This is a genomic window from Shewanella marina JCM 15074 (assembly GCF_000614975.1).
GTDB lineage: Bacteria > Pseudomonadota > Gammaproteobacteria > Enterobacterales > Shewanellaceae > Shewanella > Shewanella marina.
In genome coordinates, this window is sequence record NZ_BALM01000005.1 from 57,672 (window position 1) to 173,014 (window position 115,343).

A 115,343-nucleotide genomic window follows, 5' to 3' on the forward strand; every position below is an offset into this window, starting at 1 on the left:
AAGATTACTATAAAGATGGTAAAGCGATTAATATGGATTTACGTAAATCTAAATATGCTAAGCAATTGGGAATGCAATATTCATTTACTATGTCCGGCAATCAAATAGTGATTAGCCAGCATGGTGGCCCAGAATATAATACTGCCCTAAAAATTGCATTTTACCACCCTACTATTGCGGAGAGAGATTTTGAGCAAATGGTAACGGCGGATACTAATCGCAATTATCGTATTGATTTAGCAGAGCCACTAACAGGCGCATGGGAAGTCAGGTTGGAAAGTTATGATTCAACATGGCGAATTCATCAGCGAATTAATATCGCGCCGGAGCAGGTTTTTTGGTTGAATTAATATGACGCAAAATTGTTGTTTTCATTGTAACGAAGCCATTCCGGCCGATATTAGTCTTGTTACGGTCATCAATCATAAACCTGAGCCCATGTGTTGTTTGGGGTGTCAGGCGGTTTCACAAGCCATTATCGATGCAGGCTTAACCAGCTATTACACTTATCGCAGTGAGCCTGCGGCTAAACAGGCTATTGTGCCAGATGAATTAAATCAGTTTATGGCCTATGACCTGCCAGAAGTACAACAAGACTTTATTTATGAGCAACACAACATTGACAGTGTATCGCTCTCAATCGACGGTATTACCTGCGCCGCTTGTGCTTGGTTGATTGAACATAAACTTAAGCAGCAGTCAGGTATTGCGAATATACAAGTTAACTCAGTTACCGCAAGAGCATTAATCAGTTGGGACAAAAGTCAATTAAAGCTGAGTGATATTCTGCATCAAATCAGTGCTATTGGTTATCAAGCCGCGCCCTATATAGTTGATCAACAAGAACAATTAGCCAAGCAAGCCAGTAAAAAATTCCTATTAAGATTAGGCTTAGCCGGATTGGCAACCATGCAAGTGATGATGTTTGCCTTTGCCCTTTATGCAGGATTCTTTACTGATTTAGAAACTGAATATCGAGATTACTTTCGCTGGGTCAGCATGATGTTTGCTGCCCCAGTTGTTTTTTACTCCGCGCAACCGTTTTACTTTAGTGCGCTACGCTCATTATTACTTGGCAAAGTGAATATGGATATGTCCGTCTCCATAGCCATTTTGAGCGCCTACATCGCTAGCTGTATTGCCACTTATCACGGTAATGGTGAAGTTTATTTTGAATCTGTTTCAATGTTCACCTTCTTCTTATTGTTAGGCCGTTTGTTTGAACAGCAAGCTAAACAAAAAGCCACCGTCAGTTTTAATAATTTACACAAATTAGTGCCGCTAACGGCGACTAAGCTCAACGCTGACGGGCAACTCACCGTTATTTCAGCAAAACAGATCCAATTGGGTGATCATTTAGTGGTCAAACCCGGTGAAGCCATTGCCGCAGATGGGGTCATTATTGAGGGCCTGAGTTCGCTCAATGAAGCCATGCTAACGGGTGAGCAAATGCCGGTAAATAAAGTGCTTAATGATAACGTCTATGCAGGAACATTAAATGTTGAGCAGCCAATTACCATTGAAGTCACAGCAATTGGGCAGAATCAATTAGTAGCTGAAATTATCCGTTTGCAAGAGTTGGCGAGCCATAATAAACCTAAAATAGCGCTGTTAGTCGATAAAATGGCGCACTGGTTCTCAGCTATCATTCTCGCCATCGCCTTTATTACCTATTGCGTGTGGTGGTTTATTTCACCAGAAGATGCATTTTGGGTCTGTTTATCTGTGTTGGTGGCAACTTGTCCATGTGCATTGGCGTTGGCAACCCCTACCGCAATTACTTGTGCATCGGCTAAGTTAACTGATTTAGGCATTATTATTCGTAAAGATGGTGTGTTTGAAAAACTTAATCAACTTAATCAAATCGTGTTTGATAAAACTGGCACCCTAACCTGTGGTGAGTTTGCGCTGATAAAAACTCATACTTTTGCTGAGTTATCAAAAGAACAAGTGCAGCAAATTGCAGCATTAATGGAGCAAAAATCACTGCATCCCATCGCTAAAGCCTTTAACCATATTACTCTTGGTGATGATTTAGATATCAAGCAATTGCAGCATCATGTTGGTCAGGGAATATCGGCCACGGTTAATGGTAAGCAATATCGTTTAGGGAAGGCGGAATTTGTAGGGGTTGAGAACAGCCATGAAGATATCAATACTATCTCAATTTGGTTGGCGAATGAGCAGCAATGTATTGCTCAATTTGTGATTAGTGACCAGCTCCGCTGTGATAGCTTAAACACCATCAATCAATTAAAAGGCATGGGTTATCAGTTGTCTATTGCCAGCGGTGATAACTCAAATCATCTAGACTACATCGCTAAAAAATTAGCCATTTCAGAATACTACGCAGGTCAATCCCCTGCGCAAAAGTTAGCCTTAATAAAGCAAAAGCAGCAACAAAGCAATGTGACTATGTTTGGCGACGGTATTAACGACGCACCTGTTCTCGCTGCTGCAGATCTCTCGGTGGCAATGGGCAGTGGTAGTTCAATTGCCAAATCGAGTGCCGACTTAATCTTATTAGGTGATCACTTAAGCAGATTTCCACAAGCAATTAGCCTCGCCAAGCAAAGCCAACGTATTATTATGCAAAATCTTTGGTGGGCTTTAATTTACAATTTACTAATTTTACCATTGGCGGTAACAGGTATGGTTGCCCCTTATATTGCAGCGTTAGGTATGTCTTTAAGCTCTCTTATCGTAGTAGCAAATAGCCTGCGCATACTTAGGATGAAGTTATGAGTATCATTTATGTGTTAATTCCCATTGCAATGTTATTTGTATTAATTGCAGTGGGCATCTTTTTTTGGGCGGTAAAATCAGAGCAATTTGATGATCTAGATAGACAAAGCATGTCAATTCTATTCGATGATGACCCAAAACCTGTAATCAAAGATAACGAGCCAAAGGACGAGCAGTAGCCGATGGATCTGAATATTGCCAGTGCATTTATGGTGGGGTTAATGGGAACCGCGCATTGCGTTGGTATGTGTGGTGGCTTGTTAACAGCGTTTGCATCCCAAACACCACCAGCCAAAGGCAATGTATTGTTACATCAATTAAAATATGGTTTGTCCTATCACCTAGCCGAATTGCCAGTTATACCCTTGCTGGTGCGATAATTGGCGGTTTAGCACAATCATTAATCATATTATTCAACATTAACGATTATTTACTGTTGTTACGGGTACTAGCTGGTGTATTAATGATTGTAACAGGACTGTATATTTCAAATATATGGTTTGGACTGCGCAAAATTGAACGTATTGGCGCTCTATTTTGGCAACTCATTGCACCACTGGCACAAAAAGTAATGCCATTTAACACGTTTAGACAAGCTGTTATTGCAGGCAGTTTATGGGGATGGTTACCCTGTGGTTTAGTTTATAGTATGTTGACTTGGTCAATGGCCGCAGGTTCGGCAGTAGATGGTGCCTTACTGATGTTGGCATTTGGACTGGGCACATTACCCGCATTACTTGGACTTTCAGTCACCACCACCGGTGTGTTGCAATGGCTTAAACACAAAACTGTACGCTTTATCGGCGGATGGTTATTAATTGGCTTAGGGATCCAGACTATCTGGATAGCAATTGGTCAGCTTAACTAGCCCAGAAGGTTATATTGGTTTACCATATAACTAATGGAGAAACTTGAGAACAAGTATGACTGTAGACTCAAACAAACAGCGTCGACCTATGTCACCGGGCTGTGCGATCCATTGCCATGATTGTAGCATGGGAGCATTATGTATCCCTTTTACTCTCAATGACAATGAGCTAGATCAGTTAGATGATATTATTGAACGTAAAAAACCGGTGCAAAAAGGCGAACAGATCTTTAAATCTGGCGATCCTTTAAAATCTCTTTTTGCGATTCGCTCAGGCACGATAAAAAGTTATACCATTACCGAACAAGGCGATGAGCAAATCACTGGATTTCATCTTGCAGGAGATGTTGTCGGGTTTGATGGTATACACGCGCAGCAACATCAGTCTTTTGCACAAGCATTAGAAACTGCCATGGTATGTGAAATTCCATTTACCACGCTTGATGAGCTATCAGGTTCAATGCCAAAGTTAAGACAGCAGATTATGCGCTTAATGAGTAATGAAATCATGAGCGATCAAGAGATGATTTTATTATTAAGCAAGAAGAATGCTGAAGAACGTTTGGCTGCATTCATTAGTAACTTAGCTACTCGTTATGGTAATCGCGGTTTTTCAGCGCGAGAGTTTCGCTTAACAATGACACGTGGTGATATTGGTAACTATTTAGGGTTAACCGTAGAAACCATCAGTCGTTTACTTGGTCGTTTCCAAAAAGCGGGATTGATCGAAGTTAAAGGTAAATATATAACGATAGTCGACTTCGACCAGTTGTATGCACTTGCCGGTAATACTCGGATTGCCCGTTAGAATTTAAGCCCTTATCTATATAATAGATAAGGGCTTTTTGTTTTATCTAATCTATACAATCTCCACTATAAGGAATATAGCTATGAGGGAATATCAGAAGTTACTTGTAGTTGCCGATCCTACTGCTCAGCAGCAAGTTGCCCTAACACGGGCGATTGAACTCGCTTCAATTAATCGCGCAGAAATTACGGTCTTCCTTTCAATTTTTGACTTTTCATATGAAATGACGTCAATTCTATCAAGCCATGAACGTGAAACTATGCGTCAAGGCGTGGTAGACCAACGTTTAGCATGGGTAAATGACTTAATTAAACAACATAGTGATAGTAATGTCAGTATGACGGCCAAAGTGATTTGGCATAATCGTCCATATGAAAGCATTATTGAAGAAGCTATTGCGGGTAATTATGATTTAGTAGTTAAAGCCACCCATGAACATGACAAGTTAAAATCAGTTATCTTTACCCCAACCGATTGGCATTTATTACGCAAATGCCCTGCTCCAGTATTACTAGCTAAGGAAGAGCAGTGGCCAATTGCCGGTAAAATTATTTGTGCAGTGAACGTTGCCACCGAAGACGATGAGCATGAGTCACTCAACACCAAAATTATCCAACATGCCAAAGCACTGGCTGAAAAGTTCAACATTGAAATTCATTTAGTGAATGGTTTTCCGGCAACCCCAGTAAACCTATCAATCGAACTTCCTGATTTTGATGCGCGCAGCTATAACGAAACCGTGCGTATGCAGCATGAAGAAAGAGTTTACTATTTGGCAGATACGTTTGGTATCCCAACCACTCAATGTCATATCAAAGAAGGGTTACCAGAAGATGTTATCCCAGAAATTGCGCAAGAACTTGATGCAAAACTGGTTATCTTAGGTACGATTGGCCGCACCGGTATTTCAGCTGCGCTCATCGGTAACACCGCAGAACATGTGATTGATAACATAAACTGCGATTTGTTGGCGTTAAAACCAGCAGGCTACATCTCACCACTGCAACAACAAGCATAAGAGCTTTACTCTACACTAAGTTGCTGGAATAATACGCGCCCTTAAACATCATCGTTTTACGGGCGCTTATTTTATGGTTGAAGAACTTTCAAAAAAACAAATTACACGTTTAAACAAGCTACAGAAACGCTTGCGCCGTGAAGTCGGTAGTGCCATTTTTGATTACAATATGATTGAAGATGGTGATTTAGTTATGTGTTGTCTATCTGGCGGTAAAGACAGCTACGCCATGCTAGATATTTTGATGAACCTACAACAACGTGCTCCAGTTAAGTTCGACCTAGTAGCCGTTAACCTTGATCAAAAACAACCAGGCTTCCCAGAAGATATTTTACCTGCTTACCTTGATTCATTAGGTGTGGCTTACCATATTCTTGAAAAAGACACCTACTCTATCGTTAAAGATAAGATCCCAGAAGGTAAGACAACCTGTTCATTATGTTCACGCTTACGTCGTGGCACGTTATATGGTTTTGCACAGCGCATTGGTGCCACTAAAATTGCATTAGGCCACCACCGCGACGATATTATTGAAACCATGTTTTTAAACATGTTCTACGGCGGCAAATTAAAAGCTATGCCACCAAAGTTACTGTCTGACGATGGCGCCAACATGATCATTCGTCCTCTAGCTTACAGCCGTGAAAAAGACATAGCTGAATATGCACAGTTAAAGTCATTCCCTATCATTCCTTGTAACTTATGTGGTTCACAAGAGAACTTAAAGCGTGCTGCGGTAAAAGAGATGCTTAATGATTGGGACAAGCAGCACCCAGGCCGTATTGAAACCATCTTTACTGCGATGCAAAACACGGCTCCATCACAAGGTGTTGACCGCGAGCAGTTTGACTTTCTTGCACTTAAGCGTGATGCCGATGCACCGCTTAAAGGCGATGTAGCAGAATCAGACTTACCAGCGTTTGATTTCACTGATGTGAGTAACAGCGGTAAGATCGACCTAGACGCCGCATTGAAAATCGACGTCGTTAATACCTACCAGCCATAAGGTAGTTTGGTCATTAACAAGCAAAAAGGAGCCGTTGGGCTCCTTTTTTGTATTTAGGCTATGTATATTTTAACAATTTAGGCTTGCTAAATTATATTCGGTTTAAACATTGGTTATTTATATAGCTATTTGCTCGCTTTAGTTAGCAGCTGCCACAGATTTAATTCGCTTTTTAAGATTATTCATAAACACTTTAAAGCTCGGCATAAAATCAATAAAAAGTGGATGTTTTCGATGAGCAATGACTAAAGGGCCAAATAAACGTAAGGCGACGGCTAAACGAGTTGAACTGGCGTTGTCTAACTCACTACCCTTTTTCATGTTGTCCACCAGCGCGAATAGATCTTCTCTGTCTTCAAACTCAAACATCAGTGTTTGTTTTGTAGGTTCGAGTTGCTCGACCGTGATACGGTATTGATTGTTGTTGCGGTTAGTCAGCTGCATATCGACTCCAAGACGGGATAGTTAATGGATGGCACTAGTATAGGGATTCACTTAAGTGAAAACTTGCTATATAATTGACTTTATCAACTATAATGATATTGATTGATAAAGTCAACTATTTAGGCGACCGTTTATGCAAAAGCTAACTTCCTTTGATCTATGTTTAATTTAATTCATACAACAAAACGCCATATGTATGAGTCTATTTTACAATTAGGGTTACCCATTAGCCCTATGCATGTTCGTGTGATGAAAATTATTGATCGAAAACCGCATACCACCGCTAACGATATTGCTTGTTTTATTAACCGCGATAAGGCGCAAGTGACTCGATTATTGAATTTGCTTATTAAAGAATCTTTTATTGAAAAATTCAGTAACCCTGATGATAAACGCAGTCAATATTTAGGCCTGACAACACAAGGTAAAGCCGTTATCGTTAAGCTAATTGCGCTGGAGGATAGGATGCAGCAGCAACTAGTGAATGGTGTTACTGATGCTGAATTAGCACAATTAACAGCTGTGCTGGATAAGATGAACCTTAATGCCAAGCAGTTATAGAGTGGCACTAATGATTAACTATTATTTTTCTCGGCTAGATTGATGTTGCGTATTAATTCGTGACCACATTAATGCGCCCCAAGCGGTGCCAGCTAATGGAAATATAAGTAATGCTGGCTTGATTTGCTGCATAAAACTTGTGGTGTCACCATATGATTGAAAAATAGAAAAGAGTACAGCGGTAGGGATACCCCAACCAATGACACCGTGCATAAGGATGTAGTGCCATTTTCCTTTTGAGATAGTCTGACTGAGTTTATGGTATCGATCTGGTGTCATATAATCTCCCCCTCATATTTAGCTATTCTTATAATGTCTAACTTACATGCTTTAATTATTTTTACAACAGTGAGTTAGCAATTAGGTTACTTAACATTAGATGCAAAAAAGGAGCGTAATGCTCCTTTTTTAATTGCGATAGCTTTTGTGTTTGGGCTTATTTAACCCATGGCACGATTTGCATTGGTGCGTCAGAAAAATCAAGTTGAGTTAAGTCGGCTATTTGTTGTTGACTCAGTTGTAGCTGACTTTGCTTGAGTTGCTGCTGATTTTGGTAAATAGTCACTGGCGCTGCAAATCTAAAGGTTAGCCCTTTAATGTCATCACTAAAGTAACGTATAGGAAAGCCTTGCATCTGTTTTAGTAATTGCGCCATTTGCTGCTCAATTTCAGCGAGCTGTTCACCTGTATAATGTGTAGTATTAGCACGAGTTTGAACTTGAACTGCGATACTACAATCCTTTGCTTCGCCTTTTATATCTAAGTTGATTAACGCCCTATCGTGCTTGAGTTTATCATCATAGGGAATATACAATCGTTGCGCCTTAGTATAGGTTAAAGGCAACTGCTTTGACTCTGTACTGATTGTGCCTTTGGTTATTTGACAAGCTGGCCTATTGGGCACGCTAAAGGCAATTTCAATAAGATTAAAATTACCTTTATTGGCTTTTTTTAAATGGTTATAAAACCCTTGATACTCAAGTGATATGGTTTGCGCAGAAACCATACCACTGACGAATACACTACTCACTAGTAGTAGAGACTTTAGCATCCTGTTCTCCTAAATAGCGCTGGTTATGGCGCAACATCTCTAATAATTCATCGATATAAGCTTGTTTACGTTCAGAATAATTAATCAATCCATAGACTAACTTTTCTGCCGTTAGTGGTTGATGGTTGGCCCGCAGATCTGCACGAATATCTCTAAAGGTTTGGTATGCACCATTGGTGTTCAGGTTATTCATATATGAAGCGACTGACGCATCCATTGATTTGAACACTGCAACTTCATGGTTCATCCCTTCTGTACGTGAAAGCGGTACTAAACCACAACCTTGTTTAAAGCACCATTGACCAAAGAAATTACGGCCTTCACGTGCAAAACGAGAAGAGCCCCAACCAGTTTCATTGGCCGCTTGAATGAGCACCATATTTTCAGGGATGACATCTACTCGTTTAAGTAAGGCTGTTAAGGTATCGGGTTCAAGATCGCGAATATTATATTGGTATTGATCTGCAATTTGTTGCAGCTCAAAACCTTCTGCTTCGCTATAAGCTTGTTTATTCTCAAGCTGTTGCTGAAAGTGGATAATAAACTGTCGTTGTTTTTCGATAAGCTTATTTTGTTGAATAATAGCCGGTCTTAAGTAGTTAAAAAATGCGTTCTTCTTCGTTGGAATATCTTTAATACTTGCGAAGTCGGGAATATTGAGTGTTGGCTGTTTAGGTATAATGTTCTCAATTAGCTTACCTAAGCCTAATTGGCTATCACTATCCTTAGCAGGTTTTAGATAATAGCTGACGGCTAAAATAGTTAGAACTAGTAAGCATAACGCCATCACTACCCGTGCAATTCTGCCAGTTTTCAAGTATAAGTCCTTATGTTTCAATCAAATAGTTATAAGTTTGCGGTAAATTATAAAGTAAATATAAGCGCTAGCAAATTTAACCACTGAATAAAGTTGTACTTTTGTGTAGAATTTTAGAGATTTAATCCATAAATCATAGTAACAGAAAGTCACTGAACTTGAATTTGATTTCAATTATTGGCACACCGCAGTTGCACTCGCCAACAAGTATATTAGCTGACTATTTATGGATTAAAATATTTTATCAATTAATTAGGATTTTAATCATGCAGGAGCGTCATCCATTGTTGCAATACCAACATATCGTTGCCATTGGCGGCGGTCATGGTCTTGGGCGATTACTTGCAGCACTAGATTTCTTAGGCCCTAGATTAACAGGTATTGTCACCACAACAGACAATGGCGGTTCTACTGGCCGTTTACGCGATAACCATAATTGCATCGCTTGGGGCGATCTACGCAATTGTTTGACCCAACTTGCCAAAGGCCCTTCAATTGGTAAGTTAGTTTTTGAATATCGTTTTGAGCAAGCATCTGAATTATCAGGCCATAATTTGGGTAATTTGATTTTATTCGCGCTCGATCAATTATGTGTGCGCCCGGTTGAAGCGATTAACCTGATCCGCACCCTACTGAAAGTTGATACTAAAATTTTACCTATGTCAGAACAACCGACTCACTTGATTGCTTATAATCAAATCGGTAATCAAACATTGGGTGAAGTGGAAATTGATAAGCTCTCAAAAATGCCTGCTTCACTGGGTTTGTTGCCCCAAGTAGATGCTACTGTTGAGGTTGTTAATGAAATTCTCTCGGCTGAAGTGATTATTTTAGGACCAGGTAGCTTTTTAACGAGTATTATGCCGCCACTACTATTAGCCAGTGTGCAACAGGCAATAAGAGAATCGAACGCTAAAATCATTTTTATTGATAATCTGGTTGCTGAAAACTCAGCCGCGGGTTCACTTTCGATAGTAGACAAAATCAAATGGTGCGAATGCTTATTACAAGCGCCTAATCGAATAGATTATGTGTTATGCCAAGATGATGTTATTAAGCAACAGGATAACTATTTTTATTACCCGCTGCATGATAATAAAAACCGGGCGTTACATGATCTCAATGCTATTAAGTTGGCGCTTGCAGATCTGTTTACTACACTACATGCGCAAAGTGATGATGCTTATAAAGATAAGCAGATGACATTAACAATGGCTGCACCATCCCAAATATAATCATAATGCTGTGTCTGCAGCACTTCTGTCACTAAGTTAGGCTTGTACAAGACAAAACATTGCCCTTGTGGATGCCTAACTGAATAGTATCTTATCCCATCTAATTGCTGCTGCATGCAAGTTAAGCCAAACTGCTGTGATGCTTGATAATCTAATGCATGATAATAGGCGCTATTTTTAAATTGCGCTGAACATAAATCCACTAAATTTGCATCAAAATAACAGGCTAATGTTTTACGTTGCAATCGCTGCGCAGGCTCATTGGTATAAGCCATAAACTTCTCTGTATGGTATACCGTCTCTTTTATGGCAGTTTGTACGCTAGAGGCACAGTAAAAACCTGCAAAGTTTGGATGAGTAAAGCGTCCACCTTGCGGATTTGGATACACAAAAGGCGCCATCACTAATGAGCTGTTAGGAATATTTATTAACCAGTGTTGTTTATTGATGGCGTATGGATTGCCATAATCTTGTTTAATGCGGGGATTTGTTAAAGCTTCTAATGCATATACAGCTTCAAGTTGCTCAACGGTGGCAACGTCTTCGTATAGATCAATTGGTGGGAATTTACTGGGAATAATCCGATAAGCTTTTTGCTGTTCTAACGAAATAAATGGCAGTGGTTGAGCTGCTGGATCACTCATGAAAGTACGCCACTCCATCCTTGCAAGTGTTTTGAAACCTCATATAGATCGGCAACTTTGCCACCTTTCATAATGTTCATTGCACTGCGACCATTAAAAAATGGATGCTGGTTCGGTTTGTTGACCCAATCATAAACACTGTGCTCTAGGCTGAATAGCTTTCGTAAGCATTTGTGAATATGCAAAATATAGCTCATGCGCTCCGCTAAATCGGCGCTCAAGGTGATACCACCTGTTTTGGCTTTACGATATTTGGCTAATGTGGTTCTTGAATTGACACCCAGTAATGTCATTTGATCAGCAGCAGAGCATTGCCATTTGTCTAGAATATTAAAAACAACGGGTAATGCTAGGCTGATATCGATATTACTGGGCGCGGTTTGAACGTTAGCAAGCATAATCTGCTCCGTAGCGGCATTTATGCTTAATCATAGTTCACTTGTGGTCATATTTCAATCAACTGTCCATTTTTGGACAATGTTGTCAGTCTATTTTACTGGCGTAATGTTTTTGACGATAACGGGTGTACAAGTTCCTTTGGTGATCAAATCCAGATTGATTCTATATGAGTCGCCAAGTTTTGGGGTGATCTTAAATTTTTCCCATGAAGTCGTTAATGTCATTGGATTACGTACGATACTTGGCGTTGTTTGCTGCCAAAATATCTTATTAACACCATCACTATCTTCTGTATAAGTACCAACAAACGATTGTTGCTCGTATTGACATGGGCCGCCCACCAATTGGGGTTCTGATTGGCAAGCGCTTAATGAACCGATTGCAACAAATAACAGTGCGGGTTTTAACAAAGTGGGGATTTTCATAACGTACTCCTTTGAATTTGATGGTAATGTATCATTGTCAGGCGTTACGAGGAATAAGGAATATGAGTCAACACACGCTGTCTGCTTTATTTATCCCCAAATCAGTTGCTGTTATTGGCGCTTCATCTAAGGCAAATCGCGCTGGTAATGTTGTTATGCGTAACCTTCTTGCAAGTGGATTCTCTGGCCCCATTATGCCGGTAACGCCTAAATATAAGGCGGTGTTGGGTGTATTGAGTTATGCCAATATTGAACAATTACCACAGGTTCCTGAACTAGCAATTATCTGTTTGCAGTTTCAACGAATCACGCCGGTGTTGACACAGTTAGCGCAATTAGGTTGTAAAGCGACAGTAATAATTGCATCTGGCGTATTGGCTACTGATGATGGTAAAAAACACCAACAGCAATGGCAAGATATTGCTGAGTCAATGGGGATCCGTATTTTAGGGGCAAATAGCTTGGCTTGATGCTACCTCATATTGGTCTAAACGCGAGTTTATCTCATATTAATGCTAAAAAAGGACATATCGCGTTAGTCTCACAATCAGCAGGCTTATGTACCACAATTTTAGATTGGGCTAACAATAAAGATATTGGTTTTTCTGCGATGTTATCTTTAGGCGACGGTTGTGATATTGAGCTGCATGAATTGCTTGATTTTTTAGGACGAGATTCACATACACATGCCATTATGCTCTGTATTGATCATATCAATGATAGTCAACGATTTGTCTCGGCAGCTCGTGCGGCAGCCCGTTACAAGCCCATATTAGTATTAAAGTCTGGAGGGCCGAATGCAGCAGTGGCTCAGCAAGATAACGATATTGTGTATGACGCAGTATTTAGACGTGCAGGTATGTTGCGTGTAGACGATCTGGTTGATCTATTTGCAGCCGTTGAAACTCTAGCACACGCAAAAAGCATTGCGGGTGAAAAATGATGTTAGTGAGTAACAGTTATGGTGCTGCACGTCTTGCTGTTGATCATCTAAATCGTAGTGGCTTTGCTTTAGCTGATTTATCTGCAGACCAAGCAAAGGCTTTATACCCTATTCTGCCGCCTTATGTTGTGGCGGCTAATCCACTTGATATGGGCGGCGCCGCTGAAGTTAGCCATTATCAACAAACCTTAACTCAGTTACTTGATAGTCATCAATTTGATGTTATTTTAGTGATGTATGCTCCTGCCGCCGTAGGGTTAAGTGAACAAATTGCTCAGGCAGTGATTCAAGTCTATTTAACGCACCCTAATCGTCGTAGATGCACGTTAATGACGCAGTGGAGTGGTGAAGATGCAGCTTATCAAGCGCGTAAGCATTTTAATCGTGCCGGTATTGCCACCTATCGTACCCCTGAAAGTGCCGTAGGCGCTTTTATTCATATGGTTGAGTTTCAACGCAACCAGCATCTTTTAAAGCAAGTACCTACCTCTATTAGTTGTAAGTCACCGTATGATAATGAATTTGCGCTGCAAACTATTGAGCAGGCCGTCACTAAACAGCAATGGCAATTGTCGACCGTTGATGCGGCTAAAATTCTTAGTGCATTTAATATTAATGTACTGAAAGCTCATGTTGCTATGAATGCGGATGAAGCTGTAGCAGTCGCGACTAATATAGGCTTTCCAGTCGCATTAAAATTGCGAGATAGCAAGCTTCGGCATCATAGCGATATTCAAGCTGTGTTACTGCACTTAAACAATGCTCAAGAAGTTATTGTTGCTGCGACAAGTGTTATTCAACGAGTGCAGCAATTAGATTGTGAATTTAGTGGCTTTATTATTCAAAAGATGGCATTAACGGCTGGCGCGCAAGAGATCAGAGTCGCTGTGATCAACGACAGCACCTTTGGCCCGGTGATCTGTATCGGTGAAGGTGGTAGTGAGTGGCAACCTTTAGTTGATGCCGAAGTCGCACTACCGCCGTTAAATATGGCGCTGGCACGTTATAGTGTACAACAAGCATTGAATCGTAAAGTGCTTAAGAATCGCTATGTACCACAGCCGTTCAATATTGAAGCTTTATGTTTAGTGCTCTGCCAGATTTCAGATATGATAATTGCCTGCCCTCAAATTGAAGCTATCGATTTTAACCCGATACTCATGAAGGGTAATGATTTAACTGTACTCGATGTCAATGTGACATTAATGCCGCAGTTATATGATATTGCCAGCAAACTAACAATAATGCCGTATCCTAAATCGTTAGAGTCATACGCGACCCTCAAGAATGGTCAAATCATCTTAATGCGGCCGATATTACCGGAGGATGAACCTAATCATTTGGCGTTTGATAATTCGCTCTCTGCAGAAGATCGCTATAAACGTTATTTTGGTGTGCGCTCGGCCATGACCCATGAGGAAATGGCGGTTCTTACTCAAATTGATTACGCGCGTGAAATGGCTTTTATCGCGGTTGATCAAAGTAAACAAACAGAAGTGACCTTGGGCGCAATTCGCGCCACAATTGATCCGGATAATATTGAGGCAGAGTTTGCTATGGCAGTACGAACCAATTATCAAGGTCAAGGTATTGGGCGTTTATTATTGGTTAAATTGATAGAATATTATCGTACTAAACAGACTAAAAAATTAACCGGATATACCATGCTGTCAAATCGGAATATGGCCAGTTTAGCTAAACAGCTAGGCTTTAAAGTGACGACAGATGTAGAGGATGGTCTGATCTATATGGAGCTGATTTATTAGTGCTGTCAAAACGACTAGAAAATAAAAAAGGCTAGCATAAATGCTAGCCTTTTTTATTTATGAGCTCACAGTACTAATTGGTACGGCAAGCCGCAAAGATATCTCGTTTAGGCGTGTAATCTTTCGAGTTAATATGCATAGTACCAAGTAAGGTATCAAAGATATTATCTTGCGAATAACCGCCCTTTTTAGCCTCATTAATAATGCATTGTTTATTAATGTCATTGGCCTTAGCAAACTGAGATGGCAGCCACATTAAAAATGGCACATGGGTTTGCTGTTTTGGTGCGATAGCATAAGGTGCACCATGCAGATACATGCCAGATTCACCTAAGGATTCACCGTGATCTGAAATATACATCATAGCCGTATTGAACTTAGGCTGTTCAGCTTGTAATAACTTAACCACTTCACTCAAGATGTAATCAGTATACAAAATGGTGTTGTCATAAGTATTGATTAGCTCATCATGGGTACAGTTTTGAATATCACTTTTTTGACAATCTGGCACGAATTTACGATGACTTTGTGGATAACGTAAATAATAGGTTGGACCGTGACTGCCAATAATATGTAATACAATATTGGTATTCTTTTCAGGCAATGTACTGAGTACTTGCTTTAATTTATTGACCAATACTTGGTCGTAACAAAACTCACCATTACACAATTTTGGATCTGAATTAGTATTGATTTCTATGTGGGTAATACGGTCACATACCCCCTTACAGCCACTATCATTATCTAACCAATAAACTTTTACGCCAGCATGATGAAGTACATCTAACGCTGTATCTTGTGCCTTAGCATGACGTTCATCATAATTGGCACGATCAAGTTTTGAGAACATACAAGGAACAGATACTGCTGTAGCTGTGCCACATGATGTGGTGTCCATAAACGGGATCATACCAAGATCTTTGGTATAAGCATTGGTATCACGATGATAACCAAAGTACTGATAATTCATCGCTCTTGCGGTTTCACCTACCACCATCACAAATAAGTTGGGCTTATCATTGTTTGCTTGACTAACAATTTTGGCATCGGTACCAATTTGGGTGAATGGCAAAGGCTTCTCAATATAGTTGAGGTTAACGTATTTAGCGATTGAGCCAATAAAGTAAGTTGGAATGATATTCTGTTTGAGTTGGTCATTATTACGGCCAAAGCTCACGTAATTCTGGTAATACACAAATGCAATTAAGCCGATACCGATAAGCATTGCGATCATAAAGATGACCTTATGCAGTAACTCTTTAAAGAATGGCTTGTATTCAATGTTAGCACGGTACATCAAATAGGCAGGAATCACACCTGTGATAACAAAGCTCAATACCGACATCCAATTAAGATAGGTCATCGCTTCTGCATTATTGGTTTGCATAACATTGACGATCATTCCGTAATCAAAAATGATGCCATATTGCCATGCGGCATAAAAAACACCTGATGATGCCAGTGTCAGTATGATAAAAAATGGTTTAACGAGGTATTTAACTGAAAATAACGAGAAAATAAAGCTAAAGGCAAACAACAAAAATAATGGCATTGTGCCAATAAACAACCAATTTACCTCTGATTGTTTCGCAATTCCTTTTGCAACCACTTGAAATAAAGGGATATTATATATCACCACATAAAATATTGCGGTTAATAAAGTAAACTGGTTAAGCGACAATGTCTTTAATCGTGTACTCACTTAGTACCTCAGTCATCAATAAGTGTTGGTGCTGTTAAGCATTGGACTGGCGATGGTAGCAACAAGCTGATACAAGCTCAAACAAAAGGTTGCATCTTATTGAATAATAATGAATTTGTTTGTATTTTGATAATCAGATGTTTTACATTTGATCCCTAGTAGTTATAGATAGTAATGATTAAGAGCGCAAAAATTTATTTTAAATAAATTAACCCTTTTCGGAAATTGAGCCGTTTATAAAGATAAGTAGTTTATATACAGTTTAATTTATTTGGGGAATCACTTTATGTTATTTAAAAAATTATCAACATCACTGACTTCTATTGCTATGGTAATGGCATTATCTAGCGGTGCGGCACATGCAACCAGTCCAGTTGAACATCACATAAAAAAAGAGCCTATGATTAGTACTATGAGTTATACAGCTAAAGATTATCAAAATCAGGCTGAGACAAAAATGTACCCTGCTCCAGAAGTGGGTATGAAACAGGTTATTATTGATCTTGCTAACTTACCGAATGAACAAGATTATAAGCTAGAAATCAATATCGGTAAGATAATGGAAGTTGATTGTAATCATCATCGTCTGGCAGGGAAAATAGTTAAAAAGACAGTAAAAGGCTGGGGTTATGACTACTATCAAGTGGACAGCATCAATCCTGGCATGAGCACCATGATGGCCTGCCTGATAAGCCACAGCAAAAGTTTGTGTTAATGGAGTCTATGTTAGTGAATTATGACTCGCGTTTACCTGAAGTATTTTATGTACCAGAAGATGCCACTATCAGTTATCGTATATGGCAAGCCTCTGATGCTGTAAAGATTATAAAGTAGATACAAACTAAACATACAAGATAATACCTAATTGGTATTATCTTGTGCTGCAATTAGAGAAAACCATCCATTTATTTACGATTACGGCGTCTAAATCCTATCAGTTGTGCTAATGCTAGCATAGCTACACCAATGGCACCGATTGCTGGCCAAATAGCTGCTGTTTTGGGCAATTCTTTAATTTCCTCATAGCTTACAATCGCAGGTAAAACTGTGACTGTGACAGGTGGTACTTTAGCCACTTCAAAACGATCACTTGGGATAGTGAAATAGAGCTTGTAACCTTGTGGAAGATCCTCCCAAGCAACTTGTTGTCCGCCTGCATTAATTGTTGCATTGGCTGGTACTTTAATAATTTGTCGTTCATTAATACCATTATTCTCAACAACATCAATGACAGCGTGATTAGGGACGCGGTAGCGAACAAACTTTGCTTGCACCTCAACAAATGTTTGGCCATCTTTGATAATTACTGATTGGCATGCATTTGCAATTGACGGGTATTTATCAAGTACATCTTGGTGCCACACCACATCTTTACATTCGATAGCTAACGCTGGATTACTAAATAAAACGGCAAATGTTAAACCACAGAGTGTTTTTTTCATCACCAACTTCCTTTTATGGTTAAATTAAATCAGCCCGAACGATATAACGCTCAGGAGCATTTCCTACGAAATAGAAGGGATAACAAGTAATTAGCGTGATGCTCTGTTTACCTGTTGGTTTAAGGATTTCAACGTGTTCGGGATTTACGATCCATGTTTGTGAAACCGCAAATTGATATTGGTTACCGTCAATATCTGTCACTTGAATGGTGTCACCTATTTTTAGGTGGCCTAATTTCCTAAAAAAACTATCTCTGTGCCCTGCTAAACTTAAATTATTATGGCCATCAAGGTTACTATTTTTTAACACTCGACCTACGCCCTTGTTAAGTTCTGCTTCATCAACACCGTCAAAAATAGCCACTGATAGATCAATTTTAGGAATAGACAGTAAACCTAAAATAGCGCTATTTGGCTGACTTATGCTGTATTGCTCAATCCGTCCTTGGGACCAATCAGTCATATTCGGCATTGATTGAGGAATGGTGTGAATAGGCTGAATTAGCGTTGATTCAGGTTTTCCATGGAGCGGAAACACACTATTGTCTTCAGCATGGGCCTTGGCAATTAGCTGATTGGCGAGATCTACGCTCTGTTGATGGCCTTGATATTGATGCCATTTACTGGTGATAAATATGGCAATACAAAATAACCCTATAATCCTTAAGGCCCTTTGTATAAATTTAATATTCATACGCTGCAATCCATTTGCAATTTGTTAAATAATGTAGCATAAATTCAATACCTTGCAATGATAATAAAGTGCCTTATTGATTATTTGTTGCGTATCTAAATTTGCGCCTTATACTGACCAATCATTTAGCTCAACAGCCGTTTGTTTATGTCGTTATCATTTATATTAGTAGAACCTACAAGAGCTGCAAACGTAGGTGCAGCTGCCCGGGCAATTAAGACTATGGGATTTAAGCAGCTCATCTTAGTTGCATCAGATTTACATCTTGAGAAAGAGGCTCAGTGGGTTGCTCATGGCGCTTTAGATATTTTAGAAAACACGATAACTTTCGACAGTTTGGCTGCTGCTAGAAGTCATTTTGATCTGCTGGTGGCCACAACAGCAAGAGAACGAGGTTGTTTAAGGCAATATCTCACTCCAGAGCAATTATCAGAACATTTAGTTGCGCGTGAAACTGTTGCACAAGCGGCGATTGTTTTTGGACGAGAATCAAGTGGCTTATCTAATGATGAATTGGCGTTATGTGATCTTTTTACTTATGTTCCGTTAGCGCAAACCTATCCCTCTTTAAACCTTGCCCAAGCAGTAATGGTATATGGTTATGCATTAAGCCAAGTGAATCATAAGATTGGTTTACTTGCGAAACAAGCTGACGAGAAACAATTACAAGTGTTAAAACAGCGCTTACAACAAACGATGCAATCTTTAGCGATAGAACAAGACCAAAAACTCAAGCAATGGTTACTGGATGGCGCAGCACTACTGAGTCAGCGTGATGTTAAGATGGCACATCAACTATTGAGTGATATAAATAAGAAAATTAATTGAGGCTTATTGCCTAATAAAAAGTGTTTAATAAAAATGCCGCAATAATGCGGCATTTTTTATTTTAATAATTTGAATTTATTGCAGTTTATTATTAAATAATTGCTGTTGTGTTGACGGCGTAAGTTTCACTTCTAAATCACTTGTAGCGGTATTAGAGTCTTGGTTTTTTAAACCATAGTTAACGGCACTCATGCTTATTACTGGGCATGTTCCTGTTGCTTGATAATTGAGTGCAGCACTTAACATCGCTTCATTGCTGTCCCCTAATTGATGCTCGAAGTCGTCAGCAACGACACATCCAGGAACGGAAACACCTTCAACTTGCGGGTTATTACTCGGAGTGAAACCATCAGAATATGAACCAAAGTTTTTAGCGTTGATCCCCTCAAATTGAATATTAAAATAGGTGATGCCGCAGTTATCAGTTGGATAGAAACCATAAGGTTTACCACAAGTCGTTGAACCAATTTGGATAACTTCAATATCAATACCACGTAAGCCATTCATTAAGGCTTCTGAAGCCGAACAGGTATTATCGGTAGTTAACACATACACTCGTTCTAACCCCAAATTCGGTAAAGGAGTATTGGCCTCTAAACTAAAGCCGACAGCGGTATCAATAAAGTCGAGCGGCACGATAGTTTGTCCGGTAATAGGGTCTGTTACAGTATGCTTGTCATTAAAAATGGTTTTTTCAAAGAACTTGCCTTCCATTTTTGCTTGTGAAGCAATCATATAGGCGAGCTGGCTTGATATGGCTAAGTAACCGCCGCCGTTATAACGAAGATCGAGCACTAATTCGCTAATATTTTCATTTTTTAGCTGAGTAAAGGCGTCATATAAGGCTTTTTCAGAAGTTTGAATAAAGGTGTCAAATTGCAAGTAGCCTATTTTCCCCTGTTCTGTTGTTAGTGTTTTAACATTTTTAACGGGTGAAACGGTGATCTCTGCTGCGGCTAAGGTCACTTGCATATCATTACCTGTGTTAGGTACTTCAAAGGTAAATTGATAACTCTCATTGTTGCTTTGTGGATTTAAAGCAGCATTAATTAAATCGATATCAGACTGTGAATTAGTATTAACTACATCAACATCATTAATGGCGACCAGCTTATAACCGCGTTTAACATTGTCGATGTTTGCGCTTGGCTCAGTATCTTTGACCAATATATTACGGGGGATTGTACCGTCTATAATAACAAAGTTAATGCCATAGCTTAATGAACTACCAGAGGTTGTCATTCCTTGCCATGTTTCTGTATCTAATAAGAAGTGAAAGTTATCTTTATCATTACCGCTGGCGGTTGTTGCAGTGGTCTTCAATTGTGCGTAGTAATCTGTAATCGTGCTAAAGTCAGCTGGATTTTTATCCGTAACTTCGTCGTACCATAAATAACTGTTATTAGCCCATGAGCGAAGCCAGAATTGTTCATATTCAGTGCTGCCAGCTTGATCTGGATAGGCTTGATCTGTGGCGGGGTTAATGCCTGAACGAGGGTTGGCACAGCGTGCAAAAAAATCAACTTCAGGACTAAACTGATTTTGTGTCCATTGTAATGTTGTGTCTGTCGTGCCTCCAGAGCCTGAACCATTTCCTGATGTTGAATTATCTTCTGTTGTTCCACCACCGCTGCAAGCTGTTAGCAATGACATAGAGCCGATAAGCCCAATAGCATATATATGTTTCAATTGACCACCCCACAATTGCTTGTTGAATGTTTATGTTAACAGCTTGTAAAATATCGGCAATAATAAAATGGCATGAATTAACTGCGTTTTAGACGAACCACCTTCATGGTCTCGATACTCATTCCTGCGATTGTTTCTGTTTCAGGATAATAGGTTAAATTCACTTTACTGCCTGCGAGGTTCTTATATTTTTTTTGGCGAAGATATTTAAATGGAACCGAATATCCCTTTAACATCAGAGTATTAACGTACCACTCACCTTTTTCACGCTGCACATGGGATTCAACATGCATATCTTCTGAATGTGTTAATTCTTGATGCTTATCTAGTAACTGGCTGACCTCTTTTTTCATGACAATGACCTCAAAAATTGCGTGGTGAGAGAATTTAGTTTTTGTTCGATATGTTGATAACGATGATGTTGGCAAATGCCATAACCACTGATTTTACGTGCTTGTAGTTTAGTTAACCAAGGTGCCGTTAACCCTGCTAGAAAGTGGCATGCTAATGGTAAGCTTATTTGGTAGCCTTTGGCGTCACCTTGTTGTATTAATTGATTAACTGCAGTAATAATTAATTCATCCTGTGGCCATTCAAAGATTTGTGAAATCGCCAGTTTTGCTGGCTGGCCGAGACATACGCTGCATTGACCACAATGTTCAGGCGCATTCATATCATCAAAATAACGTGCTAATTGATAGCTTAAACAGCTATCTAACTCAAAAAAACGTATCATAGTGGCGATACGGCTGATCTCTTTTTTAGATTTATGACTAAAGTAATCAAATAACTGCTGGTTTAATTGTTCAACATCCCCTAGATTAACTACCTGATAAACATCGGTTATTTTCTTAGTCTCTAAGCTGATAACGCCTTGTTCTGCAAAGTAATCCATGGCACTAACGACTCGAGCTCGGTCGCATTGATAGTTAGTTTGCAGCAGGTTGATATCGAGTGTTCCCCATATCTTTTTAAATGATGTTGCATTCAGAATATGTTCGATAAAAATTCGACGTTCACCTTCAAACTTATCAATAAACACTTGTTGATCGACATTAAACTTATATTTGAAGTCAGCGTAGTAAGCATATTTTGCTGAAAGCACATCCATTAATTCGAGCTGAACTAGCAATGTCTTTAATGGTAGTTGCCTGATATTTGATGCAGTCGATAACTGGTTAATTTGGCATTCCCATAAACCATTTGTACTGTTTTGTTTTATATCATCAGTCACCGCAGCCAGAGATGTCAGTTCTGGTGTATCACCATAAACAAAGTTTTCTACCGTGGTTAAGCCGTCAAGGTTTGCCAATGTGATACAGTTTGATGGCTGACCATCACGTCCTGCTCGGCCTATCTCTTGGCTATAATTTTCTATTGATTTAGGTAGGTCGTAATGGATAACAAAACGAATATTTGATTTATCTACCCCCATACCAAATGCAATGGTTGCGACAACAACATCAACCTTGTTGTCCATAAAACTATTTTGACATGCTTGCCTTTGTTCATCGACCATACCGGCATGATAGGCCAGTGCATTAATGCCATTTTTACTGAGGTGCGCTGCGATTTTTTCAGCCGTTTGTTGCAAGGTGACATAAACAATCCCCGCCCCCTCTTGCTGCCGGACAAGCTCAATTAAACGCAGACTTTTATCTTGCTCTGCTGTTGCCAGAACTTGTAGCTTTAAATTGTCGCGATAAAAGCCCGTTTGTACGATATTTTGGGGATCGATAGCAAATCGACTCGCCATATCAAATTTAACTTTACGTGTGGCTGTTGCAGTTAGTAACAATACCAAAGGGATATTAAGCTGCTCGCGATATTGCGGCAATTTAAGGTAATCCGGTCTAAAATTGTGGCCCCATTCAGAAATGCAGTGGGCTTCATCTACTACCATCATTGATATTTTAATTTGACTGATAAATTGTCTAAACCGTTCGTTTTTAAAGCGTTCAACAGAGATCATTAAAATCTTTAGATCGCCATTACGCGCATCGGTCATTACCTGTTTCATTTGTTCATGAGTCAAGGTCGAATCAATGCTGGCCGCTTTTATATTAACTTTTTCAAGATAAGCTAATTGATCTTTCATTAACGCTAACAGTGGTGAAATTACCAAGGTGATATGGGGTAATTGCAGTGCGGTAAATTGATAACAAAGCGACTTGCCTGAACCCGTTGGGAAAATAGCTAGGCTTGATTGGCCATTAACCAGTTTTTCAATGACTTGCTGTTGTCCCGTTCTAAATTGACTAAAGCCAAAATGTTGTTGTAAAGATTGTTGTAAGTAAGTGTTCATAACGGGACCCAAAACGGTATAGAGCTATAAATCATATCAGATAACGACATCAAAATGCGTAAATTAGCATTGATAAATTGAACAGTATTAGATGACTGATTGATATAAGTTGCTAAAATAGCATGGTATTAATTAGGATTGATTATGGATCATATAAAGCTTTCACGGTTAAATGTACGCCATTTAGTGGTGTTGCAGCTATTACTTGAAACACATAGTGTAAACTTAACTGCCACTCGACTTTGCATCAGTGCCAGTGCGGTCAGCAAAATGCTGTCTCAACTTAGATTAGAGTTAAGTGATGAACTTTTTTATCGCAGTGGCAATCAATTAGTAGCCACTGCCTATGCCAAAAGTCTGCGCCCCGCTATTGTTAGGTTAGTGACTGAATTTGAAGCTTTATTTTATCGACATGAATTTAATCCTCAACAGTTTAATGGCACGTTTACAATTGCATTGAGAGACAGTAGTTTTGAATTATTCTGCCAACAACTATTTATTCCATTAATCAATACTTACCCTAACATCAAATTTGAATTACAGCATAAAGCCTTATTAGGACTAAATGGGCTATATTCTGGTCAAGTCGATTTTGTCATTTTACCTCATGACAAATCACAGCCACCAAGTACCGATGAGCAAATTATGTGGCAGACTCTTGTTGATGATGAAATGATTTGTTTGATGGATCCTGACCACCCCTTAGCAGCACAAGAACTAAGTCTAGATAATTATTTGAGTTATGCACATATCGGTATTACCGATGTGGATCTTGGGCAGCCATTTTTTGAGATACAACTTGCACAGCAAGAATTAAATCGTCGTGTGGTGATTAATGCTGCTGATTTTGGCACTGCAGCATTGCTTTTACGGGGGACGGAGTTACTTTTTACTTGCTCAAAGAAATGGGCCGATATGGCATATCAGGCCCAAGGTTTGATCAGTAAACCATTACCATTTAACTATGGCGAAGTGGTTTACAGTATTGTTTGCCAGCAACAATCATTAAATGATCCTGCTAAATATTGGTTGTATCAGTATTTATTGGCTCAAATAAATGCGCCACTAATACAAATATCTTCAAATTGATGCTGTTGTAATGAAAGCTTTAGCGAATTAGTATCTTGCTTGGTCGCCTGTGGTAAAGCTAACGCCTTCCCCGTAACACCATGATGTCTAAATCCATTAATTCTGATTTTGACACCACTTGCATGTTGATGTAGCCATGAAGCCATTTCATCGATTCTCAACAAGTAATCGGTGACTGTTGGGATCTCTAATAATCTGACTTCATAAAGCTTATTGTGCTTAGCGAGATACTTAATTGTTTCTTTGACCTTATGGTTACTCTTACCTGTAAGCTTGAGATGAACTTGTTGATCCCATGCTTTTAAATCAACCATTACACCATCGGTTACATCAATTAACTGGCGCCATTTATCAACTTGCAAGCTGCCATTGGTATCAATAAAACAGCTTAAATGTGATAAATGAGTATCTTGTTTTATTGCTTCAAATAGTGATTTAACAAATTTAAATTGTAAAGTTGCTTCGCCGCCACTGACAGTAATGCCTTCAATAAATGAAGCATATTTGCTAATTTCTGTTAGCATTTCTGTAACTGATATTTCAGAAATTCGCGGATCACTATTTATAGGACACAAGCTAATGCATGTATCACAGCCAATACAGATATCAGTACTGTATTTTGGCGGTTGTTGTTCATCAATCGTTTGTAATGCAGATGGTGGACAAGTTACAACGCACTCTTGGCAGCTATTACAGTGATTAATAGTGTGTGGGTTATGGCAGTTGATACAGTTATAGTTGCAACCTTGCAAAAAAATAACTAATCGACTGCCAGGACCATCAACAACAGAAAAATGAATAATCTTATTTATTTTGCCAATGATTGAATTCATGACTAACTACTCTAGGCTGTCGTTGACTTACGTGTGTGCTTTTTATCGCTCCATCAGCTAAAGCAGTTGTATTAGTACGTGACCCCTGCTCTGACAGTTTATTAATATCGGACATTCTCACCATATAACCGGTGATGCGAACGAGGTCATTGGTTGCTACGTTAGCCGTAAATATACCAATACCGTGATTAAATGCGCCTTTACATAGTTGCTGAATCGCTTGTGGGTTACCGCGAACAGTCGGTTCTAAGGTCAATATTTCACTCACACCTGAGGTGAAATATTGATGTTGTGGCGCTAATGACATTAAGTGGGTAATTGGATCCGGTTCTGTACCATATTCAATTCGAATGCCTGGTGTCACATCAACATCTGAATTTAAACCGCCTTGTGAGTGAAGTAACGCGCGGCCATGGTAACCATAAGGGACTTCAGTTTGATCGACAATCTTTGCTACAAGTTGAGTAATTTCTAATGCTAAAGCGTTCGCATTTTGATCTTCGCCGTAATGACCTTGCAGTTGCTCCTTGCTTAATAGTGTATTGATACACTCAGCCATACCGTAAATACCAAACATTGGAGCGAATCGCTTCTCATCAAGAATGCCTTCTTGAACTAAGAAATGATCAAAAAAGTTAGAATCTTTATGCAAGAACTGACAGCGAGCTTCTATTAATTCATAAGCTGCTTGGCAATATAATGGCAGTTGTACCTGCATAAAATCAGTAATAGAATTAGCCTGCTCAGCTACCCCTTTCAAATTAACACGTACCAAGGTATTACAACCACCTGCAACAGGTAATACGTTATAACAACTTACGACACCGTAACCTTTTTCTGCATACTTTTGTTTATGCATATTATGATTAACAATATGTGGCTTACTGGTCGTAGCAATATTCTCGCAAGCTTGTAACAGCAGACTTTCAGGTGTTTTTTCCGTATCAAATAATAAACTTAAATTTGGTGCAATTTGAGCAAGCTCTGCATCAATCTTTAAGATGGTGCGACAAACGATATTATCTGATGGGCCAATATTGGCATGCATAAACGCATCTGGTAATACGCGGTCAAGCATGATCCAGAAACGTTTCAATTTACTGTAGATTTGTTCTTCAGATAATTCGCCAACATATGGCATAAGTAATTGATCAAGATGACCAATGAATACTGGGATATTTGTCACTGATGGCACAAAATGATAAAGAATCATTAAGTTATTAAGAGCATCATCAAAATCTTGAGCTGGCTCTAGTTCTAAATATTTAGAACCTTGTTGTAAAAATAGTTGGTAATCAGGTAATACGTAGCGAGGTTTGAAAGGAGCATGTCCCTCATACATATCACAAATCAAATTATTATCTTTTGCTTGTTGAGTCGCTGCAGACAAAGGTAAGTATTCTACTAAAGAATCTGCAAATTGGGCTAACTGTTGAGTTTTTGCCTGGTAATAAATTGCAATCGTTGATAATTGAAAGTAACTGCTTTTGCATGAAATGAACCTGATAAATTAAGACGTTACTATCTTAATTTACAATGCGGATTAACCATACTGAATATATTTCGCAGTATGGTGTTTATATTGGAAATCCGCAGTTCTGTCTCAAACTTTACCGTTCTGTGTTATCTGTCTCTGTACAAATTATAATGGATTTAGCATTATCATGAATAATCTCTTGTAAGAAAGGGCTGCTCATTTTTGCATCGGTATAAAGATGGATTTGGTTTCTTGCTCGCGTTAAAGCAACGTAAAACAATCTTCGTTCTTCAGCTAAATCGATAGTATCAATTTTCTCAACTAACATATGCTGAACAATTGATACGGGCTTTGTCGCTGGAAATCCATGTTTGTTATCGGTTAAATTAAGCAGAATAACGCAATCAGCCTCTAATCCTTTTGCTGAATGGCAGGTACTGAATTTAAGTGAAAATTTAGGATACTTATTGTGTAACTCATATTGCTCAGTCTCTGTAGGTAAATCCACTTTGTAGCGAGCCAATATTAGAATGGATAAGCTTTTATATTGCAAAGCTAAGTTATCAAATAAGTTTAAATATTCATTTTCATTATTACTTGCATGTACCCAAATAGAATTTTTATCTGTGACATTATTCGCGATAACAATTTTATCGAGTTGAATCTCATTTTTAGAGACAAACTTATTGGCAATCGCTAATATTTGATTATTGCATCGGTAACTTACATCTAAATGAGTTGTTGTTGTTTCTCCAAAGTAATGGCTAAAATTAATAGTGTATAATATATTCGATCCAGTAAATTGGTAAATTGACTGCCAATCATCTGCAACACAAAAAAGATGAGCCCCATTTGAGCTTTGTTTGATTTTATTTAAAAATTTAGCTCTGACAGATGATATATCTTGGAATTCATCAATGAGTATTTGTTTTGTATCAGATTTATTTTCAGCAATCGAATCGGTTGCATTGATGATTAAATCTGTAAAATCAACAAGATTGTGTTGGGTATTCATCTTGTTATAGTGCATATAACTAAAAAGTAAAAGCAAGCAATACTCATCTTTTTGTTTAAATTTTTGCAATAACTTTTTAAATTCTACTAAATTAATATCGAACTGCTTCAATAATGTAATATCATTTAATACTTCAGTTAAAATGATATTTTCAAGCTTATGCTCTATTTGAGCTGGAAATGAATTTAATAATGACAGTATTACTTTATCATTTATATCTTGCTTAAAATTAATACTTTTCAATAATTTGCTAATAATTGTATTAGGCTTATCCATATCGATGAATTTAAACTGCTTAAATTCAGGAAACTGATTAATAAAATAATTTTTTAAATGCTGATGACTATAAATATCTTTATAGACAGACATCATCACTTGCCCTTGTTCGGGTAAGATCAAAAAGTGGCAATTCATTTCATCATAGAATGATAGTTAATATTAACGTTATCAAATGCCAGTTTTAAATGTACTAATAAATTATATTCATTAAGTTTATTTGATTTCACTTTTGCGTATGCAAATAATAAGCTCATTAGATCCAAATAAATAAGGTTGTTATTTGAGCAGTATTTTTTGAATTGTTCAATATAACTAGTCGTATTCCCTATTAATTCTTTTTTATGGTTAACCATTTTAGTGTTGGCTGATTTTAATGCAAATGAATGAAAAGTATGCACATTAAAATCAAGGTTAGGTTTATATAGCTTTAGCCTTTGTTTAATCTCTTCTTTTGCATCTTTACCGAAAACAAGGATCAATATTTCAGATGGAATACATTGACCAGATTCAATAAGATAAAGTGCTCTAGCGATTATCACCAAAGTCTTACCACTACCTGCAGACGCTAGAATCAAGTTATTTGTATCATTTGTGATTACGGCAATTTGCTGCTGTTGGTTAAGCTTCAATTCATTAAACAATGGTTTGTAAATTTTGCATTGCTGTTTAATATAATGCTGATGATGTTGCTCTATTTGTGTATGCTGCCACCGACTAAACTGCTCAATAAATTGATAACATTTGATGATTGTTTGCGGTATTTCCAGATCATTAAATGTGTCAGGCCACGACTTTACAAGTTGTAGCGCTTGTTTTTGTAAAATGGCAAACTGCTTTTGCGTCAAATAGTATTGCGCCAGATGTTGGTTAAGTGTACGACTAAATTCAATCAATATAGGGAAATGATGTGACGACCATAACTCAAATAATTTTTGCTTAAATTGTTTAGCATTTTTACCTTGTAACCAATCAAGCTGATATTGTTTAGATGGTTGTTGCCATACCATTTTATAAAAGTATAACCCTTGTGTGACAGATGGATAATTTGAGAGCTGTGACCAAGTTGTTGTATTGGGGCCATGATGGATACCATGTTGGTCTATGTATAAATCACCATAATTTGGATTGAAGAACTGACTAATTACTAATGATTTTAAATGCCATTGCGGGTTCATTTATTATCGAAATCCTCTTCAAACGCCATTGATTCTGATAATAGGTTATCAATCGCCTGATCGAAATTATCAAAACTATGCTGTTGCATATATTGCTTTAGAGTCACAATGAGATCATTACTTAATTCGATATGAGACTTTTTCTGACGTTTTTTCAATTGTGATATCTCTTTACGCATATTGCGCCAACCAAAATCAGAAAATGTCATGTTAAGTAATGAATTTAGGTAATCAATGTCCTGTTGCTCATACTCCATTTGTTCGTTGAGTCGCTCAAGAATATTGCATAGCGCAATATAGGTCGTCTGGTAATATTCCTTATTATTTAACAGATCAGGAGTGAACCAACCTACTCGCCTAGTTAATGATTTTGATTCTAATACCCTAGTTAATAATGGGATGCAGGTATCTATTTCAGTCATATCTAATAGTAATAACCGTCGGCCAGATTTAGGTGATTGTTCATGATAACGCCAATTCAAATTTCGTTGTTCAACTAACATGATGATTTTACTTTAAGTTTAGACTATTTTTACTAGTTTACCCCGATAGAATATGAAGGTAAATCCTTAATTCTATGTTTAACCATAAATAAATATTTAAAACCATTCTGTATAATCTTTCGTAAAAATCAAAATTATGAGCTTCATTACATTAGGCTATAAACTGTCCATTTAGCATTGAATTGCCATACGATTGTGCATATATTAAGCTTACCAGTGATAATGACGATTATCACTGGTAAGATATAGTAATATTAAGTAAAATATCGGCCTTATCAGTGTGTTATCTAGCATTTTTGCGTTCATTATTTGTTCAATAATAGGTGTCAATGTCTACTCGTATCGGCTTCAATCGTCAGCAAAATTCAGTGACTTCAGCTGAATTTTATCAAGAACAACAGCTACCAGCTTCGATTTTACAAGACTTAAATAGTGCCGCAGCCGAAACTGAGTTTGAAATTGCAGCGAATACCCGACGCAGTTATAAGGCAAGTTTTGATATTTTTTGTCATTATTGTCAGCAGCATCAATTAAATTCTCTACCTGCTGATCCGCGAGTTGTCGTTGCATTTATTGGTCAGCAAAAAGATATTTATCTCGACCAAACTGAAAGCCAACTGTCTAAACAAACACTTATATCTAGACTCGCTGCAATTCGTTTCTTTCATATTGAGGCAGGATATAATTCGCCGACCGAACACCCTATGGTATTACGGGTTATGCGTGGTATTGGTCGTAATCAACATCGAGATATTCAAGATTATGATCAACAACCCATTATGTATGATGAACTCGAAATGTTGCTCTCGGCAATTGAAGAAAACAACTCTCATCTACAAGCTGTTAGAGATAAAGCTATATTTCAGCTAGCGTTTCAAGGTGGTTTTCGTCGTAGTGAAATAGCTGCAATTCAAGTTAGTCATCTCACTTTTTTGAGGCAGAAATTAAAAGTAAGACTGCCCTACTCTAAAGCAAACCAAAGTGGTGTTAGAGAATGGAAAGATCTACCACAAGATGAACCTTTTTCTGCTTATGATGCAATCAAGCAATGGTTAGCGTTAACCGGTATAGACGATGGTCATCTATTCAGATCAATCTCGAGGAATGGCTTAAAACTAAGACCTTATTTTTTAAAGCAGGCTAATGATCCCAAATCAAAAAATAGCGGTTTTCTAAATGGAGATGATATCTATCGCTTAGTTAAAAAATACAGTGCACTAGCGGGATTACCTACCCAATTTTTTGGTGCGCACAGTTTGCGAAGTGGTTGTGTAACTCAGTTATATGAGAATGATAAAGACCATTTATATATTATGGCAAGAACGGGTCATACAGACCCGCGCTCATTAAGACATTACCTTAAACCAAAATAGAATTATTAATTTATGGTTAACCATAAATATCTTTACTTGGTTAATAACAAGAAGTTGTAAAACTGGTATCTTGTTTTGTCACTTGAGTACATCATTTGAAGTAATTGATTGTATTTTTCAAATGAGATATCAGCAATAAATTCTGGATAGGCAACAGTATATTGTAGCCAAATGCCATATTTAAATTTATCGTAAATAATAGCAGTGATTTTATCTTCTGTTTGAGTAAAATCATTCATGTCGGCTACCCACTGTTGTTACCTGATTCAATGCTGCTAAATAATGCTGCCCTAGGTCAGTAAGGTTTTTAAGCTCACTTTGAGGTTTACGGCTACGGCTAAATAATGAGGATTCTATAAACAACTCAAACCAAGTCGCTAATACTTCACTCTCTTTTTCTGCACTCATTGCCGCCAATGCCATTACCGCAACTTCGGCAGTGCCAAACTGAAAATCTCTAACCCCTTTTCTCAATGCATATTTGGCGGTGGTATTTGCATCAAATGATAAAATAGGCAAATGATGTAAATATTCACTTTTACGATAGATTTTGACCGCCTGTCGCCAACTACCATCAATAAGTATAAATAGCGGTCTTTTGCCAGTAGTCATCGAGACAGTATTACACACTAAATCTGGTTGATAAGCATACTCACCGGGAAATACGACATAGGGTTGATACTTAGGATCATTCAATAAGGCGAGAACCTTCGGATTAGGCTCTGTTCTTGACCAAATATAAGCATGCGTATCAGGGAATATATCAGCAATTAAGCGACCACTGTTACTAGGCTTTAATACCTCGTCATCGTACATCAATAATAAAAAACTAGCTTGAGCCTCGATTTGTGTTCGTAGATGACAAGTACAAAAATCTTGGGCTAACAAACATTGCTCACAACGTACCAGACTTTTTCCTCTCGCTGAAAATGGCCGAGTAGAAATCGATTTACGATATTGATAAAGTTTGTGTACTGCGTGCATATATTTTGTCTTTTACTCTTACATAGATAAGGTTGAGATTTTACGTTTAGTCGCAGCATGACTCAAGAACAGAAGTGATTTTATGAGTCAATTACTATTAAATATAATTAATTATTTCAAGTCTCTTAACAGATTGTATACAACACCTGTCTGTTATTTACATTAAGTGTTCTATTTGCTTGTTTGCATTAGATATTTTAATCTAAACATACAAAATATCTCTAGCGTGAATAATTGTATTTATATTAATTGAGAGTAACATTGCAGCCGGAAATCACCTGCTTATATCGTTATTCGGAGTCTTCATGTCATCTTCTTTCCAAAGAAAACAGCCTTTCTTTGGCGTTGTTTCTATGCCTGTTATTCTCAGTTTGCTGGTCATGACAATTGCAACTGCACAAATGGCTCAAACTATTTTTGTACCAGCATTACCACTTATTGGCCAAGGCTTACAAGCAAGTAATGGTTATTTACAAGCTATTATGGCTATTTATTTAACTAGCTATGGTTTGATGCAATTTGTTTATGGCCCTTTGAGTGATCGAATTGGTCGTAAGAAACCATTAATTTTTGGTATGTGTTTGTTTATTGTTGGAGCCTTGATTGCTGGGATTAGTCAAAGTATTAATATGCTGTTATTTGCTAGCTTTCTTCAAGGGTGTGGTACCGCAAGTGCTGGCGCATTAAGCCGCAGTATTCCACGTGATTATTATTTTGGTGACCGATTAAAACAATTTAATAGCTATATTTCTATGGCTGTTATATTTTCACCATTAATCGCACCATTTTTTGGTGGTTGGTTAGCTCAAACCTGGGGCTGGCATGCAGTCTATTTTGGATTAGCTCTGTTTGGTTTAATTGTTGTTATTACCTTGGCATACGGTTTCACTGAGTCTTTACCTGTTAACCAACGTAACAGTCAACCAGCTATTGCAGCTTATAAAGCGGTCTTATCTAATCGTCACTTTAAAGGTTACATGTTTGCCTTGTTAGCAACTTTTGCTGGTGTTGCCGGATTTGAAGCCATCGCGGGAATTTTGTACGGTCAAAGTTTAAAGATGACCCCTTTTATGGTGAGCTGTTATTTTGTTGCGCCTATTCCTGGTTATCTTTTAGGGGCTTTTATTGCGTCTAAACAACAATCGATGAATAAGTTGCTATACCAAGGTATTGCATTACTAGGTGCAGGGGCATTATTTCTATTAATCCCAGGTTTATTTGGGTTTGTATTCGCATGGTGCTTGTTGGCTGGCTCAGTTCTATTTTTTACGGGAGCAGGTATCCTTTATCCAACCTTAACCTCTGCCGCACTAGAGCCTTTTCCTCGACATGCTGGTGTTGCAGGCGCTTTGCTTGGAGGTTTACAAAACTTTGGCGCTGGTGTTGCAGCAACCGCAATGGCGTTAATTCCAATGGATGGCCAATTAAGTATTGGTTTATTAAGTTCTGTAATGGTTATTATTGTTATTGTGGCTATTCAATATGCAAAAGATAGTCGTGATCATGATATTGCGACTCATGGGGCCGCTCATTAACTCCCCTAACAAAGCAAAAAGCCTGCATTTAGCAGGCTTTTTTGTAGGTACTATTCGATTACAGAATACGTCTTAATAAGAAATCAGCTTTGATACGATTGATTCGAGTCATAATCTTCTTAACCGGCGCGGGATATTTCTGCAGTGTATCAATTTGGCTAAAGTGATATAAACGAGTAGTATGCTCTAAAATATGAGCTTGCTCTTCTTTAAATTTATCACTCCACTGCCCTGACTCATCATCAATGACTAAGCCATTTTCGATATCAAGTGCCCATGCTCTAGGATTAAGGTTACTGCCTGTTAATAGATGACGTTTATCATCCACACTAATACCTTTTAAATGAAAGCTATTATTATCATGCTTCCATAAATAGATATTTAATAAGCCTTGGTCTACGGCCCATTGTTGGCGTTTCACAAACTTACGTAGAGACTGCTCATACATGTAAGGTAATGCACCAATGGTCGAGAAGTCTTGCTCTGGTGGAATATAAAAATCATTGGCAGTTTTATCACCTACAACAATATTAATTTTACGGCCTTGTCGTAATTGTTTAACAATTGAACGAACTAATGCATAAGGTGGATTAAAGTAAGGTGTACAAATAAATAATTGATGCTGCGCGCTATCAACTAAATTAATAATAGCCTTATTTAAGCGATTCTTCTTTCTACCTAGGCCAACAAGCGGTGTCACTCGAGTACCAATTCTAGTACTTGGGAATTCATACTTAGCTTGTGCTAAACGCAGTTTAAAGCTTCTGATCTCTGACTTTGATGGCAGTATTTCAGTTTCTTTAGGCTGACATAAAGAGCATACTGCTGGATCGTTAACCAAATAGTCTGTAATCATATTGCGCATACTTGTTGCAAGCTCTGCTGATTCGATTACATGATAACGGTCGAAACGATACTTTTCGAACTGTTGTAAGTAGATATTATTTAAGCTTGCACCGCTATAGATAACAGCATCATCAATAATAAAACCTTTTAAATGTAACACACCCATAAATTCACGGGATTTTACTGGTACACCTAGTATTTCAATTGGATGTTCTGCTTCTGCCATGACTTTGCGATACATTAAGTAGTTGCCGCTGTCACCTTTATGGCCAATTAAGCCACGGCGAGCACGATGAAAATCAACCAAGACTTTAATATCAAGTTGTGGATTTTCAGCTTTAGCAGTCATCAATGCTTGTAGCACTTCCCTACCGGCTTCATCATCTTCAAGATACAAAGCGGTGATATAGATAGACTGCTTTGCATGTTGAATACGCGAAATTAACTCAGCTTTAAAACTCTGCGGTGTTAACAGCCATTTTATCGCGTCTTGGTGAAGACTTATACCACCTAGCTTGGTCAGCAAGGCAACCTCCTTAAAAGCATGTCAGTTGAAGCAACAATCAGCTTAACTGATAAATAAAGCGTCAAACTAGTTTTACTTTAACCTAATTATGGCAGCAAAACAGTTAATGTTTGTACGATTTATTACTGTAATATTATACAAGGCATAAGAAATTACCTACTAATATGCAGTTGGGCAAGGACTTTCGTCACATCAGATACTTAATAGACATTTTTTATACAAATTTAATTTAATGGCTTACCTTTTGAGCTAAATTATAAAATTATCAGTCGATTGAATATATTTACTGTGTCCATTTTTACAATTTGTTAGAATGCACGCCTACTCTAAATTTGCTTAGGTTGTATGCAAATGAATTTTAAAATTCTTATTAGCTTAGCTGTCGTTTTACTTGGTGCATTTTTGATTTTTCATTTTAAAACTGCTCTAGGTGCGTTGGTATTGCCAATATTTTGTGTGTTAGTGGGCATCGTCACTGTGATTTTGTTTAAACTTATTGTAAAGGATGATAAGCAAGACTAAATACGGCCAATACTGGTGAGCAAGTTAAGAGTCATGCATAATGAAGTTAATTGTTCATCAGCCTATTGAGTTATGTTACTTAAATTCCTACCTATTATTCTCCTGCCGGTCGCATTTACGGCAACAGCTGATACAGGCCTATCTAAAGTCATTACTGCGCTCGAACCCAGTCAATCACAAGTCGCCATCATTGTTGAAGATAACAGCACAGGTAAAGTGATTGTCAGTAAAAATGCAGATCGTTTCTTTATCCCTGCCAGTACTCAAAAGTTATTAACTGCCGTTGCTGCCACCTCGCTTTTAGGCAGTAACTATCAATTTAAAACCAGTATCACCAGTGCTAAACGTATCACTAATGGGGTAATCGATGGTGACGTATACATTAACTTCAGTGGTGATCCTTCACTCACGCGGCAAAATATTAAAAAGTTAGTCTCAGAGCTTGCAAGCCTCGGGGTGAAACGAATTAGTGGCAATGTTTATCTTGCGGGTAAAAAACATAATAAACCCCATGCAGTCGGCTGGGTATGGGACGATTTAGGTGTCTGCTATGCTGCGCCAGTATCTAGCTATATTATCGATAAGAACTGTATTAAAGCTAAGCTTATTAAAGCAAAAAATAACCAACTGTCGGTCAAATACGCACGTTATTTACCGATTAGTATTAATAGTAACGCCCAAATTGATAAAAATAGTGCCTTTTGTGATTTAGATTTAGCGCATCAAGTGAACAATCATTATCAATTATCTGGATGTTATAACGGTTATTTGCCGTTGAACTTAAGAATTGCTATTGATGATCCGGTTCAATATGCTATTGCGACTCTTTCAAAGTATTTTAAGCACCAACATATTCAAGTTTCAGGGCAGTTTGTCGAAAGTCAAAAAGGTGCCAGATCCCAACGTATTTTAGTTGTGCACCATTCACAAGATTTATCAGTGTTAATTAACGAGATGTTACTTGATTCGGATAATTTAATTGCTGATAGCCTGTTAAAACAAATTGGCCAGCGTTACTTTGGTCAGCAAGGCAGCTTTGAAAATGGCGCCAAAGCAATGACTGAGATTCTGGCGCAATATGATATTAATTTAACCGATGCACAAATTGTTGATGGTTCAGGTTTATCGAGATACAACTTATTAACGGCAACACAATTGATGCAGATCTTAAGACTTATTGATACCAACCCTAAGTTTAAGGGGTTAGTTGCAGACTTACCTGTTGCTGGACTTTCTGGTACCCTTAAATACCGCAGTTATTTCAATAAAGTGCCACTAAAGCAGAATGTTCATGCCAAAACCGGCACTATGCAGGGGGTTGCTAACTTAGCGGGATATGTGACCAATAAAGAGGGTCATAAGTACCGTTTTGTTATCATTGAAAATGGCTTAACTCCAAACAACAAAAAGGCGCAAATAGCGCCCTTTGCTGCCATAACACTGCAAGCTATTATTGAACAAACATCAAAATAGATCGGCGCTCATTGCCATCACTACATCATCACCTGTTGTGAGTTGCGACAGGTGATAATTTGCTTTAAAGATTATTTTATTAAAATAAAACTCAACCAAATGGTTATACAATGCCGCATCATCAGTGGTTGCTGCATGAGTTTGTAATTTCAATAAGTAATAGCCATAAAGAATATAACCAAAAGCATCTAGGCTATCGACGGCGCAGCTATTAATAATATTGGGTTGTGACAGTTTAACTTCATTAAGCGCCATACAAGCATCAATAAACTGTTGCCAAAGTTCAATTAGCTGAGCTGAATGTTTTGCTGAAATATGTTCAAAAGCAGCCATATCTTGTTTTGTTTGTTCAATAAATTGCAGCACTGTGGCTAAATTATCTCCAAGCACTTTTCTGCCCAGAAAATCGTTAGCTTGAATTCCATTAGTACCTTCATAAATTTGCGCAATACGGGTATCACGAACAAGCTGTTCAACGCCTGATTCGCGAATATAGCCATGACCACCAAAAACCTGTTGCGCCATAATGGTACAGTCTAAACCTCGGTCAGTTAAAAAGGCTTTAGCAACCGGAGTTAATAACCCAACAAACTTAACAGCATCAAGTTGTTGTTGCCCCTCGCCAAATTTGGCTAAATCTAACTGTAGACCAGTGTGCATTGCCAGCGCACGTCCTGCGGTATTTAAGGCTTTTATAGTTAGTAGCATGCGGCGCACATCGCCATGCACTAGAATAGGATCGGCTTGGTTACCACTTTTAACTGCGCCAACAGCTAAACCTTGTTCTCTCTCTTTGGCATATTGGCTTGCTAATTGATAGGCCGCTTCACCACTACCAAGCCCTTGAATGCCAATCGCTAAACGTTCATAGTTCATCATGGTAAACATACAAACTAGACCACGATTAACTTTGCCAATTAAAAAACCTTGCGACTGCTCAAAATTCATCACACACGTTGAGGAACCTTTTAAACCCATCTTATGTTCAATTGAACCCACACTGACACCATTGGCACCTGCTAGACTTTGATCATCGTTCACTTTAATTTTAGGCACTAAAAATAATGAAATACCTTTATTGCCTTCAACCTTGGCCAATACTAAATGGATAATGTTCTCCGATAAGTCTTGGTCACCACCTGTGATAAAAATCTTGGTACCAGTGATGGTATAACTGCCGTCATCCGCTAACGTAGCCTTAGTGCTAATATTGCGTAAGTCTGAACCCGCTTGAGGCTCTGTCATATCCATTGCCCCAGCCCACTCACCAGAATAGAGTTTTGGTAGGTACAATTGCTTTAATTCATCACTGCCGTGGGCATTAATGCATAATGCTGCCCCAGCAGTTAGCGAGTTATATAACGTAAAGGCATTACTTGCACCGTAGCCGATTTCATCAACTAAAATGCCCAACAGCTTAGGCATCCCCATACCACCATGCTCAGCCTCACCACATAAGCCAATCCAACCACCTTCTACAAAATGTTGGTAAGCCTGTTTAAAGCCATCAGGCGTAACGACCTGACCATCATTAAATTGCACACCTTGCTCATCACTGTTGCGATTTAACGGGGCCACAACCTCTTCATTTAATCGCGCCGCTTCCTCTAAAATAGCTCGCGCAGTCTCAATGTCCATATACTCAGCAAGTTGTGGAATTGATTGCCAAACTTGCTCAGCATTAAATACGTTAGAGAGCATGAAATTCATGTTTTTTAATGGGGCTTGGTATGGGTACATAGTTTATTCTCAGCGATTTAAACACTTGTTTGACTACAGATACTACCGAATATAGAGCTAAACATCTAGCTTGATTATGCTTCCTTATAAATCAAATTAACCCCTTATTTAGCTAGTATCTAATTTATTCATTAATTAATCTGACTTGGATAATATTTTCAAGTTAACCATGACTTTTATCACATATTTATAGTGTATTAAATCGACCTCAAATATTTTTATATAACTCATCAATGATCACATAACTCATATTTGTACCCTATTAAATATGAAAACATGACCATTTACTTTTGATATTCAATTAATATTTTTAAGCGTTAATCTTAATTGCAGTTTCTCCTTTAAAGGACTTAATAATGCAATTAAAACCGATTATATCTAGCCAACAAGCCGCAGCTAAATTAGCCAATAACCAAACCATTATGATTGGTGGATTTATGACTGTGGGTACTCCAGAAAAAATTATTGCTGCAATAGCAGACGCTAGAGTGCACGATTTAACCATCATTTGTAATGATACAGGCCTACCCAATAAAGGTATTGGTGTTCTAATTCATAATCAACAAGCAAAAAAAATCATTGCCTCACATATTGGTTTAAACCCTGAGACAGGTACACAAATGAATCAGCACACTTTGGAGGTGACTCTCGTACCACAAGGCACGCTCGTAGAGCAAATTCGAAGTGCTGGAGCAGGACTAGGTGGTGTACTTACAAAAACAGGTTTGGGCACCTTAGTTGAAGAAGGCAAAGATATCATATGCCGGAATGGCCAGAATTACATTATTGAGGACCCGTTATTTGCAGATGTCGCATTAATTAAGGCTTCAATAGTTGATAAAGCAGGTAACTGTATTTTTAAAAAGACAACTAAAAACTTTAATCCCGTTATGGCCACTGCAGCCACGACCGTTATCGTTCAAGCTGAATCAATTGTAGAGATTGGAGAAGTTGAAGCCGATCAATTTATGTTACCCGGCACGTTTGTTGATTTTATTGTTGAAGAATAGGTGATACTAATGGAAAAAATTGATGTAAGAGACCGTATTGCTAAACGTGTCGCTCAAGAATTAACACCAAATACCTTAGTTAACCTTGGTATTGGTATGCCCACACTCGTTGCTAAATATGTTGATCCTAGTCAAGGGATTTTGTTCCAGTCCGAGAATGGCATGATTGGAATAGGGATGGATATTCCGAATGAATCTAATCTTGATCCTGATATTTCTAACGCAGCAGGTCAACCTGTGACTGCATTGCCTGAAGTTACCTATTTTGATAGTGCACTGTCATTCTCAATTATTCGAGGTGGTCATGTTAGTGCTTCAGTCTTAGGCGCTTTAGAAGTTGACCAGCAAGGCAATCTTGCAAACTGGATTATACCCGGAAAAATGGTGCCAGGTATGGGGGGCGCAATGGATTTAGTGACTGGTGCTAAAAAAGTCATTATTGCTATGGAACATTGCGATAAACGAGGCAATCCTAAAATTTTAGATAATTGTACTTTACCTTTAACTGCCGTAGCGGCTGTTGATCTAATTATTACTGAACTTGCTGTTATTGAGGTGACCCGTGATGGTTTAGTACTGCTAGAAATCAGTGATGACACCACTATTGATCTTGTACAGGCTAAAACTGCTGCTCCACTCATTATCTATAACACACCTAAAGTATTCTAGGAGAACATCATGAGAGAAGTTGCGATTGTTGCTGCTGGTCGAACTGCAATTGGTGGTTTTGGTGGTAGTTTAGCTTCATTGTCGGTAGTAGAACTAGGTATTCAATGTGCTCAAGGTATGCTGAATAAAGCAGATATTCCAGTTGAAATAATTGATGAAGTCATTATTGGTAATGTCTTAGGAGCTGGTAATGGTCAAAATATTGCCCGTCAAATTCAAATTGGCTTAGGAATCCCTGCTAAAAAAACTGCTTTTACAGTAAATAAAGTTTGTGGTGCTTCTTTAAAAACAATTGCTTTGGCAGCACAAGCTATTATGTGTGGTGATAAAGATGTTGTATTAGCCGGTGGTTGTGAAAGCATGAGTAATGCAGCTTATATCCAACTTAAAACACGATGGGGAGCGAGATTAGGTGATGCAGAAACTAAAGATCTAATCTTAAGTGATGGCTTAACCGATGCATTTAGTGACATACATATGGGGATTACAGCTGAAAATTTAGCTGAGAAATATCAGATAAGCCGTGAGCAACAAGATGAGTTTGCATTAACCAGCCAATTAAAAGCTGCTCAAGCTATACAAGATGGTAAGTTTAATGAAGAAATTATTCCTGTATTAATAAAAGATCGTAAAGGCGAAAAGCTTTTTGTCGTAGATGAACACCCAAGAGCAGCAACAATTGACAAGCTTGCAGGATTAAAGCCAGCATTTAAGAAGAATGGCTCAGTAACCGCTGGTAATGCATCTGGTATAAACGATGGTGCAGCAATGGTACTATTGATGCCGTTAGAATTGGCATTAGCCAATGGCTATACGCCATTAGCAATTTTAAAATCGACAGCAAGTGCGGGTGTCGAGCCGGAGTTAATGGGCTTTGGCCCTGTACCAGCGACTATAATGGCGTTAGAAAAAGCAAAACTACAACAAAAAGATATAAATCTTGTTGAATTCAACGAAGCTTTTGCAGCACAAGCATTAAGCGTATCTCAACAATTTGCATTCCCTCCTGAAATTATTAACGTAAACGGCGGTGCAATTGCATTGGGACATCCAATCGCAGCATCAGGTGCTCGAATACTCGTGACATTATTATTTGAGCTTAAACGTCGTAAGCAACGCTATGGCTTAGCCTCACTATGTATTGGTGGTGGTATGGGAATTACCGCGATTATCGAAAATTATAACGGCTAATTTATGATGGATTTGAGGTGGGTATAACTCACCTCATAAGGATATAGTATGGAAAACATTTCTAATACCGCACCACAAAAACAAAAAACTGCCGGTGTACTTAATATCATTGCTAATGTGCTTACCAAATTTGTGTCTCGTTATTTACCTGATGCATATGTACTAGCTGTTGTGCTTACATTAGTTATATTTGCTGCAGGCGTATTATTTACAGAGTCAACCGCACTGCAAATGGTTGAATATTGGGGAGATGGTTTATGGTCTATGATGACATTCACCATGCAAATGTGCTTAGTAATTGTTACGGGACATGCTCTTGCTTCAACTAACCCTGTTCAAAAATTGATGCAACGCATTGCTTTATCAGTCCAAAACCCTCCCGTTGTGGCTGCAACAGTTGCATTGTTTTCTGCAGTGATGTGTTCTATTCAATGGGGTTTTGGTTTGATTGTATCAGCCATGCTAGCACGTGAGTTTGCTCGTCGTGTGGAAGGGGTCGATTATCGAGTGCTCATTGCAGCAGCGTACATGGGGTTTATGACATGGCATGGTGGATTAATGGCATCGATTCCATTAGTTGCTGCAACTGATGGTCATTTATTACAATCAATTACGGGTATTATTCCCGTCAGTGAAACTATTTTTAGTGGTTATAACGCTATCACTATTTTTAGCTTATTTATTGTATTACCTATAATTGCCTACTTAATTCATCCTAAAGGTAAGGATGTTGTTACTGTTGACCCTAAAATTTTAGCTCAAGTAGAAATTATTGTAGAAAAACAGGAACATCCGACTATTGCTAATCGTCTTGAGAATAGTCGGATTTTAGCATATTCAGTTGGATTGCTTGGTTTTAGTTATATCGGCTATTTATGGTTTACTCAAGGGTTCAAGCTTGATTTAAACATAGGTAATATGTTGTTCTTATGTTTAGGTATTATTCTGCATGGTTCACCTATCGCCTATGCTTCAGCAATTAAGAATGGTGCAGTAGCAACTTCTAGTGTCATATTACAATTCCCATTCTATGGTGGAATTCAATATATGATGGAGGAATCAAGCTTAGGTGCTGATATTACCCTTTGGTTTGTCGAATCGGCATCAGCAAGTACTTATGCTGTGTGGACATTCTTTGCTTCAGCATTAGTAAACTTCTTTGTTCCTAGTGGTGGCGGTCACTGGATTGTACAAGGCCCATTGATTATGCCTGGAGCTGTAGAATTAGGTGTTGATTTGGGTAAAACCGCGATGGCAATTGCCTACGGGGATATGTGGAGTAATATGGCACAACCATTTTGGGCTTTACCAGCCCTTGCTGTTGCAGGATTAGGCATTCGCGATATTATGGGCTTTACCATCACCGCTATGTTAGTCACATTACCCATATTCATGATCACACTGACATTTTTCTAACAATCATAATTCAAGCGCAGCATGTTTTATGCTGCGTTTAATTTTTCAATTTCAGTTAAATAATAATTTTTAAAATTTAAAGCAACAGAATCAATAGTATTAGGTGAGTCATAATACATATTGAGTTGCCATTGTGAGGTTTTATACTCTGTTAATATTGCAATAATTTCACCGGATTTAATCGCTTCCTCAACAACAAATTTAGGCAAGTAACCGATCCCTAAGCCTAACTTGACAGCTTTAAGTAGTAAATTACTATCACTTACCTCTAGAATATCTGCAGTTTTAATCATTAATTGCTGTTCACTAACCACATATGCCCATTCTTTACTCGCTGTTAATGAGCGTGCATATAAACATTGGTGTTCTGATAATTCATAAGGTGTTGTAGGAGATAAAGATCTTGCTAAATATGATGGTGCAGCAACCGTTAAAAAAGGTTCTATGATGAGGCATTTACGAATTTTGTCTAAATTCTTTTCTATTTTGCAATCATAACTACTTAAGGCACTAAAAATAATATCATATTTTTGTGAATCGGCTAAACCATGGGGATTAATATCAATATTAAATTTGACTTTAGGATTGCTAATTGAATAAGTCGCAATAATAGGCAGTAAATAACGATCGGCATAAACTGGTGTACAGCAAATTTTTAAACTGCCCTCTTGTTCAGCAATATCAGCTTTAATTTCTCGATTAATTTTGATTATATCGTCAACAATATACCTCCATTTCTCAAAGAAGATTAAGCCTGAGTTAGTTAATTGGATCGAGCAACCTTTGCGGCTTAGTAATTTAATTTGATATGCAGTTTCTAGATCAACTATCCAGCGTGATCCAGTTGCAATAGATACTGATACGTATTCAGCAGCCGAAGAAATAGAACCAAGGCGCACAACATGGACGAAGAAGATAATTTTTTCAACTAACCCGTATTGAGTAATCATAAATAGTCCTGCTATCTTTTTTATGATTAATCAATAAATAAAGATTAATGTAAAGTAGTTAGTGTTAAAACTATACTCTGTAACCGTTGCCAACATAATTTATGAGAGCTAGGTAAAAAAAACCAGTGCATTTACACTGGTTTAAAAATAGACATTTTTGATTACCACATTAAATCATCTGGAATAACGTAATCGGCATAAGGATCATCTTCTACGATCTCTTCTACCGTATTATTCTCAGCAGTCCATAAGTAACCACACCAAGCAGGAACAAGTAAGTTAACGCGTTCTGCTAGCTTATGAGGTACTAAGTGACTTTTATCTTGATAACGCACAATCCCTAGTAAACCATTTAATAACTGAGCTTGGAGCTTTTCATTAACGTATACGCTATAAATTTTGTTCTCTAAGGTATAGTTAAATTTAATCTCTGCGTCGTTAGGTAAAGTCAGTGCGCAACGACTAAATTCAGTAATTAAACTTCTTACTTGGCCGCGTTCTGATGCTTCTGCAAATCGCTGCTCATTAAGTGCTTTATCTTTTGCTGCTTGAGCCTGTTTTTGCTCTGCAATTTGTTGTTTAAGCTGGGCACTACCATCGTCTTTGTTCGCTTTGCGATCACGACGTTTCTGGGTTTTTGCATCCCTGACTTTTTGCTTACTCGCAAGTCCAGCTTTTAATAGCTGCTCTTGTAATGCGTTAGCCATAATTAATCTCTTTTACTGTTGTGATTTTTGAGCAAGTAATGCCATTGCGGTACTTACTCCACCTAATGACCAGCCGCCATCTACGGGTATGATAGCGCCTGTAACATAACTGGCAAGCGGAGACGCTAAAAATAATGCCATATTAGCAATATCTTTGGTGTCACCATTGCGTTGTAAAGGTACGCTTGCAGCTACCTCTTGTTGTAATTCTGCTGTAGGAGCGAGTCGATTAAAGCCCTCAGTATTAGCAATCGGCCCAGGAATAATTGAATTAACTCTGATCCCTTTACTGCCCCACTCTAGCGCCAGTGATTTAGTCAACATATCAACGCCTGCTTTTGCTGCACAAACATGTGCTTGCATTGCCATAGCAATATTTGCCTGTGGCGCTGATATTTGAATAATATTGCCTTTTACCAGCTGCAACAGCGGTAATGCTTGCTTGAGCACATGAAAACTGCCTAATAGATCGATATCCATTACGGCTTTAAATCCATTTTCAGACATACTTTCTGCCAGTGCAGGAAAGTTACCGGCTGCGCCACTGATTAACACATCAATATGCCCTAGCATCGCCGCAATCTGACTAAACCCTGCTTTTACATCTTCTAGATTACGTACATCAAAACTTACGCCCAAATGTTGATGATTTGGGTTAGTTTGCTGTAGATGTTCGACTGCTTCATTTATCTTGTCATGATTGCGGCCTACGACAACAACTCTTGCACCTGCTTGGGCAAATGCCGTCGCAATGCCTAAGTTAATACCACTTGTACCACCGATGACTAAGACATGTTTATTATGGTAGTCGAACATAAGTTTTCCTTATTTTATCGATTGAATAATCTCATGTAACGCAGCAAGAGGATCGGCGGCTTGCGTGATTGGACGGCCAATAACAAGGTAATCAGAACCTGCGATAAGTGCCTGTTTCGGCGTCATAATACGTTGTTGATCACCAGCATCACTTCCTTCAGGACGAATACCTGGCGTAACAAGTTTGAATTCTTTGCCAAACTCCGCTTTTAGCATTTCGGCCTCACGAGCTGAGCATACAACACCATCTAATCCCGCTTGATGAGTTAGGCTAGCTAAGCGTTTAACCTGCTCTTCTGCACTGCAATTGATACCGATTAATGGCAGTTCTTCGTCAGTCATTGAGGTTAATACGGTCACCGCAATGAGTAATGGCGCATTGTCGCCATATGGGCGTAGTGCTTCGCGGGCTGCTTGCATCATTGCTAAACCGCCTGTTGCATGGACGTTTGTCATCCATACACCTAACTCTGCTGCGGCGGTAACAGCTTTAGCTACGGTATTAGGAATATCATGGAATTTTAAATCGAGAAAGACATCGAAACCGCGGTCATGGATCTCTGTGATAAATTGAGGTCCGAAAAGGGTGAACATCTCTTTACCGACTTTTAAACGACAAAGATTAGGATCAAGTTTATCAATTAGATTTAATGCTTTATTTTTATTGTCGAAATCTAGGGCAACTACGATAGGTTTTGATGTCATGTTAACTCCAATGCTTTAATTATTATTCACCGTCAAGGCCACGGATCCGCTTGATACTGCCCCATGTTTTACATGATGGACACTGCCAGTAAAGGCTATGAGATGGGAATCCGCAGGCATTACAACGGTAATTTGGTCGGTATTTGATTTGTTGTTCTACAAGCTGCTCTAGCTGAGTTAAGCTTTGTTTCGCTTGCCCTTCTTCAGCTTGTTCTATGTGTAATTGCATTAGATATTGAAATCCACGCATGGTTGGATGTCGATAAAGCTCATTAAGTAACATCGACTCAGCCACTTTTGACTCATTATCTAATGTATATTGCTGAGCTAGCGCAACCACAATTGATGCACCTGCACCATCTGTAAGCGCTTGGCTAAGCATCTCTTTATAAGCTGTGACATCTTTATCACTGTAACAAGCTTTAGCTGTGACCAATGCATCTGCAAATAACTCTGAGTCTGCTTTTGATAAGCGGTTGAGCATATTGATGCAGTTTTTAGAATCACCTTCGGCTAAATATAGTTTAGCGAGTTCAAGTAAAGCCCTACCACAATTTTCATCTTGCTTTAATGCTGAGTTATAGCGTTTAATCGCCTGTTCAGTATTTTCAGCTTCATCTGCTAATTGGCAATAGAAGTGAGCGGTGTCGTGGCTTAATTGTTGTTGGCGTTTGCGTGGTAGCCGTGAAGTAATATCAATGGCTTTAGTCCACTCTTTAGTGACTTGGTAAATAGAAATTAGCTGTTGTTCAGCTTCTTCTGAATGTTGCTCTTGTTTGACTAACTGTAAAAAGATTTCTTCTGCACGATCAAAAATACCGGCAGCGACATAATCTTTACCCAGTTCCATCATGGCATCATCACGCTGTTCTGCTGTCAGGCTCGGACGCGCAATTAGATTTTGATGGATTCTAATTGAACGGTCTACTTCCCCTCGCTTGCGAAATAAGCTACCTAGAGACATATGGGTGTCTATGGTCTCGTCATCCACATCGAGCATACTAATAAATAAATCTACCGCTTTATCTGATTCATTTGAAAGTAAGAAGTTTAAGCCGGTAAAGTAATCGCGACTAAGTGATTTCTGTTGATTTGCACTTTTTTGACGGAGACTGCGGCGTCCCATATACCAGCCATAGCCTGCAGCAATCGGCAATAACAGAAATAGGATTTCTAGCATATTAAGCGTCGCTTCCCTCAGCTGGTTTTAATTGCGCAAGTTGTTTAAGCGCAGTTCGCAATTTAAGCTTAGTACGAACGATATAAAACATTGAGAATAACCAACAAAGTATAAATCCAGCTAAAAATACGACACCAAGTACGATGGGTAATCTAAATTCACCTTGGGCAATAAAATAACTAATCGTGACAATTTGTTCATTCTTGGCACCAAACACCAATGCAATGACAAATAGAAGTGCGACCACTACCATGACTAAGAACGATTTCACTGTTACATCCCTATCCGTTGTCTTATAGATATGATTATCCAAGAAATTTAGTCAACTGGCTAGCGTTTGCCAAAAAACAGCCATAAAAAAGCCTCCTAACGGAGGCTTTTTAAGCGAATATCGATTTAGCTATTCACCGCATCGACTCGTTCGCGCAGTTCTTTGCCTGGCTTAAAGTGAGGAACATACTTGCCATCCAAATCTACTGAAGAACCAGTTTTTGGATTGCGTCCTGTCCTCGGAGCCCGGTAATGAAGAGAAAAGCTACCAAAACCACGGATCTCTATACGATCACCGATTTCTAATGTATGAGACATTTGCTCTAACATTTCTTTGATCGCGCTTTCAACTTCTTTTGCCGAGAGCTGCGACTGCTACTGGCAAGTTTTTCGATCAGTTCGGATTTTGTCATCCTAGCTACCCCTATTATCAAGCCAAATTACAGTCACCTAACGGGGAGTAAACTCCCCGAACAACAGGCGATTATTTACGAGCTGCTTTGAACGCTTCAGCCATTGCGCTGCTCATAACGGCATCTTCTTGCTTGTTTAAGCTTGCCATTACTTCTTTCTCTTCAGCTTCATCTTTCGCACGGATTGATAAGCTGATAGCGCGGTTCTTACGATCTACGCCCATGAACTTAGCTTCGATGCTATCACCTACGTTGTATACAGTAGATGCATCTTCGATACGCTCGCGAGAAATATCAGCAACGCGGATATAACCTTCAACAGTATCAGCTAGTTCAACAGTTACACCTTTAGCATCAACAGCAGAAACGGTACCAGTTACGATAACACCTTTCTTCTTGTCTGCAAGGTAAGCATTGAATGGATCGTCTTCAGTCTGCTTAACACCTAGCTGATACGCTCACGCTCTGGATCTACAGATAGAACTACAGCGTGGATTTCGTCGCCTTTCTTGTATTCGCTAACAGCTTCTTCGCCAGTACCGTTCCAAGAAATGTCAGATAGGTGTACTAGACCGTCGATGCCACCGTCAAGACCGATAAAGATACCGAAGTCAGTGATTGACTTGATCTTACCAGAAACCTTGTCGCCTTTAGCGTAACGGTTTGCGAAATCATCCCATGGGTTAGTCTTGCACTGCTTAAGACCTAGAGAAATACGACGACGCTCTTCATCGATGTCTAGAACTAGAACTTCAACTTCATCACCTAGGTTAACAACCTTAGATGGGTGGATGTTCTTGTTAGTCCAATCCATTTCAGAAACGTGTACTAGACCTTCTACGCCTTCTTCGATTTCAACGAAGCAACCGTAGTCAGTTAGGTTAGTTACGCGACCAGTTAAACGTGTGTTTTCTGGGTAGCGCTTGCTGATTTCTAACCATGGATCTTCGCCAAGTTGCTTAAGACCTAGTGAAACACGAGTGCGCTCACGATCGTACTTAAGTACTTTAACGTTGATTTCGTCACCAACATTTACGATTTCAGATGGGTGCTTAACACGCTTCCAAGCCATATCTGTGATATGTAGAAGACCGTCAACACCACCTAAGTCTACGAATGCACCGTAGTCTGTAAGGTTCTTAACGATACCTTTAACAGCTTGACCTTCTTGTAGGTTCTCAAGAAGAGCATCACGCTCTGCACTGCTTTCTGATTCGATAACAGCACGACGAGAAACAACAACGTTGTTACGCTTCTGGTCTAACTTGATAACTTTGAATTCAAGCTCTTTGTTTTCTAGGTGAGCTGTATCGCGAACTGGGCGAACGTCTACTAGAGAACCAGGTAAGAATGCACGGATACCGTTTAATTCAACAGTGAAACCGCCTTTAACTTTACCATTGATGATACCGATTACAGTTTCAGCATCTTCGTAAGCTTTTTCTAGAACAATCCAAGCTTCATGGCGCTTAGCCTTTTCACGAGATAATTGAGTCTCACCGAAACCGTCTTCAACAGAGTCAAGAGCTACGTCAACTTCGTCACCTACAGCGATTTCTAAAACGCCTTGAGCGTTTTTGAACTGTTCTGCAGGGATTGGGCTTTCTGATTTTAGGCCAGCATCAACAAGAACCATGCCGTTTTCGATAGCTACTACAGTACCACGTACGATAGAGCCTGGGCGGAATTCAAGTTGTTGAAGAGATTGTTCAAATAGATCAGCAAAAGATTCAGTCATGTTCACTTCTTTAATTTTAAACCACAGTCAATCCTAGACGCGGAGTCAGATATAATATCCATATCGTCCTTGATATGAATCCTCAAACGTTAACCTAAGCTAACGTTTGATAACTTAGTTACAATATGCTGCATAGCAATATCCAGCACTTGTTCAATGTCTATAGCCGTTGTATCAATCACTAGTGCATCTTCTGCTGCTACTAGCGGCGCAACTTTACGATTCATATCGCGGTCATCACGCTCTTTGATTTCAACTAAAAGGCGATCGATATTAACATCGAAGCCCTTGTCCTGCAACTGATTATAGCGTCTTTGTGCTCTTTCTTCAGCAGATGCTGTTAAGTAAAGTTTAGCAGGTGCATTAGGAAACACGACTGTTCCCATGTCACGACCATCAGCAATCAGCCCAGGCATTGCATTAAAAGCACGTTGGCGACGCAATAACGCTTCGCGAACACGCGGGAATGCAGCAACTTTTGAAGCAGCATTCGAACATTCTTGGGTACGGATATCTGAAGTGACATCTTCACCTTCAAGTATCACTTTAACGCCATGTTTAACGTCACCCGTTAAAAATTGTACATCTAAATGTGAAGCAAGTAGGCTTAATGCCTCTTCGTTGTCTAAGTCAACGTTGTGGTGTAATGCAGCTAATGACAAAACACGATATATCGCACCACTATCTAATAAGTGCCAGCCTAATCTATCTGCTAGCATGTGGCTAATTGTTCCCTTACCAGCGCCGCTTGGGCCATCAATGGTAATTACAGGAGCCAGTTCAGTCATACATTCCTCCACATTTTAAAAGCATAACTCACCGAATATTGAGTCGATGAATTGGCGGCTGGATTATATATCAACTTAAAAAATAATACCTTATTATTTCATGATACTGGCTCACACTTCAGTATAATTGCTTATTTATAAATCAGTTAGTTGCAATGCGTCAACATTTCAAAAGCATCAAAGTAACCTGGGAATGTTTTTGATGTGCATTGTGGATCGTTGATGGTCACTCCACAATCAGCCAATGCTATTAATGAGAAACACATTGCCATACGATGATCGTTATACGTATCAATATCACTATGATTTATGTTAGCCGGCGTAATTTTGATATAATCCTTACCCTCTTCTACGACAGCACCTACTTTACGAAGTTCAGTTGCCATTGCAGCTAAGCGATCTGTCTCTTTTAAACGCCAGTTATAAATATTTGTAATCGTCGTTGTACCTTGGGCAAATAGCGCGGTAGTCGCAATCGTCATAGCGGCGTCAGGAATATGATTCATATCTAAATTAACGCCTGTAAGCTTACTGCCCCTCGCGATAATAAAGTCATCACCCCACTCAATTTCTGCACCCATTTGCTCAAGTACATCGGCAAATTGTATATCACCTTGGATACTGAGTTTGCCCACACCAGTGACTTTAACTTCACCACCTTTAATTGCACCTGCGGCTAAAAAGTATGATGCTGATGACGCATCGCCTTCAACCAAGAATTTACCTGGAGATAGATAATGCTGACCAGACTCAATAACAAATGTCTGATAGTTGTGATTAATAACCTTTACACCAAACTGTTGCATCATTTTAATGGTAATGTCGATGTAGGGTTTAGACACTAATTCACTGGTTAAATTAATAGTGACCGTCGCTTGTGCTAGCGGTGCAACCATCAATAACGCTGTTAGAAATTGGCTAGAAAGATCGCCTGCAATCTTAACTTCACCGCCTGTTAACCCTGTGGCATTGATTTTTAACGGAGGATAGCCGGGGGTTTTTAAGTATTCAATATCAGCACCTAGCTGAGCTAACGCGTCAACTAAATCAGCAATTGGCCTTTCTTCCATTCTCGGCTCACCTGTTAACTCGAACTCTCCTGTGCCCAAAGTCAGAGCCGCACATAATGGTCGCATCGCGGTGCCTGCATTGCCTAAGAATAATGTCTGAGCTTGTGCACTTGATATGGGACCTGCCAGACCTTCCACTTTACAAGTATGATTGGCATGATCAATGGTAAGGTTTACACCGAGTTGCTCAAGCGCCGTAAGCATGTAACGAATATCATCAGAATCCAATAGGTTATTTAATTCTGTAGTGCCTTTTGATAATACGGCAAGAAGCAAGGCTCTATTCGAGATGCTTTTTGAGCCCGGAATGTTAATCGTACCATTGACTTTTGTGACGGGAGAAATTGTTAACTGCTGCATCTGTATTGATTACCTATTTTTGTTATTGATTAGAACGCTTGGCTTATCAAATAATTTGTTGAAGATTATCAGTAAAATGACTCATAAAGTACGAAGTTTCAATCTTTTTTGGTCTTAATAAAATGACGGCAACTTTAAATAACAGTTTTACATTAACAATGTTGGATAATTAGGGATTATTTGGTTAACTATTACTGAGCGACAAGTTATGCTGAAATTAAAATAATATAAACAAGGAATTTAAATGTTTAGCCCTATGCAACCATTACCGAGTGATCCGATTCTTGGTTTACTCAGTGCTTACCGTCAAGATCCTAACCCTGCTAAAGTCGACTTAGGTGTTGGTGTTTATAAAGATCCAACAGGTATCACGCCTATTTTGGCTAGTGTTAAGCAAGCTGAACTGCGGCATTTTGAAGCGCAGCAAACTAAGGTCTATATCGGTCCTAATGGTTCAGCATTATTTAATGACCGCATGCAGCAATTAGCCCTTGGTGAACATCATCAAGCATTATTGCTGATCGTGTTCGAACAGTGTCTACGCCTGGCGGTACTGGTGCACTTAAGGTTGCGGCAGATTTTATTTTCAAGACCCAAGGCAATGCGACTATTTGGGTGAGTGATCCAACGTGGGCCAATCATACTGGGTTGTTTGAAGCTGCTGGCTTAACGGTAAAAACCTATCCTTATTATGATTACGATAATCACAATTTAAAGTTTGAGCAGATGCTAGATTGTCTTAACCATGTTAAAGCTAACGATATTGTGCTACTGCATGCTTGTTGTCATAACCCAAGCGGTATGGATTTAACTAATGAGCAATGGGATATCATTGCCAATGTTGCCAACCAACGAGGCTTTACGCCACTGATAGATATGGCATATCAGGGGTTTGGCGATGGCATTGATGAAGACGCATATGGTGTACGTCTAATGGCATCCAATGTAGATAATATGATTCTATGTTGTTCATGTTCTAAGAACTTCGGCTTATATCGTGAGCGTATTGGCGCGTGTTCTCTTATTGGTGCGACTTCACAACAAGCAGATACAGCTCTATCCATTCTGCTTTACGTTATTCGTTGTAATTATTCTATGCCTCCCGCCCATGGTGCGGCAATAGTTGAAACTATTTTGGATGATGTTGCTTTAAAACAGCAATGGCATGATGAAGTTAAAGTGATGCGAGACAGAATTAATGGTAATCGCCGTCTGTTGACACAAGCATTAACTCGACAAAACATTAGCCGAGATTTTAATTTTATTACTGAGCAAAAAGGAATGTTCTCCTTTTTGGGATTAAGTACCGATCAAGTTCAACAATTAAAATCAGAGTTTAGTATTTATATGGTTGATTCGAGCCGGATCAGCATTGCAGGTATCAGTGATGAGAATGTTGAATACATAGCAAAGGCTGTTGCAATGGTTCTTTAATTTTAATTGCTTATTATGCTAAAAAAAAGAGCGAATAATCTATTCGCTCTTTCTCCATAAATCCACAATCATAATGATGAATGTTGCTCTGCAAATTCAGTCATAAATTTCACTAATGCTGCAACGCCTTCAACAGGCATAGCATTATAAATACTTGCACGTACCCCACCTACAGCCTTATGCCCTTTTAACGCCACTAATCCATGTTGTTTCGCTTGCGTTAAAAACTCAGCGGTCAGAGATTCGTCTTGCAGATGAAATACAACGTTCATTTGCGAACGATACTGCTTTACGACGTTATTTTTATATAAAGGATAATGATCGATGCAATCGTAAAGCATACTCGCTTTTTGACGATTGATATCAGCCATCACATCAATACCGCCCATATCTTTAAGCCACTTAAATACTTCAGCAGCTAAATACCAAGCAAATGTCGGTGGAGTGTTATACATAGAGTCATTTGCTAACGCCAAGCGATAATCCATGATTGAGGCTTGTGGCAGTTGCGGTAACTTGAGCATATCGTCACGCACAATGACGATACTTAGTCCTGATGGGCCAATGTTCTTTTGTGCACCTGCGTAAATAACAGCATATTTACTGACATCGATATGGCGTGACATTATGCATGAAGACATATCTGCAATGACTGGCCATGGACAGTCAAGGGTATCAAATATTTCAATGCCATCAACGGTTTCATTTGGGCAGTAATGTACATATCTAAAGTCTTGCGAGTATTGCGAAAAATCAGGTAATTGCACCGCAATGTTAGCTTCAATTTGATGGCTTATTTTAGCTTCAACAATTTGTTCGGTACAGGTTAACTTTACCGCTTCAGCATAGGCAGCTTTAGACCATAAACCATCGGTTAAATATAATGCTTGACCCTGTTCACCTAAAAAATTGTGCACAATGGCAGCAAATTGTCCTCGTCCACCACCATGCATAAATAACACATGATAATTATTAGGAATAGCCATCAGTTCCCGAATATCTTGTTCAGCTTGTTTTGCTAGAGCAACAAATTCAGGACTACGATGACTCATTTCCATAACTGACACACCTTGCCCACTCCAATCAAGTAATTCTTGTTGAGCTTTTGCCATTACAGGCATTGGTAGCATTGCAGGGCCAGCACAGAAATTATAAGTCGCACTCACTAAGATTCTCCTTTCATTTATTATTATTTTTAGCTAAAAAAAACGAGCGCCTTAAGCGCTCGTTTTCATCTAACAATTATTGATTGTCGTCAGGTTCTGCTGTTTCAGCATCAGGCGCTTGTGAAGTTGGTTCCACTGCGGAATCAACATCGCCTTCTGGCGCAACAATTGGTAAACCGTTTTCATCTAATTCTTCATCAGATTGAATTTCATCGATACGTTGCAAGCCAACCACTTTTTCATCGCTTGCGGTACGAATGATAGTTACACCTTGCGTATTACGGCCAATAATCGAAACACCTTCTGCAGGAGTACGAACTAAGGTACCTTTGTTACTGATGAGCATGATTTCGTCATTAAGGCCAACTTGTACGGCACCAATCACTTCACCATTACGTTCACTCACTTTAATTGATACTACACCTTTAGTCGCACGACTCTTAGCTGGGTATTCACTTAGCTCTGTACGCTTACCATAACCATTCTCAGTCACAGTTAAAATTGCACCATCTTCTTTCGGTACAATGAGCGAAACAACGCGCTGTCCATCATCAAGCTTAATACCACGAACACCTGTTGCGGTACGACCCATTGGACGGATAGATAGCATATCTTCGCCTGTTTCTGGGTCAACTTTTACTAAACCTGTTTCTGAATCACGTACTTTCTCATTGAAGCGTACTACTTTACCTTCATTTGAGAACAACATGATATCGTTACTACCGTCAGTAATATCAACACCAATTAACTGGTCACCATCTTTTAAGTTAACCGCAATAATACCGTTTGCACGAGGATTACTATAAGCAGTTAATGCTGTTTTCTTCACTGTACCGTGTGAAGTCGCCATAACAATATACTTGTCATCTGCATATTCACGTACTGGCAGAATTGCCGTAATACGTTCACCATCAGACAAAGGCAGTAAGTTAACGATTGGACGACCACGAGCTTGACGACTTGCTAAAGGTAACTGGTACACTTTTAGCCAATACATTTTACCGAAATCTGAGAAACATAAAATTGTATCGTGAGTATTCGCGACTAATAGTTTTTCAACGAAATCTTCGTCTTTAACTTTAGTTGCGGCTTTACCCTTACCACCACGACGTTGTGCTTGATAATCAGTTAATGGCTGATATTTAGCATAACCAAGGTGAGATAATGTAACTACAACATCTTCTTCATTAATAAGGTCTTCAAGACTCATATCAACTTCGTTAGCGTTAATTACAGTACGTCGAGTATCACCGAAATCAATTAAAATTTGTTCTAGCTCTTCCTTGATCACTTCCATTAAGCGCTCAGGGCTGCGAAGAATAAATAGTAAGCCAGCAATAAACGCTAAAAGCTCTTCGTATTCAGCAATAATCTTGTCATGCTCAAGACCGGTTAAACGGTGTAAGCGTAATTCAAGAATTGCTTGAGCTTGCTGTTCAGTTAAATAGTACTGACCATCGCGAATACCATATTCAGGCTCTAACCACTCTGGACGAGCTGCGTCATCACCTGCTTTTTCAAGCATGCCTTGAACGTGACCAAGTTCCCAGCCCTGTGCGACTAATTTTGTTTTAGCTTCAGCAGGTGTTGGTGATGCTTTAATTAACGCAATGATTGGGTCAATGTTGGCAAGTGCAACTGCGAGTGCTTCAAGAATGTGTGCACGCTCACGCGCTTTTCGTAATTCAAATACAGTACGACGAGTTACCACTTCACGACGGTGAAGAATAAAGCACTCTAGCATCTCTTTGAGGTTAAACAATTTAGGTTGACCGTTGGTCAATGCCACCATGTTAATACCAAAAGAACACTGCATCTGAGTCTGAGCATATAAGTTGTTTAATACAACCTCACCCACTTCACCGCGCTTGATTTCAATAACGATACGCATACCGTCTTTATCAGACTCGTCACGTAGACCGCTAATACCTTCAATCTTTTTATCTTTAACAAGCTCAGCAATTTTTTCAATTAAACGAGCTTTGTTTACCTGATAAGGAATTTCAGTAACGATAATTCGTTCGCGATTACCGTCATGCTGTTCAATTTCAGCACGTGCGCGCATTACTGCACGGCCGCGACCAGTGCGATACGCGTCGATAATACCTTTACGGCCATTAATTAATGCCGCAGTAGGAAAATCTGGACCTGGGATGTATTCCATTAATTGATCGATAGATAAATCTGGTTCTTCAATTAATGCTAAGCAACCTTGTACAACTTCGTTTAAGTTGTGCGGTGGAATATTCGTCGCCATACCAACCGCAATACCAGATGCACCGTTAATTAACAGGTTTGGTACGCGAGTAGGCATTACTTCAGGAATGAATTCAGTACCGTCATAGTTTGGTACAAAATCAACAGTTTCTTTATCCAAGTCAGCTAACAGTTGGTGTGCTAACTTTTCCATGCGAATTTCGGTATAACGCATTGCCGCTGCTGAGTCACCATCAACCGAACCAAAGTTACCTTGGCCGTCAACGAGTGTGTAACGTAGCGAGAAAGGCTGCGCCATACGAACGATTGTGTCATAAACAGCGGTATCACCATGCGGGTGATATTTACCGATTACATCACCGACGACACGTGCCGACTTTTTATAGGGCTTATTCCAATCGTTTTTAAGTTCATTCATTGCAAATAGAACGCGGCGATGTACTGGTTTTAAACCATCGCGAACGTCAGGCAATGCACGTCCTACAATTACACTCATGGCATAATCTAGGTACGAATTTTTTAGTTCGTCTTCAATATTAATTGGCGAAATAGATGAAGCCAGATCAGTCATAAACTGCTCGTTCCCCTTAAAATAGCTGACAACTCATAAATCCGTGTCATTGTCGAGCCAACAAACGTGGTTTGGCATTCTAGCACAGTTATTTATTGGCGCTACAGTGTATATTTAAACTCTTGAGGTATTGTGTTGTTTTTAATCAATATAGAGCTCAAGTAGTCACTTATCCCTCATTTGAAGCTGTTCTATATTAGCCAATGTAGGGCAAAATAGCGATAGAGTTAACGAAATGATAAATAGCCCGATTTATTGCATGTTTTTTGCGCGGTTTATGGTTTGGTTTGTGGGGGCTGCTAGGTATACTAGTGTTAAATAAAAACCATAACGAAGGTCACTATGCAACACAACTCCAACGTCGATATGAAAGAGATCGCTAAATTTGAAAAAATGGCGGCAACTTGGTGGGATCTTAATGGCGACTTTAAGCCATTACATCAATTAAACCCATTACGCCTTAATTATATTGATCAAATGAGCGGTGGCTTATTTGGTAAGCAAGTACTTGATGTGGGTTGTGGCGGTGGCATTCTTTCAGAAAGCATGGCGCGTATTGGTGCCAATGTTGATGGCATCGATATGGGAGAGGAACCGCTTGAAGTGGCTAGCTTCACGCACTGGAATCTGGTACTAAGATTAATTATTTGAAAACAACTGCAGAACAGCATGCAAAAGATCATTATCAGGCATATGATGTGGTCACTTGCATGGAGATGCTAGAGCATGTACCTGATCCGCAATCAGTCATCAAAGCTTGCTGTGATATGGTAAAACCTGATGGTTATGTTTTTTTCTCTACCATTAACCGTAATCTCCGTGCTTATGTAGAAACGATTGTCGGCGCAGAAATGATACTTAAAATGCTACCGCGTGGAACACATGAACATGGCAAGTTTATTAAACCATCTGAATTGATGGCATTAGTTGATAACACTGAACTGCTTTGTCGTGATGCTTGTGGTATCACCTATAATCCACTCACCCAAGTATTCAAGTACACTAAATGCGTTGATGTAAATTATATGATTTGCACTCAAAAGGCTGATTAATGTCTATTTACTCTTCAAACAAAGCACTGTTATTTGATCTTGACGGCACACTGATAGATACCGCACCGGATCTGGTGGCTGCACTTAATATGGCTTTAGTTGAAGCGGGATTGCCTGTTATATCGGAAAGTATTGCTAAATATGCTGCCTCTCATGGCAGCATGGCACTGGTTAATAGTGCACAGCCCACACTTGATATAGAAACTAAAACACGGTTACAACACTCACTACTGGCACATTATCTAACCATTAATGGCGATCACAGCCAACCCTACCCTGGCATTATTGAACTGCTTAATGATGCCAAAAAATTAGGCTATAAATTAGGGATTGTGACCAATAAACCTGCACGTTTTACACGACCACTACTCGATAAACTAAATATGGCCCAATTTTTTGATTGTGTGATTAGTGGTGACAGTACAATGTTCAGTAAACCTCACGCTGCACCAAGCTACTCGCAGCTCAACAGCTTGATACTAAAGTTGATAATATCATTTACCTTGGTGATGCGCAGCGCGACATGCAAGCAGCTCATGTTTGCAATATGCACGCTGTTTTAGTGCTGTGGGGCTATATCGCGGCAGATGACGATATTTCAACTTGGCCATATAACAGCCAAATTGCTCATCCTCAGCAATTAGTACTAGGGTAATTTTTTAGCAAATCTAGTAATATTTAAGCTATCGATTTTCTCTATAAGCATAATCTGTTTTTCCAAAACCAGTTGATTAAATAAGCTAACCTTCGCGAACTCACGCTACATCGCATTCTTGGGTTAGCTTTTACTAACGCCAAAATTAAGATCAAAAAAACTGATGATATGCAACTAATTTTCGCTATTGCAAAAACTTCAAAACCCCACTATCTTGGACTAATATTTTTTTAAGGCACCATATCTTGTGTGTAGCGCAGTTCACATCGCATAGACTTAAGATTGCATTTTCAGTTTAAAATCTGGTCTAACTGACGCTCAACCAAGGACGGTTCTGGGATTTTCCCTCACATTACAGATATAACATCAAGGTCACCATTTCATGAACAGTAATATGACAGTCACTAAACGTAGTGGCGAACGTGAATCAATTGATTTAGAAAAAATCCATCGTGTTATCGCTTGGGCTGCAGAAGATCTAGACAATGTTTCTGTATCTGAAGTTGAATTACGTTCTCATCTGCAATTTTTTGATGGCATTCCTACAGAAGCAATTCATGAGACAATCATTAAAGCCGCTGCGGATTTAATTTCTCCAGAGACGCCTGATTATCAATTTTTAGCTGCACGCTTGGCTATTTTTCATCTACGTAAAAAAGCCTTTGGCCAATTTGAGCCACCGTCATTGTACGATCACGTAGTCAACCTCGTTGAACTAGGCAAATATGATCAACATATTTTACAAGATTACAGCCGTGAAGAACTTGATACTTTAGATAGCTATATTGACCACTGGCGCGATATGCGTTTTTCATATGCCGCAGTTAAGCAGCTTGAAGGTAAGTATTTAGTACAAAACCGTGTGACTCATGAAGTTTATGAGAGCGCACAGTTTCTATATATCCTGATTGCAGCATGTTTATTTGCAAAATATCCAAAAGAAACACGTCTAAGCTATATCAAAGATTTTTACGATGCTGTTTCTACCTTTAAAATCTCATTACCGACACCTATTATGTCGGGTGTGCGTACGCCTACTCGCCAGTTCAGCTCATGCGTTCTGATTGAGTGTGATGATAGCCTAGATTCAATCAATGCAACGTCGTCAGCCATTGTAAAATATGTCAGCCAACGAGCAGGTATTGGTATTAATGCTGGCCGTATTCGTGCGTTAGGTAGCCCTATTCGTGGTGGTGAGGCTTTCCATACCGGTTGTTTACCATTTTATAAGCATTTCCAAACTGCAGTGAAATCATGCTCACAAGGCGGTGTTCGTGGCGGTGCGGCTACCCTCTTTTACCCAATTTGGCATTTAGAAGTCGAATCACTATTAGTATTGAAGAATAACCGCGGTGTTGAAGATAACCGTATTCGTCACCTAGATTACGGCGTGCAATTAAATAAATTGATGTATACCCGTCTAATTAAAGGCGAGAAAATTAGTTTATTTAGCCCATCAGATGTACCTGGTTTATACGATGCATTTTTTGCTGATCAAGCTAAGTTTGACCGTTTATATGTGCAGTATGAACAAGACAGCAGTATCCGCCGTAAAGAGATCAGCGCTGTAGAGCTATTCTCATTACTTATGCAAGAACGAGCATCTACTGGCCGAATCTATATTCAAAACGTGGACCACTGTAATACGCATAGTCCATTTGATCCTGCTCAAGCACCAATTAGACAATCTAATTTATGTTTAGAGATTTCATTGCCAACTAAACCGTTAAAACAGATTGATGATGAGAATGGCGAAATTGCCCTTTGTACTTTATCAGCCTTGAACCTTGGTGCCATTGAAAGTCTGGATGAACTAGAAAAATTAGCCGATATCGCAATTCGTGCGCTTGATAGCTTGCTTGATTATCAGGACTATCCAATTAAAGCAGCTGAAATTGCCTCAATGAACCGTCGTACTTTAGGGATTGGCGTCATTAACTTTGCTAACTATATTGCTAAGCATGGTAAAAAATACTCCGATGGTAGTGCTAATAACTTGACTCATAAAGCATTTGAGGCGATTCAATACTACTTATTAAAAGCGAGTATGCAGCTGGCTAAAGAGAAAGGTGCTTGTCCATTATTTAATGAGACAACTTATAGCCAAGGTCTTTTGCCGATCGATACTTATAAGTCTGCAATTGACCAAATTTGTGATGAACCATTACATATGGATTGGGAGACATTACGTCAAGATATCCTTAAGTATGGTGTGCGTAACTCAACAGTATCCGCATTAATGCCATCGGAAACATCATCGCAAATTTCAAATGCAACTAACGGTATTGAACCACCACGTGGTCTTATTAGTGTTAAAGCCAGTAAAGATGGGCAATTAAAGCAAGTAGTACCTGATTTTGACGAGTTAAAAGATAAGTATGAGTTACTTTGGTCAATGCCAAGTAATGAGGGATACTTACAACTTGTTGGTATTATGCAGAAGTTTATCGATCAAGCTATATCAGCTAACACCAACTATGACCCAAGTCGTTTCCCAAGTAATAAAGTACCCATGCAGGTATTATTAAAAGATTTGTTAACGGCATACAAGCTAGGCGTTAAAACCCTTTATTATCATAACACTCGTGACGGTGCCTCTGATCAACACGACGAAATTACCAGTGTTGAAATAGAAGACGATAGCTGCACTTCTTGTAAGATTTAATAAATTCGGATTAACTATTCAGGAGCCATTTGGCTCCTGCTGCGATGGACACTATTATGGCCTATTCAACATTTTGTCAGACTCCAAATGATGCAACCAAAGAACCGATGTTTTTCGGTCAATCAGTTAACGTTGCTCGTTATGACCAACAACGCTATCAGGTATTTGAAAAACTAATTGAAAAGCAATTATCATTTTTCTGGCGCCCAGAAGAAGTTGACGTAAGTCGCGATAAAATTGACTATGCTATGTTGCCTGATCATGAGCAACATATCTTTATCTCGAATTTGAAATACCAAACATTATTAGATTCGATTCAGGGACGTTCTCCAAACGTCGCATTTTTACCTTTGGTATCAATTCCAGAGTTAGAAACATGGATTGAAACTTGGTCATTTTCAGAGACTATTCACTCTCGTTCATACACGCATATTATTCGTAATATCGTTAACGACCCTTCAATCATATTTGATGACATCGTAACCAACGAAGAGATCTTAAAGCGCGCCGGTGATATTTCTTGTTACTACGATGACTTAATTGAGTTAACTAATGCCTACAATTTATTAGGTGAAGGAACTCATACCGTTCATGGCAAAACCCTTGAAGTCAATTTACGTGCAATTAAAAAATCATTATATCTTTGCATGATGTCAGTTAACGCTTTAGAAGCAATTCGCTTCTATGTCAGTTTTGCTTGTTCATTTGCATTTGCTGAACGCAAACTAATGGAAGGTAATGCTAAGATTATTCGCTTAATTGCCCGTGATGAAGCCCTTCACCTAAATGGTACTCAACACATCATTACCCTAATGCAAGGCGGTAAAGATGATCCAGAAATGGCAGAGATTGCAGCCGAATGCGAGCAGCAAGCTTATGACTTATTCCTAAAAGCGGCTGAACAAGAGAAAGAATGGGCTAAATATCTGTTTAAAGATGGTTCAATGATTGGTATGAATGAAAACATTCTATGCCAATATGTAGAATACATTACTAACCAGCGTATGAAGTCAGTTAATCTTGCTGAACCTTATACCCAAACAAGTAACCCACTTCCGTGGATGAAAAACTGGTTAGAAAGTGATGCAGTACAAGTTGCCCCGCAAGAAGTAGAAGTATCGTCTTATCTAGTTGGCCAAATTGATGCCAAAGTTGATGCAAGTGAGTTTGCTGATTTTGACCTTTAATAAGCCTCCTATTGTCAGCTTACAAGGTCAACCTGTGTTGCTCTATACTCAGCAACACAATAGCTTGCTAGCTGCACTAGAATTTAAAAGAGTGCGTATTTTTTCTGAGTGCCGCAACGGTTTTTGCGGCGCTTGCAAAACCAAACTCATCTCTGGTCAAGTTAAATATAAATTTGAACCAATAGCGACGCTAGCCGCTGATGAATGTTTACCCTGCTGTTGTCAGCCCGTTACTGATATCAATTTAGATCTTAGTGCCGATGGCGTTGATGTTGTGACCAATAAACAAACTGCATAAGCACATTCTTTAAAAAAACCTGCATTATTGCAGGTTTTTTTATCTCTAAAATCAAAGACTAAAAAATTATTACTGAAAAACTCTGCTTGATTAAGATTATACATATTGTTGTATATGCAACAATATGTATAATAATGGCATATACGGAGAAAATCATGTCAGAAAAAATTTACCAATATTTGCTATACACAGTGCTTATATCAACACTGAGTTTCTGTGGCTTTTTAGTGTTCTCAGATAATAACGCTCCTTTTACCACCTCTGCCACGCTTGAATATGGCGTCAGTGATGTCAACGCCAATGTTTCAGGCTCATTAACCAACTTATGGGTCCACAATGGCCAGCAAGTGGAAAAAGGCCAATTACTGTTCAGCATTGACGATAACAATTACAAAATAGCACTGGCTGCTGCAGAAGCTGAGTTAGAACTTGCACAGCAAAACCAAGCATCACTGCTGTATCAAATTGCAAATGCAAAACAGGTGGCATTACAAAAAGCGGCTGAACACAAAAAAAGTGTAAGTGACCTACATCGATACCAACAATTAGCAGCCAAAAATCTGATTAGCAAACAAGAGCTAGAACAGTATCAAACCCAAGCTCAGATCAGTGCTGCGGCAGATGCAGCAGCAAGTGCAAATGTGGCTCAATTACAAGCAAAATTAGGTCAGAACGGTCAAGATGCTCAGTTAACTATTGCTCAAAATAAAGTCGCGCAAGCAAAACTTAATTTAAGTTATACCCAAGTAAAAGCGCCAATTAGTGGCATAGTGACCAGTTTGCAATTACAACTTGGCAATTATATTCATGCTGGTAGTTCAGAAATGTTTATTGCTAACCCACATAATAATTGGATTAGTGCTGACTTTGATGAAAAAGGTATGGCAAAACTTAATATAAAACAATCCGTATTAGTGGTTTTTGATGCGATACCTGGCAAAGTATTTAATGGTCAGATAAGCAGTAAAGACAGTGCCGTATATAACCCATCAGCTAAAAGTAACCAATTAGTTGATATTCAAACCAGTACCCGTTGGATAAGACCACAACAACAAGTTCGCTTTAGAGTGAATCTATCACAACCGCAAATGCAGTTATTTTCGGGTGCGAAAGCGACTGTCATGGTTGAACAACCTCATGGTCTTAATCACTATGTAGCTAAAGTCTGGATGTTTGTCGTCGCTCAGTTTCGTTATCTTTATTAATCATCATGATAAAATTATCTCAAACTCATAAAGATGCGATTCGTATTGCTTTAATCATTACCATCAGCATGTTAATTGGTAAGTTTTGTAATTTTCACAGTCCAGTCTATTTTGCGTTATATCCGTGCATTATTGCGACCAAAATCAAAGACTATAGTTGGCGTGGTTTAGTAAAAACATTATTGCCAACACTCATTGCTGCTACAGGCGCATTATTGGTGGTTGAATTTTTTTCAACACACCCATTTATAATGTGGACGTTAACGCTATTAATGATCGATTTTATGCGCAAGAAAGCCAATACTGCAATAAAGCGAGCGGGCTTAATAATGCCAATGTTTAACTGGATTTTAATTGTGATTTTTGCGCAGCAAACCAGTATCGATTTACCCACCAATTTATATAATATTATGGCGGCCAGTATCACCACCATCATGTTAACTAAACTGATGGTTAAAATATTACCGCCTGCCAAGCATAAATTTGTTGCTCCTAAGATTGAGCCGGTCACCTATCAGCAGCGTTTTATTGCTGTAACGAGTATTGGTTTAGGTTGTGCTATCTTAATGAATATCAATTTGTTATCAGCAACCTTCTGTTTAGTCCCTGTGATTATTGCGGTATCTCAACCTTCACTTGAGCAATTTCATACAGTTGTAAAGCAGCGATTTATCACGCAATTGGGTGGCTGTGCAATTGCGGTTCTTTTTGCATTTGCTATGATGGGGCAGCAGCAACATATTGTTCTATATGGCGTTACTTTACTTGCATTACTTATCTTTATGAGCACGATGTTTGTCCGAAGTGACATATCGATGAAAGATATTCATTCAGACGCCATGTTAGCAACCGTATTACCAATACAACTGTATATCACCCCGACTGATATGGGGATCCAGAATAGCTTAATGCGAGGTTGGGAGCTTGCAGTGACTTTAGCCATTCTATTAACTATCTATTTTATTGTGAAACCAAAAAATCAGAGGCTTTATGTCAATCACTAGTATCAGTAGCTTAGACTCAAGCCCAACTTTTGTAATGGGCATTGTCTATAAACAGTTTCGTAAAATTAGTGGTCCGATGCTGAGCCAACAATTTGATATAACGCTCGAAATGCTAGCAGTATTGCGTGCACTATATGAAAAAGGTTCTATTTCACAGCAACAGTTAGCCGACATTTTAAAGCGTGAGCGTTCAGCGGCTAAACGACTGGCGGATAATTGCATTAAACGAGGATTTGTTGCCGCAAAATCTCATCCTGAAAACAAAAAAATTAAGATATTGATCATCACTAAAGAAGGATTACAGACGTTAGCACAAGCTAATGTGGCGATTACTCAGCTTTCTAATGAATTTTTGGCGCCATTAACAAAAACCGAGCAAACTCAGTTGCTCGGTTTAGCTGAAAAGCTGTTTAGGCATGAAATTATGGTTGATTAAATCTCGCTTGCTAATATCGCGCCTTGTCTAATGGCGCGTTTAGCATCTAGCTCTGCGGCAACGTCAACCCCACCAATCAAGTGCACCGGTAAGCCTGTTTTTTGCATTGCATCAACCCATTCTCGATTTGATTCTTGACCGGCACACAGCACCACGTTATCAACCTCTAATAACTGTGGCTTACCTTCAATTTCAATATGTAGACCTTGTTCATCAAACTTAATATAACTAACTCCCGTTAGCATATTAACTTGATGTTGCTTTAATACACTGCGATGCACCCAACCTGAAGTTTTCCCAAGGCCTTTGCCCATTTTGCTAGATTTACGTTGCATAAGGGTGATTTCACGTTCAGGTTGATGTTGTTCTGCAGGCATTAAGCCTCCTGCATGTTGGTACTGAGTATCAATGCCCCACTGCTTATACCACTGCTGAGGATCAATCGTAGATGAATGTTGCTCAGCTAGATAATGTGCCATATCAAAACCAATACCACCGGCTCCAATTAAAGCAACTTTATTACCAATCTCTACCTCTTTATTGAGTACCTGCTGGTAATTAACCACCTTAGCATCATCAAATCCTGGTAAATCAAGTGCGCGAGGTATGACACCAGCAGCAATAACCACTTCATCAAATTGTTCTTTTTCAATGATGTCTGGCGTTAAACGAGTATTAAGTCGTAAATCAACATTGGCCAATTCTATCTGGTTTAAAAAATAGCGAATGGTTTCATCAAACTCTTCTTTTCCCGGAACTTGTCTTGCAAAATTGAATTGGCCACCAACCTCTGATTTTGCTTCGTACAATACCACATCATGACCCCGCTTGGCGGCATATACAGAAAACGCCATGCCAGCAGGTCCAGCCCCCATCACTGCAATACGTTTTGGTCTTGGTGTTTGCCCAAAATTCAATTCAGTTTCATAACAGGCTCTTGGATTGACTAAACAAGTGGCGCGTTTTAATGAAAACGTATGATCTAAACAAGCCTGATTACAGCCAATACAGGTATTAATTAAGTGTGCTTCATTATTCGCAGCTTTGTTAACAAATTGAGGTTCTGCCAAGAAAGGTCGTGCCATCGAGACCATATCGGCTTGACCTGATGCGATAATGTTTTCTGCTATATCGGGTGTATTGATACGATTGGTGGCGATTAACGGTATTGATACCTCTTTCTTAAGCTTTTCAGTCACCCATGCGAAAGCTGCTCTTGGAACACTGGTGACAATTGTTGGAATACGGGCTTCATGCCAGCCAATGCCAGTATTAATAATGGTAACACCAGCTTCTTCTAACCATTTAGCTAGTTGTACTACCTCGTCCCAAGTTGAACCTTTTTCAATTAAATCCAACATAGAGAGTCTGAATATGATAATAAATTCAGTACCAACTTTAGCTCGAATCGCGTTAATAATATCTAAAGCAAATCGGCATCGATTCTCTAAGCTGCCACCGTATTCATCTTGCCTTTGATTACTATGAGTACAGATAAACTGGTTAATTAAATAGCCTTCAGAACCCATTACTTCAACACCATCGTAACCGGCCTTACGCGCTAACAAAGCACTAGCAGCGTAGTCTTTAACGGTTTTCTTAATTTGACGAAGTGACATTGCTCTTGGTTTAAATGGCGATATTGGTGATTTGATATCACTTGCTGACACTGAAAATGGATGATAACCATAACGGCCTGAATGTAGGATTTGTAAACAAATCTTAGCGCCAGCTTGATGAACAACATCGGTCATCTTACGGTGTTTAGCGACTTGCCAAGGAAAACTAAGTTGGCATGCGCCGGGCGTTAGACGGCCTCTAAAATTAGGCGCTACACCACCAGTCACAATCATGCCAACGCCCCCTTCGGCACGCTCTTTATAAAACTGTGCTAGCTTGTCAAATCCATTTTTTTCTTCTTCTAGCCCTGTATGCATCGAGCCCATTAATACTCGATTTTTAAGCTGGGTAAACCCTAAATCTAACGGAGCTAATAAATGTGGATAAGCCATTCAAACATCCTTTTAAAACACTTGATTAAAACTAGCATACCTGCGAGTTAATTTAACCTCAAGCCTACAACTATAACAATTTATATACGGTTACATTTATTTTTAACTATCTCACTGATTTTAAGTTAGAATTGTCTTATAAGATCATATCTAAGGAATACAAATGTCTGATAAACCGTCATTTTTGAGGCGTTGTCTAAGCTTTATTTGGAACTCGATTAACTTTATTAGAAAAGCTTTTTTGAATTTAATCTTCTTTGGTATTTTAATCGCTATTGTTGTCTCCGTTACCAGTGAAGAAGAGATCTCTATTAATAAAGGCTCTGCATTAGTACTTAATCTACAAGGCAAAATTGTCGATCAAAAACGTCCAATTGATCCTTATTCTGCCGCATTATCACAAGGTAAAAGTGACCCTGCTAGTAATGAAATTCTGTTATCAGACTTAATTTATAGCATCGACAATGCTGCCCAAGATGATCGTATTGGCGGAATTGTATTACAGCTTGGCGAACTGTCTAAGGTCGGTCTCGCCAATCTTGATAGTGTTGGTCGTGCACTAACGGCTTTTAAAACAAGTGGTAAACCTATTATTGCGGTAGGTAATTTCTACTCACAAACACAATACTATTTAGCCAGTTTTGCCAATGAGATCTATTTGAACCCGCAAGGCGTAGTCGCGCTTGAAGGTTTAAGCAGTTACCGACAGTTCTACAAATCAGCATTAGATAAATTAAAAATTCAAACTCATATTTTCAGAGTCGGTACCTACAAATCTGCGATTGAACCATTTATCCGTAATGATATGTCTGCTGCGGCTAAAGAAGCTAACATCACTCTACTCGATAATTTATGGCAAAATTATGCGGCCACAATTGCTAAAAATCGTGGTCTAGACGCCGCAAACCTTATACCAAATGAACAGCAGATGCTGGCTTATTTAAAGCAAGCTAACGGCAATACTGCACAAATGGCGCTTAACCTAAAACTTGTTGATAAATTGGCAAATAAAATTGAAATCAACAATGCCCTACGTCAACAGTTCGGCAAAGCTGACGGTGATGAAATCTATAATCACGTAAGTTATGACAATTATAACCACCTTGTTAAGCCTATTCCGTCAATGCTGCCAGAAGATAGTGTTGCCGTTATTGTTGCTCAAGGCACAATTCAAGGCGGTAAAAAACCTGCCGGTGAAATTGGTGGTGAGTCTACCTCAAAATTACTTGCAGAAGCACGACATGACGAACATGTTAAGGCCGTAGTACTTCGTGTTAATAGCCCCGGTGGTAGTGCTTTTGCCTCAGAGCAAATTAGACAACAAGTGTTAGCATTAAAAGCGGCAGGTAAACCTGTTGTCATTAGCATGGGTAACCTTGCAGCTTCCGGTGGCTATTGGATTTCAGCTGATGCCAGTTATATTTACGCTATGCCGTCAACGATTACCGGTTCAATTGGTATCTTCGGTATGTTTGCAACTATTGACGAATCACTTGCTGAACTCGGTATTCATACTGATGGTGTTGCTACCTCTCCATGGGCTGGCTTGTCAATTACTCGAGCTTTAGATCCTGCTATTGGTCAAGTCATCCAAACCAGTGTTGATAGTGGTTATCAAGAGTTCCTAAAAATTGTTGCCGAGGGCCGCAATATGACCACAGCACAAGTTGATAAAATTGCTCAAGGTCGTGTTTGGACGGGTAACCAAGCTCTTGCTAATGGTTTAGTTGATGCTTTAGGTGATGAACAGCAAGCAATTAGTAAAGCTGCTGAATTAGCTAAACTCGATAAATACGATATCAAACTGATTGAGCAACCATTATCAACAGAAGAGATATTTATTCAGGAACTATTTGGTACTGCGCAAGCTTATCTACCGCAAGCAAGTACCACCAACCCAGTCATTAGTGGCATGCTGCAGCAAATTAATAGTGCAATAAGTCAGATTAACCAATTCGATGACCCGCAAGGCAGGTATTTGTATTGTGACTTATGTCAATATCAATAGAGTTTAATTAAAAATAGCCCGGTTTATCCGGGCTTTTTATTGGGTTTCTGCTCAAGCTTCCGTATAATTTACTGATAAATTTGCAAATAGCCCCAATTCCATGACTAAACGTTGCATATATGTCGCATATACTGGTGGTACCATCGGTATGCAAAAAACTGAAACTGGCTGCTTTGCCCCTGTTGCTGGTTTTCTAACAACCTGCGTGCAATCAATGCCTGAGTTTTATCACGAAGAGATGCCTGACTTTGTGATCCATGAGTATGATCCACTCATCGACTCATCTAATATGGCGCCAACCGATTGGCAAATGATTGCTGACGATATTCGTGATAATTACGATAAATATGATGGTTTCGTCATCTTGCATGGTACTGATACCATGGCCTTTACTGCCTCAGCCCTCTCTTTTATGTTACAAGGGTTATCAAAACCAGTCATTATTACAGGTTCTCAAATTCCTTTAGCACAATTGCGTTCTGATGGACAAACCAACTTACTCAATGCGCTGTATATTGCGGCGAACTATCCCATCGCAGAGGTCGGTTTATTCTTCAATAACAAGCTATTTAGGGGCAATCGTACCACTAAAGCACACGCCGATGGTTTTGATGCATTTGCATCACCTAACTGCCCTATGCTGTTGGAAGCTGGTATTAGTATCCATCTTCATGAAGGTAAAATCAGCCACCATCTAACTTCCCATTTAGACGTTGCCCGCATGAGTCCACAGCCTATTGGTGTGATTACACTCTACCCTGGTATCTCTACTGATATTTTTAATAACATCTTACAACAACCCGTTAAAGCGTTGATTATTCTTACTTACGGTGTGGGAAATGCACCACAAGTACCAGAGTTATTAGAAATATTACGTGCTGCCGACGAGCGCGGTATTGTGGTAGTAAACCTAACCCAGTGTATGCAAGGCACAGTTAATATGGGCGGTTATGCCACCGGAAGCTCGCTGGCGCGTGTTGGTGTGATCAGTGGTGGTGATATGACAATTGAAGCGGCATTAGCTAAATTGCATTACCTACTATCTAAAGATCTTACTGCTGCACAAATTAAGTTATTAATGACCCAAAACTTAGTCGGTGAATTAACCCACGCGTAATATAAGTTTACTAGATTGCATAAAATGGAGCCGATTGGCTCCATTTTTGTTTACTCATGATCATGGAAATATGCGCCAGTTTATTAACGTTTTATAATGATGAAGTGATATGAAACACGAATTCATAAAGCTATAAACATTCTGCAACTATCAAAATAGCTCCTTTATACAAATTAAACAAAGCATTGAATTTGTCTATTTTTTCTGCGAAGTTACATTAAAATTTAAGTAATGGAGCATTATGGATGAACAAAAACAAAATATTATTGCTATTTGCCCACCCATCACCTCACCGTTCAGAAGTTAATCTACCGTTATTTAACTATGCTAAATCGCTAGATTATGTCACGGCTGTTGATTTGTACGCTGAATACCCAACCTACAATATAGATATAGATAAAGAACAATCGCGCCTTAATCAACATGATGTGATTATTTTTCAATTCCCATTTTATTGGTATTCCAGCCCTTCCATTCTAAAGGAATGGCAAGATTTAGTTCTTGAATATGGCTATGCCTATGGCAGTAAAGGTACAGCACTTCATGGGAAAAAATTTATTTGTGCTATCAGCGCTGGTGGTAAAGAACAGGCATATCATGCAGATGGCTTTAACCATTTTACCGTGAGAGAGTTACTGCAACCATTCGAACAAACAGCTAACTTGACGGGAATGCACTATTTGCCTCCTTTTGCACTATTTAGTAGCCGTTCAGCATCACTAACCAACAAGCTTGGTTCCCATCTTGAGCAATGGCAGCAGTTATTGGAGCTGTTAAATACAGGCAATTTAAATATCACCTCAGTAAATAATTTAATCACCATCAATCAACACTTATCGACAACCATTAATAGCTCAAGTGTAGAGGAATAATTATGACGGTTTATTTTATTCAAGCCTTTATCTATCTTATTGCAGCTGTTATTGCCGTACCGTTAGCAAAGCGATTAGGGCTAGGTTCAGTGCTGGGCTATTTAATTGCTGGGGTGGTTATTGGTCCAATCACAGGGATAGTAGGACACGAGACTTTGACCATTCAGCATTTTGCTGAATTTGGCGTGGTGATGATGCTATTTCTAGTGGGTTTAGAACTACAGCCACAAATGCTATGGAATATGCGTAACCGTTTAATCGGTCTCGGCGGATTACAAGTTGTTGTAACATCGTTATTAATAGGTGCTGTGGCGTTACTATTTAACCAGCCGTTGACGGTTGCCTTTGCTATCGGTTTGACCTTTTCGCTGTCATCTACCGCGATTGTATTACAGACATTTAATGAAAAAGGGCTAACTAAAACGGAAGGTGGCCAAAATGCATTTTCAGTATTACTGATGCAAGATATTGCTGTGATACCTATGCTGGCCTTTATACCTATGCTCGCATTACCCGAGTTAGTTACGGCGGCTGAAAGCGCACAAGCTGCGGCCGAGCATCACGAACAATTAAGCTTAGTTGCAGGTTTACCAACATGGGCATATGCATTAGCAATTATTGCCAGTATTGCAACTGTTGTTGTTGGTGGACATTACCTTAGCAGACCCCTATTTCGCTACGTTGCAAACTCTGGCTTACGTGAAATATTTGTCGCCACGGCCCTGCTGATTGTCATTGGTATTGCAGCGTTAATGAGCTTAGTTGGTCTATCTCCAGCCTTAGGTACATTCCTTGCTGGCGTTGTATTGGCAAACAGTGAGTTTAGACATGAATTAGAGTCTAATATCGAACCTTTTAAAGGATTGTTATTAGGACTCTTTTTTATCACGGTAGGCGCTGGTATCAATTTTACTATTCTTACCGATAATTTTGGACTGATTATCGCTTTAACGCTTGGGGTCATGCTGATAAAAGCACTGGTGCTTTGGGGACTAGCCATTATTTTTAAAATTAAAAATAGTGATCGTTGGTTATTTGCATTAAGTCTTGCTCAAGCTGGCGAATTCGGCTTTGTATTATTAAGCTTTACTGTACAAAATCACGTTATTCCAGTTGGTGTTGCCAATACGCTGCAACTGGTTGTAGCACTGTCAATGTTCTTAACCCCTGCATTATTTATTATATTCGATAAAGTGATTCTACCGCGCTATCAAGATGCCAATAATGACCAACCATTTGATGAAATTGATGACACTGGGAAAGTGATTATTGCTGGTGTTGGACGCTTTGGTCAGATTGTTAATCGCTTATTAGTGGCTAATGGTGTAAGCACAGTAGTAATGGATTTAAACGCGACTCAAATCGATAATTTAAGAAAGGTTAATATCAAAACTTATTTTGGTGATGCGACCCGTCCTGAGTTGTTACATACCGCTGGCATAGAGGAAGCCGCAATACTAGTTGTGGCAATTGATGATCGCGAAAATGCCAAGGCAATTGTTCATTATGTCAAGCAGACTTACCCTCATGTAAAGGTGTTAGCTAGAGCATTTGATAAAGGCCATAACTATGAACTAAAACATGCTGGTGCTGATTTTATTGTCAATGAAACCTATCACTCAGCGTTAAAACTAGGCGCAAAAACGTTAACGTCATTAGGCTTTCATCCATTCTTGGTTGAGCAAAAGAAAAATATGTTTTTCCAAACGGAAGAACAAGCGTCAGAGAGCCTATATAAACAATGGAAATTTGGTAGCGAAGGTAAACAATATGACCATGATTACCGCAAACTATTTATTCAAATGGAAGAAGCAATAAAAGTGGCCATGCAAACTGATCGTATGGATAACCATAATAGTGAGGAACGTGGTTGGACACCACCACCTAAAGGTTATGAAGCTAATTTTGATGATTAAGCTGGGTTACTCTTTATTCGCAAAACAGTTAATGCGGATTTAAAACATAAAAAGCCAATCAGTTGATTGGCTTTTTATTTGAAAGTATTCGTGGTTATAACTGTTCGTTCTTGAATTCGGCGATACTCTCACCTTTAAACTGTTTTTTTAATTCAGCTTTACTCAGTTCGTTGAGTTTACCGCCTGCAGCAATGGTAAAATGCTCATGATTATCGAGCTTTCGTGCTTGATATAGCATTACTAATTGTAAGCAGTTATCGCGCTGTTCCTGTGAAAGTACTGCGCCATCTTGCCATTTACCTAGCTCAACAGCACTAACCAGTCGCTCATAAGCCTCATATGGCATATCATCAACGAGTTTTTCAACCTCGGTCATTCACTCTTCCTTTTGTGTAAAATAATCCTAACTCTGGTATACAGATAACCGACAAATCCAACAACAAAGCAGATTGCGCCAATAATAGCACGCATTCCGGTAGCAACTTCGCCACCCCAAAACCAGATAACCACACCCGCAATAAACAATGTTAACGCCAAAAAGCTTTGATTCATTAATTTAGTTGATTGCTGGATATGGTTTATAACCCGCATAGAATCGGTATTACCGCTTAAATCAGCATGACAATATTGACACGACTTCGCTAAACTCGAGATACGCTTATCGCATTGTGGACACTGAACTAAAGCCATAAGAATTCCTATTAACGTAACTTATCAACAACCGCTAGCATTGCCGTTAATGATGCTTCGCCCAAATAGATTGAACGCTCTGGTGACCAACCTACAATCGGATCAGGCTGATTAGCATTATCTTTGAATGGCATCTCTAACGTATTTGATAAACAATTAAAGGTTTGCGCAACCCAATTAGACGCAATCGTTAAATTCGCTTGGCCTGGTTCATCTTTTTCATAACCATGTTCAGCCTGAAAATCAGCACTAACCAGTTTTAATGCGTCAACAAAGTCATGTTGTAATTGAGTCAAACGCTCATCAAAGCATTCAACACCTTCACAGCCCGCTAAGAATACGTATGGTAAACCTTCATCACCATGAACATCAAAATAGAGGTCTACACCCGTTTGCTTCATTTTCTCAACCACGTAATAAACTTCAGGGCTTTGAGTCAAGCTTGGTGTTAGCCATTCACGGTTAAGGTTTACACCAGCAGCGTTGGTACGCAAATGACCTCGCGCACTGCCATCTGGATTCATGTTTGGTACCACGTAGAAATTGGCTTTATCTAATAAGGCTTTTGAATTGGCATTATCACCATCAAGCAAGGCATACAGCAAACCTTCAACTAACCATTCGGCCATGGTCTCACCTGGGTGTTGGCGAGCCGTAATCCAAATCGTTTTCTTGTCGGCGTCACCATCACCAATTTTTAATAAGCTCATATCACGCCCATCAAGTGTTAAACCAAGATGTTCTAATTCAACATCAGGATGCACTTGCATGGCGCTAATCAAATCTAAATGGCGCTCATAGCTATATGGTGCAAAGTAAGCAATTTGAATCTCTTGGCATTCAAGCTCAAGTGACATGGTCAATTTGCCATCTTTGTATTCAGTTGGAATTCGGAACCAATGTTGGCGATCATAACTCGCAACGGCTTGATAATCCTCCCAGCCTTTTGGGTATGAAGTCTCACCAGCATTGTTAATGTGCATGGTATATTGCATACCAATATTGCCAGTTAAGCGGAAGTTGAACCACTGTAGAAATTGGCTGTCGTTATCAGCACGAATTGCAAGTTGGATATTGTCTTTATCGTCAATATTAAGCACATCAATATTGCCGCCATCAAAATTTGAACTAATACGCATTATTAAACATGTCCCTAAAAAATGGTTCATAAGGTAGCTTCTTCAAACAACCATAAACCTGTCACCTATCGCTGTAAACCTTATCCATAAAGATTACTGTGCTATAGGTGACAATTTAAACTATTGTACTGATTTATTTAGCTAACATCATCTCACGAATATACTTTACAGGTGCACTACCATAGCTCAAAAATTCTTCATGGAAAGCTTTGAGGTTAAACTTATCACCACGCGCTTGTTTCACTTCTTCACGTAGGTCATAAATTTCACGGTAACCGGCATAATAACTGGTTAACTGCACTTGGCTTAATGTCGCGCGCTTCCACTTTCCCTCAGCCTCTGCTTGTTGCTGGAAAGCTTCTTCTGTCAGTAACTTTATCGCTGCATCTTTGTCCATGCCTTTGACTTGCACACTGTAATCTAAAATCGTATTGCAAATAACGCGTAAGTTCCACTTGTAGTACATCAGCCACATTTCAGGTTCGAAGTTACCGTAACCCTCTTCAAGCATCATACGCTCGGTATATACCGCCCAGCCTTCAACCATTGCACCATTACCAAATAGACTCTTAACAATGCTTGGTGATTCATTTGAATAGACAAGTTGCGTGTAATGCCCCGGAATCGCCTCATGGATATTTAAAATTTGTAATATCCAGTGATTATATTCACGTAAATAACTCTCAGCACCTTCTGCTGACATATCATCTAAAGGTGTGACGTTGTAGTAAGTGTTAGCGGCTTTATCATACGGACCAGGTGCGCTAATTGAAGCACCAGCAAAACCACGCATATATTCAGGCGTTTCACGCACCACTAATGGCTTGTCTGGATCTAATGTAATAAGATCTTTTTGCTTTACAAATTCAACTAGTTCTGGGATTTGTGCATTAATTTCAGTGACAAATTTCTCACGTTCAACATGGTTAGCTGATAATTTATCAATTAACTGACGTGTAGCCTGTTTGCTATCTTTAGGCATGGCAGTAGTAAAGTACTTAGGCCATAACTGCTGAGTTAACTTTTCCATTTCAGCTTGGATTAATGTCTTATCAGCAACCGCTTTTTCATATAGTTGTTTAGCCGTCATTCCCGATTGGATATCAAGAGCGAATTTCTTTTCGTACTGCGCTTCACCAATTCTAAAATCACGAGGCCCAGAGCCTTTAATACTATTCTCTACTAACTTTAACCAACCAATGTGAATACGTACTGCTAATTTAGCCGCTTTATAACGCTGCTGGAATAGCTTCTTTTCTTCATCAGTTAAATTTGAAGCCATCGCTTTCTCAAGTAACTCTTTTGAAAAAACGCTATTAGCCCCTTCGTTTTGTTGAATCGCTAGTAAGGTATGCTCTAAGGTTGGATTAACTACATTTAGACGAGATGCGGTGTAGTATGCAGGAACATCTTTCATTCGTTCTAATACAACACGTAAACGGTCATCTAGCGGCGCATAAGTGCCATTAATGATTTGAGCAAAACCGCCTGCCACATTGTAATTAGCAGGGTTCCATTGCCACGATTTAAATTCATTCAGCTCCCAATCCATCTTTTCGACGATATTGTGCATTAATTTGAAATCGATTTTTTGTGAAGCCGTTAATGTTGTTGTATCAAACATCAACAAACGCTCACGCATGGCTTCAATAAATTTGCCTTGAAGTGCGCGATGCTCTTCATTAGGGATAACAAGCTTAGTATCATATTTATGATAGCCCTCGTATAGTGCCCATGTAGGCTCTACATACCATAAGCTTTCAATAAATTTATCAGTAAGTTGCACAAATGGTGACTTTTGCTCAGCTTCAATTTGAGCTTGCTGTGCGTCAGAAGTAAATTGGCATCCAGAAATTGAAGCCATTGCCAGTGCAATGGCTAATGATAGGGCTGCTTTTTTCATTGTTGTTTGATCCTAAGCATTTTGAAATTGCATTAGTAAATCATGTTACCAACAAAAAATCAGCATCGAGTTCCTTTTTTTAGCATGATTAACACTAGGTTGTGATGTTAACCAAAGCTTTTACAAAATTGGGGCTTACAGCTTAAAAGTAGCTGTAAGTTGATTATGATCAGATGAATTAGTTTTTACCGAGCTGTCTTTGACTAATGTTAAGCCTCGATAAAAAATATGATCCAGTGGCATACCCATTATATGCGTGCGCTTATCATCGTGATAAGACACTGGTGTTAAGCCGAATTGTTGCATAAATTGCGTCACAGTTTGCATACGCTTTGGTCGCCATGTATTAAAATCACCAGCCATAATAACGGGACCTTGGTGATCTTTAACCTGCTGTGCAATTGCATTTAGCTGTGCTCTATATTGTGACAAACGCCATTCAAAATTAATGCTGTGCAAATTAACGACTAATAAATGTTGACCATTGGATAACGGATATTGGCTTACCAAGCTTGATTTAGGTAATCGTAACCATGGCTCTGTCACTGCTATAGCACAAGATTCGGTAGACTCCGTTCGAGCAAGATTCATCACACCATTTGGATTGCCCTTCATACTAAAGGCATTCACCATCTCTATTTCTACATCATATTGACGTAAAAATAGTTTCAATTCAGGCGACAATTTGGCTTCTTGCAACATGACCAATTGATTAGACTTGAGCAAATCGCCTAACTCGCGTTGCCAGCCACTTTTCTGTTGTTTGTAGATATTCCAAACTGCAATATGTAACTCGCCATTGTCGTCTAACACTTGATTAATATCGTGTTTGACACACTGGCTCTCAAAATCAGCGATGTTAATATTATCAGTCATTACAGGTCCTGCTGGCACAGTGAATAATACATTGATGACGGTTGCACCCAATACCCCCAAAATAGCGGCACTCCCTAACATTACTTTAAATTTTTTCTTCAAAACCTTAATCCACAAAAACACATGAGAAAAATTTCCCATATCATACGATAACTGCTTTGATACATATTGAGCTTATAAATCTATTTATCAATAGACATTTGCTGCTAAGTATACAAAAAAGCTACCTTATCTCGCTAAAAGCATGCAAAATCTAACTATATTTTCCTCTTTTATTTTACAGATGTATTAATGGAAAAAGTTTATCAATTTTTTACGCTAATTAGCTTACTCATATATTGGCTGCTGATTGCTGGTATTACGGTAAGAATCGTCACTAAGCGACGTTCTATTGGTGTTTCTTTTGCTTGGATGATGGTGATTTACGTTATTCCTTTTGCGGGTATCGTACTCTATTTTCTTTTTGGCGAACTTAATTTAGGTAAAAAGCGCGCATCTCGAGCAAAAGACATGTTTGGCCCTTATGGCGTGTGGTGTAAACAGCTACAAGATTATCGCCAATACCATCCTGAAAGTTTAACGGATTTCGCGCAATCGATCAGCCAACTGTGTCAGTCCCGACTTGGTATTCCTGCTTTAGCTGATAACCGCTTAGAATTATTAAAAACTACCGATGAAATTATGCAGCGCTTGATTGAAGACATTAATGCAGCGCAAACCGACATTCATATGGAGTTTTACATTTGGAATCCTGGTGGCCTTGCTGACTGTGTTGCCGATGCGCTCATTAAAGCTAGAAAACGAGGCGTAAAAGTTAAAGTATTACTCGATAGTGCTGGAAGTCGCGTATTTTTCAAAAGCAGTTGGCCCGTGACATTTAGAAGTGCAGGCATCGAACTCGTTGATGCTTTATCTGTCTCGCCTGTGCGAATGTTTTTTAGACGTCTTGATTTACGCTTACACCGTAAAATTGTAGTCATTGATAATATCATTGGTTATACAGGCTCAATGAATATGGTCGATCCTGCATATTTTAAAGTCGATGCGGGTGTTGGCCAGTGGATTGATGTAATGGTGAGAATTCATGGTGCTTCTGTACCAGTACTAAATTGTATTCACGCATGGGATTGGGAGGTTGAAACCAGCACGCGCTCCCTACCAGCCATGCCACAATATCGTGAACAAGATAAAACTGAAACCGATGTCGTGCAGGTCATTCCATCAGGCCCTGGAATGCCTGAGGCGATTATTCAGCAGGTTTTATTACAAAGTATTTATCAAGCTAAACACAAAATTGTGATTACTACGCCCTACTTTATTCCAAGTGAAAACTTAATGTTTGCGCTAATTAGTGCTGCACAACGTAAAGTCAGTGTGCATATTGTAATCCCCGACAAAAATGATTCAATGATGGTTGAATGGGCCAGCCGTTCATTCTTTTATGAGCTATTAAATGCAGGCGTAAATATCCATCGATTCAAAGGCGGTTTGCTACATACTAAGTCTGTTGTTATTGATGAGAATCACAGTTTAATTGGTACGGTAAACCTTGATATGCGTAGTCTTTGGCTCAATTTTGAAGTCACATTAGCGGTTGAAGAATACGAATTTACACAAAAGCTTAATCGTCTGCAGCGCCGCTATATTGATGATTCAACCTTGGTTGATCCTGTTAAATGGCGTAAACGACCATTGCAGAAAAAATTTATTGAGCAGTTCTTTTATATGTTTAGTCCGTTGCTTTAACAGATAAGAATTTTAACAATAAAGCCGAAGCAAATGCTTCGGCTTTTCTCTCTTTACATTAAACTAAACCTTAGTAAGTCGCAGTTAAGTTCAATCCTGAATATGAACGATATCCACGGATCATTACATGGTAATAACCCGATTCTTGAACATTAAAACTGCATGATTCGACATTTCCTGATTTGTAAGGACGGCAATCGTAATTGGAGGTAGTTGGTTCACTACCAGCGTTAACATACAAATCAGCATCACCACTGCCACCCGAGGTACTGACAGTTAACGTTGACCCTGCTGGTACATAAGTTTTATAAAATACAGTTGAACGTCGATTGCCACTTAAGCCTGTCAGTGTCACACCATTTTCTAAGCAATTGGCATCAGTACACTGATCTTGCCCGCCTCCGCCAGTAGTGTAAGTTGCACTTAAGTCTGCACCACTATAAGCACTATAGCCATGCACCATCACATACCATTGCCCTGCCTGCGGATTATCGAATTGACATGACTCATTATTACCATTTTTATAAGGACGACATTGATAACTAGTTCGCGTAGGAGCTTGACCATAACTGACATAAATATCAGCATCACCACTGCCACCACTCATTAATACATCTAAATGACTGCTATCGGCAGGTACATCAATACTGTAAACCACTTCTGAATCAGACGCACCATTAATGCTCACCACTTCGGCATTATTAAGTACATTATCCTGATTACAATCTGTGGTACATCCACCACCGCCATCATCATTTGCTAGACTAAATAACAATTGATTAGGCGAACCCGTTTTAGCGTCTGACACTTTATCTGCTGAGGATCGTGCCAACATGGTTGCTTGCAATTGACTTGGAGACAGTGAACTTGTTTCATCTAATAATAAGGCTGCAACACCAGCTACATGAGGGGCTGCCATAGATGTACCACTGATAGTATTAGTCGCACTATTACTGTTATACCAGGCAGAAGTGATACTAGAACCAGGTGCGTAAATATCTAAACAGCTACCATAATTGGAAAAGCTAGAACGGGCATCCGTGCTGGTGGTAGAACCGACGGTAATAGCATCCGCTGCTCGAGCAGGTGAATAATTACAGGCATTACGATTATCGTTACCGGCTGCTACAACAAAGGTAATTCCGGCTGCGACAGCTGCATTAACAGCATCATCTAATGCTTGCGATGCACCGCCACCTAAACTCATATTTGCAACTGCTGGAGCTACGGCATTATTTTTAACCCAATTAATACCATCAATAACGCCAGAATTAGTACCTGAACCCGCACAATCTAACACCCTAACCCCAACAATATTCGCATTTTTAGCAACACCGTAACTGCTACCAGCGATAGTGCCTGCAACGTGGGTACCGTGACCATTACAATCGGTTGCATCACTGTCGTTATCAACAAAATCATAACCACTGGTCGCACGGCCATTAAATTCGTTATGACTATTTCTTACACCTGTATCGATCACATACGCAGTCACACCAGTACCATCAAAATCATAATGGTAATTGTTGTCTAACGGTAGGTTTGATTGGTCAATTCGATCAAGTCCCCATGTTGGACTAGCTTGATCAGCATTGGTAGATATAGGATTTACTTGCACAACTTGATCTAATTCAATGTATTTGACATTAGGGTCATTGCGCATTGCTTTTAATTGCGCACGATTAGCTTTCACTAACACTCCATTTAACACATCACCAAAATCCTTTTGAACTTTAATGCCCATTTGATTTGATAACCTTGCCCCCATACTGCTGGCATAGCTGGAAACTCCACCTGCATTATTCAAATTAAGCACGCTCGGTGTATTAAATACCACAATATAATTAGCTTCGTTAGGTATCGATAATGACTCATTTGCATTAACGGCACCTATTCCACAACTTGCAGCAACAGCTAATACGATTAGTTTTTCCTGAAACATAGTTGGTCTCCATTACCTTATAATGTCGTAATCGTATTTTTCAGTTCCACAACAGTGTAAAGACAGAACTTTACTGGCAATGACACAACAACCCACTGAATATAAATACGACTTCACTATTTTTAAATAGCAAACAATAGTAAAAACAGATATCAGATAATTTACAACTGACTAAAGCTTATTGCATATTCTTCATTTATTTATAGGTTTTAAACGCTAACAGTTTTTCTAAAGATAAAATAATGCATTATTGTAACAATTAAAACGTACGCATATGTTGAGAAATATACACATTTTGCATTTGATAGTTTTCTATAATAGACAATGATTCAAACAGCTAGTGTCAAAAATCACTCAATTTTAGATTGGCTGATATGTTAGTTGAGGTGAATAAATATAAAACTAATGAGGTAATTATATTTAATCTTTTAAAATCAGTTAATTAAAGCACAACCTCTTCTATAATAAAAAAATATAACTTAGTTAAAAACTGAATTACGCCAATATCAAATGAATAATTTACAATAATTTTATTATTTCATTAAACTAAAATCATTTAACTAGCTATTTTTATACGGAATAGACAATAAGGATCGCCAAGAGTGATTAGCTGCCACTCAATCAAATAACGTTAAAATCCACAGAAGGGAGCTTTTTGCAGGTTTGACCTCTTAAATGGCATGCCTATAAAAAATGTATTATACAATTTGGCTATTAACCATATTAAGTAATGCAACACCATCATCAGTACCTAACAGTAACACTTGGCCATTTCTTAATTCTAGCTTAAGCGCCTGCATACCAGAAACACCATAAAACCAACCGTGTTTGGTCCGACGAATGCCTAAACCGTAAAACCATTTTATTTCAATAATTGAGGCTGACTTAATTTCTGAAAAATCAATGTGCTTACTAAAAAAACCTAGACCGAAGTGCCATTTTAGCTTTTGTTCTGTCTGTTCAATCACTAAGCAATGAAATAAGATTGCGATAACAATAATAGTAAGATAAACGGGCCAAAAAACCTGTTTTGTCGATGCTAGTTCAAGCAAAATAGTAAATACTGTAATTAGTCCCAGCATCACTAATATCGCCTTTGCATATTGTTTGTGATAATACATAAGAATTCCTCAATTGAGCTGCCAAATATTGAATATTAAAACGGCTCAGCATCCATACACACATCCAATTTATGGCTAACTTGTTTAATCAGTTTAGCAACAGATTGATTATCTTGCTGTTGTATGGGCCTTATTCGGTACATATGACTCTCATATTGAATAAAGAGCAGTATTTATCTATTAAATGAAAACAGATCACATCCCTCTTTTTGTCAAAAAATTTACTTATATTGTAACCATCCTACAAATTACACCATCTCAGTTCTGATAAACTGATCTAAGCAAACTCAAATAGCCATAGTCTTAAATTGAATCAATTGCTTAGCAATTACTCAAATAAACGCAAACACGCTATTTTTACTTGACCCATCGCAGCCCATTCAGTAAAGTAGCCATCCGTTGAGCAGCGATGCTACAACCGTCAGCCAAGACGTTAATACGGCATACAATTTGGTGAGCTGGCTGAGTGGCTGAAGGCGCACGCCTGGAAAGTGTGTTTAGGCTAACCCCTAACGAGAGTTCGAATCTCTCGCTCACCGCCAAATAAAGATAACGGGAACAACTGCTTAGTTGTTCCCGTTTTCGTTTTGGGGAGTTTTTGGGGAGTTCTACCATGTTGCCAGTCTATCTCAGCCATAGTCTGAACTACAAAATCTAAGTATTGTCACCATCTTAGCTATCGTAAAAAACGAACTTAGAGAGGTAGTTACACTTATAGAGGTAGTTACACTTATAGAGGTAGTTACACTTATAGAGGTAGTTACACTTATAGAGGTACAAAACAAAGCCAATTGTTTTTATCCACATTCACAACCTTGTTTAGCGCCGAACATGATAACGCCTGCTAGTAATAACGAATGTACCAAATGCCCTTCAAACAGTTTTCTGCATAAACATCAATATCCTTCTTGCCAACGTGTCGTATTGTCTTGGGCATACCGCACGAAGTGAGCAATAGAGCCATCCATACTTTTACCACAATACTTCGAACTCTCTATAATTGATAACACCTCACCTAAGCGGAAAAATTTGTGGCTAAAATTAGCAAGGAACGAGCAAAAGCTAACTGTTTCATTCCGTTCCTCAGCATATGCCTTTCTGCTTCTGTTAAAAGTAAGCTAGTATGTTGCCAAAACTGAAAGCCAGCTTTGATATAAAAACCTAGCACTTATTCTCCTTTACTATTTAGCATGATTTTAAATTCAGCTAAGTATTGTTTATGCTTTTTTTGATGCCATTCAATCATTGTCTTAGATTTTTCAACAGCTTTCATTTGATATTGTATTGCTTTATTAATATCTCCAAGTTCAGCATATGCTTTTGCTAATGATGATAATGCATAAGCTGATTCAGGATAAAGTTCAGTAGTTTTTTGATATATAGATAATCCTTTCTGGGGATCCTTTGTTAATAATGATTTTGCTAGTGCCTTTAAAGAACCTTCAGCAGAAATATCAAAACCATATTTTTTCTCAGAAATTAAAGCATAATAATCAATAACTGCTTGCGCCCCTTTTTTAGAAATATCAGAGTTAGCTTCAAGGTCAGTATGAATATCACTAAATAGAGCTTCAATGCCATTAACAATAGAAACTATTGGTTGGGACATATAATTATTTTTATTATTATGGTGGACCTGCCAATCAAGAGTACTTGGTGAAGATGTTTTGAGTGCTTTTTCAAATAAATCAAAAGACGTCAAATTACCTTGTTCATACCGATGATTCCCTGTAGTAAGATATAAAAATCTCATTTGATCATCTTTTGAGGCTAGTTTCGCTTTTGCCTCTGACGTTATCAACCAAAATCATTAGCCAATGATGGGCTAGTAATAATATATGCGTTAAATAATGTAGGGCGATTGAGTAAAGTAAATAATCCTAATGCTCCATTTCCCATAAAGCCACTATAAATATTAAATCCATTAGTTCGATATTTTTCGTCTATAGCTTTGAGTAGATCATGTTCGAAGTAATCGAGTATTGTTTGATTACTTGGGTCACTTACAATTTGTTTGAATAATTTTGCAAATTCAGGATTATAATTTGCAGGAGTAATTATAATTGATTCAAGCCAAGGCCAATCGCCATTATGACTTAACCAGTCATGTAAGCCGCTAAGATAAGGTTGGCTACGCGGGTGTAAGTCAAAAATAACAAAGTATTTTTTATCTTTCCCTTTTACCTCACTATAACTTTTAGGCAATGTAACATTATATTCAATTGTCTCTTTAAAATATTTAGATTTTACTTTAAGCGACTGAATGGGATTGAGCGCTGTGATATCTGTTGCTTCCACAATAACTGAATGTAATCCAATCATTAAAATGAGGTAAGTTACAATTATTTTCATCATTATAAATCCTTTTGAGATACACAAATCAATGATTCACTTATAACGCCGAATTAAGATGTGCGTAGCTCTTGCCTATACTTTGATGGCGCAAAAATGGCAAGCATTTAAAATTATTCTTAAATGCTTTGTCGTGCATAAGATATTCAACCCTTGGAGTTACTAACTTCATCCTGAATTCCGCTGTTACGCATCACGTTACAATAACGAGCGAGTGTTAGCAAGTCCAGCACCGCAGGTGCGAATTTGCTTTGCCTTGTTATTAATTTGACATCATCAATTAGCTGAATGCCTGAAATCTCAGTTGAAAAATTGAGCTTTAAAAGTAAAGTCTGTAAGCACGCGCGCATAAGCTACAAGATTATCATCACCATCCAAAATGCAAATATTTATCTGAGAGCCATTAACGCACTTTTTAGTTTCTTGAAGCCTACGCTCCTTCGTCCAACACTCTTTTAGATAAAATCGGTGATGCTGTTCTATATTTTTATCGCTCAGGCTATAAATTGTGTTCATATCTATTTGATGCATAACATTCAAATTACGGCACTAACATCCACGGTTACTTAATTCATGGGGCGTATTAAACGGGCGAGAAAAAAGCACCACAATAATACGAATCCACCTGACTTTACTTATTAGCCGCTATTTTCTTTAAAACTTCTATAGTGTCAATTTCATCTGTTCCAGATAACAAATTAATAGAACGACTCAATTCGTCAGAGATATAAGGTTTTATTACATTTAGAAACGTCCTTACGGCTGCAGCCTCTCCTGATTCCACTTGTGTATTAAATTTATTCCATGCTCTAAAAATATCAAAGTTCTCATTATTAGCTGTTAAATTTCTATCGATTGCATTTATAAGCAATAGACCACAACTATAATGTAACTTCGGGTTTAATTTAGCCGCTTCTGAGTAACTCGACTTATTTTCTAAACCATTAAAACAGCGTTTCTTTGCAATATTTACTTTCTTGACAAACAGGCTTTTGTTATTTCTAAGATCTGACGTAGCTATTCCTGCTAGATATTCAGCTACCCCCTCGTGCAGCCATGCTTCTGATTGACTTTCAATCTCACTCGCTTTTCTCTGATACAAATGAGCAACTTCATGAGCAAAAAACCAGAAAACGGAATCACTGTTAAGCTGTTCAATTGATTTTTTACCGTACCAATGCATAAATATTTGTCCTGGTAGTGTGCCCCCCTGATTTCCATAACTACCATTAATCGTCTCGCTATATGATGCAAATAGAGCCGGCCTATAATTTAAGGCTCCCATTTTATTGGTAAAAAAGTTCATCAGCTTTGGCAGGTCATTTGAAATGTGTTTTTTTAGTTCTTTCGGCAATTTTGTATCAATTAGACTTACAAAGTGAGTGTCTTTGATAGGAATACCGTTACCAATATATACTTTTTGCCCACTATCTTTATCGATCCAGTTTGCTTCTCTCGAATAAACTTCCCCACCAACTATAATATTTTTGTCTTGTGCTTTTACTTCAAAAGGCCATTTATTTAATTCAGGAACACATATATCAGCACAAGCAAAAAATCTTCCTGAATGAAACAAAAAACCATTATCTGAAAAAGGAGAAAAAGATGCATACTCTTTAGGTAAAGGAGTATAAGTTGAAGTAAGCCAGATTTTGACTTCAGTAAAACCCTTTCCATCAAGCTTAGTCACACTCTCTAAACCATTATCTTCGTCATATTTAATCACGAATTCTGAGTTTTGGGGTTGCCATCGTTTAACTCTAGAGTTGTCTGGATTTCTTTTAAATGTCAGCTTTTTTATCGGTTCCACTGTACTATATGTAACACTCCAAGCTCCGCCTTTATGCTTTTCTAGCAGAGTTGTAACGTCCGCTCCCATTAACAAGGGAGAAAAGAATATAGGTATGAATAATACTATTTTGAACACTGAAATTTACTCCTCAAGGGGCGGCTAACGCTCGCAGCAAACGGCACAAAATAGTTGGCTAAAATTAGCGACATGGTAAGCCCCTAGTTATCTATATGATTTTCAGACAACTTTAGAGAATAAAACTCAAGATCATCTTGCCAACTCTTTACCTCTATAATCAGTAATTCCAAAACAATGGAGAGAAATTATTATTGCTTTACCTCCGCTTTCGGAGTAAACCACTTTAGCGTCATATCAGAAAGCGATAAGAAAGCCATTTCGGGCACAGCCATTTCTTCAGCAATTGATAGCATTAAGCTATCAATTAAGCCATTGTTTGTTATACAGACTCCAGCAGGATTACCTTTGAATGCTTCACTTGTAAATGAATCAACCTGATAGATATCTAAGTCCATTTAGTTTTCCTAATTTAATAAAGTCATATAATAGTATATTAGGCTGAATTCCGAATTAGAACAGACTGCAAAGTTAATTTTATAATAAAGAATCACCCTAAAAAGCTAATATTTCAATGCGTTATTAAATGTTTTACTTCACCTTCACTAACTCCCCTGATAGTGAAAGTCAGAATTTGCATATTTGTGATGTAGTGCGATTTAGCTGCTAAATATAGCTGTTTTTAAACAATCACTTAGTTGTTATTGACGCTAAATCACTTTTCTTCTTACCCCCAAATAAGGCTGAACATTCACAATCATTATTATGCCTGTTTATATGACAGTTCTTGTGAAAAGGCACTATGCCATCAATATATAAGCAAATTTTGCTTTGACGACATACTGGTTGGTATATTTATCATACAAAATTGCTACTTTTACGGATAACTGTGTATTTATACAGTTATCCGTATTCCCCCTACAATAACTGATAAACGTCAAATATGACCGTAAGATTAATTTTCATTATTAGTTCATTTTTTACGAATGTAACACATTAAACCGATGCTTTTTAAGCCATAATGTAACTAAAGTAAGCTGTTTCATCATTGGTTGTCATAAATAAAACAAATAATGGCTAACTTGATTGTATTACTTAAAGATAGAACGCTAATATTGGCTATAACATGACTGCAAAAAGAGAAATATAATGGATTACATAATGATGGCCGTTGATTTTTTAATGGTCCATAAATTTCTATTCACACTCCTTATAATTCTATTCATTACTATTATTCGTCGTTTGGTATTGGCTAAAATTCGTGGCGAAGAACTGTTTTTAACTGAAGAACAGCGTAAATGGATGTCGCGTACCAAAAATGGTGCTTTTTCAATCATTGTGCTGCTGATTTTTTTACTGTGGAAGTCTGAAATTAGCGAATTTGCACTATCGGTTACCGCTATCGCAATTGCTATTGTTGTAGCATCTAAAGAGATTATTTTATGTGTCACTGGTTCTATTCAACGTGCGAGTTCTCGTTCATTTAGAATTGGTGATTGGATTGAAATAGGTAAGTTGTGCGGTGAAGTCATTGATCACAACTTAATGGCGACGGTGATTCAAGAAATTGACTTACACCATGGTCAATACAACTACACGGGTAAAACAGCAACCCTACCTAACAGTATGTTTTTTACCTATGCGGTCAAAAACCTTAATTTCATGAAACGCTATGTTTACCATGAGTTTTCTATTGTGGTTAAAGATTTTGTAAATATATACCAATGATACCGGGTATGATTACTAAGATTGACCACCATTGTGAGGACTTTATCGAAGTCGCGCGTCGTTATAATAGCGTGATAGAAAAACATGCAGGTGTCGATTTGCCCGGCTCAGAACCACATATTCATATTACCAGCAGCCCATATGGCGAGCAGATTATCCATTTTAGGTTATTCTGCCCTACTGATCGTGCCATTCATCTTGAACAAGATATTCGTTGTGATTTTATGTATGAATATGAATCTCGGTTTGCTGAGTCTACAACTGAAGCTGATAAAACTTAATTGGAATAAATATGGCATCACTTACTCATGCGTACAGTGTTGAATTTGAACAAATTATCGATGCTGAGCTTGCGTATGATCTGTATTGGACTGGTATTATTCGCAATAAATCTAGCTTTCAATGCCCATGTACTGAGTGCCAAGCTAAAGTCACTTGTATCAATCTTGATCAAATTAAACAGAATATGCGGCAAACGCCGCATTTTCGTAGTTATTGCCATAGTTCACAATGCACTATTCAACATCAAACTGATAAATTGCTAAACGAGCAAACGATAACCACTGCGAGTTTCCATTTACAGCGTCCGTCACAGCAACTGCAGCCGAAACAATCATGTTCTGCCCCAAATAATAGTTTGCTGCTAAATAGTTCACCTAAGCATACATCAATTGAAAAACAAGCAAGCCACCCGCATTATTATTCGGTAAGATCGCTTGTGACCAACTTTATTAAATTTCGTCAACAACAAACGCTTGAAAATCATAAGATTAAGATTGAAACGCATGAAATATGTTATCAGGACCTTTTTAAAGGCATCTATAAACAACCATTGGATAAATTGCCAGAGCAAAACTGCATTTATTGGGGGCTAGCTTATGTTGACTATAACCCTCAAAAACAATTTTATAGAATTACATTTATTCAAACTTTAACTCATAATGAGCAAATGATTAGACCAAGTTTGTTTATATCTGAACGTGAGATCGAGCGCTATCCAGTAAAAAAGCTGCTACTTTCAAGGTTAACCAATATTACTGAGCAAAAAGATAAACGTGCTTTTATTTTTGTGTACGGTAAACCCACGTTACATGAGGATAGGTTTATTAACTTCAAAGTGAGTAATCTTGACCATTTAGAGATTAGAACTTTAGAATTGTTTGACCAGTTAAAACGAACAGTCAAGTCGTAACATTAATGGTAAATAATTAAATTTTAAAAGTATGGTTAACTTTTAATGGTTGATTTTAAAGCGAAGCAATCTGATTTAAGCAAAGAGCTAAACCAAAGTAATTAACAATCGATTTAGCTCTTAAATATAACATTTAGTCGGTCAGATTATTCTGATAAATATTGTGCAATAAATGATTTGGAAAATCCGCAGGAGTTTCGCAGCAGCATTGTTCCATCACCTGTTGAAGTTGTTTCTTCAACATATTAATGGTGTGATATCCACCTTTATGCCCTAGTGCTCCGACACCATACATAAAAGTACGCCCCATAAAAGTAAAATCAACACCAACGGATAAAGTTCGAGCGATATCTGGACCATTACGAATACCGCTGTCCATCATAATAGTAAGCTTATCTCTATTTTTAGCAATAATATCAGGTGCAACGCTAATTGTTGATGGACCTGCATCTAACTGTCGTCCTCCGTGGTTAGAGATAATAATCCCCTCTAAACCTAGCTCAACAGCTTTGTCACTATCCTCGACAGTCGAAAGCCCTTTCATTACTAAGTTGCCATCCCACTTATCTCTAAGGCGTTGTACTTTTTCTACACTTAGACGACCATTAAATGTTTTATCCATAAATAGTGCTAGATGGTGCATATTCATACTACCTGGCATGTATTTAGTGAGAGTTTCGAATTGTGGCTTGCCTTTAATCAGTGTTGCTAATGCCCATTCAGGTGATTTGAAAATCTCATAGATATTATCCATGGTCATTTTAGGTGGCATGGCTAAACCATTTTTAATCTCTTTAGGGCGATAAGCAAATGTTGGCACATCAGATAAAAGCACCAATGTTTTTATGCCAGCAGCTTTACAGCGCTTTAAAATATCATCTGTAACCTTATCGTCTGCTGGATGATAAAGCTGAAACCAAGCTTTACCTTCAGTTATTTCAGCAATTTTTTCAATTGGAGAAGTAGACACAGTACTTAAAATAAAAGGTACATTATGATCAAAAGCTGCTTTGGCTAAAATCTCAGGAGATCCTGGCCAAATAAGCCCTTGTAAACCGACAGGACTAATACCAAATGGAGCATCATAAGTTTCACCAAATAAGGTGGTCTTCATTGAGATATTTTGATATTCACGTAGATAATATGGCAGTAATTCAAGCTGTCTAATATCATCAGTATTACGCTTTAAGCCTTCACCAGTATTACAACCACCATCTACATATTCGAATGCAAATTTAGGTAGACGTTTTTTGGCTTTTAATCTTAAGGCATCAACGGATGGATAGTTTGTATTAAAGTAGTCAATCATCATTCTTCTCACTTCTAAGAATTAATCTACTCGTTAACATACTCCCATTAGATTAATTTAAATCGACCTTGATGATTAAACTTTGGTAACATTTGACGATTTTGAACATAAAAAACACATTGCGCACAAAATATTATCAATATTTAAAATATATATTGTGTTTTCGATAATTTATTTGATTAAAAAACGAGCGTAAGAGGTGTGACCGACATAATTAACTAGAATAATTTGATACAGATCAATGCGAGCATACCAAACCCTTACACCACACATCTGCCAACACGTCATGCTGTCACATTTTAAAAACACAAACCGCTCTTATCAATAACCAAAATAAAGAGCATCTATACGACACTCTTTGTTTGTTAACATATCAAAAATAGACTGTATGTAGTAAACAACTTAATCAACTATCACTCTATAACTCACGCTACCTGTTGCGCCAGCTGCTACACTGCCACTGATTTGCCAGTTTATAGATCCCGCATAACCACTAGTATTTTCACTTAAACTAGGTACTGTAACAGTACAACCATTAGCAGATGGTAGGCCACTACCGCAAATTACGGCATTAGAGAGTGTTGTAAACTCAGGAGTTGTATCGAATATATTAACTTGTGTAATATTACCACTGCCGATATTAGCAAAATAAATCGTGTACTCTAAAACATCTCCAGGCTTTGCAAAGTTGCTAGTTCCCGCTACCCCAACTTGAGTAATATTCTTCACTGTTTTACTAAGTTGTAAATCACCTGCACCACTAAAGCTTGCACGCACGCCATCAGTATCAGAAACCAATTTAACGACATTATGCCCCGTTGATGCACTGTCGGCATAAGTCATTTGCGCTTGTAACTGGTAACTAAAGTTTTGATTAATCGTCGCATCAGTCGGGACTGTTATTCGAGAAATAATACATAATTGGTTGTTGCTGTTACTATTCACTGCAATTCCAGCACTGGTGGCAACGTCACCACTATCAATAGCACCATTACAATTGTCATCACTAAAGAGGTTAACCACCCAAGTTGAGTCATTTGCCGCATCTTGGATAATACTAAAATCAACAATTCCTGCCGTATTAACATTAAATTGATGTGCATACAGAACCTGACTTCCTGGTTCAACTTCAGAGAAGTTATCAGGTGCTAATTGCGGCGCGGTCACTTTGCCAAAGTTTAAGCCAGTTAACGTATCACCGGCTGCAGCATTGATTTGCATCTGATTGTCGGTCACTGATCCAATCGTTACTTGGGTATTTTGGCCATTATTAGACTCACTGATATCAATCCATTTCGCTTGTGGCGTCACCTGTAATAAAAGATCTTTGTTACTTAAGCTGACTGGAACCGTCAACTGATAAGCACCAGTTGCCTCGGTTACAACCTGCTCTATTTGATCTCCTTGACTAAATCCACCAGCAGCAATTGCATCGTTATATACAATCTTAACGTTAAATTTGGCGAGCCCTAATTCATCAACTTGAATTAAGCCATCATGAGCTATGGCTCCAGTACCTTTACCGTTATCCTCAAATATTCTACCTTGTAATAAAATTTGGTTAATCAGTGTAAATATATAATCCTCAACCTCACCATCATTTGCGGCCCCGGTTGGAGTATTACAATCATTAACTTGGCTACAGAATCTAAAACGAGCAAAGGTGTCACCACTGAATCCTTGGGTTGCACTAGGATCAATAGTTAAATCCAGTTGAGTATTGGTATTATTAATACTTTGTTCATTAATAAAGTGCTCATCAGTTGGATGGAAACTGCCATCGCCATTAACGTCAATCCAAACATTTAAATAACCAATCGGTTGAGACAAGTTAATCGCAATTGCACTTTGGGTATTAACAATGACTTCCTCTGGTACTGATGCACCATCTTCATCATCAATACCTTGTAAATCATCCCCTTTTGCATCAGCACTAACACTTGCAGCCACTTCTGAATCCCACAAGATACCGAGAGTTAAATCTTGATCACCGTCTAGCGCAGGATCATTATCAGCTCCTGTATCAGAGAAGCTATGATATGCCACACCATAATTGGCATTTATACCTGATGCCAAAATACCTGATATAGGCGCATCGGAATAATCTCGAGCGTAAAAACATCCTGCGGTATCACTATTTAGACGATTAGCGTCTGATCCTGTTAAATAATAATCAATTTCTTTGGTGGTTATATTAATTCGATATATGGCTGAGCGATCTAATACATCATAACTACCAGATTTGTTACTATCGTGATTACCATTATCGACAAAGGCATACAAACTAATACCATTGTCCATAACTAATCCCCCGCTTATCGCATCACCTGTACCATCGACAGGTAGTAAACCAGTACCATAATCTAAATTAAAACTATCGACGTTTCCGGTATTGACACTAATTTGACGTAAAATGCCATTTTCAATATCTAGATTATATAAAAGGCCATCATTGATATTAAATGCGACATCTCCACCTGCGAGGTAATCATTAATTGCAATCGATTTATAACTCGAATTTTGCAGATCAATACGGATTAAATTCTTCAAATCCTCGGTCGCGGTATATAGCCACTTACCATCAACGGACACATCACCCATGGTCAGAGGACCAATATTTTTACCTTCAATAGACAAGGTCAATGCCTGCTGATCGAAAATAGTTAACACCCCATGAGTGCGGTGTTGAATTTGTTGTGGGCCTTCAGCACGAATAATACCTAAATCGATAAAACGAGAACCCGTTCTATCTGTAGCAAATAAATGCGTTTGCCCCGCAGCATTATTTTGATCAACAAAAGTACCGTAAATTAAACCATCTTCACGATTCATACCGATACTATTGATATAAAATAAACTCGAGATTCCATCTACCGTTAAATTAGAAACTATATTAGAGAATAACGCTGGATTTGATGCCGTGTCTAATTGTGCGTAATCAAAACCATTACTACTATTTTGCTCTGTTCCAAGCACAATATCACAAGTATTATCAGGACTAAGATCAGACACTATAACGCGATAGTCATCAACTTCACCGTTGGCGACCAAACCAGTAGGTACATTACAAGTAGTATCTGTACATAATCGGATTCTGGCATAGGTCACACCAATAAGGGCATTGGCTGGCACTGCAATATTCGTAAAGTTATTTACCCCAATTGATGCAGATGTTTGATTGATGATTCGCTCAGAGGTTTCCCATACTCCATTTTGGTTCCAATCAATCCAGCCATAAATATGAGCTCCACTTGATAAGCGGCTAGCATCTTCCATCACTTCAACACTGATATTAAAGTTTGCACTTTTAGGCAATAAGGTAGGAATTGCTATACCATCTTCATCATCAAAATTTTCAATATCATCTGCTGTCGCAGCTTCATTTTGTAAATTACCAAAATCAGAATCCCACAATGTTCCCATACGTAAATCAATAACACCATTATCATCAGTGTCTGCTTGGGTATGAATAGCACCATTATTGTCATAAACAGTTTGATAATCTGCTTTACCCGTTCCAGTTGTTGAATCTGGTGCATCACCTAAATCACTCCCCAGTACATTAGGGGCTTTAGTAAAACAACCTTTCTGTTCATTCCAAGCACCACCAGTACCACCGGTAAAACCAAAACGAACAAGATTAGTACCTAAATCGGTACGAATATTACGGGTAAATTCACCTACAAGTACACCATCAAGCATATATCTAAAGTGGTTTGTGACAGGATCCCAGAAGAATTGGGCAATATGATAGCGGCCATCTTCTAATTCATTATTATTGGCCGGTTGTGCTGCAATTAAAGTTGTTGCAGGAGAAGTATTAAATATTTGACCATTTAAATAGACACCAGTGTGATCGATATATTGCCCGCCAACAGCATCATCATTTGCACCTTGGAAAGCGTTATCAAAGGTATCGAACTCAAACACAACAGAAGGTTGAACAGCAGTACCACCATTAACAGGCCCAACCCCCAAACCACCACCAAATCCGCCAATCGCGTTAATACCACGCGGATCAGCACTTAACACAAACGTCATACCATCTGCGCCAGCCTCAATACCTGTACTAGGGCAGTTAACATTACATGAACGATTACCAAGATAGACAGCCAATTCAGAGTAAAGCGGTTGATCTAAATCGATAAACTCATAACTCCAAAGATAACCATGCTGATTCCCCTGATTGGGTGTAACAATATATTCGCCTAATGCAGAAAGATAAGCATCACCGCCCTCTTTTGCACGAGGTGCATCACACGTTCCAGGGAAGATAGTATTAGTAATATTTGGCGTAATACTGTCAGTATCATCTTCGCCATTACCAAAACCATTATTCGGCGTGGAGTCAATATCAACAATATCTGTAGCAATAATCTCTGCATTTATAATTCCTGCAGTTAATGCCTGTGGCGCAAGGCGAATGGTTGCATAATCAGTAAAGCCAAGACCTACCGCACCTAAATCAAGTTCACCTGTTGTAGGATTATAGGTATCTGTTGGCGTAACACCATCGCTTCATAAGCTCTGACATAACTATAGCCTGCGGGGATCGGCAGCGTCACTTTAGTATTATACGCAATCGCATCACCTAGGTTTTCAACACCGACGACAATATTAAATGGTACACCAACGGTTAAATCTGCCACTGGATCAAGTGTTAATACTAACTGTAAATCACCATATGGCGTTAAATCTAAGGCGTGGTCTTCGACCTCTCCATCACTTGCGGGACCACTCGCTGTAGCACAATTTGTATTTGTCGAACAGGTACGTAAACGTATATAAGTTTCCCCCTGAACAATATCCGCTGGAACAGTGAACTCTAGGGCTAATTCGCCACTTGCTGTGACAACGGTAGTGGCTTTTTCATCGGTATCACTAAAGCTTTTATCATTATCAAAATCAATCCAACCGTGAAGGTTATCATTACCGCTAGAAACGACTTTGACTTGAATGACTAATTTATCATCTTCGGCATAAAACTGAGTAATCGTCGGTATAATTAAGCCATCCTCATCATCTGGCGTTAAACCATTAACATCATCACCGTCTGCGGCTGTAGTAGGTTGACCATCGTTTTCATTATCAGGCTTTTCAGTGCCTAAATATGGTACCGTCACATCGGTTTGATGGCGAGGACCACCATCGGCAAATAAGGTAAGAAAATCATTAGGTGCATCTGCAAAATCAAGCGGTACAGGCGCATATCGACAGCGTGCACCATCATTACCATTAGCAATATTACCAGTCGCAATTAGCACACCGTTTAGATTAGGTGAACTAGGGTTCGTGATATCAAAGCGATACAGCTCACCAGTATTATTAATTGATGCATATAAATAGCCTAAATTATCGAAATAGACTGCACCGGGTCCATCTCCAGTAGTTATATTGGTGTCACCGAAATCAGTCACTGTCGTTGCCGCCGAATTAAAATCGATATTAAATTGAATTAAACGATCGGGACTGCCCCAATTAATGGCCCAAACACTGCCATTAATTGGGTGAATTGCGATATCACCTTGAGTTTGATTGGTGTTAGTGGATTGCCCAATATACTGCATATAAGTTGGTGAAGCAGGATTAACATCAACAATCATAACTCTTCGACCCGAAGATGAATTCGTGACGAGTACCAACTTATCATCATCAGTCACATCACCTGAAGGAAATGAGAATCCATTCAACTCAGGTACATCAAAGCTATTGATAAGTTCACCATTTGCATTAAGTACGATGACATCTCCACTTGGTGCCGCAACACCAAATATAAGATTTTGACGAACACTGTAACCTATAGCGTTATACAGGCCAGAATTAGCCGATCCGATTAGCGTTTCATCTGTCGTCACTAGATTGACTGAAAATAATTGTGAAGGGTTATTTTTAGCTAAATAAGCATTGGTATCACAAGTTGGAAAAGCACTGGTATATTGCAAATCACCAAAATTTTGTAGAATAATATCAGTGTTAACTTGCCCCAACTGCAATTGATTACTTGAGGTAGATATATACAATTCTAAATCGGCAATAACATTTTCAGTTACAGCCCCCGTTGAGGTGTTAATTATCCCTTGACTTGGTGGACCAGTAGCACAATTAATAGGTGTGATAGCATTTGCTGTTTCGAAAACGCTATAGGTTTTATTGGGTTCAACAATAAATTGATAAAAACCGATATCATCACTATTAATAACACCATCACCATTGGCATCAATAGAACCATCGGTGGTATCTATTGAAGTACATTGTTTATCAGTGTCATTATATAATGTCACTGTTACACCAGCTAACCCTTGCTCACCTGACTCCTTAGTGCCATTACCTCGAATAGCTGAATTACTACCGTCATCATGATAAACATAACCAGAAACTGTTGGTGCAATCAGAATTTGGTGATCTTCTACTTCACCATGATTCACAGAACCATAAGCGCGATCATCTTTTGTATCAGAAGTAGAAAGATCAACCAAATTAGTATCTGTAATCCGCAGCCTTAGGTATGACGTTCCGCCTTGAATTGATAAATTACTCCAACTTAACGAAGCATTACCATTAGCCGCTGCGGAGTTATCGATACATTGTGCTTGAGCAGCTTCACTTTCTTCAAATAAACCATTGCGGTTAGCATCTATCCAACCATAAACGATACCGCCTAAATTACCATTTAACGCACTATAATCGTTACAAGTCACATCAAGGCTGTATGTTGAACTGGTCACTGTAGTTAGATTAGTAACGGCATCTTCATCATCAGGCACACTACCTTTAACATCGTCATCTGTGGCATTGTTATTATTATCAGTACCGTCATGAAAGCCATCATCATCAGCATCGGGGGCTGTAGTTCCTAAGTACATATCATCAACAATAGTATGAGATGGCCCACTATTAAGTGCCAATGTTTCATAATCATCTTGATTTGAACCAGTAACAATATCTGGAGCATCACCGTAATCACAACCATTGTTATCACTCACGACCATACTCACGCCACCAAAAATATATTTCTGTGCAGCGGGATCATTAGTATGTGAAGTATGAGCGAGCCATATGCCTTGAGATGGATTAAGTGTTCTTGAGCCTGTAACTACTGGCGATTGTAGAATTTCAGTCCCATTATCTTCAAGAATGGTTAACTGCATCTGTACCGAATTACTGGCATCAACAGTCATTCTGATACGATAACGTTTATAACTCGTATCTAAAATACCTGACATTTGACGTAAATAGGTTAATGTTCCGCCAAAGTTAGCAATACGAGCATTGTTACCATTCCACGTACCACTAAGCCCCATCTGCCCTGCAAAACTATTACTAGAATCAGTAATTAGCACCCCATTCATGTTTTGATGATCAGTCAACCAGAATAAGAAGTCACCGTCCTGAAGCCTTAAATTACGTAATCTAAACTCTGCTTCAACTTCGATGGGGTAGTTAAATGTTTGATTAGGTGCTAAAACCTGTAAATCAAAACGCTTAGATGGCTGAGAACTGCCACGAGCAGTATCTGAGCGTAATTCATCACCGACAACATTTACCCCTGCGTATTCATTGTATATCGGTAACTCTGCGATTTCTCTACCATTGATAGCTTGGCTTGCCACTGAACAGGTCACAATATCGGGTAATTCACCTGCAGCAGTGACACTAATAATATGATCTTCGACCTCACCTATTCCTGCATCACCATATGAACGTGGATCTTCGATTGCTCCCACTGCTGAATCAGTTAATAAGTTAGGGGTTATGCGAGTACGCATCATAAATTGTTGGTTATCACTTAAACTCGGCAAGTTGTACCATGATAAATTGACCTGAGTCGCATTATTATTGACTTGGATGGCTCCCCCGGTTGCTAAACCACTATCAACAAACTCATCTCGATCAAATGTACCGTTATTATCCCAGTCTACCCATGAGTATATATATGCCGTACTTCCGGTACTATTTTTTACTGATTGATTGCTTGATAAAGATGTTGAGTTTGCATAAAAATTGACTATTGATGGGGTATCTTCATCATCCGTAGAAGTATTGTCATCACTCGTTGCTGTAGTATTCGCAACTAAGCCTGATTCAGTATCTGCTACAGTCTCACCAATGAATAAATTGTTACTTGGTTCGTGACTAGGACCATTTTCAGAAACTAATGTACGATAATTGCCACCAGCATCGCCGTAATCTTTATTGACAGATATGCCAATAGAACGACTGCCAGCAGTCGTTCTAAAGTAATATCGAAAATCATTCTCGGAGGTATAACCACAGTTTTGACTTTGCGCACCGTCCTCTGCATTTGACATACAAAAAGACATATGGTCAGGTAAATTAATGGTCGTCTCATTCGCATTAGCACTTATACGAACTAAAACTAATTGGATATTGACATTTTTATTTGTATTTACATCGTAAAAAGGACCGAAAAAATTAGGGTGAGTAGAACCAGTATTACAATGATTTTTACGTTGACCATCAATATACAATTCTAAGCGGTAATCGGTACTGCCTATATTGATATAATTGTTACTGAATGATAAACCTTCTGTACCACAACGAAAACTATGGTGGATATTATCTTGAGTATCATCTCGGTATGCGACATTAGTAGTAGCGTTGATTAACGTAAGACGTCCACCGACACTGAGTTGATTGATATTTGTAGGAGCTGTCCAAGTTTGATTAGGCTCAACATTTAAATAGGTACGAGCATAAGAATTGGCACTTATAGTCAAACTGAAAAGTACCATCGTACTCATTGCAAAATACGTAAATAGATATGAAACTAAATTCTTTAAAATTAACAATGAATTTTGTATACAACGTCCAGCGAATTTTAGCAAAGTCATACAACCTCATTTAACTCTGCGTTTCTTATCGAGTCACCACATCACCCTGTTTCATACACATCAATCCATTGATAATCGACCTAAATACCATAACAAAATGTGATAAATTAAAGAAAACAGCGTTTAAGTAATATTTGCAAATTGCAACGATTGTTCCAATACGCAACCTATATTGCTACATTATATACCATTAAACGCTATATTTTTACAACATATGCTACTTTATATTGTCATATGGTTTGCTATTTGTTTCCAATTGACCAAACGTAAACACGATTACTGCTTTTCATATTCTAAAAAAATGCCGATATCAGTGAAGATATCGGCATTAAGATCAAAACCTAGAAATTAATCGACTTTAACTTGGTAACTAACTGTACCGGATTCACCTGCTGCTAATGTTGAATTAAGTTTCCAACGAATATCCCCTTGATAACCAGCAGAATTATTTGTGCTAGGAGATTCAACTGTACAACTATTATTTGTAGGTATGGCACTACCGCATGTAACAGCCGTATTTAACTTAGTGAACGGCGGAATAGTATCAAATAAAACAACATTACTGATATCGCCTGAGCCACTATTTGTAAATGAGATAACATATTCAAGTATATCACCAGGTTTAGCAAAATTAGTCGTTGTAACTCCCCCACCTTGGGTGATATTCCTGACTGTTTTGTTCAATGCCAACGTACCCGCACCATCATAGGTAGCCCTTGTACTATCAGTATTTGTAGGTGTTCTTGTAATACCGTGATTTGTATTTGCATCATCAGCAAAAGTCATATCAGCAACAATATCATAACTTAATGTTTGATTTATTTTGGCATCGGCAGGAACAACCACCTTAGCGGTTAAACAAACTTCACTGCGAGTGTTTATATCGACATTAATAGGCGTTAGTGGTGCATCCATGCCATCAATTTGACCATTACAATTGATATCTTCAAATAAATTAACTGTCCAATTGTTAGGTAACCCATTATTTAAATCGATGTTAAATACAACAACACCAGATGTAAGTGCCGTGAATTTATGCCTAAATAATACAAATGTACCTGGTTCTATTTCGGTAAAATTATCAGTATCAAATGTAGGTGAAGCCACTTTACCAAAATTAAGTCCCGTCAAATTATTACCAGCACTCGCCGTTACCGACATAGTCCCATCAGTAACACTAGCACTTGTCACCTGCGGTATAGACGTTACATTTGCTTCACTTATATCAATCCAAGTCGCCTGTTCAACCGTCGATAATATGATATTTTTATCTGAAAAATCGATATCAAGATTAAACTGATAAGCACCATTACCAGCAGTAGTGACTGATTTAATAATATCCCCAGTATTAAAGCCATTAACGGCAACATCATTTAACGTCAGCGTTAACATCACATCGCCAATGCCAATCTCATTACCATCTTGAATACCGTTATGAGCAAGGGTTGCATTACCAAGACCGTTATCATCAAAAACAATACCACTCAATAAGATATGATTGATGAGTTCAAATAAGTGATCTTCTACTTCACCATCTGCAGCAGACCCACTCGGAGTGTTACAACTACTTAATGCAGAACATAGTCTGATGCGCATAACCGTATCACCGCTAAATCCTTGAGCCGCGCTAGAGTTGAGATTAACACTAATATCATTATTACCATTAGAGACAGCTTGATCACTTACAATATGTTCATTGCTATCAGCAAAGTCGCCATCATTATTTAAATCAGCCCAAATATTAATAAAGCCACTTCCAGTCACTTCAATAGGTAAGTTCGTGCTGTTATCAACAATAATGGTTGTCGGCAGATTTAAAGTTTCATCATCACGACCATGACTATCATCACCTTTAGCATCAAGACTAAACCACGAATTAAATTCAGGATCCCAACTATCTCCTAAAGTTAAATCTGCCTTACCGTCTAATGCGACATCTAAATACGCATGACTTACAGTGCCGTATGTTGAAAGTGCATCACCATAATCAACCGCCTCGAAACAACCTGCAGCATCATTACCTTGTAAACTTGTCTCATTAGTAGCAACTAGATACTCAACCTCTGAAGTAGCAACATTAACGCGATAAACTACCGAGCGCCCTACAACATCAAGAGTTCCATTATGATCACTATCATGGTTACCGCCATTCGTAATGGTATATAGACTAATAGCATCATCAATAATCATACCACCGGCTTGTAACTTGCCATTTGCATCAGGGGTCGGCTTCGCACCTAAATAAATTAAATCTGATTGCGTTACTGTTCCAGTAGCAGTATCAATGGCATAAAGATTGTCGTTGATGTAATCGACAGTATAAGCTAAGCCATTTTGTGCGCTTATTGCAAAATCTGGACTGACTTGAATACTACTGCCGCCGCCAACCGATGCTCCCATTTCTGCTACATCAACGGGTACAACGGTGAACTCTTGTGTCGCTAAATCAATTCTTAACATAGAGTCCCAATTAGTCCGCCAAACAATATAGGTTGTGCCATCGTCTGTCACATCCCCCATGGTTGCGGACCTAAGACGCGGGTTGTTGAGTCATAACCGTTATGGCGTAACGCATCCCCCTTTTGGAAACTAAATGTTGCACCGTTATCCATCCGACGCATAGACTGAGTATTTTTAGAACGAATTAACCCTAAATCAATAAAACTAGTGCCCTCTTTGTCAGTGACAAACAGATGTTGCTGCTTATTAGTCGAATTAAGATCAGTGTATGTGCCGTAAACTAGGCCACTATTTCGGTCGAAACCTAAAGAGTTGATATTGGCAAAATCGGTTTCATCTTCAATATAGATGGGGTTAACAATATCTGTGAATGTTAACGGTTCAACGGTAACGTTCGCTTTATTATAACTATAACTTGTACCGCCAACAGGTAAGCGAGTTTGTAAAATCATATTACACTGGTTATTAGGTGATAGATCTGAAAGTAAGACACGATAATCTTCAACCTCACCATCCATTGCCACACCTAATGGCGTACTACAATCAGTGTTACTACACAAACGTACTCGAACATATATTTGACCCACAACCGCATTTGCTGGAATTGCTATATCGGTAAAGCTATTAGTGCCATTACTGGCATTCGTTTCACTGACAAAACGTTCTGATGCTTCCCATTCACCATTATTGTTCCAGTCAGCCCATGCGTAAATATGCATACCAGACGATGTCCGATTGGTATCTTCACTTACCTGTACAACCATATCGAAATTACTGGTCGTGGATAGTGCTGGCGGTAAAGTGACACCATCTTCATCATCAAGATTGAATTCATCATCCGCACTTGCCAGTCCATTTTGTAAATCGCCAGAATCTGCATCCCATGAACTACCAAGGCGTAAATCAATTAAACCATTATCATCACTATCTGCTTGCACATGCAGCGCACCATTATTTAATAATGTCGTTTGATAATCACCAGTCGCCGTATTTGCACTAGTATCAGGCGCATCACCAAAGTCACTACCAAGAACATTAGGGGCATCTGTGAAACAAGCTTTTTGTAGGTTATAAGCAGGTCCTGTACTACCTGTAAAACCAAAACGCACAACACTGGTTCCTAAGTCTGCCCTAATATCACGTGTTACCTCTCCTATCAAAATACCATCTAAATAATATTTGAATAAGTTGGTCGCAGGATCCCATTCAAATTGAGCGATATGGTAACGGCCATCTTCTAACTCACCATTTAAAGCAGCCACTGCGGGCATAATGGTGCCACCAGCTGGCGGATTAGTGACATTACCATTACGATAAATTCCAGTATGATCAATATAATTTTGACCATCAATCAAGTCGACGCTAACTCCTGAATATGAATTATCAAAGGTATCAAACTCAACCACAATTGAAGGATTAACCCCAAACACACCTAAGCCACCACCATTACCTTCCCCAGCGTTAATACCATCAGGATCAGCGCTTAACACAAAGGTCATACCATCAGCACCTGATTCACGACCAAAACCTGCGCAGTTCACGTTACAGTCTCTATCTCCTAAATAAACTGCTAACTCTGCATACATTGGTTTATTAAGATCAATAAAGTCATAACTCCACAAATATCCGGCTTGCTGAGGCTGATTAGGTGTCACAATATATTCATTGTTAGTTGAAACAAAAGCATCACCGCGAGTGTATGCACTTGGTGCTTCACATATACCAGGTGATATTGTGTTTGAAATTACCGGTGTAACAGTATCGGTGTCATCTTCACCATTATCAAAACCATTATTAGGAGTCGAATCAGTATCAGAAATATCTGTCGCTGAAATTTCAGCAGATATTGCACCTGCAGTTAATACTTGCGGCGCTAAACGAATAATGGCGTAGTCAGAGAATCCAAGTCCAACATTGCCTAAATCAAGGACGCCAGTAGCACTGTCGTAAGTATCGATTTCGGTAGTACCATCACCTGCATAAGCTTTAACAAAACTATAGCCAGTCGGGATAGGTAAATTCAATTGAGTATTAGCAGCGATAGTCGTGCCATTGTTAGTAACAGCAACCACAATATTGAATGGAATGCCTAAAGTCACGTTAACGGAAGGCTCCATGGTGAGTTCTAATTCTAGATCTCCTACTGGTCTCAACTCAATAACATGATCTTCAACTTCACCATCTTTAGCGACGGTAATTGGAGTGTCACAATTTGCAGTAGATGAACATACACGCAATCGAATCATCGATTCGGCAATTTGAATATCTGCTGGAACCGTAAAATTAAGATTTGTGTTACCAGTCGCACTTACTGCTGCAGAAGCTTTTTCATCGGTATCATCAAAGCTTCCATCTCCATCGAAATCAATCCAACCATAAAGGTTGTCATTACCACTACTATTTACTGGTACTACAACTGTAAATATATCTGATTCAGCAAGAATCGTGGTAATTGAAGGTTGTATAAAACCATCTTCATCATCAGGTGTTAGACCTGAAGTATCATCTCCAGTAGCAGTGCTATCAAATATTGATTCAGATTCATTATCCGGACCATTTGTACCGATATAAGGTGTACCTGCATCAGTTTTATGCCGAGGCCCTTGTTGATAAATGGAACTTAAATAACTATTGGGCGCATCACCAAAATCAATATTGACAGGTGCATAGCGGCAACGGGCTCCATCCGCTCCATTGGCAGAATCTGTTTGTACCGCTTGTGCCGCGACCAAATGAGGTGAGCTAGAGTTACTCAAATCAAACCGATATAAAAATGTCTCTGCGTCATCTGGGTTCTGAAAATGCGTGTACAAATAGCCTTTATCATCAAAATACAATGACTGAATAACTGAACTTGCATTACCATCAACATTCAAATTCGTTGTGCCAAAATCGACGACAGTTGTAGCGCCTGTAGACATATTAATATCAAGTCTTGCTAGATTAAATGGCGCACCACTTACAAGTGTCCAAATAGTACCATCAGGATGAATCGCTAAATCATGGAGGTATTCAGGAAGTAATGCTGATGTGTGTAACACTTGCATATAAGTCACAGAGGTCGGATCAACATCTACAATATAAACTCGACGGCGATTATCACGCCATAAGGTAAAAATCAGCTTATCATCATCAGTCACATCACCTGCAACAGCGCGAGATTGAAATAATGCGGGATCCGTTAGCCTAAAGCTAGCTACTGTATTACCTGCACTATCAACTGCAACAACTTCAAAATCATTCTCAAAATAGTTCACACCGAAAATTAGATTTTGCCTAACGCTATAACCCATCGCGGTATATAAAATACTAGGTACAGACAGGTTAGTCTGCTCACCTGTTGCTAGATCTAATTTATTAAACTGTCTTGATGGTGAATTTTTTGCCACATAGGCATTAGCATCACAAGTAGGAAATGTACCTGCATGAGAAATATCTGCGAAATTTTGGTTTACAACATCTGAAGTGATTTGACCAATGTCAATAACATTACTAGTTGTTGACATGTAACCATCTAAATCCTTGATTTGGTTACCGGTTACAGTGGCTGTTATTTTATCAAATGTACCGCTACTTGGAGGACCTGTAGAGCAATCAACAGGTGTCGCTATTCCCGCTGTCTCATAAATCGTATAACTTTTAGCAGGATCAGCACTAAATTCATAATAACCAGTGTCTAAACTATTGATAACACCATCACCATTAGCATCAGTAGAACCATCTGCACTATCAATTACCGTACATTGATTATCGGTACTGTTATAAATAGTCACGGCTACATCTGCTAAGCCAGGTTCCCCACCATCTTTAATACCATTACCTTTAATACCTGAGCTATCACCATTATCATGGAATACATAACCAGATACCTTTGACGCAATGGCGATTTGATGATCTTCGATTTCGCCTCGATTAGTTGAACCATATGCACGGTCATCTTTAGTATCCACAGTAGAAGTATCGACCAAATTACTATTCGTAATACGTAAACGTAAATATGAAATACCACCAACTAAGTCGAGCCCAGACCAACTTAAGCTAGCACTACCATTTGCCGTAGCAGAGGTGTCGTTACATTGTGCAGATGCAGACTCAGAAGTTTCAAATAAACCATTTCGGTTTGCGTCGATCCAACCGTATACCACGCCACCTAAATTGCCGTTAGTTGCACTATAATCGTTACAGACAACGTTTAAATTGAAATCTTCTGACAGTATGCTTATTGGTGCAGAAATAGCATCTTCATCATCAGGCGTTGTTCCTTTAACATCATCATCGCTTGCATTATTATTATTATCTGTACCGTCATGGAAACCATTACTATCAGGGTCTGCAGCATTAGTGCCTAAGTACATATCATTTACGATAGTATGCGAAGGTCCACTGTTAATCGCTAAAGTTTCATAATTGTCAGTACTAGAACCTGCAACAGTATCTGGAGCATCACCGTAATCACAACCATTATTATCACTCACGAGAATACTCGCACCACCAAAGATATATGATTGTGTTGAAGGGTCATTAAAATGTGTTGTGTGTGCTAACCAGATACCATTATTGGGATTTATTGCTAACCGTCCGTCTACTACTGGTGACTGTTGTAATTCATTGCCATTATCGTCGTAAATCGTTACTTGTAATTTTGTCGAGTTATCGGCTTCAATCGTCATTCTCATTTTATAACGATTATAAGTTGTGACAACTGTGCCATCATTATTAGCAAAAGCGGTCCAACCTGACTGACTATAATTTGCGGCAAGTGGATTAGTACCATTCCATTCAGCAGTTGCCCCAACCCAGCCAGCTACAGCATTAAACCTATCAGCGAGTAAAACACCATTCATGTTGATATGGTCAGTTAACCAAAATAAAGTGTCTCCATCGGCATCAAGCAAATTCTTTAATCTAAATTCTGCTTCAATATTTAAAGGATAATTAAAAACTTGATTCGGTCTTAAAATTTGAACATCAAAACGTTTAGTAATAACCAAACCACCACTTGTTGCCGCTGAAGAATACAGTTCATCGCCAACAATACTCATACCTGCATATGCATTATAACCAGGTAGGTCTGGAATTAACCGACCTGGATAGGCTTGATCTGCAACTGCACAAGTAACAATATCAGGCAACACACCTGCTGCGGTTACAGATATTTGATGATCTTCAACTTCACCAATTCCCGCATTTCCATATGATCTAGGATCTTCATTGGTTCCAGTGGCAGAATCGGTTAGTAAACTTGGTGAAATACGAATACGCGTAATAAATGTCTGATTGTCTGATAATGTGGGTAAGTCAAACCAAGATAAGTTAACTGAGGTTGCATTGTTATTAATTTGGATAGCATTACCTGTTGCTGTGCCACCACTCACAAATTCATCTCGGTCAAAACGGCCATTATTGTCCCAATCTACCCATGCATATACATAAGCATTAGTTCCTGTGGTATTTACAACAGGATGATCAAAAGAAAGCGAACTAGAGGTAGCAAAGAAATTTGCTATGGCAGGTGTATCTTCGTCATCAGTTCCCGAGGTATCGTCTGCAGTAGCAGATGTATTATCAGCAGTGCCAGCTTCAGCATCAGCTTGGGTAAAGCCTAAATATAAATTTGTACTAGGTTCATGGTTTGCCCCATTTTCAGAAGCTAATGTTCTATATGTGCCACCAGCATCACCATAGTCTTTTTCAACATCAACGGTAATGGTTCTACTGCCTGATGTAGTTCTAAAATAATATCTAAAATCGTTGTCTGTATAAAAATAACGACAATCCCTACTGTTCATACCATCTTCAGCATTTGCTGAACAAAATGTCATATGATCTGGAAGAGTAATGCTTGTTTCATTAGCATTGGCGCTGCGCCTTACTAAATCAAGCCTAACATTGGTATTTTTTGTCGTGTTACGGTCATAAAATGGACCGTAATAATTGGGATGGGTATCATTATCATTACAATGAAATTTACGCTGACCATCGAGATAGAGTTCTAGTACATAATCGGTACTGCCAATATTGACGTAACCGCCGCTAAAACTTAACCCTTGAGGACCACAACGCAATAGATGATGAATATTATCCTGAGTATCATCATTATGGGTTACATTGGTATTAGAGTTAACAATGGTCAATCGACCACCAACAGCAAGTTGATTTATTTGTGTAGGAGCGACATAGGTATAATTGGGTTCGACATGGAAATGTATTCGTGCAAGTGCATCTGATGTGATGAAAGATGTGAATAAGACAAAACTGGATGAAACGAATACTTTAATAAGTGTCGTCTTAATTGCACCAATAGTTAACATAAAAGGACCTCAGACTTTGCCCAACCTTAAATCCTTTTAAATTACTTATTGCGTTGGAAAAGTACTCTGTTATTAGTATTTTAGGAATTTCACGTAAGTCAGTTATTACCAATCAAAGAAATAACACCACTATGCAACATATTAAAGCAAATATTTAACAACTATTCAATATGCGCAACCCAATTTGCAATGCAAAATGCAAGCACGCAGCGGAAAACGTCTACCGTTAAAACAAGGCATAACCAACTGTTTTAATTTATAATAATATATTTTAGAGTAACTATAAAAAAAGCCCCATAAATGGGGCTTTATAAAAATCAAATTTATTAACGATTATGCATTTCCTTTGATTTGCATATTCAGACCTGCTGCAAAATTTAACATTCTATTAAGGGGCAATAATGCTTTTTCTCGCAACTCATCATCAACAAAAACTTCATGGTGCATAGGTTCATTATTTAATAAAGCTGATTCAATAGCATGTAGGCCATTCATTGCCATCCATGGACAATGTGCACAACTTCGACAAGTTGCGCCCTCTCCACCTGTAGGTGCCTCTATTAATATTTTATTCGGCGCAGCTTGTTGCATCTTATAAAAGATACCTTTATCAGTCGCCACAATGAACATCTCATTATCCATTGTTTGAGCCGCTTTTATTAATTGGCTCGTCGAACCCACTGCATCTGCCATTTCAACCACACTTGCTGGTGATTCAGGATGAACCAGCACAGCAGCTTGAGGATATTGCTGTTTTAGTTGTAGTAAAGCTTTTGCTTTAAATTCATCATGAACAATACATTCCCCCTGCCACATCAACATATCTGCACCAGTTTGTTTAGCGATATAGCTACCCAGATGGCGATCGTCCCCAGATAATTTTTTTACCTTCACTATCTAGATGCTCAACAATTTCTAGTGCGATACTCGAAGTCACAACCCAATCAGCTCTCGCTTTAACGGCTGCAGAGGTATTAGCATATACCACAACGGTATGATCAGGATGTTGATCACAAAAATCACTGAATGTTTCAATAGGACAACCCACATCTAATGAACAAGTTGCTTCCAGTGTTGGCATCAAAATTGTTTTTTCAGGGCTTAAAATCTTTGCTGTTTCACCCATAAACTTAACCCCAGCAACTATTAATGTTTGTGCTGGATGGTCACGCCCAAAACGAGCCATTTCGAGTGAGTCTGATACACAGCCACCTGTTTCTTCTGCAAGTGCTTGAATTTCAGGATCGGTGTAATAATGGGCCACAAGAACAGCATTTTTGTCTTTCAATAATTGCTTAATTCGCATTTTATATTGCAGCTTTTCCATCTCAGAGATTGCCACAGGCTTAGGCGGAAAAGGATAAGCAATATTTGTAATTCTTGGGGCTAACACGCTCATAGTACGTCCAATGAGTAAAAAACTGGGTTGATTATACGAAATAGTATAAAAATATTTAACTAATTTATATCAATCACAATAAAAAAGGCACAACAATTTGTGCCTTAAATAAATCTTATAAAGTGACTAACGTAAATTGAGTAACATCTCAGCAGGTGTTTCGAGATACTGCTTCCATACGTTACAGAATTTAGCCATTGTTGCACCATCAATTATTCGGTGATCGCCTGACCAACTGACTTGTAAAATTTGTCGAGCTTCTACATCCCCATTATGATTAAAACGAGGTAATTTTTGGATTCTTCCTAAAGCAACAATAGCCACCTCAGGTTTATTGATTATAGGGGTCGCGACGGTGCCACCAATCGCTCCAATATTAGAGATAGTTATTGTCCCCTGCTTTAATAGTTCAGGTGCGACTCTACCTGTTCGAGCACTATCAATGATACTGGTTAAATCAGTAGCGACCTCTAGTAGGCTTTTTTGATTAACATGCTTAATATTGGGTACAATTAATCCCATTTTTGAATCTACCGCAACGCCAATATTATGGTCATTTAAATAGGTGATCTCAGTACAGTCTTGATTAACTTGACTATTAAGGATAGGGAATTGATTGATGGCCAACGATAATGCTTTTATAAAAAAAGGCATCAATGTCAACTTACAACTTTCCGTCGAATACTTTTGTTTCAATGACTGACGTAATTGGCATAACTTAGTAATATCAATCTCCTCACTATAAGTAAAATGAGGAATTGTCGATACACTCGTAGTCATCATCTTCGCCATTGCAGCTTGTATCCCCTTAATAGGTTCAACTCTTGTCTGACTTTGACAAGGTACAACTACAGTGTTTTCAAATTCAGCTGGAATTGTATCAATCACATTAGCGACTACTTGCTTATTGCCATTATCAATATATAACTGCACGTCTTCTTTATATACCCGGCCATTTTTACCAGTACCATTCACTAAACTGATATCGATATCATGACTACGGGCTAGGCGTCTTACTGCTGGACTTGCAACCGCTTTACCTTGTCTCGTTAACGTTGCTTTTGCGTTATCAACCTCATTATTAACTTGATGCATTAAAGCATCGGCAGGTAATGGCTGCCCCTCTATTGGCACTTCAATAGAATAAAGTGGTTGATGTACTTGTGCTAACTGACCTTGACGGTAATACAACTGCTTAATTTTGCCAGTTTTTAGAGCAGGTATTTGAACCAATGCTTTATCAGTCATCACATCAGCAATCGGGTCATCTTCATTAACAAATTGTCCTTCAGAGACCAGCCATTCAACTAACTCACATTCAACAATCCCTTCACCAATATCCGGCAACATAAAATCTTCAGTTCCATACGCCTGTTGTTCATTGCGCGTGGTGAGGACTTCAGCTGCTGAATCATCATTAGATGACACAGCAGTGTCTATTTCTAGTGCCTCAACAGCAAATAACGGTTGATGAACTTTAGCAATTTCACCTTTTTGATAATAAAGTTTTTGAATAACACCCGCAAAAGGTGTGGGGATTTGTACCAATGCTTTATCTGTCATCACATCAGCAATTGGCTGATCCTCAGCAACTTGCTGTCCCTCTTCAACCAACCACTCAACCAGCTCACACTCAATAACACCTTCGCCAATATCTGGTAAAATAAACTCTTTAATCATTACCATCTCCTAAAAATTGACTGTCGCTTTAATTGCTTCAAACGTTTTGAGTGCATCAGGCATATACTCTTTTTCATGTGCAAGTGGATACGGCGTGTCTAATCCACATACTCGACTTATTGGAGATTCTAGATATAAGAAGCAGCGTTCTGCAATAACGGCCGCAATCTCACCTGCAAATCCACCGGTTAATGGTGCTTCATGATTGATCAGTAAACGTCCGGTCTTAATCACAGATTCTGCAACAGTGTCTTCATCCCATGGGGCAAGAGTACGTAAATCAATTATCTCACAAGATATGCCTTCTTTTTCGGCCATATCTGCAGCCTTTTCAACAATCTCCATTTGTGCACCCCACGCAACTAACGTGATATCAGCACCTTGTTTTACCACTTCAGCCTTGCCTAAAGGCAATTGATAATCACCCTCAGGTACTTCACCAACCGAGGCTCGATATAATCGTTTCGGTTCAAAAAAGATAACTGGGTTTGGGTCACGTATCGCCGCAAGTAATAATCCCTTAGCTTGTTCAGGATTTCTAGGTACAACCACCTTTATGCCTGGTGTTTGAGTAAAATAAGCTTCTGGTGATTGCGAGTGATAATGGCCACCAGCGATGCCGCCACCATAAGGAGTTCGGACAGTAAGGCCTGCAACATTAAATTCATTACCACTACGGTATCTAAACTTAGCTGTTTCGTTAACTAGTTGATCGATTGCGGGAAAAATATAATCTGCAAATTGGATTTCAGCGATGGGTGTCATGCCATTAGATGCTAAACCATTGGCAAAACCAATAATGCCTTGCTCAGTTAATGGCGTATTGAAGCATCGACTGGCGCCAAATTTGTCCTGTAAGCCGGCTGTCGCACGGAAAACACCACCAAATTGACCAACATCTTCACCAAAAATCACGCTATTTGCGTCGGTTTCCATTGCAATCGCTAATGCTTCATTGATTGCGTGTAGCATATTCATTTCAGCCATTGTTACGATCTCCCAGACGTTTTTGGATATGCTGATGGATACTTAGCGATATGTGATTTTAATTGCTCAAGTTGTCGCTTTAATGCCGGTGTCGGTGTATCAAATACATCTTCAATAATGGTATCAATATTAGGTATGGCGACTTTTTCAGCGACTTTAACGGCAGCAAGGATCTCTTCCCTGTACTGTTGCATAATATTGAGATCATGCGCTTCGTCATACCAGCCTTTATTAATGAGCCACAACTTGAAACGTAATACAGGATCATGTTGACGCCACTGCTGTTCTTCATCTTTAGAACGATAACCTGATGGATCATCTGATGATGAATGAGCACCTAAGCGATAAGTCATTGCTTCAATCAAAACGGGTTTTTGATGTTCAATGGCATAAGCTCTTGCCATCTGAGTCGCAGCTAGCACCGCTAGCATATCGTTACCGTCTACACGAATAGTATGCATGCCATAGCCTAAACCACGGCTAGCAATGCCATTACCCGCATATTGTTCATTAGTCGGTGTGGAAATGGCGTAGCCGTTATTTCGGCAGAAAAATATAACAGGCGAACCTAATACTGCTGCCATATTTAAACCAGCATGAAAATCACCTTCAGATGCCGCACCTTCACCAAAATAACAGATAGCAATATTACGTTGTTGTTTATGTTTAAAAGCAAAACCAACGCCTGTCGCTTGCGGAATTTGTGTCGCTAATGGTGACGAGATGGTTTGGTAATTTAACTCGCAACTACCGTAATGAATAGGCATTTGTCGACCTTTACCCAAGTCATTAGCGTTACTGAACAGCTGATCCATAAATTGCTTGGTCGTAAAACCACGATATCGCAACGCTGCATGTTCGCGATATTGCGCTAAGATAACATCTTGTGGATCTAAAGCCGCTGCACTACCAATAATGGCAGCCTCTTCACCGGTACACGTCATGTAGAAACTAATACGGCCTTGACGTTGCGCCGCAAGCATTCGTTCATCGAGTACACGTGTAAATGCACATGTATCCATGATTTTAAGTGCTAAGGCTTGATCGATATTAGGAAGAATTGCTGATTCGTAAGCAGTTCCATCTGCTTGCAACACCTTTAAAGTTGGGATCTTTAACGCATCTTTGTCGAGAAACTCAACCCGATGAATAGTGTCGCTTAAATGAGTGCCTGTGGTCATATCCTGCTCTTAATGTTAAGGGGGATATCCCCCTTTAATTTATTGAGTAGCTTTACATTACGTTAACGTAAACTGTGTCGCAATCAGTCAAGCAGTTCTCAATATGATTCGGCACAAATCTAACGTAACAAATCGTTTACATTAAATAATTTGGATGGAATTTGCTTTAATCAGACACACTAAACTACGTTGCCCTACAGGAACTTTCGCATTGGGAAACACCACATATTCTTGTGATGCTTCAATACAAATGGAAAGATCTCCATCGGTTGCAATTTCATGGCCTTTTTCAAAAGCGGTAAAATTCAAAATATCATTGCTAAAAGTAAATTTGAATGCATCAGTTTGCTTCACTATGGTACGGCAAACCTGAAAAAGATTTACTTTATCTTGTTCATACGCCTCAATTTGCAAAGGCATATCACAAATAAGTTCAGTTAAGCGTAAACGTGCTTCCTCAAACAACGACATATCATTTTCGCCAAGTGGGAATACTTTACCCAACTCAACCGTAAACGCATCTGCATGGTGTTTTGCTGAAGAGTAATAACTAAAAGTCGTGGTCGGTTCATGGTGGAATAAAATGGTATCGACACCACAGCCGTGCATAAACATTATCTCACGGCCTAAATAAGGTTTGTTTTGGCGGTAAGGATAAACGGCAAATAATGGATGCACCGCACCACGAATAGAGGTATGCAGATCGTAATGGATCCGCTGTGTTGGGTCTTGATTGCCTGCATAAAATTG

General features: G+C 38.7%; 86 protein-coding genes, 1 tRNA gene and 8 pseudogenes (2 of these 95 cut by a window edge). 39 read left to right on the forward strand and 56 right to left on the reverse strand.

Annotation, left to right across the window (positions count from 1 at the left end; genetic code table 11):
* The 7 genes and pseudogenes from JCM15074_RS05735 to ttcA all read left to right on the forward strand — a co-directional run.
* Positions 1–350 carry the 3' portion of a FixH family protein gene (locus JCM15074_RS05735; protein ID WP_025820359.1) on the forward strand. The gene continues 130 nt to the left of window position 1, outside the view, so the window shows 350 of its 480 coding nt (coding positions 131–480); its start codon lies beyond the left edge, outside the window; the stop codon is at positions 348–350.
* 1 nt (position 351) lies between these two features.
* The gene (locus tag JCM15074_RS05740; RefSeq protein ID WP_025820360.1) at positions 352–2,745 is read left to right on the forward strand and encodes a heavy metal translocating P-type ATPase; all 2,394 of its coding nucleotides are present in this window, start codon (positions 352–354) and stop codon (positions 2,743–2,745) included.
* Positions 2,742–2,924 (forward strand): cbb3-type cytochrome oxidase assembly protein CcoS, encoded by a 183-nt coding sequence (gene ccoS / locus JCM15074_RS05745; protein WP_025820361.1) that lies wholly within the window; start codon positions 2,742–2,744, stop codon positions 2,922–2,924. The genes JCM15074_RS05740 and ccoS overlap by 4 nt, the downstream gene beginning before the upstream one ends.
* A gap of 3 nt (positions 2,925–2,927) precedes the next feature.
* A pseudogene (locus JCM15074_RS21130) lies at positions 2,928–3,613 on the forward strand (sulfite exporter TauE/SafE family protein).
* A 55-nt stretch (positions 3,614–3,668) separates the two neighbouring features.
* Complete coding sequence (etrA, locus tag JCM15074_RS05755; protein WP_025820362.1) at positions 3,669–4,421, forward strand: electron transport transcriptional regulator EtrA; 753 nt, start codon at positions 3,669–3,671, stop codon at positions 4,419–4,421.
* An 82-nt stretch (positions 4,422–4,503) separates the two neighbouring features.
* Positions 4,504–5,439, forward strand: coding sequence for a universal stress protein UspE (gene uspE, locus JCM15074_RS05760; RefSeq protein WP_025820363.1), 936 nt, complete (start codon positions 4,504–4,506; stop codon positions 5,437–5,439).
* 73 nt (positions 5,440–5,512) lie between these two features.
* Complete coding sequence (gene ttcA, locus JCM15074_RS05765; protein WP_025820364.1) at positions 5,513–6,445, forward strand: tRNA 2-thiocytidine(32) synthetase TtcA; 933 nt, start codon at positions 5,513–5,515, stop codon at positions 6,443–6,445.
* Between the two features lie 138 nt (positions 6,446–6,583).
* Here ttcA and JCM15074_RS05770 read toward each other — a convergent pair whose 3' ends face one another.
* Entirely contained in the window at positions 6,584–6,889 is a 306-nt protein-coding gene (locus JCM15074_RS05770) for a DUF3861 domain-containing protein (RefSeq protein WP_025820365.1), read from the reverse strand.
* Positions 6,890–7,048: 159 nt separating this feature from the next.
* On the opposite strand from JCM15074_RS05770, the gene JCM15074_RS05775 reads away from it, so the two are divergent.
* Positions 7,049–7,450, forward strand: coding sequence for a MarR family winged helix-turn-helix transcriptional regulator (locus JCM15074_RS05775; protein ID WP_025820366.1), 402 nt, complete (start codon positions 7,049–7,051; stop codon positions 7,448–7,450).
* 21 nt (positions 7,451–7,471) lie between these two features.
* On the opposite strand, the gene JCM15074_RS05780 is transcribed toward JCM15074_RS05775, so the two are convergent.
* The 3 genes from JCM15074_RS05780 to JCM15074_RS05790 all read right to left on the reverse strand — a co-directional run bounded on the left by JCM15074_RS05780 (position 7,472) and on the right by JCM15074_RS05790 (position 9,318).
* Positions 7,472–7,729, reverse strand: coding sequence for a hypothetical protein (locus tag JCM15074_RS05780; protein WP_148300738.1), 258 nt, complete (start codon positions 7,727–7,729; stop codon positions 7,472–7,474).
* A gap of 157 nt (positions 7,730–7,886) precedes the next feature.
* Positions 7,887–8,501 (reverse strand): DUF2987 domain-containing protein, encoded by a 615-nt coding sequence (locus JCM15074_RS05785; protein WP_025820368.1) that lies wholly within the window; start codon positions 8,499–8,501, stop codon positions 7,887–7,889.
* Complete coding sequence (locus tag JCM15074_RS05790; protein WP_025820369.1) at positions 8,473–9,318, reverse strand: glucosaminidase domain-containing protein; 846 nt, start codon at positions 9,316–9,318, stop codon at positions 8,473–8,475. The genes JCM15074_RS05785 and JCM15074_RS05790 overlap by 29 nt, the downstream gene beginning before the upstream one ends.
* 266 nt (positions 9,319–9,584) lie before the next feature.
* Between JCM15074_RS05790 and yvcK the strand changes: the two genes are divergently transcribed.
* Positions 9,585–10,553 (forward strand): uridine diphosphate-N-acetylglucosamine-binding protein YvcK, encoded by a 969-nt coding sequence (gene yvcK, locus JCM15074_RS05795; RefSeq protein ID WP_025820370.1) that lies wholly within the window; start codon positions 9,585–9,587, stop codon positions 10,551–10,553.
* On the opposite strand, the gene JCM15074_RS05800 is transcribed toward yvcK, so the two are convergent.
* The 3 genes from JCM15074_RS05800 to JCM15074_RS05810 form a co-directional block, all read right to left on the reverse strand.
* Complete coding sequence (locus JCM15074_RS05800; RefSeq protein ID WP_025820371.1) at positions 10,502–11,197, reverse strand: RES family NAD+ phosphorylase; 696 nt, start codon at positions 11,195–11,197, stop codon at positions 10,502–10,504. The two genes, yvcK and JCM15074_RS05800, sit on opposite strands and share 52 nt — an antisense overlap.
* Complete coding sequence (locus JCM15074_RS05805) at positions 11,194–11,595, reverse strand: antitoxin Xre-like helix-turn-helix domain-containing protein (RefSeq protein WP_037469197.1); 402 nt, start codon at positions 11,593–11,595, stop codon at positions 11,194–11,196. Before JCM15074_RS05805 ends, JCM15074_RS05800 begins: the two co-directional genes overlap by 4 nt.
* Positions 11,596–11,685: 90 nt before the next feature.
* Complete coding sequence (locus tag JCM15074_RS05810) at positions 11,686–12,021, reverse strand: hypothetical protein (RefSeq protein WP_025820373.1); 336 nt, start codon at positions 12,019–12,021, stop codon at positions 11,686–11,688.
* 62 nt (positions 12,022–12,083) lie between these two features.
* Here JCM15074_RS05810 and JCM15074_RS21135 point away from each other — a divergent pair.
* Positions 12,084–14,730 (forward strand): annotated as a pseudogene (locus JCM15074_RS21135) (bifunctional acetate--CoA ligase family protein/GNAT family N-acetyltransferase).
* A 73-nt stretch (positions 14,731–14,803) separates the two neighbouring features.
* Here the strand turns inward: JCM15074_RS21135 and JCM15074_RS05820 are convergent.
* A complete protein-coding gene (locus JCM15074_RS05820) occupies positions 14,804–16,432 on the reverse strand; it encodes a phosphoethanolamine transferase (RefSeq protein ID WP_025820374.1) in 1,629 nt (542 codons plus the stop codon).
* Positions 16,433–16,913: 481 nt separating this feature from the next.
* Here JCM15074_RS05820 and JCM15074_RS24815 point away from each other — a divergent pair.
* Positions 16,914–17,266, forward strand: a pseudogene (locus JCM15074_RS24815) (ecotin family protein).
* A 71-nt stretch (positions 17,267–17,337) separates the two neighbouring features.
* Here JCM15074_RS24815 and JCM15074_RS05830 read toward each other — a convergent pair.
* Entirely contained in the window at positions 17,338–17,874 is a 537-nt protein-coding gene (locus tag JCM15074_RS05830) for an LPXTG cell wall anchor domain-containing protein (protein WP_025820375.1), read from the reverse strand.
* A 19-nt stretch (positions 17,875–17,893) separates the two neighbouring features.
* Positions 17,894–18,568, reverse strand: a complete 675-nt coding sequence (gene srtD / locus JCM15074_RS23455; protein WP_025820376.1) for a class D sortase, LPxTATN-specific — start codon at positions 18,566–18,568, stop codon at positions 17,894–17,896.
* Positions 18,569–18,715: 147 nt separating this feature from the next.
* On the opposite strand from srtD, the gene JCM15074_RS05840 reads away from it, so the two are divergent.
* Positions 18,716–19,396: a tRNA/rRNA methyltransferase gene (locus tag JCM15074_RS05840; protein ID WP_025820377.1), complete on the forward strand. Its 681-nt coding sequence runs from the start codon at positions 18,716–18,718 to the stop codon at positions 19,394–19,396.
* Positions 19,397–19,471: 75 nt separating this feature from the next.
* On the opposite strand, the gene JCM15074_RS05845 is transcribed toward JCM15074_RS05840, so the two are convergent.
* From JCM15074_RS05845 to JCM15074_RS05855, 3 genes are all read right to left on the reverse strand, one after another.
* On the reverse strand, positions 19,472–21,085 hold the full coding sequence (locus JCM15074_RS05845; protein WP_037469220.1) for a S41 family peptidase: 1,614 nt from the start codon (positions 21,083–21,085) through the stop codon (positions 19,472–19,474).
* 77 nt (positions 21,086–21,162) lie between these two features.
* Positions 21,163–21,438, reverse strand: coding sequence for a hypothetical protein (locus JCM15074_RS05850; RefSeq protein ID WP_025820379.1), 276 nt, complete (start codon positions 21,436–21,438; stop codon positions 21,163–21,165).
* A complete protein-coding gene (locus JCM15074_RS05855; RefSeq protein ID WP_025820380.1) occupies positions 21,435–23,390 on the reverse strand; it encodes a RecQ family ATP-dependent DNA helicase in 1,956 nt (651 codons plus the stop codon). The genes JCM15074_RS05850 and JCM15074_RS05855 overlap by 4 nt, the downstream gene beginning before the upstream one ends.
* 144 nt (positions 23,391–23,534) lie before the next feature.
* Here JCM15074_RS05855 and JCM15074_RS05860 point away from each other — a divergent pair, with 144 nt between their 5' ends.
* Positions 23,535–24,479 carry a LysR family transcriptional regulator gene (locus tag JCM15074_RS05860; protein WP_025820381.1) on the forward strand — a complete coding sequence of 315 codons (945 nt, stop codon included), beginning with the start codon at positions 23,535–23,537 and terminating at the stop codon, positions 24,477–24,479.
* On the opposite strand, the gene JCM15074_RS05865 is transcribed toward JCM15074_RS05860, so the two are convergent.
* From JCM15074_RS05865 to JCM15074_RS05885, 5 genes are all read right to left on the reverse strand, one after another.
* Positions 24,440–25,312 (reverse strand): YjjW family glycine radical enzyme activase, encoded by an 873-nt coding sequence (locus JCM15074_RS05865; RefSeq protein ID WP_025820382.1) that lies wholly within the window; start codon positions 25,310–25,312, stop codon positions 24,440–24,442. The genes JCM15074_RS05860 and JCM15074_RS05865 overlap by 40 nt on opposite strands.
* Positions 25,284–26,819 (reverse strand): YjjI family glycine radical enzyme, encoded by a 1,536-nt coding sequence (locus JCM15074_RS05870; RefSeq protein ID WP_306302218.1) that lies wholly within the window; start codon positions 26,817–26,819, stop codon positions 25,284–25,286. The genes JCM15074_RS05865 and JCM15074_RS05870 overlap by 29 nt, the downstream gene beginning before the upstream one ends.
* A gap of 103 nt (positions 26,820–26,922) precedes the next feature.
* Positions 26,923–28,176, reverse strand: a complete 1,254-nt coding sequence (locus JCM15074_RS05875; RefSeq protein ID WP_159105274.1) for a 3'-5' exonuclease — start codon at positions 28,174–28,176, stop codon at positions 26,923–26,925.
* 38 nt (positions 28,177–28,214) lie between these two features.
* Positions 28,215–29,258 (reverse strand): UvrD-helicase domain-containing protein, encoded by a 1,044-nt coding sequence (locus JCM15074_RS05880; protein WP_025820385.1) that lies wholly within the window; start codon positions 29,256–29,258, stop codon positions 28,215–28,217.
* The gene (locus tag JCM15074_RS05885; RefSeq protein WP_025820386.1) at positions 29,255–29,761 is read right to left on the reverse strand and encodes a hypothetical protein; all 507 of its coding nucleotides are present in this window, start codon (positions 29,759–29,761) and stop codon (positions 29,255–29,257) included. Before JCM15074_RS05885 ends, JCM15074_RS05880 begins: the two co-directional genes overlap by 4 nt.
* 329 nt (positions 29,762–30,090) lie before the next feature.
* Between JCM15074_RS05885 and JCM15074_RS05890 the strand changes: the two genes are divergently transcribed.
* Positions 30,091–31,134, forward strand: a complete 1,044-nt coding sequence (locus JCM15074_RS05890; RefSeq protein ID WP_025820387.1) for a site-specific integrase — start codon at positions 30,091–30,093, stop codon at positions 31,132–31,134.
* 32 nt (positions 31,135–31,166) lie between these two features.
* Here JCM15074_RS05890 and JCM15074_RS05895 read toward each other — a convergent pair whose 3' ends face one another.
* Entirely contained in the window at positions 31,167–31,373 is a 207-nt protein-coding gene (locus tag JCM15074_RS05895) for a hypothetical protein (protein ID WP_025820388.1), read from the reverse strand.
* Complete coding sequence (locus tag JCM15074_RS05900) at positions 31,366–32,118, reverse strand: tRNA-uridine aminocarboxypropyltransferase (protein WP_025820389.1); 753 nt, start codon at positions 32,116–32,118, stop codon at positions 31,366–31,368. The genes JCM15074_RS05895 and JCM15074_RS05900 overlap by 8 nt, the downstream gene beginning before the upstream one ends.
* A 305-nt stretch (positions 32,119–32,423) precedes the next feature.
* Here JCM15074_RS05900 and emrD point away from each other — a divergent pair, with 305 nt between their 5' ends.
* Positions 32,424–33,653, forward strand: a complete 1,230-nt coding sequence (gene emrD / locus JCM15074_RS05905; protein WP_051536837.1) for a multidrug efflux MFS transporter EmrD — start codon at positions 32,424–32,426, stop codon at positions 33,651–33,653.
* A gap of 58 nt (positions 33,654–33,711) precedes the next feature.
* Here emrD and pssA read toward each other — a convergent pair whose 3' ends face one another.
* Positions 33,712–35,025 (reverse strand): CDP-diacylglycerol--serine O-phosphatidyltransferase, encoded by a 1,314-nt coding sequence (pssA, locus tag JCM15074_RS05910; protein ID WP_025820391.1) that lies wholly within the window; start codon positions 35,023–35,025, stop codon positions 33,712–33,714.
* A gap of 594 nt (positions 35,026–35,619) precedes the next feature.
* Here pssA and dacB point away from each other — a divergent pair.
* Positions 35,620–37,020 carry a D-alanyl-D-alanine carboxypeptidase/D-alanyl-D-alanine endopeptidase gene (gene dacB, locus JCM15074_RS05920; protein ID WP_025820392.1) on the forward strand — a complete coding sequence of 467 codons (1,401 nt, stop codon included), beginning with the start codon at positions 35,620–35,622 and terminating at the stop codon, positions 37,018–37,020.
* Here the strand turns inward: dacB and JCM15074_RS05925 are convergent.
* Complete coding sequence (locus JCM15074_RS05925) at positions 37,012–38,760, reverse strand: acyl-CoA dehydrogenase family protein (protein ID WP_025820393.1); 1,749 nt, start codon at positions 38,758–38,760, stop codon at positions 37,012–37,014. The genes dacB and JCM15074_RS05925 overlap by 9 nt on opposite strands.
* Positions 38,761–39,116: 356 nt before the next feature.
* Here JCM15074_RS05925 and JCM15074_RS05930 point away from each other — a divergent pair, with 356 nt between their 5' ends.
* The 4 genes from JCM15074_RS05930 to JCM15074_RS05945 are packed head-to-tail and all read left to right on the forward strand — an operon-like array spanning position 39,117 to position 43,046.
* Positions 39,117–39,770: a CoA transferase subunit A gene (locus tag JCM15074_RS05930; protein ID WP_025820394.1), complete on the forward strand. Its 654-nt coding sequence runs from the start codon at positions 39,117–39,119 to the stop codon at positions 39,768–39,770.
* Between the two features lie 9 nt (positions 39,771–39,779).
* Positions 39,780–40,439 (forward strand): 3-oxoacid CoA-transferase subunit B, encoded by a 660-nt coding sequence (locus JCM15074_RS05935; protein WP_025820395.1) that lies wholly within the window; start codon positions 39,780–39,782, stop codon positions 40,437–40,439.
* A 9-nt stretch (positions 40,440–40,448) separates the two neighbouring features.
* Positions 40,449–41,630: a thiolase family protein gene (locus JCM15074_RS05940; RefSeq protein WP_025820396.1), complete on the forward strand. Its 1,182-nt coding sequence runs from the start codon at positions 40,449–40,451 to the stop codon at positions 41,628–41,630.
* A 48-nt stretch (positions 41,631–41,678) separates the two neighbouring features.
* Positions 41,679–43,046, forward strand: a complete 1,368-nt coding sequence (locus JCM15074_RS05945; RefSeq protein WP_025820397.1) for a short-chain fatty acid transporter — start codon at positions 41,679–41,681, stop codon at positions 43,044–43,046.
* A 26-nt stretch (positions 43,047–43,072) separates the two neighbouring features.
* Here the strand turns inward: JCM15074_RS05945 and JCM15074_RS05950 are convergent, their stop codons facing one another.
* The 10 genes and pseudogenes from JCM15074_RS05950 to aroA all read right to left on the reverse strand — a co-directional run bounded on the left by JCM15074_RS05950 (position 43,073) and on the right by aroA (position 52,043).
* Positions 43,073–43,996, reverse strand: coding sequence for a LysR family transcriptional regulator (locus JCM15074_RS05950; protein ID WP_025820398.1), 924 nt, complete (start codon positions 43,994–43,996; stop codon positions 43,073–43,075).
* A 161-nt stretch (positions 43,997–44,157) separates the two neighbouring features.
* The gene (locus tag JCM15074_RS05955; RefSeq protein WP_025820399.1) at positions 44,158–44,703 is read right to left on the reverse strand and encodes a DUF2058 domain-containing protein; all 546 of its coding nucleotides are present in this window, start codon (positions 44,701–44,703) and stop codon (positions 44,158–44,160) included.
* A gap of 12 nt (positions 44,704–44,715) precedes the next feature.
* Entirely contained in the window at positions 44,716–45,519 is an 804-nt protein-coding gene (locus tag JCM15074_RS05960) for an SDR family oxidoreductase (RefSeq protein WP_025820400.1), read from the reverse strand.
* 9 nt (positions 45,520–45,528) lie between these two features.
* Positions 45,529–46,224 carry an orotidine-5'-phosphate decarboxylase gene (pyrF, locus tag JCM15074_RS05965; RefSeq protein WP_025820401.1) on the reverse strand — a complete coding sequence of 232 codons (696 nt, stop codon included), beginning with the start codon at positions 46,222–46,224 and terminating at the stop codon, positions 45,529–45,531.
* Between the two features lie 22 nt (positions 46,225–46,246).
* Positions 46,247–47,404: a lipopolysaccharide assembly protein LapB gene (gene lapB, locus JCM15074_RS05970; protein WP_025820402.1), complete on the reverse strand. Its 1,158-nt coding sequence runs from the start codon at positions 47,402–47,404 to the stop codon at positions 46,247–46,249.
* A 1-nt stretch (position 47,405) separates the two neighbouring features.
* Positions 47,406–47,675 carry a LapA family protein gene (locus JCM15074_RS05975; protein WP_025820403.1) on the reverse strand — a complete coding sequence of 90 codons (270 nt, stop codon included), beginning with the start codon at positions 47,673–47,675 and terminating at the stop codon, positions 47,406–47,408.
* A 125-nt stretch (positions 47,676–47,800) separates the two neighbouring features.
* Positions 47,801–48,087: pseudogene (gene ihfB, locus JCM15074_RS23955) on the reverse strand (integration host factor subunit beta).
* A gap of 71 nt (positions 48,088–48,158) precedes the next feature.
* Positions 48,159–49,825, reverse strand: a pseudogene (gene rpsA / locus JCM15074_RS21150) (30S ribosomal protein S1).
* A gap of 89 nt (positions 49,826–49,914) precedes the next feature.
* On the reverse strand, positions 49,915–50,613 hold the full coding sequence (gene cmk, locus JCM15074_RS05985; RefSeq protein ID WP_025820404.1) for a (d)CMP kinase: 699 nt from the start codon (positions 50,611–50,613) through the stop codon (positions 49,915–49,917).
* 146 nt (positions 50,614–50,759) lie between these two features.
* Positions 50,760–52,043, reverse strand: a complete 1,284-nt coding sequence (aroA, locus tag JCM15074_RS05990) for a 3-phosphoshikimate 1-carboxyvinyltransferase (RefSeq protein WP_025820405.1) — start codon at positions 52,041–52,043, stop codon at positions 50,760–50,762.
* Positions 52,044–52,287: 244 nt separating this feature from the next.
* Here aroA and JCM15074_RS21155 point away from each other — a divergent pair.
* Positions 52,288–53,477, forward strand: a pseudogene (locus tag JCM15074_RS21155) (amino acid aminotransferase).
* A gap of 68 nt (positions 53,478–53,545) precedes the next feature.
* On the opposite strand, the gene serC reads toward JCM15074_RS21155, so the two are convergent.
* Positions 53,546–54,643, reverse strand: a complete 1,098-nt coding sequence (serC, locus tag JCM15074_RS06000) for a 3-phosphoserine/phosphohydroxythreonine transaminase (RefSeq protein WP_025820406.1) — start codon at positions 54,641–54,643, stop codon at positions 53,546–53,548.
* A 76-nt stretch (positions 54,644–54,719) separates the two neighbouring features.
* Positions 54,720–57,431 (reverse strand): DNA gyrase subunit A, encoded by a 2,712-nt coding sequence (gene gyrA, locus JCM15074_RS06005; protein ID WP_025820407.1) that lies wholly within the window; start codon positions 57,429–57,431, stop codon positions 54,720–54,722.
* Positions 57,432–57,773: 342 nt separating this feature from the next.
* Here gyrA and ubiG point away from each other — a divergent pair.
* The 9 genes and pseudogenes from ubiG to JCM15074_RS06045 all read left to right on the forward strand — a co-directional run bounded on the left by ubiG (position 57,774) and on the right by JCM15074_RS06045 (position 65,933).
* Positions 57,774–58,483 (forward strand): annotated as a pseudogene (ubiG, locus tag JCM15074_RS21160) (bifunctional 2-polyprenyl-6-hydroxyphenol methylase/3-demethylubiquinol 3-O-methyltransferase UbiG).
* Positions 58,483–59,046: an HAD hydrolase-like protein gene (locus JCM15074_RS21165; protein ID WP_051536838.1), complete on the forward strand. Its 564-nt coding sequence runs from the start codon at positions 58,483–58,485 to the stop codon at positions 59,044–59,046. The pseudogene ubiG and the gene JCM15074_RS21165 overlap by 1 nt, the downstream one beginning before the upstream one ends.
* Complete coding sequence (locus tag JCM15074_RS25585) at positions 58,980–59,138, forward strand: HAD family hydrolase (protein WP_373278878.1); 159 nt, start codon at positions 58,980–58,982, stop codon at positions 59,136–59,138. Before JCM15074_RS21165 ends, JCM15074_RS25585 begins: the two co-directional genes overlap by 67 nt.
* 382 nt (positions 59,139–59,520) lie before the next feature.
* A complete protein-coding gene (nrdA, locus tag JCM15074_RS06020) occupies positions 59,521–61,803 on the forward strand; it encodes a class 1a ribonucleoside-diphosphate reductase subunit alpha (RefSeq protein ID WP_025820408.1) in 2,283 nt (760 codons plus the stop codon).
* Positions 61,804–61,859: 56 nt separating this feature from the next.
* Positions 61,860–62,990 (forward strand): class Ia ribonucleoside-diphosphate reductase subunit beta, encoded by a 1,131-nt coding sequence (nrdB, locus tag JCM15074_RS06025; protein ID WP_025820409.1) that lies wholly within the window; start codon positions 61,860–61,862, stop codon positions 62,988–62,990.
* Positions 62,959–63,288 (forward strand): class I ribonucleotide reductase maintenance protein YfaE, encoded by a 330-nt coding sequence (gene yfaE / locus JCM15074_RS21170; RefSeq protein ID WP_037469200.1) that lies wholly within the window; start codon positions 62,959–62,961, stop codon positions 63,286–63,288. Before nrdB ends, yfaE begins: the two co-directional genes overlap by 32 nt.
* A 155-nt stretch (positions 63,289–63,443) precedes the next feature.
* A complete protein-coding gene (locus JCM15074_RS06035) occupies positions 63,444–64,493 on the forward strand; it encodes an HlyD family secretion protein (RefSeq protein ID WP_025820410.1) in 1,050 nt (349 codons plus the stop codon).
* 5 nt (positions 64,494–64,498) lie between these two features.
* Positions 64,499–65,497 carry a DUF2955 domain-containing protein gene (locus JCM15074_RS06040; protein WP_025820411.1) on the forward strand — a complete coding sequence of 333 codons (999 nt, stop codon included), beginning with the start codon at positions 64,499–64,501 and terminating at the stop codon, positions 65,495–65,497.
* Entirely contained in the window at positions 65,484–65,933 is a 450-nt protein-coding gene (locus JCM15074_RS06045) for a MarR family winged helix-turn-helix transcriptional regulator (protein WP_025820412.1), read from the forward strand. Before JCM15074_RS06040 ends, JCM15074_RS06045 begins: the two co-directional genes overlap by 14 nt.
* On the opposite strand, the gene JCM15074_RS06050 is transcribed toward JCM15074_RS06045, so the two are convergent.
* A complete protein-coding gene (locus JCM15074_RS06050) occupies positions 65,930–67,945 on the reverse strand; it encodes an NADPH-dependent 2,4-dienoyl-CoA reductase (protein WP_025820413.1) in 2,016 nt (671 codons plus the stop codon). The genes JCM15074_RS06045 and JCM15074_RS06050 overlap by 4 nt on opposite strands.
* Before the next feature lie 163 nt (positions 67,946–68,108).
* Here JCM15074_RS06050 and sppA point away from each other — a divergent pair, with 163 nt between their 5' ends.
* The 4 genes from sppA (at position 68,109) to JCM15074_RS06070 (ending at position 73,858) form a co-directional block, all read left to right on the forward strand.
* Positions 68,109–69,953 (forward strand): signal peptide peptidase SppA, encoded by a 1,845-nt coding sequence (gene sppA / locus JCM15074_RS06055; RefSeq protein WP_025820414.1) that lies wholly within the window; start codon positions 68,109–68,111, stop codon positions 69,951–69,953.
* 100 nt (positions 69,954–70,053) lie between these two features.
* Positions 70,054–71,070 carry an asparaginase gene (gene ansA / locus JCM15074_RS06060; RefSeq protein ID WP_025820415.1) on the forward strand — a complete coding sequence of 339 codons (1,017 nt, stop codon included), beginning with the start codon at positions 70,054–70,056 and terminating at the stop codon, positions 71,068–71,070.
* Between the two features lie 245 nt (positions 71,071–71,315).
* A complete protein-coding gene (locus JCM15074_RS06065; protein WP_025820416.1) occupies positions 71,316–71,942 on the forward strand; it encodes an NAD(P)H-dependent oxidoreductase in 627 nt (208 codons plus the stop codon).
* Positions 71,943–71,944: 2 nt separating this feature from the next.
* Positions 71,945–73,858: a monovalent cation:proton antiporter-2 (CPA2) family protein gene (locus JCM15074_RS06070; RefSeq protein ID WP_025820417.1), complete on the forward strand. Its 1,914-nt coding sequence runs from the start codon at positions 71,945–71,947 to the stop codon at positions 73,856–73,858.
* A gap of 94 nt (positions 73,859–73,952) precedes the next feature.
* Here the strand turns inward: JCM15074_RS06070 and JCM15074_RS06075 are convergent, their stop codons facing one another.
* The 5 genes from JCM15074_RS06075 to JCM15074_RS06095 form a co-directional block, all read right to left on the reverse strand.
* A complete protein-coding gene (locus tag JCM15074_RS06075; protein ID WP_025820418.1) occupies positions 73,953–74,234 on the reverse strand; it encodes a YeaC family protein in 282 nt (93 codons plus the stop codon).
* Entirely contained in the window at positions 74,231–74,548 is a 318-nt protein-coding gene (locus JCM15074_RS06080) for a hypothetical protein (protein WP_025820419.1), read from the reverse strand. The genes JCM15074_RS06075 and JCM15074_RS06080 overlap by 4 nt, the downstream gene beginning before the upstream one ends.
* An 11-nt stretch (positions 74,549–74,559) precedes the next feature.
* The gene (locus JCM15074_RS06085) at positions 74,560–75,687 is read right to left on the reverse strand and encodes a M14 family metallopeptidase (RefSeq protein ID WP_025820420.1); all 1,128 of its coding nucleotides are present in this window, start codon (positions 75,685–75,687) and stop codon (positions 74,560–74,562) included.
* A 133-nt stretch (positions 75,688–75,820) separates the two neighbouring features.
* A complete protein-coding gene (locus JCM15074_RS06090; RefSeq protein ID WP_025820421.1) occupies positions 75,821–77,590 on the reverse strand; it encodes a DUF885 domain-containing protein in 1,770 nt (589 codons plus the stop codon).
* Positions 77,591–77,725: 135 nt separating this feature from the next.
* Positions 77,726–78,568, reverse strand: coding sequence for an endonuclease/exonuclease/phosphatase family protein (locus JCM15074_RS06095; RefSeq protein WP_025820422.1), 843 nt, complete (start codon positions 78,566–78,568; stop codon positions 77,726–77,728).
* Between the two features lie 189 nt (positions 78,569–78,757).
* On the opposite strand from JCM15074_RS06095, the gene cls reads away from it, so the two are divergent.
* A complete protein-coding gene (cls, locus tag JCM15074_RS06100; protein WP_025820423.1) occupies positions 78,758–80,212 on the forward strand; it encodes a cardiolipin synthase in 1,455 nt (484 codons plus the stop codon).
* Between the two features lie 70 nt (positions 80,213–80,282).
* Here the strand turns inward: cls and JCM15074_RS06105 are convergent, their stop codons facing one another.
* Positions 80,283–82,154, reverse strand: coding sequence for a S8 family peptidase (locus JCM15074_RS06105; protein WP_025820424.1), 1,872 nt, complete (start codon positions 82,152–82,154; stop codon positions 80,283–80,285).
* Positions 82,155–82,852: 698 nt separating this feature from the next.
* A complete protein-coding gene (locus tag JCM15074_RS06110) occupies positions 82,853–83,275 on the reverse strand; it encodes a hypothetical protein (protein ID WP_025820425.1) in 423 nt (140 codons plus the stop codon).
* A 452-nt stretch (positions 83,276–83,727) separates the two neighbouring features.
* On the opposite strand from JCM15074_RS06110, the gene JCM15074_RS06115 reads away from it, so the two are divergent.
* A tRNA-Ser gene (locus JCM15074_RS06115) sits at positions 83,728–83,817 on the forward strand.
* A gap of 626 nt (positions 83,818–84,443) precedes the next feature.
* Here the strand turns inward: JCM15074_RS06115 and JCM15074_RS23460 are convergent.
* From JCM15074_RS23460 to JCM15074_RS06140, 4 genes are all read right to left on the reverse strand, one after another.
* Positions 84,444–85,028, reverse strand: coding sequence for a tetratricopeptide repeat protein (locus JCM15074_RS23460; protein ID WP_148300739.1), 585 nt, complete (start codon positions 85,026–85,028; stop codon positions 84,444–84,446).
* A gap of 44 nt (positions 85,029–85,072) precedes the next feature.
* Positions 85,073–85,630 carry an alpha/beta hydrolase gene (locus tag JCM15074_RS23465; protein WP_051536840.1) on the reverse strand — a complete coding sequence of 186 codons (558 nt, stop codon included), beginning with the start codon at positions 85,628–85,630 and terminating at the stop codon, positions 85,073–85,075.
* 628 nt (positions 85,631–86,258) lie between these two features.
* Entirely contained in the window at positions 86,259–87,554 is a 1,296-nt protein-coding gene (locus tag JCM15074_RS06135) for a hypothetical protein (protein ID WP_025820427.1), read from the reverse strand.
* Between the two features lie 191 nt (positions 87,555–87,745).
* The gene (locus JCM15074_RS06140; protein WP_025820428.1) at positions 87,746–87,952 is read right to left on the reverse strand and encodes a PhzF family phenazine biosynthesis protein; all 207 of its coding nucleotides are present in this window, start codon (positions 87,950–87,952) and stop codon (positions 87,746–87,748) included.
* A 691-nt stretch (positions 87,953–88,643) separates the two neighbouring features.
* Here JCM15074_RS06140 and JCM15074_RS21180 point away from each other — a divergent pair.
* Genes JCM15074_RS21180 through JCM15074_RS06150 form a run of 3 tightly spaced genes read left to right on the forward strand, consistent with a single transcriptional unit; the run spans position 88,644 to position 90,414 of the window.
* The gene (locus JCM15074_RS21180) at positions 88,644–89,222 is read left to right on the forward strand and encodes a mechanosensitive ion channel domain-containing protein (RefSeq protein ID WP_306302216.1); all 579 of its coding nucleotides are present in this window, start codon (positions 88,644–88,646) and stop codon (positions 89,220–89,222) included.
* An 8-nt stretch (positions 89,223–89,230) separates the two neighbouring features.
* On the forward strand, positions 89,231–89,503 hold the full coding sequence (locus JCM15074_RS25470; RefSeq protein ID WP_306302217.1) for a hypothetical protein: 273 nt from the start codon (positions 89,231–89,233) through the stop codon (positions 89,501–89,503).
* Positions 89,504–89,514: 11 nt separating this feature from the next.
* Complete coding sequence (locus JCM15074_RS06150) at positions 89,515–90,414, forward strand: hypothetical protein (protein WP_025820429.1); 900 nt, start codon at positions 89,515–89,517, stop codon at positions 90,412–90,414.
* Between the two features lie 133 nt (positions 90,415–90,547).
* Here the strand turns inward: JCM15074_RS06150 and JCM15074_RS06155 are convergent, their stop codons facing one another.
* From JCM15074_RS06155 to astE, 10 genes and pseudogenes are all read right to left on the reverse strand, one after another.
* Positions 90,548–91,726, reverse strand: coding sequence for an alpha-hydroxy acid oxidase (locus JCM15074_RS06155; RefSeq protein WP_234400171.1), 1,179 nt, complete (start codon positions 91,724–91,726; stop codon positions 90,548–90,550).
* Positions 91,727–92,125: 399 nt separating this feature from the next.
* The gene (locus JCM15074_RS23470; protein WP_306302219.1) at positions 92,126–96,148 is read right to left on the reverse strand and encodes a lectin-like domain-containing protein; all 4,023 of its coding nucleotides are present in this window, start codon (positions 96,146–96,148) and stop codon (positions 92,126–92,128) included.
* A gap of 35 nt (positions 96,149–96,183) precedes the next feature.
* On the reverse strand, positions 96,184–100,476 hold the full coding sequence (locus JCM15074_RS06165) for a GEVED domain-containing protein (RefSeq protein WP_025820432.1): 4,293 nt from the start codon (positions 100,474–100,476) through the stop codon (positions 96,184–96,186).
* Positions 100,477–100,923: 447 nt separating this feature from the next.
* Positions 100,924–103,095 (reverse strand): GEVED domain-containing protein, encoded by a 2,172-nt coding sequence (locus JCM15074_RS23475; RefSeq protein WP_051536842.1) that lies wholly within the window; start codon positions 103,093–103,095, stop codon positions 100,924–100,926.
* Positions 103,083–109,346, reverse strand: a complete 6,264-nt coding sequence (locus tag JCM15074_RS23480; RefSeq protein ID WP_051536843.1) for a GEVED domain-containing protein — start codon at positions 109,344–109,346, stop codon at positions 103,083–103,085. Before JCM15074_RS23480 ends, JCM15074_RS23475 begins: the two co-directional genes overlap by 13 nt.
* A gap of 333 nt (positions 109,347–109,679) precedes the next feature.
* Positions 109,680–110,745: pseudogene (nadA, locus tag JCM15074_RS21195) on the reverse strand (quinolinate synthase NadA).
* 126 nt (positions 110,746–110,871) lie between these two features.
* Positions 110,872–112,425 (reverse strand): dihydrolipoyllysine-residue acetyltransferase, encoded by a 1,554-nt coding sequence (locus tag JCM15074_RS06180; RefSeq protein ID WP_025820433.1) that lies wholly within the window; start codon positions 112,423–112,425, stop codon positions 110,872–110,874.
* A gap of 9 nt (positions 112,426–112,434) precedes the next feature.
* Entirely contained in the window at positions 112,435–113,412 is a 978-nt protein-coding gene (locus JCM15074_RS06185) for an alpha-ketoacid dehydrogenase subunit beta (RefSeq protein WP_025820434.1), read from the reverse strand.
* A 2-nt stretch (positions 113,413–113,414) separates the two neighbouring features.
* Positions 113,415–114,593: a thiamine pyrophosphate-dependent dehydrogenase E1 component subunit alpha gene (locus tag JCM15074_RS06190; RefSeq protein ID WP_025820435.1), complete on the reverse strand. Its 1,179-nt coding sequence runs from the start codon at positions 114,591–114,593 to the stop codon at positions 113,415–113,417.
* A gap of 141 nt (positions 114,594–114,734) precedes the next feature.
* Positions 114,735–115,343: the 3' portion of a succinylglutamate desuccinylase gene (gene astE / locus JCM15074_RS06195; protein WP_025820436.1), read on the reverse strand. The gene runs 426 nt beyond the window's last position; the window shows 609 of its 1,035 coding nt (coding positions 427–1,035); the start codon falls outside the window, past its right edge; the stop codon is at positions 114,735–114,737.

Coding starts and splice junctions, on each gene's coding strand:
- JCM15074_RS05740 (WP_025820360.1), top strand. CDS start 352: ATGACGCAAAATTGTTGTTTTCATTGTAACGAAGCCATTCCGGCCGAT.
- ccoS (WP_025820361.1), top strand. CDS start 2,742: ATGAGTATCATTTATGTGTTAATTCCCATTGCAATGTTATTTGTATTA.
- etrA (WP_025820362.1), top strand. CDS start 3,669: ATGACTGTAGACTCAAACAAACAGCGTCGACCTATGTCACCGGGCTGT.
- uspE (WP_025820363.1), top strand. CDS start 4,504: ATGAGGGAATATCAGAAGTTACTTGTAGTTGCCGATCCTACTGCTCAG.
- ttcA (WP_025820364.1), top strand. CDS start 5,513: ATGGTTGAAGAACTTTCAAAAAAACAAATTACACGTTTAAACAAGCTA.
- JCM15074_RS05770 (WP_025820365.1), bottom strand. CDS start 6,889: ATGCAGCTGACTAACCGCAACAACAATCAATACCGTATCACGGTCGAG.
- JCM15074_RS05775 (WP_025820366.1), top strand. CDS start 7,049: ATGTTTAATTTAATTCATACAACAAAACGCCATATGTATGAGTCTATT.
- JCM15074_RS05780 (WP_148300738.1), bottom strand. CDS start 7,729: ATGACACCAGATCGATACCATAAACTCAGTCAGACTATCTCAAAAGGA.
- JCM15074_RS05785 (WP_025820368.1), bottom strand. CDS start 8,501: ATGCTAAAGTCTCTACTACTAGTGAGTAGTGTATTCGTCAGTGGTATG.
- yvcK (WP_025820370.1), top strand. CDS start 9,585: ATGCAGGAGCGTCATCCATTGTTGCAATACCAACATATCGTTGCCATT.
- JCM15074_RS05800 (WP_025820371.1), bottom strand. CDS start 11,197: ATGAGTGATCCAGCAGCTCAACCACTGCCATTTATTTCGTTAGAACAG.
- JCM15074_RS05805 (WP_037469197.1), bottom strand. CDS start 11,595: ATGCTTGCTAACGTTCAAACCGCGCCCAGTAATATCGATATCAGCCTA.
- JCM15074_RS05810 (WP_025820373.1), bottom strand. CDS start 12,021: ATGAAAATCCCCACTTTGTTAAAACCCGCACTGTTATTTGTTGCAATC.
- JCM15074_RS05830 (WP_025820375.1), bottom strand. CDS start 17,874: ATGAAAAAAACACTCTGTGGTTTAACATTTGCCGTTTTATTTAGTAAT.
- srtD (WP_025820376.1), bottom strand. CDS start 18,568: ATGAATATTAAATTTATACAAAGGGCCTTAAGGATTATAGGGTTATTT.
- JCM15074_RS05840 (WP_025820377.1), top strand. CDS start 18,716: ATGTCGTTATCATTTATATTAGTAGAACCTACAAGAGCTGCAAACGTA.
- JCM15074_RS05850 (WP_025820379.1), bottom strand. CDS start 21,438: ATGAAAAAAGAGGTCAGCCAGTTACTAGATAAGCATCAAGAATTAACA.
- JCM15074_RS05855 (WP_025820380.1), bottom strand. CDS start 23,390: ATGAACACTTACTTACAACAATCTTTACAACAACATTTTGGCTTTAGT.
- JCM15074_RS05860 (WP_025820381.1), top strand. CDS start 23,535: ATGGATCATATAAAGCTTTCACGGTTAAATGTACGCCATTTAGTGGTG.
- JCM15074_RS05865 (WP_025820382.1), bottom strand. CDS start 25,312: ATGAATTCAATCATTGGCAAAATAAATAAGATTATTCATTTTTCTGTT.
- JCM15074_RS05875 (WP_159105274.1), bottom strand. CDS start 28,176: ATGATGTCTGTCTATAAAGATATTTATAGTCATCAGCATTTAAAAAAT.
- JCM15074_RS05880 (WP_025820385.1), bottom strand. CDS start 29,258: ATGAACCCGCAATGGCATTTAAAATCATTAGTAATTAGTCAGTTCTTC.
- JCM15074_RS05885 (WP_025820386.1), bottom strand. CDS start 29,761: ATGTTAGTTGAACAACGAAATTTGAATTGGCGTTATCATGAACAATCA.
- JCM15074_RS05890 (WP_025820387.1), top strand. CDS start 30,091: ATGTCTACTCGTATCGGCTTCAATCGTCAGCAAAATTCAGTGACTTCA.
- JCM15074_RS05895 (WP_025820388.1), bottom strand. CDS start 31,373: ATGAATGATTTTACTCAAACAGAAGATAAAATCACTGCTATTATTTAC.
- JCM15074_RS05900 (WP_025820389.1), bottom strand. CDS start 32,118: ATGCACGCAGTACACAAACTTTATCAATATCGTAAATCGATTTCTACT.
- emrD (WP_051536837.1), top strand. CDS start 32,424: ATGTCATCTTCTTTCCAAAGAAAACAGCCTTTCTTTGGCGTTGTTTCT.
- dacB (WP_025820392.1), top strand. CDS start 35,620: ATGTTACTTAAATTCCTACCTATTATTCTCCTGCCGGTCGCATTTACG.
- JCM15074_RS05925 (WP_025820393.1), bottom strand. CDS start 38,760: ATGTACCCATACCAAGCCCCATTAAAAAACATGAATTTCATGCTCTCT.
- JCM15074_RS05930 (WP_025820394.1), top strand. CDS start 39,117: ATGCAATTAAAACCGATTATATCTAGCCAACAAGCCGCAGCTAAATTA.
- JCM15074_RS05935 (WP_025820395.1), top strand. CDS start 39,780: ATGGAAAAAATTGATGTAAGAGACCGTATTGCTAAACGTGTCGCTCAA.
- JCM15074_RS05940 (WP_025820396.1), top strand. CDS start 40,449: ATGAGAGAAGTTGCGATTGTTGCTGCTGGTCGAACTGCAATTGGTGGT.
- JCM15074_RS05945 (WP_025820397.1), top strand. CDS start 41,679: ATGGAAAACATTTCTAATACCGCACCACAAAAACAAAAAACTGCCGGT.
- JCM15074_RS05950 (WP_025820398.1), bottom strand. CDS start 43,996: ATGATTACTCAATACGGGTTAGTTGAAAAAATTATCTTCTTCGTCCAT.
- JCM15074_RS05955 (WP_025820399.1), bottom strand. CDS start 44,703: ATGGCTAACGCATTACAAGAGCAGCTATTAAAAGCTGGACTTGCGAGT.
- JCM15074_RS05960 (WP_025820400.1), bottom strand. CDS start 45,519: ATGTTCGACTACCATAATAAACATGTCTTAGTCATCGGTGGTACAAGT.
- pyrF (WP_025820401.1), bottom strand. CDS start 46,224: ATGACATCAAAACCTATCGTAGTTGCCCTAGATTTCGACAATAAAAAT.
- lapB (WP_025820402.1), bottom strand. CDS start 47,404: ATGCTAGAAATCCTATTTCTGTTATTGCCGATTGCTGCAGGCTATGGC.
- cmk (WP_025820404.1), bottom strand. CDS start 50,613: ATGACTGAACTGGCTCCTGTAATTACCATTGATGGCCCAAGCGGCGCT.
- aroA (WP_025820405.1), bottom strand. CDS start 52,043: ATGCAGCAGTTAACAATTTCTCCCGTCACAAAAGTCAATGGTACGATT.
- gyrA (WP_025820407.1), bottom strand. CDS start 57,431: ATGACTGATCTGGCTTCATCTATTTCGCCAATTAATATTGAAGACGAA.
- JCM15074_RS21165 (WP_051536838.1), top strand. CDS start 58,483: ATGTCTATTTACTCTTCAAACAAAGCACTGTTATTTGATCTTGACGGC.
- nrdA (WP_025820408.1), top strand. CDS start 59,521: ATGAACAGTAATATGACAGTCACTAAACGTAGTGGCGAACGTGAATCA.
- nrdB (WP_025820409.1), top strand. CDS start 61,860: ATGGCCTATTCAACATTTTGTCAGACTCCAAATGATGCAACCAAAGAA.
- yfaE (WP_037469200.1), top strand. CDS start 62,959: ATGCAAGTGAGTTTGCTGATTTTGACCTTTAATAAGCCTCCTATTGTC.
- JCM15074_RS06035 (WP_025820410.1), top strand. CDS start 63,444: ATGTCAGAAAAAATTTACCAATATTTGCTATACACAGTGCTTATATCA.
- JCM15074_RS06040 (WP_025820411.1), top strand. CDS start 64,499: ATGATAAAATTATCTCAAACTCATAAAGATGCGATTCGTATTGCTTTA.
- JCM15074_RS06045 (WP_025820412.1), top strand. CDS start 65,484: ATGTCAATCACTAGTATCAGTAGCTTAGACTCAAGCCCAACTTTTGTA.
- JCM15074_RS06050 (WP_025820413.1), bottom strand. CDS start 67,945: ATGGCTTATCCACATTTATTAGCTCCGTTAGATTTAGGGTTTACCCAG.
- sppA (WP_025820414.1), top strand. CDS start 68,109: ATGTCTGATAAACCGTCATTTTTGAGGCGTTGTCTAAGCTTTATTTGG.
- ansA (WP_025820415.1), top strand. CDS start 70,054: ATGACTAAACGTTGCATATATGTCGCATATACTGGTGGTACCATCGGT.
- JCM15074_RS06065 (WP_025820416.1), top strand. CDS start 71,316: ATGAACAAAAACAAAATATTATTGCTATTTGCCCACCCATCACCTCAC.
- JCM15074_RS06070 (WP_025820417.1), top strand. CDS start 71,945: ATGACGGTTTATTTTATTCAAGCCTTTATCTATCTTATTGCAGCTGTT.
- JCM15074_RS06075 (WP_025820418.1), bottom strand. CDS start 74,234: ATGACCGAGGTTGAAAAACTCGTTGATGATATGCCATATGAGGCTTAT.
- JCM15074_RS06080 (WP_025820419.1), bottom strand. CDS start 74,548: ATGGCTTTAGTTCAGTGTCCACAATGCGATAAGCGTATCTCGAGTTTA.
- JCM15074_RS06085 (WP_025820420.1), bottom strand. CDS start 75,687: ATGCGTATTAGTTCAAATTTTGATGGCGGCAATATTGATGTGCTTAAT.
- JCM15074_RS06090 (WP_025820421.1), bottom strand. CDS start 77,590: ATGAAAAAAGCAGCCCTATCATTAGCCATTGCACTGGCAATGGCTTCA.
- cls (WP_025820423.1), top strand. CDS start 78,758: ATGGAAAAAGTTTATCAATTTTTTACGCTAATTAGCTTACTCATATAT.
- JCM15074_RS06105 (WP_025820424.1), bottom strand. CDS start 82,154: ATGTTTCAGGAAAAACTAATCGTATTAGCTGTTGCTGCAAGTTGTGGA.
- JCM15074_RS06110 (WP_025820425.1), bottom strand. CDS start 83,275: ATGTATTATCACAAACAATATGCAAAGGCGATATTAGTGATGCTGGGA.
- JCM15074_RS23460 (WP_148300739.1), bottom strand. CDS start 85,028: ATGAGATTTTTATATCTTACTACAGGGAATCATCGGTATGAACAAGGT.
- JCM15074_RS23465 (WP_051536840.1), bottom strand. CDS start 85,630: ATGATGAAAATAATTGTAACTTACCTCATTTTAATGATTGGATTACAT.
- JCM15074_RS06140 (WP_025820428.1), bottom strand. CDS start 87,952: ATGGACTTAGATATCTATCAGGTTGATTCATTTACAAGTGAAGCATTC.
- JCM15074_RS21180 (WP_306302216.1), top strand. CDS start 88,644: ATGGATTACATAATGATGGCCGTTGATTTTTTAATGGTCCATAAATTT.
- JCM15074_RS25470 (WP_306302217.1), top strand. CDS start 89,231: ATGATTACTAAGATTGACCACCATTGTGAGGACTTTATCGAAGTCGCG.
- JCM15074_RS06150 (WP_025820429.1), top strand. CDS start 89,515: ATGGCATCACTTACTCATGCGTACAGTGTTGAATTTGAACAAATTATC.
- JCM15074_RS06155 (WP_234400171.1), bottom strand. CDS start 91,726: ATGATGATTGACTACTTTAATACAAACTATCCATCCGTTGATGCCTTA.
- JCM15074_RS06165 (WP_025820432.1), bottom strand. CDS start 100,476: ATGGTACTTTTCAGTTTGACTATAAGTGCCAATTCTTATGCTCGTACC.
- JCM15074_RS23475 (WP_051536842.1), bottom strand. CDS start 103,095: ATGGGGGATGTGACAGACGATGGCACAACCTATATTGTTTGGCGGACT.
- JCM15074_RS23480 (WP_051536843.1), bottom strand. CDS start 109,346: ATGTTAACTATTGGTGCAATTAAGACGACACTTATTAAAGTATTCGTT.
- JCM15074_RS06180 (WP_025820433.1), bottom strand. CDS start 112,425: ATGATTAAAGAGTTTATTTTACCAGATATTGGCGAAGGTGTTATTGAG.
- JCM15074_RS06185 (WP_025820434.1), bottom strand. CDS start 113,412: ATGGCTGAAATGAATATGCTACACGCAATCAATGAAGCATTAGCGATT.
- JCM15074_RS06190 (WP_025820435.1), bottom strand. CDS start 114,593: ATGACCACAGGCACTCATTTAAGCGACACTATTCATCGGGTTGAGTTT.